Origin of the sequence: Pseudomonas sp. QL9, from assembly GCF_041409665.1 — a bacterium.
Lineage (GTDB): Bacteria > Pseudomonadota > Gammaproteobacteria > Pseudomonadales > Pseudomonadaceae > Pseudomonas > Pseudomonas knackmussii.
Map to the genome: position 1 here is coordinate 1,517,419 of NZ_CP166971.1, position 115,343 is coordinate 1,632,761.

Annotated in this window: 96 protein-coding genes, 1 tRNA gene and 1 pseudogene (2 of these 98 only partly in view); 32 read left to right on the forward strand and 66 right to left on the reverse strand. The window is 65.8% G+C overall.

Annotated features, from left to right (window positions below; translation table 11 throughout):
• Both guaA and guaB read right to left on the reverse strand, forming a co-directional pair.
• A protein-coding gene (gene guaA / locus ACA097_RS07205) for a glutamine-hydrolyzing GMP synthase (protein ID WP_043249631.1) crosses the window boundary here: on the reverse strand, positions 1-826 show its 5' portion. Its footprint begins 752 nt before the window's first position; 826 of the gene's 1,578 nt are visible here — the first part of the coding sequence; its start codon is at positions 824-826; the stop codon falls past the left edge of the window.
• A gap of 79 nt (positions 827-905) precedes the next feature.
• The gene (gene guaB / locus ACA097_RS07210) at positions 906-2,375 is read right to left on the reverse strand and encodes an IMP dehydrogenase (RefSeq protein ID WP_043249628.1); all 1,470 of its coding nucleotides are present in this window, start codon (positions 2,373-2,375) and stop codon (positions 906-908) included.
• A 136-nt stretch (positions 2,376-2,511) separates the two neighbouring features.
• On the opposite strand from guaB, the gene xseA reads away from it, so the two are divergent.
• The 3 genes from xseA to ACA097_RS07225 all read left to right on the forward strand — a co-directional run bounded on the left by xseA (position 2,512) and on the right by ACA097_RS07225 (position 5,579).
• Positions 2,512-3,891 (forward strand): exodeoxyribonuclease VII large subunit, encoded by a 1,380-nt coding sequence (gene xseA, locus ACA097_RS07215; RefSeq protein ID WP_371369396.1) that lies wholly within the window; start codon positions 2,512-2,514, stop codon positions 3,889-3,891.
• A gap of 5 nt (positions 3,892-3,896) precedes the next feature.
• Positions 3,897-4,646, forward strand: a complete 750-nt coding sequence (locus ACA097_RS07220; protein WP_043249624.1) for a M15 family metallopeptidase — start codon at positions 3,897-3,899, stop codon at positions 4,644-4,646.
• Between the two features lie 96 nt (positions 4,647-4,742).
• A complete protein-coding gene (locus tag ACA097_RS07225; RefSeq protein ID WP_043249623.1) occupies positions 4,743-5,579 on the forward strand; it encodes a M23 family metallopeptidase in 837 nt (278 codons plus the stop codon).
• Positions 5,580-5,610: 31 nt separating this feature from the next.
• On the opposite strand, the gene ACA097_RS07230 is transcribed toward ACA097_RS07225, so the two are convergent.
• The 4 genes from ACA097_RS07230 to ACA097_RS07245 form a co-directional block, all read right to left on the reverse strand.
• Entirely contained in the window at positions 5,611-6,111 is a 501-nt protein-coding gene (locus ACA097_RS07230) for a copper chaperone PCu(A)C (RefSeq protein ID WP_043249621.1), read from the reverse strand.
• 125 nt (positions 6,112-6,236) lie between these two features.
• Positions 6,237-7,604 (reverse strand): PepSY domain-containing protein, encoded by a 1,368-nt coding sequence (locus ACA097_RS07235; protein WP_043249619.1) that lies wholly within the window; start codon positions 7,602-7,604, stop codon positions 6,237-6,239.
• 52 nt (positions 7,605-7,656) lie between these two features.
• Positions 7,657-9,765 (reverse strand): TonB-dependent copper receptor, encoded by a 2,109-nt coding sequence (locus ACA097_RS07240; RefSeq protein ID WP_371369399.1) that lies wholly within the window; start codon positions 9,763-9,765, stop codon positions 7,657-7,659.
• A gap of 109 nt (positions 9,766-9,874) precedes the next feature.
• The gene (locus tag ACA097_RS07245; RefSeq protein ID WP_371369401.1) at positions 9,875-10,276 is read right to left on the reverse strand and encodes a DUF2946 domain-containing protein; all 402 of its coding nucleotides are present in this window, start codon (positions 10,274-10,276) and stop codon (positions 9,875-9,877) included.
• Positions 10,277-10,691: 415 nt separating this feature from the next.
• Between ACA097_RS07245 and leuA the strand changes: the two genes are divergently transcribed.
• Positions 10,692-12,362 (forward strand): 2-isopropylmalate synthase, encoded by a 1,671-nt coding sequence (gene leuA, locus ACA097_RS07250; protein ID WP_371369403.1) that lies wholly within the window; start codon positions 10,692-10,694, stop codon positions 12,360-12,362.
• 118 nt (positions 12,363-12,480) lie between these two features.
• Here leuA and ACA097_RS07255 read toward each other — a convergent pair whose 3' ends face one another.
• Positions 12,481-12,816 carry a DUF5629 family protein gene (locus ACA097_RS07255; protein ID WP_371369405.1) on the reverse strand — a complete coding sequence of 112 codons (336 nt, stop codon included), beginning with the start codon at positions 12,814-12,816 and terminating at the stop codon, positions 12,481-12,483.
• A 64-nt stretch (positions 12,817-12,880) separates the two neighbouring features.
• Positions 12,881-13,747 carry a 4-hydroxy-tetrahydrodipicolinate synthase gene (dapA, locus tag ACA097_RS07260; protein ID WP_371369407.1) on the reverse strand — a complete coding sequence of 289 codons (867 nt, stop codon included), beginning with the start codon at positions 13,745-13,747 and terminating at the stop codon, positions 12,881-12,883.
• Positions 13,748-14,087: 340 nt separating this feature from the next.
• Between dapA and ACA097_RS07265 the strand changes: the two genes are divergently transcribed.
• Positions 14,088-15,041 carry an aldo/keto reductase gene (locus tag ACA097_RS07265; protein ID WP_371369409.1) on the forward strand — a complete coding sequence of 318 codons (954 nt, stop codon included), beginning with the start codon at positions 14,088-14,090 and terminating at the stop codon, positions 15,039-15,041.
• Between the two features lie 77 nt (positions 15,042-15,118).
• Here ACA097_RS07265 and ACA097_RS07270 read toward each other — a convergent pair whose 3' ends face one another.
• From ACA097_RS07270 to trmJ, 21 genes are all read right to left on the reverse strand, one after another.
• On the reverse strand, positions 15,119-15,913 hold the full coding sequence (locus tag ACA097_RS07270; protein ID WP_371369411.1) for an amidohydrolase: 795 nt from the start codon (positions 15,911-15,913) through the stop codon (positions 15,119-15,121).
• Positions 15,901-17,049 (reverse strand): pyridoxal phosphate-dependent aminotransferase, encoded by a 1,149-nt coding sequence (locus ACA097_RS07275; protein WP_371369413.1) that lies wholly within the window; start codon positions 17,047-17,049, stop codon positions 15,901-15,903. The genes ACA097_RS07270 and ACA097_RS07275 overlap by 13 nt, the downstream gene beginning before the upstream one ends.
• 157 nt (positions 17,050-17,206) lie before the next feature.
• Positions 17,207-18,694 (reverse strand): ribosome biogenesis GTPase Der, encoded by a 1,488-nt coding sequence (gene der / locus ACA097_RS07280; RefSeq protein ID WP_160285953.1) that lies wholly within the window; start codon positions 18,692-18,694, stop codon positions 17,207-17,209.
• 85 nt (positions 18,695-18,779) lie between these two features.
• Positions 18,780-19,922: an outer membrane protein assembly factor BamB gene (gene bamB / locus ACA097_RS07285; protein ID WP_043249601.1), complete on the reverse strand. Its 1,143-nt coding sequence runs from the start codon at positions 19,920-19,922 to the stop codon at positions 18,780-18,782.
• Position 19,923: 1 nt separating this feature from the next.
• Complete coding sequence (locus ACA097_RS07290; protein ID WP_160285952.1) at positions 19,924-20,568, reverse strand: YfgM family protein; 645 nt, start codon at positions 20,566-20,568, stop codon at positions 19,924-19,926.
• 25 nt (positions 20,569-20,593) lie between these two features.
• Entirely contained in the window at positions 20,594-21,883 is a 1,290-nt protein-coding gene (gene hisS, locus ACA097_RS07295; RefSeq protein ID WP_043249597.1) for a histidine--tRNA ligase, read from the reverse strand.
• Between the two features lie 18 nt (positions 21,884-21,901).
• A complete protein-coding gene (ispG, locus tag ACA097_RS07300; protein WP_043249595.1) occupies positions 21,902-23,014 on the reverse strand; it encodes a flavodoxin-dependent (E)-4-hydroxy-3-methylbut-2-enyl-diphosphate synthase in 1,113 nt (370 codons plus the stop codon).
• A gap of 2 nt (positions 23,015-23,016) precedes the next feature.
• Positions 23,017-24,096 carry a helix-turn-helix domain-containing protein gene (locus ACA097_RS07305; RefSeq protein WP_371369416.1) on the reverse strand — a complete coding sequence of 360 codons (1,080 nt, stop codon included), beginning with the start codon at positions 24,094-24,096 and terminating at the stop codon, positions 23,017-23,019.
• Complete coding sequence (gene pilW / locus ACA097_RS07310; protein ID WP_043249590.1) at positions 24,093-24,848, reverse strand: type IV pilus biogenesis/stability protein PilW; 756 nt, start codon at positions 24,846-24,848, stop codon at positions 24,093-24,095. The genes ACA097_RS07305 and pilW overlap by 4 nt, the downstream gene beginning before the upstream one ends.
• A gap of 14 nt (positions 24,849-24,862) precedes the next feature.
• A complete protein-coding gene (gene rlmN, locus ACA097_RS07315) occupies positions 24,863-26,011 on the reverse strand; it encodes a 23S rRNA (adenine(2503)-C(2))-methyltransferase RlmN (protein WP_371369418.1) in 1,149 nt (382 codons plus the stop codon).
• Positions 26,012-26,038: 27 nt separating this feature from the next.
• A complete protein-coding gene (gene ndk, locus ACA097_RS07320) occupies positions 26,039-26,470 on the reverse strand; it encodes a nucleoside-diphosphate kinase (RefSeq protein ID WP_043249587.1) in 432 nt (143 codons plus the stop codon).
• A gap of 275 nt (positions 26,471-26,745) precedes the next feature.
• Positions 26,746-26,946, reverse strand: coding sequence for a Fe-S cluster assembly protein IscX (iscX, locus tag ACA097_RS07325; RefSeq protein WP_043249586.1), 201 nt, complete (start codon positions 26,944-26,946; stop codon positions 26,746-26,748).
• 11 nt (positions 26,947-26,957) lie between these two features.
• Positions 26,958-27,296 carry an ISC system 2Fe-2S type ferredoxin gene (gene fdx / locus ACA097_RS07330; protein ID WP_043249583.1) on the reverse strand — a complete coding sequence of 113 codons (339 nt, stop codon included), beginning with the start codon at positions 27,294-27,296 and terminating at the stop codon, positions 26,958-26,960.
• A 6-nt stretch (positions 27,297-27,302) separates the two neighbouring features.
• Positions 27,303-29,162 carry a Fe-S protein assembly chaperone HscA gene (hscA, locus tag ACA097_RS07335; protein ID WP_371369421.1) on the reverse strand — a complete coding sequence of 620 codons (1,860 nt, stop codon included), beginning with the start codon at positions 29,160-29,162 and terminating at the stop codon, positions 27,303-27,305.
• Between the two features lie 43 nt (positions 29,163-29,205).
• Positions 29,206-29,727, reverse strand: coding sequence for a co-chaperone HscB (gene hscB, locus ACA097_RS07340; RefSeq protein WP_371369423.1), 522 nt, complete (start codon positions 29,725-29,727; stop codon positions 29,206-29,208).
• A gap of 8 nt (positions 29,728-29,735) precedes the next feature.
• Positions 29,736-30,059, reverse strand: coding sequence for an iron-sulfur cluster assembly protein IscA (gene iscA / locus ACA097_RS07345; RefSeq protein WP_043249577.1), 324 nt, complete (start codon positions 30,057-30,059; stop codon positions 29,736-29,738).
• 25 nt (positions 30,060-30,084) lie between these two features.
• Positions 30,085-30,471, reverse strand: coding sequence for a Fe-S cluster assembly scaffold IscU (gene iscU, locus ACA097_RS07350; protein ID WP_043249574.1), 387 nt, complete (start codon positions 30,469-30,471; stop codon positions 30,085-30,087).
• A 26-nt stretch (positions 30,472-30,497) separates the two neighbouring features.
• The gene (locus ACA097_RS07355; RefSeq protein WP_160285947.1) at positions 30,498-31,712 is read right to left on the reverse strand and encodes an IscS subfamily cysteine desulfurase; all 1,215 of its coding nucleotides are present in this window, start codon (positions 31,710-31,712) and stop codon (positions 30,498-30,500) included.
• 28 nt (positions 31,713-31,740) lie between these two features.
• Positions 31,741-32,238 (reverse strand): Fe-S cluster assembly transcriptional regulator IscR, encoded by a 498-nt coding sequence (iscR, locus tag ACA097_RS07360; RefSeq protein WP_043249570.1) that lies wholly within the window; start codon positions 32,236-32,238, stop codon positions 31,741-31,743.
• A gap of 141 nt (positions 32,239-32,379) precedes the next feature.
• A complete protein-coding gene (gene cysE, locus ACA097_RS07365; protein ID WP_160288878.1) occupies positions 32,380-33,156 on the reverse strand; it encodes a serine O-acetyltransferase in 777 nt (258 codons plus the stop codon).
• Positions 33,149-33,928, reverse strand: coding sequence for a tRNA (cytosine(32)/uridine(32)-2'-O)-methyltransferase TrmJ (gene trmJ, locus ACA097_RS07370; protein ID WP_160285946.1), 780 nt, complete (start codon positions 33,926-33,928; stop codon positions 33,149-33,151). Before trmJ ends, cysE begins: the two co-directional genes overlap by 8 nt.
• A gap of 153 nt (positions 33,929-34,081) precedes the next feature.
• On the opposite strand from trmJ, the gene suhB reads away from it, so the two are divergent.
• Positions 34,082-34,897: an inositol-phosphate phosphatase gene (suhB, locus tag ACA097_RS07375; RefSeq protein WP_043249563.1), complete on the forward strand. Its 816-nt coding sequence runs from the start codon at positions 34,082-34,084 to the stop codon at positions 34,895-34,897.
• Between the two features lie 140 nt (positions 34,898-35,037).
• Here the strand turns inward: suhB and ACA097_RS07380 are convergent, their stop codons facing one another.
• The 6 genes from ACA097_RS07380 to queA all read right to left on the reverse strand — a co-directional run bounded on the left by ACA097_RS07380 (position 35,038) and on the right by queA (position 41,169).
• Positions 35,038-35,574, reverse strand: a complete 537-nt coding sequence (locus ACA097_RS07380; RefSeq protein ID WP_160285945.1) for a glycine zipper 2TM domain-containing protein — start codon at positions 35,572-35,574, stop codon at positions 35,038-35,040.
• A 182-nt stretch (positions 35,575-35,756) separates the two neighbouring features.
• Positions 35,757-36,674: a protein translocase subunit SecF gene (secF, locus tag ACA097_RS07385; protein ID WP_160285944.1), complete on the reverse strand. Its 918-nt coding sequence runs from the start codon at positions 36,672-36,674 to the stop codon at positions 35,757-35,759.
• Positions 36,675-36,685: 11 nt separating this feature from the next.
• Positions 36,686-38,548 (reverse strand): protein translocase subunit SecD, encoded by a 1,863-nt coding sequence (gene secD, locus ACA097_RS07390; protein WP_043249558.1) that lies wholly within the window; start codon positions 38,546-38,548, stop codon positions 36,686-36,688.
• Between the two features lie 68 nt (positions 38,549-38,616).
• Positions 38,617-38,958 (reverse strand): preprotein translocase subunit YajC, encoded by a 342-nt coding sequence (gene yajC / locus ACA097_RS07395; RefSeq protein ID WP_043249556.1) that lies wholly within the window; start codon positions 38,956-38,958, stop codon positions 38,617-38,619.
• A gap of 36 nt (positions 38,959-38,994) precedes the next feature.
• Positions 38,995-40,113, reverse strand: a complete 1,119-nt coding sequence (gene tgt / locus ACA097_RS07400) for a tRNA guanosine(34) transglycosylase Tgt (RefSeq protein ID WP_156958113.1) — start codon at positions 40,111-40,113, stop codon at positions 38,995-38,997.
• Positions 40,114-40,125: 12 nt separating this feature from the next.
• On the reverse strand, positions 40,126-41,169 hold the full coding sequence (queA, locus tag ACA097_RS07405; RefSeq protein ID WP_371369429.1) for a tRNA preQ1(34) S-adenosylmethionine ribosyltransferase-isomerase QueA: 1,044 nt from the start codon (positions 41,167-41,169) through the stop codon (positions 40,126-40,128).
• 104 nt (positions 41,170-41,273) lie between these two features.
• Here queA and ACA097_RS07410 point away from each other — a divergent pair.
• Positions 41,274-41,359 (forward strand) — tRNA-Leu (locus tag ACA097_RS07410).
• Between the two features lie 271 nt (positions 41,360-41,630).
• Here the strand turns inward: ACA097_RS07410 and ACA097_RS07415 are convergent.
• Complete coding sequence (locus ACA097_RS07415; RefSeq protein ID WP_160285928.1) at positions 41,631-42,122, reverse strand: BCAM0308 family protein; 492 nt, start codon at positions 42,120-42,122, stop codon at positions 41,631-41,633.
• Positions 42,123-42,619: 497 nt separating this feature from the next.
• Between ACA097_RS07415 and ACA097_RS07420 the strand changes: the two genes are divergently transcribed.
• Positions 42,620-42,760 carry a hypothetical protein gene (locus ACA097_RS07420; protein WP_371369431.1) on the forward strand — a complete coding sequence of 47 codons (141 nt, stop codon included), beginning with the start codon at positions 42,620-42,622 and terminating at the stop codon, positions 42,758-42,760.
• Between the two features lie 38 nt (positions 42,761-42,798).
• Here ACA097_RS07420 and ACA097_RS07425 read toward each other — a convergent pair whose 3' ends face one another.
• Positions 42,799-44,379: an EAL domain-containing protein gene (locus ACA097_RS07425; RefSeq protein ID WP_371369433.1), complete on the reverse strand. Its 1,581-nt coding sequence runs from the start codon at positions 44,377-44,379 to the stop codon at positions 42,799-42,801.
• 188 nt (positions 44,380-44,567) lie between these two features.
• Here ACA097_RS07425 and ACA097_RS07430 point away from each other — a divergent pair, with 188 nt between their 5' ends.
• Positions 44,568-45,080: an RDD family protein gene (locus tag ACA097_RS07430; RefSeq protein ID WP_160285925.1), complete on the forward strand. Its 513-nt coding sequence runs from the start codon at positions 44,568-44,570 to the stop codon at positions 45,078-45,080.
• A gap of 77 nt (positions 45,081-45,157) precedes the next feature.
• Here the strand turns inward: ACA097_RS07430 and lptG are convergent, their stop codons facing one another.
• Positions 45,158-46,225, reverse strand: coding sequence for an LPS export ABC transporter permease LptG (gene lptG, locus ACA097_RS07435; RefSeq protein WP_160285924.1), 1,068 nt, complete (start codon positions 46,223-46,225; stop codon positions 45,158-45,160).
• On the reverse strand, positions 46,218-47,342 hold the full coding sequence (gene lptF / locus ACA097_RS07440) for an LPS export ABC transporter permease LptF (RefSeq protein WP_371369435.1): 1,125 nt from the start codon (positions 47,340-47,342) through the stop codon (positions 46,218-46,220). Before lptF ends, lptG begins: the two co-directional genes overlap by 8 nt.
• Before the next feature lie 200 nt (positions 47,343-47,542).
• Between lptF and ACA097_RS07445 the strand changes: the two genes are divergently transcribed.
• From ACA097_RS07445 to ACA097_RS07460, 4 genes are all read left to right on the forward strand, one after another.
• Entirely contained in the window at positions 47,543-49,030 is a 1,488-nt protein-coding gene (locus tag ACA097_RS07445; protein WP_371369437.1) for a leucyl aminopeptidase, read from the forward strand.
• A 34-nt stretch (positions 49,031-49,064) separates the two neighbouring features.
• Positions 49,065-49,493: a DNA polymerase III subunit chi gene (locus tag ACA097_RS07450; RefSeq protein ID WP_160285921.1), complete on the forward strand. Its 429-nt coding sequence runs from the start codon at positions 49,065-49,067 to the stop codon at positions 49,491-49,493.
• A gap of 15 nt (positions 49,494-49,508) precedes the next feature.
• Positions 49,509-49,880 carry a DNA polymerase III subunit chi gene (locus tag ACA097_RS07455; RefSeq protein ID WP_371369439.1) on the forward strand — a complete coding sequence of 124 codons (372 nt, stop codon included), beginning with the start codon at positions 49,509-49,511 and terminating at the stop codon, positions 49,878-49,880.
• Positions 49,881-50,109: 229 nt separating this feature from the next.
• Complete coding sequence (locus tag ACA097_RS07460; protein ID WP_371369441.1) at positions 50,110-52,959, forward strand: valine--tRNA ligase; 2,850 nt, start codon at positions 50,110-50,112, stop codon at positions 52,957-52,959.
• A gap of 91 nt (positions 52,960-53,050) precedes the next feature.
• Here ACA097_RS07460 and ACA097_RS07465 read toward each other — a convergent pair whose 3' ends face one another.
• Positions 53,051-54,955, reverse strand: coding sequence for a M14 family metallopeptidase (locus ACA097_RS07465; RefSeq protein ID WP_371369443.1), 1,905 nt, complete (start codon positions 54,953-54,955; stop codon positions 53,051-53,053).
• 237 nt (positions 54,956-55,192) lie between these two features.
• Between ACA097_RS07465 and ACA097_RS07470 the strand changes: the two genes are divergently transcribed.
• The 4 genes from ACA097_RS07470 (at position 55,193) to rlmF (ending at position 60,346) form a co-directional block, all read left to right on the forward strand.
• Complete coding sequence (locus tag ACA097_RS07470; RefSeq protein ID WP_371369445.1) at positions 55,193-56,848, forward strand: thiamine pyrophosphate-binding protein; 1,656 nt, start codon at positions 55,193-55,195, stop codon at positions 56,846-56,848.
• Between the two features lie 104 nt (positions 56,849-56,952).
• Positions 56,953-58,785 (forward strand): SLC13 family permease, encoded by a 1,833-nt coding sequence (locus ACA097_RS07475; RefSeq protein WP_371369447.1) that lies wholly within the window; start codon positions 56,953-56,955, stop codon positions 58,783-58,785.
• 18 nt (positions 58,786-58,803) lie between these two features.
• Positions 58,804-59,100, forward strand: a complete 297-nt coding sequence (locus ACA097_RS07480; RefSeq protein WP_043249529.1) for a helix-turn-helix domain-containing protein — start codon at positions 58,804-58,806, stop codon at positions 59,098-59,100.
• Between the two features lie 256 nt (positions 59,101-59,356).
• On the forward strand, positions 59,357-60,346 hold the full coding sequence (gene rlmF / locus ACA097_RS07485) for a 23S rRNA (adenine(1618)-N(6))-methyltransferase RlmF (protein ID WP_371369449.1): 990 nt from the start codon (positions 59,357-59,359) through the stop codon (positions 60,344-60,346).
• On the opposite strand, the gene ACA097_RS07490 is transcribed toward rlmF, so the two are convergent.
• Positions 60,343-60,885, reverse strand: a complete 543-nt coding sequence (locus ACA097_RS07490) for a hydrolase (RefSeq protein ID WP_371369451.1) — start codon at positions 60,883-60,885, stop codon at positions 60,343-60,345. The genes rlmF and ACA097_RS07490 overlap by 4 nt on opposite strands.
• Positions 60,886-61,600: 715 nt before the next feature.
• On the opposite strand from ACA097_RS07490, the gene ACA097_RS07495 reads away from it, so the two are divergent.
• Together ACA097_RS07495 and ACA097_RS07500 are read left to right on the forward strand one after the other, a co-directional pair.
• Positions 61,601-62,092, forward strand: coding sequence for a Bro-N domain-containing protein (locus ACA097_RS07495; protein ID WP_371369454.1), 492 nt, complete (start codon positions 61,601-61,603; stop codon positions 62,090-62,092).
• Positions 62,093-62,458: 366 nt separating this feature from the next.
• Positions 62,459-63,058 (forward strand): sugar O-acetyltransferase, encoded by a 600-nt coding sequence (locus ACA097_RS07500; RefSeq protein ID WP_371370491.1) that lies wholly within the window; start codon positions 62,459-62,461, stop codon positions 63,056-63,058.
• Positions 63,059-63,301: 243 nt separating this feature from the next.
• Here the strand turns inward: ACA097_RS07500 and ACA097_RS07505 are convergent, their stop codons facing one another.
• From ACA097_RS07505 to sbcD, 3 genes are all read right to left on the reverse strand, one after another.
• A complete protein-coding gene (locus ACA097_RS07505) occupies positions 63,302-63,793 on the reverse strand; it encodes a Dps family protein (RefSeq protein WP_043256937.1) in 492 nt (163 codons plus the stop codon).
• Between the two features lie 376 nt (positions 63,794-64,169).
• A complete protein-coding gene (locus tag ACA097_RS07510) occupies positions 64,170-67,610 on the reverse strand; it encodes an AAA family ATPase (protein WP_371369456.1) in 3,441 nt (1,146 codons plus the stop codon).
• A complete protein-coding gene (gene sbcD / locus ACA097_RS07515) occupies positions 67,610-68,830 on the reverse strand; it encodes an exonuclease subunit SbcD (RefSeq protein ID WP_371369459.1) in 1,221 nt (406 codons plus the stop codon). The genes ACA097_RS07510 and sbcD overlap by 1 nt, the downstream gene beginning before the upstream one ends.
• Positions 68,831-68,937: 107 nt before the next feature.
• Here sbcD and ACA097_RS07520 point away from each other — a divergent pair, with 107 nt between their 5' ends.
• Together ACA097_RS07520 and yejK are read left to right on the forward strand one after the other, a co-directional pair.
• Entirely contained in the window at positions 68,938-70,302 is a 1,365-nt protein-coding gene (locus ACA097_RS07520; protein WP_371369461.1) for a TAXI family TRAP transporter solute-binding subunit, read from the forward strand.
• Between the two features lie 65 nt (positions 70,303-70,367).
• Positions 70,368-71,375, forward strand: coding sequence for a nucleoid-associated protein YejK (gene yejK, locus ACA097_RS07525; protein ID WP_371369463.1), 1,008 nt, complete (start codon positions 70,368-70,370; stop codon positions 71,373-71,375).
• A gap of 150 nt (positions 71,376-71,525) precedes the next feature.
• On the opposite strand, the gene ACA097_RS07530 is transcribed toward yejK, so the two are convergent.
• The 5 genes from ACA097_RS07530 to ACA097_RS07550 all read right to left on the reverse strand — a co-directional run bounded on the left by ACA097_RS07530 (position 71,526) and on the right by ACA097_RS07550 (position 76,495).
• Positions 71,526-73,400: a sulfatase-like hydrolase/transferase gene (locus ACA097_RS07530; protein ID WP_371369465.1), complete on the reverse strand. Its 1,875-nt coding sequence runs from the start codon at positions 73,398-73,400 to the stop codon at positions 71,526-71,528.
• Between the two features lie 535 nt (positions 73,401-73,935).
• Positions 73,936-74,871, reverse strand: coding sequence for a glutathione S-transferase family protein (locus ACA097_RS07535; RefSeq protein ID WP_371369467.1), 936 nt, complete (start codon positions 74,869-74,871; stop codon positions 73,936-73,938).
• Positions 74,872-74,946: 75 nt separating this feature from the next.
• Positions 74,947-75,246 carry a GIY-YIG nuclease family protein gene (locus ACA097_RS07540; protein ID WP_371369469.1) on the reverse strand — a complete coding sequence of 100 codons (300 nt, stop codon included), beginning with the start codon at positions 75,244-75,246 and terminating at the stop codon, positions 74,947-74,949.
• Positions 75,243-75,941 carry a glutathione S-transferase family protein gene (locus ACA097_RS07545; RefSeq protein ID WP_043249515.1) on the reverse strand — a complete coding sequence of 233 codons (699 nt, stop codon included), beginning with the start codon at positions 75,939-75,941 and terminating at the stop codon, positions 75,243-75,245. Before ACA097_RS07545 ends, ACA097_RS07540 begins: the two co-directional genes overlap by 4 nt.
• A 74-nt stretch (positions 75,942-76,015) precedes the next feature.
• Positions 76,016-76,495 carry a nuclear transport factor 2 family protein gene (locus ACA097_RS07550; RefSeq protein WP_371369471.1) on the reverse strand — a complete coding sequence of 160 codons (480 nt, stop codon included), beginning with the start codon at positions 76,493-76,495 and terminating at the stop codon, positions 76,016-76,018.
• A gap of 111 nt (positions 76,496-76,606) precedes the next feature.
• Between ACA097_RS07550 and ACA097_RS07555 the strand changes: the two genes are divergently transcribed.
• Positions 76,607-77,554, forward strand: coding sequence for a GlxA family transcriptional regulator (locus tag ACA097_RS07555; protein WP_371369473.1), 948 nt, complete (start codon positions 76,607-76,609; stop codon positions 77,552-77,554).
• 125 nt (positions 77,555-77,679) lie between these two features.
• On the opposite strand, the gene pcsA is transcribed toward ACA097_RS07555, so the two are convergent.
• The 5 genes from pcsA to ACA097_RS07580 form a co-directional block, all read right to left on the reverse strand.
• A complete protein-coding gene (pcsA, locus tag ACA097_RS07560; RefSeq protein WP_156957987.1) occupies positions 77,680-78,417 on the reverse strand; it encodes a phosphatidylcholine synthase in 738 nt (245 codons plus the stop codon).
• A gap of 263 nt (positions 78,418-78,680) precedes the next feature.
• Positions 78,681-79,454: an amino acid ABC transporter ATP-binding protein gene (locus ACA097_RS07565; RefSeq protein ID WP_043249510.1), complete on the reverse strand. Its 774-nt coding sequence runs from the start codon at positions 79,452-79,454 to the stop codon at positions 78,681-78,683.
• Positions 79,455-79,466: 12 nt separating this feature from the next.
• Complete coding sequence (locus tag ACA097_RS07570) at positions 79,467-80,567, reverse strand: amino acid ABC transporter permease (RefSeq protein WP_043249509.1); 1,101 nt, start codon at positions 80,565-80,567, stop codon at positions 79,467-79,469.
• Positions 80,568-80,576: 9 nt separating this feature from the next.
• Positions 80,577-81,761 (reverse strand): amino acid ABC transporter permease, encoded by a 1,185-nt coding sequence (locus ACA097_RS07575; RefSeq protein ID WP_043249508.1) that lies wholly within the window; start codon positions 81,759-81,761, stop codon positions 80,577-80,579.
• Positions 81,762-81,879: 118 nt separating this feature from the next.
• On the reverse strand, positions 81,880-82,908 hold the full coding sequence (locus tag ACA097_RS07580; protein WP_043249507.1) for an amino acid ABC transporter substrate-binding protein: 1,029 nt from the start codon (positions 82,906-82,908) through the stop codon (positions 81,880-81,882).
• 471 nt (positions 82,909-83,379) lie between these two features.
• Between ACA097_RS07580 and ACA097_RS07585 the strand changes: the two genes are divergently transcribed.
• From ACA097_RS07585 to ACA097_RS07620, 8 genes and pseudogenes are all read left to right on the forward strand, one after another.
• Entirely contained in the window at positions 83,380-84,033 is a 654-nt protein-coding gene (locus ACA097_RS07585) for an alpha/beta hydrolase (protein ID WP_371369477.1), read from the forward strand.
• A gap of 28 nt (positions 84,034-84,061) precedes the next feature.
• Positions 84,062-85,948 carry an acyl-CoA synthetase gene (locus tag ACA097_RS07590; protein ID WP_371369479.1) on the forward strand — a complete coding sequence of 629 codons (1,887 nt, stop codon included), beginning with the start codon at positions 84,062-84,064 and terminating at the stop codon, positions 85,946-85,948.
• 152 nt (positions 85,949-86,100) lie between these two features.
• Positions 86,101-87,039 (forward strand): GGDEF domain-containing protein, encoded by a 939-nt coding sequence (locus ACA097_RS07595; RefSeq protein ID WP_043249504.1) that lies wholly within the window; start codon positions 86,101-86,103, stop codon positions 87,037-87,039.
• 93 nt (positions 87,040-87,132) lie between these two features.
• Positions 87,133-88,656, forward strand: a complete 1,524-nt coding sequence (gene rhlB, locus ACA097_RS07600; protein WP_043249503.1) for an ATP-dependent RNA helicase RhlB — start codon at positions 87,133-87,135, stop codon at positions 88,654-88,656.
• 1,809 nt (positions 88,657-90,465) lie between these two features.
• Positions 90,466-90,972 (forward strand): annotated as a pseudogene (locus tag ACA097_RS07605) (methyl-accepting chemotaxis protein); the annotation flags it as partial.
• 175 nt (positions 90,973-91,147) lie between these two features.
• A complete protein-coding gene (locus tag ACA097_RS07610; protein WP_371369482.1) occupies positions 91,148-92,098 on the forward strand; it encodes an ornithine cyclodeaminase family protein in 951 nt (316 codons plus the stop codon).
• An 18-nt stretch (positions 92,099-92,116) separates the two neighbouring features.
• Positions 92,117-93,244 carry an NAD(P)/FAD-dependent oxidoreductase gene (locus tag ACA097_RS07615; RefSeq protein ID WP_371369484.1) on the forward strand — a complete coding sequence of 376 codons (1,128 nt, stop codon included), beginning with the start codon at positions 92,117-92,119 and terminating at the stop codon, positions 93,242-93,244.
• Between the two features lie 74 nt (positions 93,245-93,318).
• Complete coding sequence (locus ACA097_RS07620; protein ID WP_043249499.1) at positions 93,319-93,942, forward strand: transcriptional regulator; 624 nt, start codon at positions 93,319-93,321, stop codon at positions 93,940-93,942.
• Between the two features lie 671 nt (positions 93,943-94,613).
• On the opposite strand, the gene ACA097_RS07625 is transcribed toward ACA097_RS07620, so the two are convergent.
• The 9 genes from ACA097_RS07625 to ACA097_RS07665 form a co-directional block, all read right to left on the reverse strand.
• Complete coding sequence (locus ACA097_RS07625) at positions 94,614-95,390, reverse strand: ABC transporter substrate-binding protein (protein ID WP_043249498.1); 777 nt, start codon at positions 95,388-95,390, stop codon at positions 94,614-94,616.
• 453 nt (positions 95,391-95,843) lie between these two features.
• Positions 95,844-96,833 (reverse strand): GTP 3',8-cyclase MoaA, encoded by a 990-nt coding sequence (gene moaA, locus ACA097_RS07630; RefSeq protein ID WP_371369486.1) that lies wholly within the window; start codon positions 96,831-96,833, stop codon positions 95,844-95,846.
• Between the two features lie 2 nt (positions 96,834-96,835).
• Positions 96,836-97,654 (reverse strand): peptidylprolyl isomerase, encoded by an 819-nt coding sequence (locus ACA097_RS07635; RefSeq protein ID WP_371369488.1) that lies wholly within the window; start codon positions 97,652-97,654, stop codon positions 96,836-96,838.
• Positions 97,655-97,718: 64 nt separating this feature from the next.
• The gene (gene narI / locus ACA097_RS07640) at positions 97,719-98,405 is read right to left on the reverse strand and encodes a respiratory nitrate reductase subunit gamma (protein WP_043249495.1); all 687 of its coding nucleotides are present in this window, start codon (positions 98,403-98,405) and stop codon (positions 97,719-97,721) included.
• 2 nt (positions 98,406-98,407) lie between these two features.
• Positions 98,408-99,136, reverse strand: coding sequence for a nitrate reductase molybdenum cofactor assembly chaperone (gene narJ, locus ACA097_RS07645; protein WP_371369491.1), 729 nt, complete (start codon positions 99,134-99,136; stop codon positions 98,408-98,410).
• 5 nt (positions 99,137-99,141) lie between these two features.
• On the reverse strand, positions 99,142-100,677 hold the full coding sequence (narH, locus tag ACA097_RS07650) for a nitrate reductase subunit beta (RefSeq protein WP_371369493.1): 1,536 nt from the start codon (positions 100,675-100,677) through the stop codon (positions 99,142-99,144).
• An 11-nt stretch (positions 100,678-100,688) separates the two neighbouring features.
• Positions 100,689-104,468, reverse strand: a complete 3,780-nt coding sequence (locus ACA097_RS07655; RefSeq protein WP_371369495.1) for a nitrate reductase subunit alpha — start codon at positions 104,466-104,468, stop codon at positions 100,689-100,691.
• A gap of 63 nt (positions 104,469-104,531) precedes the next feature.
• Positions 104,532-105,938, reverse strand: a complete 1,407-nt coding sequence (locus ACA097_RS07660) for a NarK family nitrate/nitrite MFS transporter (RefSeq protein WP_371369497.1) — start codon at positions 105,936-105,938, stop codon at positions 104,532-104,534.
• A gap of 12 nt (positions 105,939-105,950) precedes the next feature.
• Positions 105,951-107,240 carry a nitrate/nitrite transporter gene (locus ACA097_RS07665; RefSeq protein ID WP_371369499.1) on the reverse strand — a complete coding sequence of 430 codons (1,290 nt, stop codon included), beginning with the start codon at positions 107,238-107,240 and terminating at the stop codon, positions 105,951-105,953.
• 174 nt (positions 107,241-107,414) lie between these two features.
• Here ACA097_RS07665 and ACA097_RS07670 point away from each other — a divergent pair, with 174 nt between their 5' ends.
• Positions 107,415-109,268, forward strand: coding sequence for a histidine kinase (locus tag ACA097_RS07670; RefSeq protein WP_371369501.1), 1,854 nt, complete (start codon positions 107,415-107,417; stop codon positions 109,266-109,268).
• Positions 109,265-109,918, forward strand: coding sequence for a two-component system response regulator NarL (gene narL, locus ACA097_RS07675; RefSeq protein WP_371369503.1), 654 nt, complete (start codon positions 109,265-109,267; stop codon positions 109,916-109,918). Before ACA097_RS07670 ends, narL begins: the two co-directional genes overlap by 4 nt.
• A 75-nt stretch (positions 109,919-109,993) precedes the next feature.
• Here the strand turns inward: narL and ACA097_RS07680 are convergent, their stop codons facing one another.
• The 3 genes in view from ACA097_RS07680 to ACA097_RS07690 are tightly spaced (at most 41 nt apart) and all read right to left on the reverse strand, a layout consistent with a single transcriptional unit that may run on beyond the window.
• Positions 109,994-110,953: a hypothetical protein gene (locus ACA097_RS07680; RefSeq protein ID WP_371369505.1), complete on the reverse strand. Its 960-nt coding sequence runs from the start codon at positions 110,951-110,953 to the stop codon at positions 109,994-109,996.
• A 41-nt stretch (positions 110,954-110,994) separates the two neighbouring features.
• Positions 110,995-114,357, reverse strand: a complete 3,363-nt coding sequence (locus ACA097_RS07685; protein WP_371369507.1) for an ImcF-related family protein — start codon at positions 114,355-114,357, stop codon at positions 110,995-110,997.
• Positions 114,358-114,361: 4 nt separating this feature from the next.
• Positions 114,362-115,343, reverse strand: partial view of a hypothetical protein gene (locus tag ACA097_RS07690; RefSeq protein WP_371369509.1) — the 3' portion only. Its footprint extends 194 nt past the window's final position; only the last 982 of its 1,176 coding nucleotides appear in the window; its start codon lies off the right edge, out of view; the stop codon is at positions 114,362-114,364.

Consider the following 115,343-nt stretch of genomic DNA (forward strand, 5'->3'; position numbering starts at 1 on the left):
TGGCCATCACCTGGTCGCCTTCGTGCAGGCGCAGCAGGCCGTTGTCGACGAACACGCAGGTCAGCTGGTCGCCGATGGCCTTGTGCAGCAGGGCCGCGACCACCGAGGAGTCGACGCCGCCGGACAGGCCCAGCAGCACCTTGGAAGTACCGACCTGGGCACGGACAGTGGCGATGGCATCGTTGACGATGTTCGACGGGGTCCACAGCGCTTCGCAGCCGCAGATTTCCAGGATGAAGCGCGAGAGGATGCGGCCGCCCTGCTTGGTGTGGGTCACTTCCGGGTGGAACTGCACGCCGTAGTAGGCGCGGCTGTCGTCAGCCATGGCGGCGATCGGGCAGCTCGGGGTGCTGGCCAGGATATGGAAGCCGGCCGGCATCGAGGTGACCTTGTCGCCGTGGCTCATCCACACGTCGAGGCCGAGCACGCCGTCGTCATCCACGTGATCCTCGATGCCGTCGAGCAGGCGTGCCTTGCCGACTACGTCGACGCGGGCGTAGCCGAACTCGCGCAGGTCCGAACCCTGCACCTTGCCGCCCAGCTGCTCGGCCATGGTCTGCATGCCGTAGCAGATGCCGAACAGCGGCACATTCAGGTCGAACACGGCCTGCGGCGCGCGCGGGCTGTCCTGCTCGTGCACCGACTCCGGGCCGCCGGCCAGGATGATGCCGCGCGGGGCGAAGGCGCGGATGTCGTCGTTGCTCATGTCGAACGGGTGGATTTCGCAGTACACGCCGATCTCGCGAACGCGGCGGGCGATCAGCTGGGTGTACTGGGAGCCGAAGTCCAGGATCAGGATCCGGTGAGCGTGAATGTCTTGGGCCATGGCCGTCTCTCGTAGCGGAATTCTCAAACGACACGGGGCTGTATCAAGCAGCCCCGTGTCGAACTCATTACCGAAACCCTCAACCTACTCGGTAGTTCGGGGCTTCCTTGGTGATCTGCACGTCATGCACATGGGACTCGGCCATGCCGGCGCCGGTGATCCGCACGAACTGCGGCTTGGTGCGCATGTCCTGGATGTCGGCGCTGCCGGTGTAGCCCATGGCGGCGCGCAGGCCACCCATCAGCTGGTGAACGATGGCAGTCAGCTGGCCCTTGTACGGCACGCGACCTTCGATGCCTTCGGGCACCAGCTTCTCGGCGCCGGCGGAGGCATCCTGGAAGTAGCGGTCGGAGGAACCGGTCGAACCGGCCATGGCGCCCAGGGAGCCCATACCACGGTAGGACTTGTAGGAACGGCCCTGGAACAGCTCGATTTCGCCCGGCGCTTCTTCGGTACCGGCGAACATGGAGCCCATCATCACGCAGTAGGCGCCAGCCACCATGGCCTTGGCCAGGTCGCCGGAGAAGCGGATGCCGCCGTCGGCGATCAGCGGAACGCCGGTGCCTTCGAGCGCAGCGGCGACGTTGGCGATGGCGGAAATCTGCGGTACGCCCACGCCAGCGACGATACGGGTGGTGCAGATGGAGCCCGGGCCGATGCCGACCTTCACGGCGTCAGCGCCCGCTTCGGCCAGCGCCTTGGCGGCTTCTCCGGTAGCGATGTTGCCGCCGATGACCTGCACCTGCGGGAAGTTTTCCTTCACCCAGCGAACGCGGTCGATGACACCCTTGGAGTGGCCGTGGGCGGTGTCGACGACAACCACGTCAACGCCTGCGGCTACCAGCGCGGCTACGCGCTCGCCGGTGTCGGCGCCGGTGCCGACGGCTGCGCCGACGCGCAGGCGGCCCAGGTCGTCCTTGGACGCCAGCGGGTAGGTCTTGGCCTTCTCGATGTCACGGAAGGTCACCAGGCCAGTGAGGCGGAATTTGTCGTCGACGATCAGCATCTTCTCGATGCGGTTCTCGTAGAGCGCGGCCTTGATTTCTTCCAGCGCGGTGCCTTCGCGGGCGGTGACCAGCTTTTCCTTGGGAGTCATGATCGCGGAGACGCTGTCGCCGACGTTCGGCTTAACGCGCAGGTCGCGGCCGGTGACGATGCCGACCAGCTCGCCCTCTTCCACCACCGGGAAGCCGGAGAAGCCGTATTCGCGGGCGATCTGCAGCAGCTCGATGATCTTGGTCGAGGGGGTCACGGTGACCGGGTCGCGAACGATGGCGGTCTCGTGCTTCTTGACCTTGCGGACTTCGGCAGCCTGCTGCTCGATGCTCATGTTCTTGTGGATGATGCCGATGCCGCCTTCCTGCGCCATGGCGATGGCCAGGCGGGACTCGGTCACGGTATCCATGGCGGCGGAGACCAGCGGAATGTTCAGTTCGATGCCGCGAGTCAGACGGGTCTTCAGGCTCACGTCCTTGGGCAGAACTTCGGAATATCCGGGGATCAGGAGGACGTCGTCGAACGTCAGGGCTTCTTGACTGATGCGCAGCATGGCGGGGGCTCCCACGCGGGAAAATGGAAGCGCGGCATTATATCCCAGTTTGACGCTCGGGCTCAACGCGCCCGACCGCTGGAATGGCGGGTTGCGTGCTGGCCCTCGACAACGCCCGGGCTTATCATCCAGCGCCATGTTCAAAGACCCTTTCCAACGGCTCGGCCTCGACCGCGAGGTGCTGACCGTCAGCCAGCTCAACCAGCGCGCCCGCCAGCTCCTGGAGGACGTGTTCCCGCAGGTGTGGGTCGAAGGCGAGATCTCCAACCTCGCCCGCCCGGCTTCCGGCCACCTCTATTTCACCTTGAAGGACAGCAACGCCCAGGTGCGCTGCGCGCTGTTCCGGCAGAACGCCCTGCGCGTGCGCCAGGCGCTGCGCGACGGCCTGGCGGTGAAGGTGCGCGGCAAGGTCTCGCTGTTCGAGGGCCGCGGCGACTACCAATTGATCGCCGACGCCGTCGAACCCGCCGGCGACGGCGCCCTGCGCCTGGCCTTCGAGGCACTTAAAGAGAAGCTGGCCGCCGAGGGGCTGTTCTCCCCGGAACGCAAGCGCCCGCTGCCGGCCCATCCGCAGCGCATCGGCATCGTCAGTTCGCCCACCGGCGCAGTGATCCGCGACATCATCAGCGTGTTCCGCCGCCGCGCGCCCCAGGTCGAGCTGACCCTCGTGCCCACCGCCGTGCAGGGCCGCGAAGCCACCGCGCAAATCGTCCGCGCCCTGAAGCTGGCCGACGCCAAGGGCTTCGACGCCATCATCCTGGCCCGGGGCGGCGGTTCGCTGGAGGACCTCTGGTGCTTCAACGAAGAAGCCGTGGCCCGCGCCATCGCCGCCTGCGCCACGCCGGTGGTCAGCGCGGTGGGGCATGAAACCGATGTATCCATCGCCGATTTCGTCGCCGATGTCCGCGCGCCCACGCCTTCGGCCGCCGCCGAACTGCTGGCGCCGCATACCGGCGACCTGCAGCAGCGCCTGGACGGCCTGCGCCGCCGCCTGATCCTGCGCATCCAGGACCGCCTGACCCGCGAGCGCCTGCGCCTGGAAGGCACCGCCCGGCGCCTGCGCCACCCCGGCGAGCGCCTGCGCCAGCAGGCCCAGCGCCTGGACGACCTGGACATGCGCCTGCGCCGCGCCTTCGAGCGCCAGCTGCAAGTCCGCAACGAACGCCTGGCCCGCCTGCAGACCCGCCTTCAGGCCCAGCACCCCGGCCGCGCCCTGGCGCTGCTGCGGCAAAAGCTGGACAGCCTGGCCGCACGCCTGCCCCATGCCACCCGCGCGATCCTCCGCGAGCGCCGCCAGCGTCTCGACGGCCTGGCGCAGAACCTGCACATCGTCAGCCCGCTGGCAACCCTCGGGCGCGGCTACAGCATCCTCCTCGACGAACGCGGCCAGGCGGTGCGCCGCGCCTCCCAGGCCCAACCGGGTCAGCGCCTGAAGGCGAAGCTCGGCGAGGGCGAACTGGACGTGCGCGTGGAAGACAACCACCAGACGCCCGTCACCCTCTCCCTGCTGGACTGACCGCCGTGACCGACCTGCTCGCCGCCATCCCCGAAGCGCCGGAGCCCGATTGGGCCACGGCCTTCCGCATGCCCATCGTCGAATGCGGCGAGCCCATGGAAGCGCTGGGCACCAGCCAGGGCTTCCTGGTCTGGCCGGCCTACCATCGCCTGGGCATCCCCAATGCGCTGCCCGAATGCCACGCCCGCGCCGGCGTGTTCGCGCGCCTGCTGCAGGCGGCGAAGCTGCTGCCCGACGGCCTGCGCCTGGTGGTGCTGGATGCCTGGCGGCCCTTCGCCGTCCAGCAGCATCTCTACGACACCCTCTACGACATCCTCCGCCAGCACGAACCGAACGCCGATCCGGCCGAACTGACCCGTCGCACCCGCGAGTTCGTCGCCCCGCCGAGCACCCGCGCCGAAGCGCCGAGCCCGCACCTGACCGGCGGCGCCGTGGACATCAGCCTCTGCGATCAAGACGGCCGCTGGCTCGATATGGGCAGCCTGTTCGACGAAGCGACCCCGCGCTCCTACACCCGGCATTACGAAGACGCCACCGACGGCCACGGCCGCGCCATCCGCGACCGCCGCCGGCTGTTGTTCAACGTCATGCGCGAAGTCGGCTTCAGCAACCTGTCCAGCGAATGGTGGCACTACGACTACGGCGACCAGCTGTGGGCCTGGCACACCGGCGCGCCAGCGGCGATCTACGGCCCGGCGCAGGTTCCATCGCTGGAGCAACTGTGGCGCCAGCAACTGCACAACCTGCGACCGTAGGAGCGGATCTCATCCGCGAATCGCGGACAAGGTCCGCTCCTACAAGAGCACGCGCAGGTCTCTTCACTCACCCGCTCATCCAATACGGACAACCCCATGCTCCGCGCCTTCTGCCTCCTCGCCGCCACCCTCCTCGCCCTGCCCGTCCATGCCGAAGGCTTCATCAGCCGCACCCTGAACAAACCGGTGCCCGGCGGCGTGGCCGTGATTCAGCTGGGTAACGAAGGCCCGGCGCCGACCGCGCGCTACCAGGGCAAGCCTGTGTTGGTGGTAAAGGAAGAGGGGCGTGACTGGATCGCCATCGTCGGCATCCCGCTGACGACCAAGCCGGGCCAGCAGCAGGTTCAGGTGCAGCAAGCCGGTCAGGCGCGCGCCCTACCCTTCACGATTGGCAGCAAGCATTACCGTGAGCAGCGCATCACCCTGAAGAACACCCGCCAGGTCAATCCGCTGCCCGAGGACCTGGCGCGGATCAACCGCGAGCTGGCCGAACAGACCGCCGCCTACCGCAGCTTCAGCCCTGGCACGCCGAGCAACCTGGTGCTCGACAAGCCAGTAAACGGCCCGCTTTCGAGCCCCTTCGGCCTGCGCCGCTTCTTCAATGGCGAAGAACGCAACCCGCACTCCGGGCTGGACTTCGCCGTACCCGCCGGCACGCCGATCAAGACGCCGGCCGCGGGCAAGGTCATCCTGATCGGCAACTACTTCTTCAACGGCAACACCGTGTTCGTCGACCACGGCCAGGGCTTCATCAGCATGTTCTGCCACATGTCGAAAATCGACGTGCGCCTGGGCCAGCAGCTCGCCCGCGGCGACGTGGTCGGCCGCGTCGGCGCCACCGGCCGCGCCACCGGGCCGCACATGCACTGGAACGTCAGCCTCAACGACGCCCGCGTCGACCCGGCGATCTTCATCGGCGCCTTCAAGCCCTGAACAGCGCCCGGCGACGCTCGAAATCGACGAGTCAGTTCATCTTCATGCCCGGCATGTCGGACATATCGTGGTCGTCATGCTCGGCAGCGCCCGGTGCCTGCTTCTGGACCTCGACCTCGACCTTCACGTCGCCGGCCTTCTGGAAATGCAGGGTCACCGGGAAACGCTCTCCGTCGGCCAGCGGCTTCTTCAGGCCGAACAGCATCAGGTGGTAGTGGCCGGGTGCGAAGGTCAGGGTGCCGCCGGCGGGAATGTCCACGCCTTCGACCTTTTGCATCTTCATCATGCCGTCCTTCATCACGTGCTCGTGCACTTCGGCACTGGCAGCGCGCTCGGTGTCGGCACCGACCAGGCGATCGGCGGACTTGCCGTGGTTGTGCACGACGAAATAGGCCGCGCCGTTTGCCGAGACGGCCGGCAGCAGCAGCGACCAGGGATGTTCGATCTCGAGGTCGCCAGCCTTGTACTCGTGGGCCAGAAGCGGAGCGGAGAAGGACAGCAGGGCCGCGAAGGCCAGCAGGGTTTTGCGCATGGTGGAAACTCCTAGCAGTCTCATGGGCCGACCGGCAAGAGGACCGGCGGCAACGTCGAGGGCCCGGGCAGCATAGCCGCTCCGCGCCCCCACTCAAGCCGGCGACAGGGCCGCCGGCGCACAACTCAATCGAAGGCCTGGCGCCCACTAGCCAGGCGCGAAAGCACCAGCCAGTCGAAGCCCCAGACCAGCAGCAGCGACGCGCCTACCAGGGGGAAGGCAATGCCCAGCAGCACCACGATGCCCAGGCCAACCTTCCACACCGGCAAGGCATGCGGCAGCGGAGGCACGCCCAGGCGCCCGGCCGGCTTGCGCAGCCACCACAACCACAGGCCGCTGGCGGCGCTGAACAGGATCATCAGGCAGACGGCGAGCATCAGCAGCTGGTTGGCCAGGCCGAACATCTTGCCCTCGTGCAGCATCACGCCTGTCTCGACGCTGCGTGCCACGAGGCCGTAGTCCTTCCAGCGCACGTCGGCGAGGACCTTGCCGCTGTACTGGTCGACATGCAGGGTGGCGTCGTTGCGCGGGTCGTCGGCAAACACCGAAACGGTGAATACGCCCTCCTCGCCTTTGGGCAGGCTGATGCTGTAGCCCGGCGTCACCCCACGCTCGCGAGCGATGTCGACTACCTGCTGCAAGCCAATCTGCGGCGCGGCCATCGAGCCACCCGCCATATGTCCGGCGTGCTCGGCATGGGCGCCGGAAACCGGCATCGGCGTGTTCTCCATGGCCCAGGGCACGGTCTGCCGGTGCGCTTCGTTGAGCGAACGTGCCTGCACGTCGGACTTGGGCACGTCGTTCCACATCGCCGCCGGGAAGCGGTTCCAGACATCGGCGAAGGACTCGCCCCAGTAGCCGGTCCAGGTCATCCCCGAGAGCAGCATGAACAGCAGCAAAGCCGCCCCCCAGAAGCCGGTGACCGCATGCAGCTCGCGCCACCAGCCACGCCCACGCTGCTCGCGGTTGGGGACCAGCACGCCACGCTTGCCGCGCCCGCGCGGCCACCACAGGTAGACGCCCGACACCACCAGGACGATGCCCCAGCCGGCGGCCAGTTCGATCAGGCGGTCGCCGACGGTGCCGATCATCAACTCACCGTGCAGCGCCCGGGCGATAGCCTGCAGGTTGTAGTGGGCATCCTGGCTGCCGAGCAGCTCGCCGCTGTAGGGGTTCACGAACAGATTGGTTTCGCGACCGTCAAGACTGGCGACGAACTGCGCGCTGCTTTCGGCCGTCGCCGGCGGCAGGTACTTGCTGACCGCCGCCTGCGGCAACGCCTGGTGCAGCCGCGCCAGTTGCTCGTCGGCGCTTAGCACCTGTGCCGCTGGCTGCACCTCGAGCAGATCGCGGTACATCAAAACGTCGAGCTGCGGCTTGAACAGATAGATGATCCCGGTGAACGCCAGCAGGATCATGAAGGGCGCGACGAACAATCCCGCATAGAAATGCCAACGCCAGGCCAGGTTGTAGAAATCCACGGTCTTTTTCATGTGTCGTTGTCTCCACGCAAGACCGCACCCGCCGGAGCGGGCGCGGCGGGCCTTAGAAGCTGAAGTCCACTTTGGTCCAGTAGGTGCGACCCGGTTCGTTGATCGCCTTGTCGCCGGGGAAGCCGAAACCGGCGTCGCCCGCCAGGTTGAGGTGCTCGGCGTAGGCCTTGTCGAAGAGGTTGTCGATGCCGGTGCTGACCTTGAAGTTCTTGCTCAGCTTGTAGGCGCCATTGAGCGAGAACACGCCGAAGCCGCCGGTCTTGTCGAAGTCCTGGCCGACCACGTTGCCCTCGCCGATGGCCACGCGGTTCTGCGCCGCCACCAGGCGCCACAGCCCGCCAACGCTCCACAGGTCGCGCTCGTAGGTCAGCCCCAGGCGCGCCTCCAGCGGCGGCATCTGCGGCAGGGCGCGACCGTCGGTGGTGTTCTTGCCCCAGGCGTACGCCAGGGTGGCGTCGGTCTTCCAGTTCGCGTCCAGGCGGTAGCTGGTACCCAGCTCGCCGCCCATGATCCGCGCGTTCACGTTGCGCGCCTGGGTGCTGCTCATGCCCATCATGTCGGTGTCGTAATCGAACAGGATGAAGTCATGCACCACGCCGGCGTAGGCCGATACCCAGGCCTGCAGCTTGCCGTCGTCGTACTGCGCGCCGACGTCCAACTGGGTGGTCTTCTCCGGCTTGATGGCATCGAAGGCGTTGACCGAGCCGCTCGGCCCGCTGCTCGGCGAGAACAGTTCCCAGTAGTCGGGGAAGCGCTCGACGTAACCGAGGCCGGCGTACAGCGTGGTCGGCGAATCGGCCAGGTCGTGCTCGTAGCGGGCGAAGGCGCTGGGCAGGGTGTCGCTGCGGGTATCGCCGGCAGTCGGGTTGGGCATGCTCATCGACATGCTGCTGAGGGTCTGCCGGTAGTCCTTGGCATCCGCGCGGTCGAGGCGCGCACCGCTGATCACCCGGCTGCGCTCGGCGGCGTACCAGGTCAGCTCGGCGAAGGCGCCGTAGTCGTGCATCACCGCGTCCTTGGTCCAGGGGAAGGCGTCGGTGTCGGTGAGGGTGTCGGTCATCATGTCGTAGCTGGAGTTGCGCTCGCGGTGTTCGCTGCGCATGGCGTCGACGCCGGTCACCAACTGGTAGTCGGACCATTCCAGGGTCGCCGCCACCCGGCCGCCGACGGTGCGCCGGTCGACTTCCGAGGCCATCGGCATGGGCATCATGCTGCTCGGGTCGGGGGTGCGCAGGCGGAAGTTGTCCATGATGTGGTCGGCGTAGTTGTAGTAGACCTGCGCCTCGAGCTTCTGGAACACCTCGCTGATGTTGCGCTTCTCGAAGCGCAGGCCGAGGCTCTCGCGCTTGAACTGAGAGCCGTCCATGCCGCGCCCGGCGTAGCGTGCCTCCCCGTTACCCTTGCCGGCGGTCAGCTCGACCAGGGTGTCGGCATCCGGGGTCCAGCCGGCGGCGACGTCGCCGTTCCACTTGTCCCAGCGAGAGGGCACGGTATCGCCGTTGCCGTCCTTGTAGTCGTCGGCCTGGGCCTGGTTGCCGACCACCCGCAGGTAGCCCTGGGGACCGCCAACGGCACCATCGATGACTTTGTCGAAGCGGCCGTTGGAGCCAGCCAGGACGCTGCCGTTCAGGCGGCTGCCCAGTTCGCCGAAATGCTCGGGCTCACGGTCGAAGCGCACGGTACCAGCCGAGGCGCCGGGGCCCCATATGACAGTTTCCGGGCCCTTGACCACGGTCAGCTTGTCGAAGGTTTCCGGTGCGATGTAGGAGCTGGGCGCGTCCATGCGGAACGGGCAAGCGCCGATCATCAGCCCGCCATTGGTGCGCAGGTTCAGGCGCGAGCCGAACATGCCGCGCAGCACCGGATCGCCATTGGTGCCGCCATTTCTGATGGCGGAGAAGCCGGGAATGGTCTTCAGGTAGTCGGTGCCGTCGCTAGCCGGCACTGGCTGCCGCGCTTCCTTGGGGTTGGTGACGATGGTCAGCGGCGAGCTCTGCTGCACAGCGGTGATGACCGCGGGCTCCAGCTCGATGATCGAGTGGTAGGCGTGCGGATCGCTGTCGGCAGCCGACGCAAAGGGGCCGAAGCCGGCGGCAGTGAGTGCGCAAAGAGCGCGCAGGCTCGCGGGGCGAGCACGCCCACGCAGGAAAAGGTTGGACATGTGCATTCCATGATCGATGACGAAGTTCTTCCGGCCACGCGCACGTCGAGCGCGCACGCAGGAGACGTGCTCCGGCGCGCGGCGAGCGGGCGGTGGCAGTGAGGGTCGGTCAGGCGGTCATGGACGGTGGCGCGCGCGAACGCGCGCCGGGGAACACCGGCGAGGCGGGAATCGGATGTTCGATGACGACCTGGGGTGCTGGCGCGGCGCCGGGCAGGTCGGCGGGGAGGAACAGCTGCGGCGCATCGAGCACCGGGCTGTGGATCAGCAGGCCGCAATAGCCGCACTTCTCCATGAAGCCCGCCGCCGGCTTGGGCATGACGGATTCATGGTGACCGCTGCGCGCCTGGTCGGAGCAGGCCATCTCGTCCATGCCGGCCATGGCCGGCATGACGTGGTCCATCGGCATCGACTGCGACACCAGCGGGCCGAGATGGATCATCAGCATGGCGAAGAACGCCAGCCAGATGGCCATGCCGGAGCGCTGGGAATGTCGTTTGCGGTCGATCACGAAGGGTCCTTGGGGCTGGTTGTCGCAGCCAGGCGGCGTTTTACTCCGGTCGATGGCGAGGTGCAATTCGCTGATGGCCGAATGCCCCTGCGGCATGAAGCCGCAGAATGCAGTAAAGCAGAGTTTTCCTAGGGCAATTTCTTGCGACCAAATCGGAATCGAATTACATAAAATCGCGCAAAATCAAAAATAGAGACGATTCCTGCCAATTTTTAGACAATGCTTGCCACGAACATCCGACAGCACTAGGGTGGGCGCTATGAAAACTGCACATACCCTCATCCTGCTTCGCCAACACGCCTGCCTGCGCCTGGTCAGTCCGCGACTGCGTGGCTGAAACCTTCGCGTCGTTTCATCTCTTCATCTACTCGCGCTCGCACAGGCCGGTTGGCCAGGAAGTCCAAGGAATCCGCTCATGACCATGCTCAAAGACCCGTCGAAGAAATACCGTCCGTTCACCCCGATCACCCTGCCCGACCGTACCTGGCCGGACAAGGTCATCGACAAGGCGCCGATCTGGCTGTCCACCGACCTGCGTGACGGCAACCAGTCGCTGATCGAGCCGATGGACGCCGAGAAGAAGATGCGTTTCTTCAAGTGCCTGGTACAGGTTGGCCTGAAGGAAATCGAAGTGGGCTTCCCGTCCGCCTCGCAGACCGACTTCGACTTCGTCCGCGAGCTGATCGAAGGCGGCCACATCCCCGACGACGTCACCATCCAGGTGCTGACCCAGGCCCGTGACGACCTCATCGAGCGCACCTTCGAGTCGCTGAAGGGCGCCAAGCGCGCCATCGTCCACTACTACAACGCCTGCGCACCGAGCTTCCGCAAGATCGTCTTCAACCAGGACAAGGCCGGCGTGAAAGCCATCGCCGTGGCCGCCGGCAAGACCATCAAGCGCCTGGCCGACGCCGCGCCGGAAACCCAGTGGGGCTTCGAGTACTCGCCGGAAGTCTTCAGCTCGACCGAGACCGACTTCGCCGTCGAGGTGTGCAACGCAGTGATCGACGTGTTCCAGCCGACCCCGGCCAACCGCCTGATCCTCAACCTGCCCGCCACCATCGAGTGCGCCACCCCGAACAACTACGCCGACCAGATCGAGTGGTTCGGCCGCCACATCGACAAGCGCGACAGCGTGCTGCTCAGCCTGCACACCCACAATGACCGTGGCACCGGTGTAGCCGCTTCGGAACTGGCGCTGATGGCCGGCGCCGACCGCGTCGAAGGCTGCCTGTTCGGCAACGGCGAGCGCACCGGCAACCTCTGCCTGGTGACCATGGCGCTGAACATGTACACCCAGGGCATCGACCCGCAGCTGGACTTCTCCGACATCGACGCCGTGCGCAAGGTGGTCGAAGAGTGCAACCAGATTCCGGTGCACCCGCGTCACCCGTACGTCGGCGACCTGGTCCACACCGCCTTCTCCGGCTCGCACCAGGACGCCATCCGCAAGGGCTTCGCCCAGCAGAAGGACGATGCCGTGTGGGAAGTGCCGTACCTGCCGATCGACCCGGCCGACATCGGCCGCAGCTACGAAGCGGTGATCCGCGTGAACAGCCAGTCAGGCAAGGGCGGCATCACCTTCCTGCTCGAACAGGAGTACGGCATCAGCCTGCCGCGCCGCATGCAGATCGAGTTCAGCCAGGTCGTGCAGAACGAGACCGATCGCCTGGGCCTGGAGATGACCGCCGAGCAGATCTACGCGCTGCTGGAAGCCGAATACCTGCAAGTCGTCGCGCCCTTCGCGCTGAAGAACTACCGCCTGCAGGAAGAAAACGGCATCTGCGCCATCGACATCGACGTGGTGCACAAGGGTGAACAGCACCGCTGGCACGGCAAGGGCAAGGGCACCCTGGAAGCACTGGTCGCTGCGCTGCCGGTCGACGTCGAGATCATGGACTACAACGAGCACGCCATCGGCGCCGGCACCACCGCGCGCGCCGCAGCCTACATCGAGCTGCGCGTCGAAGGCGGCCGCTCGCTGCACGGCATCGGCATCGACGAAAACATCACCACCGCCAGCTTCCGCGCCCTGTTCAGCGCGCTGAACCGCGCGGTGACGCTGGGCCACGCCAAGGCGGCGTAAGCCCGCTCCTACCGCAGTCCCCCTCGCCCCGGGCAGTTCGCTGTCCGGGGCTGTTTTTTTGCAGGATCGAAATCAGGCAGCGCCTGCGGGACGATCCCTCGGCCCTGCTTCAAACTGCTCAGTCATCCTCGCCGCTGGCCGAATGGGCCCCAAGGCAGCACAGGCGGTGCTCCTGCTCGCCCTGCAGCAGGATCCAACTGTCGTCTTCGGCCTGATGCTGCGCTTCCATCACCTCGTTGTAGGTGAACTGCCATTGGCGGCGATCGCGCCCGTCGACGACCTCCACGCGCAATACCACCTCTTCGCTGGCGAAGGGCTCGTCCGCATCGGCTGCGGCTTCGGCGCGGTCGAGCAGCGCCTCGTCGAGCTCGAACTGCCAGGCGTGCAGGCCGTCGATCAGCAGCATGTCGGCCATTTCGAGCTGGTCGAGCAGGTAGAGGGTGTGGTCGGTCATGGTCGTGCTCCGCTTGAGAAGGCCGCCATGATAGGCCAAAGCCATGACGGCGGCGCCTTTCCCGTCAATCGGCCAGTGCGGCCAGCACCCCGCGCAGCCGCTCCAGGGTCGCCGGCGCGCAACGCTGCATGGGCTCGCGTAGCTCGTCACCGATCCAGCCCTGCAATGCCAGCGCCGCCTTCACCGCCGCCGGATTGGGCTCGGCGAAGGCCGCCTGCATCCACGGCAGCAGGCGATAGAAGGTGCGCCGTGCGCCGGGCAGATCGCCCTCCTCCACCTGCCGTTGCATGTGCACGTAAAGGTCGGCACGTACATGCGCCGAAGCGGAAATCGCCCCCGCGCCGCCCAGGCAGAGGTTGCCGAAGATCTGCACGTCCTCGCCGGCAAGCACCTCGACATTGCCGTCGGCGATCAGCGTCATGGTGGTTTCCGCATCGCCGCCACAATCCTTGATCGCCGCAATGCGCGGATGCCGGACGATGCGCCGCAGGGTTTCACGCTCGATGCGTACGCCGGTGCGATAGGGAATGTCGTAGAGCACCACGGGAACCGTGGAAGCATCGGCGACCTGGCGGAAGAAGGACTCCAGCCCCTGCTGCGACGGTCGGATGTAATACGGCGCCGGCACGAGGACACCGGCCAGCGGACGCTGCTGGACCTCCTGCTGAAAGGCCAGCAGCTCGCGCAGGTTGTTGCCGGCCAGGCCCATGATCACTTGCTGCGACGGCACCCATTGCAGCACCGCGTCGAGCACGGCGAGCTGCTCGGCATGGCTCAGCGCTGCGGCCTCGCCGGTGGTGCCGCAGACCACGAAGCCGGCGACGCCGTCCTCCAGCAACTTGCCGACCAGCGCCTGCAATGCGGCGAAGTCGATTTCCCCGGCCCGGAACGGCGTTACCAGGGCTACCCAGATTCCACGAAACGACGACATGCGAAAACTCCTTGTGGCTGACCGTCTGGTCGCCGTCAGGGAGGGTGCGGGAATCATGCGGGGGGAAGTGTTCGACCTTGCGCTTGTCCTGTCAGCCCATCTGACGGGACAGCACGCCCCGGTCAAATGAGCGACTGTTTCTTCGATTTCTTGGCAACGGCGACGCACGCGCAGGCCGGGGCGAAGGAGCCCGGAAGCGGCAGCGAGTGGTCGAGGGAGAAGGACATGGAAAGCCCGTTGCGTGAAAGAGGCCCGATAGTGCGCAACGTAGGAAGAGTCTGTCAACAATGTCTGAAGGTCTATGCTGGATCGACCACTACGCAGTAGGGAGGAACGACAGGTGAACCTTCGCGAACTGGGCCGCTCCGGGCTGGCCATTCCACCGCTGGTGTTCGGCGGCAACGTATTCGGCTGGACCGCCGACGAAGCCACGTCCTTCCGACTGCTCGACGCCCTGCACGAAGCCGGGCTGACTTGCATCGACACCGCCGACGTCTACTCGCGCTGGGTCCCCGGCCATGCCGGCGGCGAGTCGGAAGCCCTGATCGGCAAATGGCTGAAGAAAACCGGCAAGCGCAAGGACATGATCCTCGCCACCAAGGTCGGCATGGACATGGGCAACGGCTTCAAGGGCCTCGCCCCCGCCTACATCGAACAGGCTGTCGAGCGCTCGTTGCAGCGCCTGCAGACCGACTACATCGACCTCTACCAAGCCCACTGCGACGACGCGCATACCCCGCTCGAGGAAACCCTGGACGCCTTCGCCAACCTGGCGCAGAAGGGCAAGGTGCGGGTGATAGGCGCCTCCAACTACGATGCCCGCCGCCTGCGCGAGGCGAAGACCATCGCCGACCAACTGGGCGCGCCCTGCTACCAATCCCTGCAGCCGAACTACAACCTCTACGACCGCGCCGACTACGAGACGCGCCTGGAACCGGTGGTGCAGGAACTGGGAATCGGCGTGATCTGCTATTACGCCCTGGCCGGCGGTTTCCTCAGCGGCAAGTACCGCAGCCGCGAGGACCTGGACAAGAGCGCGGCGCGCGCCGACAAGGTCAAGGGCTACCTGAACGAACGCGGTGTAACCCTGCTGGCAGCCCTGGACGAAGTAGCCGAGGAATACGACGCCACACCGGCCCAGGTATCCCTCGCCTGGTTGATCGCCCGCCCAAGCATCACCGCCCCCATCGCCAGCGCCTCGAATCTTGACCAACTGCCGGACCTGATCGCGGCGACGCGGCTGAAACTGAGCCTGGAGGATATCCACAGGCTGGATGCGGCGAGCGCCTATTGAAACGGCAGTTCGCGGGCAAGCTCGCTCCTACGAAAAGCGGGATATCCCTGCAGGAACGAGCTTGCTCGCGAACCAGCTCAGGGCTCGATGACGAAACGGTCCGCGTCGAGATAGGCCGGGAAGCGCTCGCGGTAGGCGGCCAGCGCTTGCGCCGAAAGGCTGGCGTGGAACACGCCATCGGCCGCGCCGGGTTCCAGCAGGTAGTCGCCCTGGAAGTCGAGCACCTGGCTATCGCCGGAATAGGCGTGGCCCTTGCCGTCTTCACCAACGCGGTTCACCGCCGCGACGTAGCACAGGTTCTCGATGGCCCTGGCCGGCAGCAGGCGGTTCCAGTGCAGGCGGCGGGCCGCCGGCCAGTTCGCCGTGTACAGCAGCAAGTCGGTGCCCTGGGCATCGCGGCTCCAGGCCGGGAAGCGCAGGTCGTAGCAGATCAGCGGGCGCACCCGCCAACCCTTGCACTCGAACAGCACCTGGGTTTCTCCGGCGCTGTAGTGTTTGTGTTCGCCGGCCATGCGGAACAGGTGGCGCTTGTCGTAGTGCAGGATCTCGCCATCCGGGCGCGCCCAGAGCAGGCGGTTGCGATGGCTGCCGTCTGCAGCGCGGACGATCACGCTGCCGGTCACTACCGCATCCAGGCGTGCGGCCTGTTCGCGCAGCCAGGAGTAGGTCTCGCCCTCCTCCGCCTCGGCCAGTGCCTCGGAGTCCATGGAAAAGCCGGTGGTGAACATCTCCGGCAGGATCACCAGGTCGGCGCCACGCGCCTGCTCCAGCAACGCGGCGAAGTGCGCGCGGTTGGCTGGCGCGTCGTGCCAGGCCAGGGTGGTCTGGACCAGGGCCAGCTTCAGGTCGGGCAGTTGCTTCAGATCGCGCATAGCTTCTCCGCCGCCTGGCGCAGCGTCTCCTCTTTCTTGGCGAAGCAGAAGCGCACCAGGCGCATGTCTGCCGGGGCCTGCTGGTAGAACACCGAGACCGGAATCGCCGCCACGCCATGTTCGCGGGTCAGCCATTCGGCCATGGCCACGTCGTCCAGATCCGGGCGGATCGCCGAATAGTCGACCACCTGGAAGTAGGTGCCGGCGGCGCGCTGGAACTGGAAGCGCGAGCCGCCCAGCAGGTCGCAGAACAGGTCGCGCTTGGCCTGGTAGAAGCCCGGCAGCTCGCGCAGGTGCTCGGGGTGCGCCGCCATGAAGTCGGCCAGCGCATATTGCAGCGGCGTCACGCCGCAGAAGTTCACGTACTGGTGGATCTTGCGCAGCTCGCTGGTCAGCGCCGGCGGCGCCACCACGTAGCCGGTCTTCCAGCCGGTGACGTGGTAGGTCTTGCCGAAGGAGCTGATGACGAAGGCGCGCGGGTACAGCTCGTCATGAGCCAGCACGCTTGCGTGCTGCACGCCGTCGTAGATCAGGTGTTCGTAGACCTCGTCGCTGATGACGTAGATCTCGCGGTCGCGGATCAGCGCCGCCAGGCGGTCCAGGTCGGCGCGGTCAATCAGCGCGCCACTGGGGTTGTGCGGGCTGTTGAGGAAGATCACGCGGGTGCGCGGGGTGATGGCGTCGGCCAGGCGCTGCCAGTCGATGCGGAACTCCGGCAGGCTCAGGGCGACGTGCACGCAGCGGCCGCCAGCCAGTTCCACCGAGGGCTCGTAACTGTCGTAGCAAGGGTCAAGGACGATGGCTTCGTCGCCCGGGCGGATCAGCGCCTGTACCGCGCAGAAGATCGCCTCGGTCGCGCCGGGGGTGATGGTCACCTCGGTGTCAGCGCTGACAGTGCGGCCATAGAAGCTCGCGACCTTGGCCGCCACCTGCTCGCGCAGCGCCGGCAGGCCGGTCATCGGACAGTACTGGTTGTGTCCAGCCATGACGTGCCGCCCTACCGCTTCGCGCAGTGCGGCAGGACCGTCGAAGTCGGGGAAGCCCTGGGACAGGTTGAGCGCACCGCACTCGGCGGCGAGCTGCGACATGCGGGTGAAGATGGTGGTGCCGACGTTGGGCAGTTTGCTGGTGAGCATGGCGGAGGGCTGCAGGCAAAGAGGGTTGCCTAGCTTAAAGCCCGACGCCTGAAGCGGGAAGCAGCCCCATCCTATCGGTCACACGCCGGTAGGATGGGGTGAGCGAACCCAGCATGGGTTTCGTGCCTCAACCCATCCTACGAGAAGAGGGGGCGCGTTACTTGCGCTTGTCCTTCTTCTTCTTCTCGGCCTTCTTGTGGTGCGACATCAGGCGGCGCTTCTTGTTGACCTGGCGATCGGTGAGCTGGGTCTTCTTGCCCTCGAACGGGTTGTCGCCGCCCTTGTACTCGATGCGGATCGGCGTGCCGACCAGCTTCAGCACACGACGGTAGGTCTTCTCCAGGTAACGGGTGTAGGCCTTGGGCACCGCCTCCACCTGGTTGCCGTGGATCACGATCAACGGCGGGTTGGCGCCGCCCAGGTGGGCGTAGCGCAGCTTGATGCGGCGGCCATTGACCATCGGCGGCTGGTGCGTCTGCACCGCGTCCTCGAGGATCTGCGTCAGCTTGCTGGTCGGCCAGCGGGTCACGGCGGAGCGGAACGATTCCTGCACCGACTTGTACAGGTGGCCCACGCCGGTGCCGTGCAGCGCCGAGATGAAATGGATGTCGGCGAAGTCGGCGAACAGCAGGCGACGCTCGAGCTCGGTCTTCACGTACTCGCGCTCGCCCGACTCCATGCCATCCCACTTGTTCAGCGCGATGACCAGCGCGCGGCCGGTCTCCAGCACGAAGCCGAGCAGGTTGAGGTCGTGCTCGACCACGCCTTCGCGGGCGTCCATGACGAAGATCACCACGTTGGCGTCCTGGATCGCCTGCAGGGTCTTCACCACCGAGAACTTCTCGACCGCCTCGAAGATCTTGCCGCGGCGACGTACGCCGGCGGTGTCGATCAGGGTGTACTTCTCTTCGTTGCGCTCGAAGGGGATGTAGATGCTGTCGCGGGTGGTGCCGGCCTGGTCATAGACGATCACCCGCTCCTCGCCGAGCATGCGGTTGACCAGCGTCGACTTGCCGACGTTGGGGCGGCCGATGATGGCGATCTTGATGCCGTCTTTCTCGCTCGGGCCGGGGATGCGCTTGGCTTCCTCGCCCTCGGCGACTTCTTCCAACTCGCTCGGCAGGTCGTTGTCTTCCGGCGCCTCGGGCTCGGGAGCGAACATGTCGCCCAGGGCTTCCTGCAGCATCTGGGTGATGCCGCGGCCATGGGCGGCGGCGATCGGGATCGCATGGCCAAGGCCCAGCGGGCTGAACTCGGCGCGGGCGATGTCCGGATCGACGGTGTCGACCTTGTTCGCCACCAGGAAGCTGCGCTTGTTCCGCTTGCGCAGGTGCTCGGCAATCATCTGGTCGGCGGCGGTGAGGCCCGCGCGGGAGTCGACCATGAACAGGACGGCATCGGCCTCTTCGATGGCCTGCAGCGACTGCTCGGCCATCTTGGCGTCGATGCCCTCTTCGTCACCGGAGATACCACCGGTATCGATGACGATGAACTTCTTGCCCTGCCACTTGGCCTCGCCGTATTGGCGGTCGCGGGTCAGACCGGCGTACTCGGCGACGATGGCGTCACGGGTACGGGTCAGGCGGTTGAACAGGGTGGACTTGCCGACGTTCGGGCGGCCCACCAGGGCGATTACGGGAACCATGCGGCTCTCCAGATAAATTCAGGGTTTCTAAAAAAACGCGCCGGCCGCTGTCGTCGAACAGCGGCCGGCAGGTAACACATACAGCTTAGCGAATGGTGTAGGCGACCAGCTTGCCGCTGTTGCCGTACACGTACATCCACTTGTCCACGACCAGCGGGCGCACACGCACGCCGTCGCCGTCGACCTTCTCGCGGCCGACGAAGCGACCGTCCACCTGGCTCAGCAGGTGGATGTAACCTTCCAGATCGCCAACCACGACGTTGCTGGAGAACACAGCCGGCGCCGACAGCTGGCGGCGCGCCAGGGCATCGTTGCTCCACAGCGACGAGGAGCTGCGGCCGTCGAGGGACTCGACGGTGCCGCTGGCATCGCTGACATAGACGTTGCCCATGCCTTCGCTGACGCCGGCATAGCTCGACGCCTCGCGCTGCCAGAGCACGCGGCCGCTGGCCAGGTCGAGCGCGGCGGCGCGGCCCTGGTAGGTAGCCACGTAGATCACGTTGTCGTCGAGGATCAGGCCGCCGTCGATGTCGACTACGCGATCCAGCTCCGAACGACCTTGAGGCACGGCAACGCGGGTTTCCCACGCCGGCAGGCCGCGTTGCAGGTCGACCGCCACTACCTTGCCGCTGGCCAGGCCGGCGATCGCCATGCGACCGGCGATGATCGGCGAGCCGGTGCCGCGCAGGGTCAGCACGGGCACGGTGTTTTCGTAGACCCAACGCTGATTGCCGGTGCTGGCGTCGAGGGCGATCAGCTTGTCGTCCTGGGTTTGCAGCACGACCACGTCGCCGTCGGTAACCGGGGCAGACAGCACTTCGCTGGGCACGCGGGTCCGCCACTTCTGCTCGCCATCGGCGGCATTCAGGGCAACCACGTCACCTTTCAGGGTGCCGACCAGAACCAGGCCGCCACCGACGCCAACACCGCCGGAAATCGGCAGGTCGAGGTCTTTCTTCCAGAGCACGTCACCGCTTTCGCGCTGCATGGCCATGACGCGACCTTCGGCAGCGGCGGCGTAGATGGTCGAACCATCCACGGCCGGCGTCAGCAGTTCGTAGAGGTCGCCCTGGCCATCACCGACCGAGCGGCTCCACTGTTTGTCCAGGCGAACCTCTTCCTTGATGTCGGTGAGTTCAGCCGGCGGTAGTTCTTTCTTGCTGTTGCTGCTGCAGCCCACAGCGAGCAGGGTCAGCGCCAACAGCGCCGCATGATTCCAGCGCATCATCTCAGGCGCCTCCCTTGGCCAGGTCGTCGAGTTTCACCTGCAGGGCGCCGGAGGCGGCGTCTTCCGGCAGAGCGGCCTTGGCCTTCTCGTAGGCGGCACGGGCTTCGTCGGTGCGCTTGAGTTGCACCAGCAGGTCGCCCTTGAGCTCTTCGCGGTTGGCCACGAAAGCCTTGTCAGCAGTGCCTTCGAGCAGTTTCAGACCTTCTTCGGCCTTGCCCTGGGCAGCCAGGACGCGGGCCAGGCGCTGACGTGCCAGCTCACCGAGGGTGGCGTCGGCCGGCTTGTCGACCACGGCTTTCAGCTCGCTGGCGGCATCGTCCAGCTTGCCGGCATCCACGGCGACCTTGGCCACGAACAGACGGCCGTATTGGGCGTACGGGGTGCCGCCGTATTCGCTGGTCAGCTTGCCAGCCAGTTCGGCGACACGCGCGGTATCGGGCTTGCCGGACGGGGTCAGCGAACTCTCCACCAGTTCCTGGTAGAGGATGGACGCGCCCTGCGCCTGATTGGCCTGGTACTTGGTCCAGGCCTTCCAGCCGAACACCACCACCAGCGCCAGCGCGGCACCGGTGAGCAGGGGCGAGCCATTGCGCTGCCACCAGTCCTTGATGTCCGCCAGTTGTTCTTCTTCGGTACGCGTGGTCACCCCAATACTCCTATACGGTCTTTTCTCAGGCCTGTTTGAGGCAGGCTGCCAGGTGCTCGGGCAGAGCATCCCAGGCAATGTTCTGTTGCTCGCCCTCGCCGCGCAGGGGCTTGAAACCTACCACGCGGGCAGCCAGCTCGTCGTCACCCATGATCAGGGCGAACTGCGCGCCGCTCTTGTCGGCTTTCTTGAACTGGCTCTTGAAGCTGCCGGCGCCGGCGTTGACCAGCAGGCGCACGCCCGGCAGGGCATCGCGCAGGCGCTCGGCCAGGGTCAGCGCGGCCAGCTCGGCCGGCTCGCCGAAGGCGCATACATAGAGGTCGGCTGGACGGGCCAGTTCTGCCGGCACCAGGCCCAGGGTTTCCAGCAGGAGCACCAGGCGCTCGACGCCCATGGCGAAGCCCACACCCGGAGTCGGCTTGCCGCCGAACTGGGTGACCAGGCCGTCGTAGCGCCCCCCGGCGCAAACGGTTCCCTGGGAGCCGAGCTTGGTGGTGACCCACTCGAACACGGTGCGGCTGTAGTAATCCAGGCCGCGAACCAGTTTCGGGTTGATCTCGTAGGCGATGCCGGCGGCATCCAGGCGCGCCTTCAGGCCTTCGAAGTGCACGCGCGATTCTTCGTCCAGGTAGTCGTGCAGGGTCGGTGCGCCGACCAGCAGGGCCTGGGTGGTTTCGTTCTTGCTGTCGAGGATGCGCAGCGGGTTGGTGGTCAGGCGGCGCTGACTGTCCTCGTCGAGCTGGTCGTAGCGCTCCTTGAGGAAGGCCACCAGGGCGTCGCGATAGGTTGCGCGCGCCTCGCTGGAACCCAGGCTGTTGAGCTGCAGGGTCACCGAATCGGCCAGACCGAGCTTCTTCCACAGGCGCCAGGTGAGCACGATGAGCTCGGCGTCGATGTCGGGACCGGCCAGGTTGAAGACTTCCACACCGATCTGGTGGAACTGGCGGTAACGCCCCTTCTGCGGCTTCTCGTAGCGGAACATCGGGCCGGCGTACCACAGCTTCTGCACCTGGCCGCCACCGGTCATGCCGTGCTCCAGCACAGCGCGCACGGTGCCCGCGGTGCCTTCGGGACGCAGGGTCAGCGACTCTTCGTTACGGTCGAGGAAGGTGTACATCTCCTTGTCGACCACGTCGGTGCCTTCGCCGATACCGCGGGCGAAGAGCTCGGTGAACTCCAGGATCGGCAGGCGGATCTCGCTGTAGCCGTAGCCATCCAGCAGATCGGCGAAGGTGCGCTCGAGGTAGCGCCAGGCAGGAGTCTGCTCCGGCAGGATGTCGTTCATGCCACGAATGGCTTGCAGGGACTTGCTCACGTAGGGTCCTTGTAGCGGTCAGCCACGCACGATCAGGGCGGCGTCGGCCTCGGCCTTCTCGGCCGCTTTTGCGCGGATCAGCCGTTCCAGCTCATCCACCAGGTTTTCGTTCTGCAGCTTCTGCGCCGGCTTGCCGTCGATGTACACCAGGTTGTTCGGCGTACCGCCGGTGAGGCCGATGTGCGCTTCCTTGGCTTCGCCCGGGCCATTGACCACGCAGCCGATCACCGCGACGTCCAGCGGCACCAGCAGGTCTTCGAGGCGGCCTTCCAGCTCATTCATGGTCTTGACCACGTCGAAGTTCTGCCGCGAGCAGCTCGGGCAGGCGATGAAGTTGATGCCGCGCGAGCGCAGGTGCAGGGACTTGAGGATGTCGAAGCCGACCTTGATCTCCTCCACCGGATCGGCGGCCAGGGAGATGCGGATGGTGTCGCCAATGCCCTCGGCGAGCAGCATGCCCAAGCCCACCGCGGACTTCACGGTGCCCGAACGCAGGCCGCCGGCCTCGGTGATACCCAGGTGCAGCGGCTGTTCGATCTGCTTGGCCAGCAGGCGGTAGGCGGCGACGGCCATGAACACGTCGGAGGCCTTCACACTGACCTTGAAGTTCTGGAAGTCCAGCTTGTCGAGATGATCGACATGGCGCATGGCCGATTCCAGCAGGGCTTCGGGAGTCGGCTCGCCGTACTTCTTCTGCAGGTCCTTCTCCAGCGAACCGGCGTTGACGCCGATGCGGATCGGGATGTTCTTGTCACGAGCAGCGTCAACCACCGCGCGCACGCGGTCTTCGCGACCGATGTTGCCCGGGTTGATGCGCAGGCAATCGACACCCAGTTCGGCCACGCGCAGGGCGATCTTGTAGTCGAAGTGGATATCGGCGACCAGGGGAACCTGGACCTGCTGCTTGATCTTGCCGAAGGCTTCGGCGGCGTCCATGTCCGGCACCGAGACGCGGACGATGTCGGCGCCGGCTTCTTCCAGGCGACGGATCTGCGCCACTGTGGCAGCGACGTCCAGCGTGTCGGTGTTGGTCATGCTCTGGACGGCGATGGGCGCATCGCCGCCTACGGGCACCGAACCGACCCAGATCTTGCGGGAATGACGGCGTTTGATCGGGGAAGCGCAATGCATTTTCAGTTACCACCCAACTTCATGCGCGCGGTCTCGCCACGGGAATAGCGCGCGATATCGACCGGCTGGCCGTTGTAGCTGACCTGGGCGCCACGGGCGAAGCCCAGGCGCAGTTCCAGCGGCGCCTTGGCGGCGACCTCCATGGAGTCACCCTTGCGCTTGAGCGCACTGAGCACGACCTTGCCGTCGGCGTCGGTGACCTGGGTCCAGCAATCGGCGGTGAATTGAACCTTGACTACGCCCTGGCCGGCAGCGGCGACGACCGGGGCTGCAGCAGGCGCTGCCGGAGCGACTGGAGCAGCCGCTGTGCCCGGGGCGACGGGTGCAGCAGGGACGACCGGAACGGCGGATGCCACGACTGGTGCGGTCGGCGCAGGCGCCACAGCAACCGGTGCGCTCGGTGCAGCAGCGCTGGCCGGGGCAGCCGGGGCAACGGCCGGAGCTTCAGCGGCAGGTGCCTGTTCAGTCGGGGCCGGAGCGGCCTGCTCGGGCGCACCCGCACCAGCATCGCCAACCGGTTCGACCGGCGCTGCCGGGGTGTTCGCCTTGTCCTCGGCGACCGCCTGGTCTTCCGGCTCGTCGAGGCTGTGGACTTCGGTGGTGCCGTCGGCGCTTTCGACCTCGACGTGTTCCATGTTCAGGCCGCTGTTCTCGGCGACATTGCGACCGCTGCGCTCTTGCCACCACATGTAGCCGAAGCCCACCAGCAGGGCGAGCAGCAGCAGGCTGAACAGGCGCAGGAGGTTGCGCGACAGGCGCATCGGCTCGGCGACGCGGCCGAGGCTCTGCGGGGTACTGCCGGTGGCATCGGTGCCGGTGAACTGGTCGAAGGCGGTGACCATCTGCGCCTGGTCCATGCCCAGCAGCTTGGCGTAGGCACGCACGTAGCCGCGCGCGAAGGTGTGCCCAGGCAACTGGTCGAAGTTGCCCTGTTCCAGGTGACGCAGCGAGTTTTCCGTCAAATTCAGCTGACCGGCCACCTGGGAGGTCGACCAACCCTTGTGCTCGCGCGCCTGGCGCAAGGTCTCACCGGGGTTGGCACGGGTCGCCACGGCGACCTCTGGCTGCGACATCTTCATCATTTCTCTGCCTGGTATGCCTGGTATTCGGGAGAAGCGGGGTACAGGCGCTTGAGCTGCAGACCGTAGCTGGCCGCCGTGTCCTTGTCGTCAAAGACCTTGGCCAGGCGCACCCCCAGCAGCAGGCTCTTGGCGTTCTGCTGGCCCTGCTTCAGGTATTCCTCGTAGTAGCCGCGTGCTGGCACGTACTGGCGGTCGTCATAGGACATCTGCGACATCTCGAGCAGTGCGCTGGGCTGCCGGCGGTTCAGGCGCAGGGCCTTCTCGAAGTACTGCTTGGCCTGCTCGCGCTGGTTCATCTTCAGGCTGACCAGGCCGAGGTTCTCGAAGACCCGCGAACGCTCGGGGTACATGCTGTCGTCAGCGGCCTTTTCGTAGGCCTCGATGGCTTCCTGGTAGCGCTTCTGCTCGAAGAGGAAGCCGCCGTAGTTGTTCAGGATGCGCGCGTCGGAGCGCGAGGACAGGGCCTTGCGGTATTCGGTCTCGGCCAGCTTGGGTTCCATCTCCATCTGGTAGACCAGGGCCAGCGCGGCGTGCGCGTCGGCGCTCGAGGAGTCCAGTTCCAGCGCCTGGCGCAGCGGCACCTTGGCCTGCTCGGTGTTGCCGTTCTGCAGGTAGCCGATACCCAGCTGGATATAGGCGTCGCGGGCTTCTTCGCGACCCTTGGTAGTGGTCAGGGGATCCGGTTTCCCGGTCGTCACGCAACCCGCCAGCATGCCAGCCAACAGTACGAACAGCGCGGCGCGAAAGGTCATCGGATTCCCCCTGGTCAGTTTCGAGTGCTGGCGGTCGGCGTCTGTTCGGCTTCGGCCGCCAGTTGGCGTACGGCGATGTAGCGTTCGCTGCGACGGGTGCGGTCCATCACCTGGCCGACCAGTTGGCCGCAGGCAGCGTCGATGTCGTCGCCGCGAGTGGTGCGCACGGTGACGTTGTAGCCGCCTTTGTGCACCAGATCCTGGAAACGGCGGATGGCGTTGTTGCTCGGCCGCTCGTAGCCGGAATGCGGGAACGGATTAAACGGAATCAGGTTGATCTTGCAAGGAATTTCCTTGAGCAATGCGATCAACTGCTCGGCGTGCTCAGGCTGGTCGTTGACGTCCTTGAGCAGGGTGTACTCGACGGTCAGCACGCGTTCCTTGCCCAGGCGCGTGATGTAGCGCTTGCAGCTGTCCAGCAGGACCGCCAGCGGGTACTTCTTGTTGATCGGCACCAGCACGTTGCGCAGCTCGTCGTTCGGCGCGTGCAGCGAGAGGGCCAGGGATACGTCGGTGACTTCGCCGAGCTTCTCGATCATCGGCACCACGCCAGAGGTGGACAGGGTCACCTTGCGCTTGGAAATGCCGTAGCCGAAGTCCTCCATCATGATGTGCATGGCGGGGACGACGTTGTCGAAGTTCAGCAGCGGCTCGCCCATGCCCATCATCACCACGTTGGTGATGGCGCGGTCGATCTTGCCGGGCACGGTGCCGAAGGATTTGTTGGCGATCCATACCTGGCCGATGATCTCGGCAGAGGTCAGGTCGCTGTTGAAGCCCTGCTTGCCGGTGGAGCAGAAGCTGCAATCCAGGGCGCAGCCGGCCTGCGAGGACACGCACAGGGTGCCACGGCCGTTCTGCGGGATGTAGACGGTCTCGACGCAGCTGCCGGACGCCACGCGCACCACCCATTTACGTGTGCCGTCGCTGGAGATGTCCTGGCTGACTACTTCCGGACCCCGAATTTCGGCACAGGCCTTGAGCTTTTCGCGCAAGGCCTTGCCGACGTTCGTCATGGCGTCGAAATCCTCGGCGCCAAAGTGGTGAATCCATTGCATCACCTGGCCGGCGCGGAAGCGCTTTTCACCGATGGACTCGAAGAATTCCTCGAGCTGGGGCTTGGTCATGCCCAGCAGGTTGGCCTTTACAGCGGTATCAGTCATGGATTCACCCTCGCCCATTCGCTGTTATCAGCGAATGCGCTCGCACACCTCGGTGCTGGAGAAGAAGTAAGCGATTTCGCGGGCAGCCGAAGCTTCCGAGTCGGAACCGTGTACGGCGTTCTCGTCGATGGAAACGGCGAAGTCGGCGCGGATGGTGCCCGGCTCGGCTTTCTTCGGATCGGTGGCGCCCATCAGTTCGCGGTTGCGCAGGATGGCGTCTTCGCCTTCCAGAACCTGAACGATGACCGGACCGGAGGTCATGAAGGCAACCAGATCCTTGAAGAAGCCGCGCTCTTTGTGCTCGGCGTAGAAGCCACCGGCTTCGCGCTCGGACAGCTGAACCATCTTGGAAGCGACGACGCGCAGACCGGCTTTCTCGAAGCGGGTCAGGATTTCGCCGATGACGTTCTTGGCTACGGCGTCGGGCTTGATGATGGAGAAGGTACGTTGCAGGGCCATTTGGAATAACTCCGAAAAAGCAAGGTTGGTAAAGCTGAGGAGCCCCTGGCGCCAGTCCAGGAGCTCCCGCGATTCAGGGTTTGCCGCGCGACCGCGGCAGCCGTGGGGCTGGCACGCGCGGAGCCGCCGCGCGAATGCGCGTCGACCGACGAAAGAAGAACCGGCAGGGGTTCCTCGAGGCTCGCCAAAGATAAAACCCGCGAATTATACGCGGGTTCGAGAAAAAGATCAGCCGCCGCAGCACGCGACGGGCGCGCGCGGCGCGCCGCCGTTCGTCACTCGGCCTCTTCGATCCAGGCGGCCTGGATGGCTTCGAGTACCTTCTCGCCGCCGCGTGACGAATCGTCGCTGAATTCCGGCAAAGCCAGCACCCAGTTGTGCAGATCGACGAAGTTCACGTAGCGCGGATCGACATCCGGCTTGCTCTCGGCCAGCTGGATGGCGATTTCCAGCACATCGGTCCATTTCAGGCTCATGCGCGCTCCCCTCAATGACCTTCGGAAACCTGGTTGATGGTGTATTTCGGGATTTCGACCACCAGGTCTTCTTCACCGACCACCGCCTGGCAGGACAGCCGTGATTCCGGCTCCAGACCCCAGGCCTTGTCGAGCATGTCGTCTTCCAGCTCGTCGGAGGCTTCCAGCGAGTTGAAACCCTCGCGCACCACTACGTGGCAGGTCGTGCAGGCACAGGACATCTCGCAGGCATGCTCGATGTCGATGCCGTTGCGCAGCGCGGCCTTGATGATGGTTTCGCCGGGCTGGGCCTCGACCACCGCGCCCTCCGGGCAATGCTCGGCGTGGGGCAGAAACACGATCTGCGGCATCTTCGCTTATTCCTCGATTTCGTTGAGCCGGCGGCCGGACAGGGCGGCCTTGACGGATGCATCCATCCGTCGCGCGGCGAAGGCGTCGGTCACCTGGGACAGACGCTTGATTTGCTGTTCGATTGCCGCGGTATCGCTACCGGCGGCCAGTTCGCGCAGGGTTTCCATGCAGGCATCGATGGCGATGCGCTCGTCGGCGTCCAGCAGGCGTTCGCCATCGGCGTCCAGCGCCGAACGCACAGCCTCGAGCAGACGCTCGGCCTCGACCTGCTGCTCGCGCAGCGCACGGGCATTCATGTCGTCGCCAGCATTCTGGAAGGAGTCCTGCAGCATGCGGGCGATTTCGCCATCGGTCAGGCCGTAGGACGGCTTGACCTGGATGCTCGCCTCGACGCCCGAGCTCATCTCGCGGGCGGAGACCGCCAGCAGGCCGTCGGCATCGACCTGGAAGCTGACGCGGATCTTCGCCGCACCGGCAACCATCGGCGGAATGCCGCGCAGCTCGAAGCGCGCCAGGGAACGGCAATCCTTGACCAGCTCGCGCTCGCCCTGCAGCACGTGAATCATCATGGCCGTCTGGCCATCCTTGTAGGTGGTGAATTCCTGCGCACGCGCCACCGGAATGGTGGTGTTGCGCGGGATCACCTTCTCCATCAGCCCGCCCATGGTCTCGAGACCGAGGGACAGCGGGATGACGTCGAGCAGCAGCAGCTCTTCGCCGCGCTTGTTGCCGGCCAGGGCATCGGCCTGGATGGCGGCGCCGATGGCCACCACCTGGTCCGGGTCGATATCGGTCAGCGGCTGGCGACCGAACAGCTCGCCCACCGCCTGACGAACGCGCGGCACGCGGGTGGAGCCGCCGACCATGACCACTTCACCGACCTCTTCCAGCTCGATGCCGGAATCGCGCACTGCGCGACGGCAGGCCTTGAGGCTACGGGCGATCAGCGGCTCGATCAGCGCATCGAACTGCTCACGACCCAATTGGCCGCGCCAGTCGCCATAGGCAACCTCGACGCTCGCCTCGGCGGTCAGGGCTTCTTTTGCAGCACAAGCAACCTGCAGCAGATGGCGCTGAGCACCCGGATCGAGATCGTCGGACAGGCCGGCCTGCTGGATGACCCAGCCGGCGATGGTGTGATCGAAATCGTCGCCGCCCAGGGCGCTGTCGCCGCCAGTGGCCAGGACCTCGAAGACGCCGCGGGTCAGACGCAGGATGGAAATGTCGAAGGTGCCGCCGCCCAGGTCGTAGATGGCCACGACGCCTTCGGCGTTCTTGTCCAGACCGTAGGCAACCGCAGCTGCGGTGGGTTCGTTGAGCAGGCGCAGGACGTGCAGGCCAGCCAGACGCGCGGCGTCCTTGGTGGCCTGGCGCTGGGCGTCGTCGAAATACGCCGGCACCGTGATCACTGCACCGACGAGCTCACCGCCCAGGGTGGCTTCGGCGCGCTGGCGCAGGGTGCGGAGGATCTCCGCGGAGACCTCGACCGGGCTCTTCGGACCTTGCACGGTCTCGATGAACGGCATGTGCGACTCACCCTGGGTGAAGCGGTACGGCAGTTGGCCGCCGAGCTGCTTCAGATCTTCCAGGCCACGGCCCATCAGGCGCTTCACCGAGATGATGGAGTTCAGCGGGTCTTCCGCGGCGCCGCGCTTGACCGACTCGCCGACGTCGATGCCGTCGGCCCGGTAGCGTACTGCCGAGGGCAGGATCAGGCGGCCTTCGGCATCCGGCAAGGGCGCAGCGGTACCGCTGCGCACGGCGGCGACCAGGGAATTGGTGGTGCCCAGGTCGATACCCACGGCCAGTCGACGCTGGTGCGGCTGGGGGGTTTGTCCGGGCTCGGCGATCTGCAGTAGGACCATGCTGCTCTAATCAGGCGTATCAGGCGCGGCCAGGCCGCGCGGATTAATCGTCGAGTCGCTCTTCGAGCTGGCGCACTTCCTGCGCCAGCTTGTCGAGAAACTGCATGCGGCGCACCAGACGCTCAGCATCCTGGCGGCGAGAGGCGTCATCCCAGCACTCGGCGAAGGCATCGTCGAGTCGCTGCTGGGCCGTCTTCAGCTGACACTTGAAGGCGGCGACACCATCCAGATCGGCGTTGTCCTGCAGGTCTTCCAGGTCCTCGCGCAACTGCATCTGCTGCAACAGGAACTCGGGGTCCTGCACTGTGGCTTCCAGCGGCAATGCCTGGCCCCGCAGGGACAGCAGGTAAAGAGCGCGACGCGGCGCACTCTTCAGCGTCTGGTAGGCCTCGTTGAGTTCGGCGGCGCGCTCCAGCGCTACCCGCTGCTCGCGATCGGATGCATCGGCGAAGCGATCCGGATGGACGCTGCGCGCGAGCTCACGATAGCGATTGCCGAGCGCATCCAGATCGATGCGGAAGCTCGGCTGCAGGTCGAACAGCGCAAAGTGACAGGGACTACCCACACCCGGCCTCAGACGTTGAAGCTTTCGCCGCAGCCGCACTCGCCACGAACGTTCGGGTTGTTGAACTTGAAGCCCTCGTTGAGGCCTTCCTTGGTGAAGTCCAACTCGGTGCCGTCCAGGTAGACCAGGCTCTTCGGGTCGATGATGACCTTCACGCCGTGGCTCTCGTAGACGAGGTCTTCCGCTGCCAGTTCGTCGACGAACTCGAGCACGTAGGCCAGCCCGGAACAGCCGGTGGTGCGCACGCCAAGACGAATGCCCTCGCCCTTGCCGCGCCCCTCGAGGGAGCGCTGGACGTGCTTGGCGGCGGCTTCGGTCATGCTGATGGCCATGGGAACTCCTTACTCAGGCGAGCGGTTAGAGCAGACCCTTCTTCTGCTTGTAGTCGTGCACGGCCGCCTTGATGGCGTCCTCGGCGAGTACGGAGCAGTGGATCTTCACCGGCGGCAGGGCCAGTTCTTCGGCGATGGTGGTGTTCTTGATGGCCTCGGCCTCGTCCAGGGTCTTGCCCTTCATCCACTCGGTGGCGAGGGAGCTGGAGGCGATGGCCGAACCGCAGCCGTAGGTCTTGAACTTGGCGTCTTCGATGACGCCCTGCTCGTTGACCTTGATCTGCAGGCGCATCACGTCGCCGCAGGCCGGGGCGCCGACCATGCCGGTGCCGACATCCGGATCCTCGGCGTCGAGCTTGCCGACGTTGCGCGGGTTTTCGTAGTGGTCGATGACCTTGTCACTGTATGCCATGGCTAATCCTCACTCTATGGGGCGGGTCAGTGGGCCTGCCATTCGACCTTGGACAGGTCGACGCCCTCTTTGAACATATCCCACAGCGGCGAAAGATCGCGCAGCTTGGAAACGGCTTGCCCCACGATACTGGCGGCGTAGTCGACCTCTTCCTCGGTGGTGAAGCGGCCGAAGGTGAAACGGATGGAGCTGTGCGCCAGTTCGTCGTTGCGGCCCAGGGCGCGCAGGACATAGGACGGCTCCAGGGAGGCGGAGGTGCAGGCCGAACCGGAAGAGACCGCGAGGTCCTTCAGGGCCATGATCAGCGACTCGCCTTCCACGTAGTTGAAGCTCAGGTTCAGGTTGTGCGGCACGCGCTGGGTCAGGCTGCCGTTGACGTAGAGCTCTTCCAGACCTTCGAGCTGGCCGAAGAAACGGTCACGCAGGGCGCGGATGCGCTCGTTTTCGGCGTGCATTTCTTCCTTGGCAATGCGGAAGGCTTCGCCCATGCCGACGATCTGGTGGGTCGCCAGCGTGCCCGAGCGCATGCCGCGCTCGTGGCCGCCACCGTGCATCTGGGCTTCCAGGCGCACGCGCGGCTTGCGGCGCACGTACAGGGCGCCAATGCCCTTGGGACCGTAGGTCTTGTGCGCGGAGAAGGACATCAGGTCGACCTTCAGCTTCTCCAGGTCGATGTCGACCTTGCCGGTGGACTGCGCGGCGTCGACATGGAACAGAATGCCGCGGGAGCGGGTCAGCTCACCGATGGCAGCGATGTCGTTGATGGTGCCGATCTCGTTGTTCACGTGCATGATCGAAACCAGGATGGTGTCGTCGCGCAGCGCGGCCTCGACCATCTCGGGAGTGATCAGGCCTTCCTCGGTCGGATCGAGGTAGGTCACTTCGAAGCCTTCGCGCTCCAGCTGGCGGGTGGTGTCCAGCACCGCCTTGTGCTCGATCTTCGAGGTAACGATGTGCTTGCCCTTGCTCCCGTAGAAGTGCGCAACGCCCTTGATCGCCAGGTTGTCGGACTCGGTGGCACCGGAGGTCCAGACGATTTCGCGCGGGTCGGCGTTGACCAGGTCGGCGACCTGGCGGCGGGCGTTCTCGACCGCTTCCTCGGCCTTCCAGCCAAACACGTGGGAGCGCGAGGCCGGGTTGCCGAAGTTGCCGTCCACCAGCAGGCAATCAGCCATCTTCTGAGCGACGCGCGGGTCCACCGGGGTCGTGGCGGAGTAGTCGAGGTAGATCGGCAATTTCATCAGGTAACTCCTACAGGCTGGCGCACGCTCAATCGATGGCGGACGCTTCAATCTTATCGAGGCTGGGCAGCTTGCCGTTGCCTCGGCAACGACGCTCATCCTGGCGCTGTGCGACTTCCTGGACCTCACGACGCTCGACGAGGTCGGCGAGGCTGATGCCGCTGAGGAACTCGTGGATCTGCTGGCTGAGGTCGCACCACAGGTGATGGGTCAGGCAGGTGTCGCCGGAGTGGCAGTCACCCTGCCCTTGGCAACGGGTGGCGTCGACCGACTCGTTGACCGCGTCGATGACCTGGGCCACGTGGATGCCGGCCATGTCGCGCGACAGCTGGTAGCCGCCACCCGGGCCGCGCACGCTGGTCACCAGATTGCCGCGACGCAGCTTGGCGAAGAGTTGTTCGAGATAGGACAGGGAGATGCCCTGGCGCTCAGAAATATCGGCCAGGGAAACCGGACCACGCTGGGCATGCAACGCCAGGTCGAGCATGGCGGTTACGGCATAGCGGCCTTTGGTGGTCAGACGCATGAAACTTTCCCGGAATAGAACACTGGACTGGCGCTAGGATGCCATTTCCCGAGTATTTAAGTCAACTATAAGACCTATCAAATTACTCGGGATTGACCAGCGGAGGGCGGCATAATGTAGCAGGAAATCAGGGACGACGCATTACTGCGCCGCCTTGTCGTCCTCACCCTTGACCCCGGCGAAATCCTCTTCGCGCAGCTCCGGCAGCTTCTTCGCGCAGTAGTCGCTGCCCAGCGCGGTGAGCGCCTGGCACATGCCTTCCAGACGACCATCGACCGCCTGCAGGTGATCGAGCAGCTGACCAATGGCGCGCGCCACCGGGTCCGGCATGTCCTGACTGACGCCGTAGGCATCGAAGCCCAGCTTCTCGGCCATGGCCTGGCGCTTGGCCTGCTGCTCGGCGTCATCCTTCATGATGATGCGCCCCGGAATCCCCACGACGGTGGCACCTGGCGGCACCTCCTTGGTGACCACGGCGTTGGAGCCTATCTTCGCCCCAGCGCCGACAGTGAACGGACCGAGAACCTTGGCACCAGCACCGACAACCACACCATCGGCCAGGGTCGGGTGACGCTTGCCCTTGTTCCAGCTGGTGCCACCGAGGGTCACACCCTGGTAGAGAGTCACGTCGTCACCGATCTCGGCGGTTTCGCCGATGACGATGCCCATGCCGTGGTCGATGAAGAAGCGCCGACCGATCTTCGCGCCGGGATGGATCTCGATACCGGTCATCCAGCGACCGAAGTTGGATACCAGGCGCGCCAGCCATTTCCAGCCCGAACGCCACAGGTGATTGGCCAGACGGTGCAGCCAGACGGCATGCAACCCCGGATAGCAGGTGAGCACCTCGAAGGCGTTACGCGCCGCCGGGTCGCGATGGAATACGCTCTGGATATCTTCGCGTACGCGCTCAAACATCATCGTCACTCCGCTTGCCCGCCTCGCCGCGCGAGGCCTTTTGTGTCTCGGTGAGAATGCCCCGAAGGATATTCATCTCCAGCTTGCTGACCCCGGCACGACCATACAGGCGGCGCAGGCGCGACATCAGGTGCCGCGGCTTCTCGGGATCGAGGAAGCCGATCTCGACCAGGGTGCTCTCCAGGTGCGTATAGAAGCGCTCCAGCTCGTCGGCCGTCACCGGCATGCTGTTGAGCATCGCGGTGGTTTCCAGCTTCTCCTGCTTGGTCGGCTGCCCTTCGGCGGCCAGCCAGGCCATGCGCACTTCGTAGACGAGCACCTGGACCGCCGTCGCCAGGTTCAGCGAGCTGAACTCCGGGTTGGCGGGAATGTGCACGTGGAACTGACATCGCTGCAATTCTTCGTTGGTCAAACCCGCATACTCGCGACCGAAGACCAGAGCCACTTCGCCGCCCTGCTGGGCATGCTGCAGGCTGGTGGTCGCGCATTCGCGAGGGTCGAGCAGCGGCCAGGGGATACGGCGGTCACGAGCACTGGTGCCAAGCACCAGGCTGCAGCCGACCAGCGCCTCTTCCAGGGTCGAGACCACCTGAGCGGAATCGAGGATATCGGTTGCACCGGACGCGCGAGCCACAGCCTCGCTGCTCGGGAAATCCTCCGGATCAACCAGCACCAGGCGCGACAGGCCCATGTTCTTCATGGCCCGGGCGGTACCACCGATATTGCCGGGATGACTGGTGTTCACCAGCACCACGCGAATTCTGTCGAGCAACGAAGCTCTCCACACATAAGCTGAAACGAAAAGGAACGGAATCCTACCGCAGCGCTCGGTCTTGCGCCATGCGAGCGACAGGCCGCGCTATGAGCGTCGCGGAAATCTGGTACAATGTTCGGCTTTCTTTAACATCATCCAGGTGACCTCTCCATGCAGCCTATGCTGAATATCGCCCTGCGCGCCGCTCGCAGCGCCGGTGAACTGATCTTCCGCTCCATCGAACGCCTGGATGCCCTCTCGGTCAACGAAAAAGAAGCCAAGGACTACGTTACCGAGGTCGATCGCGCGGCCGAGCTGCACATCGTCACCGCCCTGCGCAAGGCGTACCCGAACCACGGCATCATGGGCGAGGAAGGCGGCTTCCTGGAAGGCAGCGGCGAAGGCGCCGACTACCTGTGGATCATCGATCCGCTGGATGGCACCACCAACTTCATCCATGGCGTTCCGCACTTCGCCATCAGCATCGCCTGCAAATACAAGGGCCGCCTGGAGCACGCCGTGGTCCTCGATCCGGTGCGCCAGGAAGAGTTCACCGCCAGCCGTGGCCGTGGCGCCGCACTGAACGGCCGCCGCCTGCGCGTCAGCAACCGCAAGAGCCTGGAAGGCGCCCTGCTGGGCACCGGCTTCCCGTTCCGCGACAACCAGCTGGAACACCTGGATGCCTACCTGGGCATGTTCCGCAGCCTGGTCGGCCAGACCGCCGGAATCCGCCGCGCTGGCGCCGCCAGCCTGGACCTGGCCTACGTCGCGGCCGGCCGCTTCGATGCCTTCTGGGAGTTCGGCCTGTCCGAGTGGGACATGGCAGCAGGCGCCCTGCTGGTGCAGGAAGCCGGCGGCCTGGTGAGCGACTTCACCGGCAGCCACGAATTCCTCGAGAAAGGCCATATCGTTGCCGGCAACACCAAGTGCTTCAAGGCGCTGCTGACCAGCATCCAGCCGCACCTGCCGCCGTCGCTCAAGCGCTGAGCCCGAGCGGAACGAAAGAGCCCGGCCATGTGCCGGGCTTTTTGTTGCTTGCGATTCCGCAGGGCGAGCCCCACCAAGTGTTCGCGAGCCACAAATGAAGAAGGCGCCCTCAGGCGCCCTCTTCCACTCGCGTAGCGAACTTACTGCTGGCTGAGGATCAGCCGGCCGCTCTTGTCCACCGGGATCTGGCTGCCCGGATCGCGATCCATGCGCACCTGCCCCGGCTTGCCATCGAGGGTGTAGCGGACGTCATAGCCCACCACTTTCTCGCTGGTGTCGGTCACGGTTTTGCAGCGGGTCTCGGTGGTGGTGTAGGTGTCATTGTTCTGCATATGCTCCTGCACCTTGTTGCCGGCGTAACCGCCGCCAACAGCACCGGCTACGGTCGCCAGGGTCTTGCCCTTGCCACCGCCAATCTGGTTGCCGAGCAGGCCGCCGGCAATGGCACCGATGGCAGTACCGGCGATCTGGTGCTGGTCCTTGACCGGACGCTGGTGCGTAACGGCGACGTCATTGCAGACCTGACGCGGATTCTTGATGGTTTCCTTGACCGGCTGGACGGCCACGACCTCTGCGTACTGCGGGCCGCGATCCACCAGGCTATACGTGGCCACCGCTCCACCCGCCGTAACGCCAACAGCGCCCAACACGGTACCAATGAGCAACGACTTGTTCACATAAACCTCCTGGCTTTCCTTTCGTACGGGCATTTTGCCCCAGTCCCTGCCTTGGAGCAGGGCCACCAGCCGAAAGTTCCTACAGCAATCCGCGAAACGCCACACAAAACGGATAGAAGGCTAGCCCATAGAAACGAAAACTCCCGCCGTAGCGGGAGTTTCCGGTGGAACCGAGCGAGCCATCAGGGACGGTCGTCGACTTCCTTGGTTGCCGGCGGAATCAGGTCCTCGGCGGAGAGCTTCAGCCAGATCAGCACCACATCGGCGATGTAGATCGACGAGTAGGTACCGGCCAGCACACCGACGAACAGGGCGATGGAGAAGCCGAACAGGTTGTCGCCACCGAAGAACAGCAGCGCGGCGATGGCCAGCAGCGTCGAGATCGACGTAGCCATGGTGCGCAGCAGGGTCTGGCTGGTGGAGATGTTGATGTTGTCGATCAGGCTGGCCTTGCGCAGGACGCGGAAGTTCTCGCGCACCCGGTCGAAGATCACGATGGTGTCGTTCAGCGAGTAGCCCACCACCGCCAGCACCGCGGCGAGCACGGTGAGGTCGAAGGTGATCTGGAAGAACGACAGCACGCCCATCACGATGATCACGTCGTGGATCAACGAGAGGATGGCGCCCAGCGCGAACTTCCACTGGAAGCGGAAGCCGACGTAAACCAGGATGCCGCCCAGGGCCAGGAGCATGCCCAGGCCGCCCTGGTCGCGCAGCTCTTCACCGACCTGCGGGCCGACGTATTCCACGCGCTTGAGGCTGGCCGGGTTGGCGGTGTCGGCGGCCTGCAGCGCGCCGGCGACCTTCTTGCCCAGCTCCGGGTCTTCGCTGGGCATGCGCACCAGCACGTCCTTGGTATCGCCGAAGCTCTGTACCACAGCCTCGTTGTAGCCCGCTTTCACCAGCTGCTCGCGAACCTTAGCCAGCTCCGCCGGCTGCTGGTAGCTCAGCTCGATGAGCGTACCGCCGGTGAAGTCCAGACCGAAGTTGAGGCCCTTGGTGAACCAGCTGCCCAGGGCAATCAGGGAAAGGATCAGGGTGCAGGCGAACGCAATGTTGCGCACGCCCATGAAGTTGATAGTGCCGATCTTGATATTCATCTTCGTGCCCCTTAGATCCACAGCTTCTTGAAGTCACGCCCGCCGAAGATCAGGTTGACCATCGCGCGAGTGACCAGGATGGCCGTGAACATCGAGGTGAGAATGCCGAGCGACATGGTCACGGCGAAGCCCTTCACCGGGCCGGTGCCCATGGCGTAGAGGATGCCGCCGACCAGCAACGAGGTCAGGTTGGCGTCGAGGATCGCCGTGAAGGCGCGACTGAAGCCCTCATGGATGGCGCGCTGTACCGACATTCCGCCAGCCAGCTCTTCGCGTATCCGCGAGAAGATCAGCACATTGGCGTCCACCGCCATACCCATGGTCAACACGATACCGGCGATACCCGGCAGGGTCAGGGTCGCACCGAGGATCGACATCAGCGCAACCAGCATGACCATGTTGAAGGCCAGGGCGACGGTAGCGATCAGACCGAAGAAGCGGTAGATGACGATGATGAACAGGGAGACGAACACCATGCCCCAGAGGGAAGCGTCGATACCCTTGGCGATGTTGTCGGCACCCAGGCTCGGGCCGATGGTGCGCTCTTCGGCGAAGTACATCGGCGCGGCCAGGCCACCGGCGCGCAGCAGCAGGGCCAGCTCGGACGACTCGCCCGGCGCGTCGAGGCCGGTGATGCGGAACTGGTTGCCGAGGGCCGACTGGATGGTCGCCAGGCTGATGATCTTCTTCTCTTCCTTGAACGCCTGTACCGCGACTTCCTGCTCAACGCCGTTCACCACCTGCTTGGTGTAGCGGGTGATCGGTTTCTGCTCGATGAACACCACCGCCATGCTGCGGCCGACGTTGTTGCGAGTTGCGCGGTTCATCAGGTCGCCGCCGTGTCCGTCGAGGCGGATGTTCACTTGCGGGCGACCGTTCTCGTCGAAGCTGGCGCTGGCATCGGTGACCTGGTCACCGGTGATGATCACGCCGCGCTCCAGAGCCACCGGCGGACGGCCAGGCTGACGGAACTCGAAGGATTCGGTAGCGGACTTGATCGCATCAGCCCCAGCGGCCAGGCGGAACTCCAGGTTGGCAGTCTTGCCGAGGATACGCTTGGCTTCGGCAGTGTCCTGTACGCCCGGTAGCTCGACCACGATGCGGTTGGCGCCCTGGCGCTGCACCAGCGGCTCGGACACACCCAGCTCGTTGACGCGGTTGCGCACGGTGGTGAGGTTCTGCTTGATCGAGTATTCGCGAATCTCGGCCAGCTTGGCCGGGGTCATGACCAGGCGCAGCACCTGCATGTCATTGCGGGTGTCCTGGGTCACTTCGAAATCGCGGTAATCCTTGGCGATCAGCGCCTTGGCCTTGTCCAGCGAGTCGGTATCGGTGAAGCCCAGCTGGATGGCGCGATCCTGGATAGGCAGGCTGCGGTAGCGCAGGTGCTCCTTGCGCAGCGCACTCTTGATCTCGCTCTCGTAGATGCCCATGCGGGAATCGACAGCCTTGTCCATGTCCACTTCGAGAAGGAAGTGCACGCCACCGGAAAGGTCCAGGCCCAGCTTCATCGGGTGCGCGGCGATGTTGCGCAGCCATTGCGGAGTGGTTTGCGCGAGGTTCAGCGCCACCACGTAGTCGTCGCCCATGGCGCGACGCACGATGTCCTTGGCCGGCAGCTGGTCGTCTTTCTTGACCAGGCGAATCAGGCCGCTGCTCTTGCCGAGGCTCCCCGCCTTGACGGCAATGCCGGCATCGGTCAGCGCCTTGCTGGCCTTGTCGACGTCAGCCTGGGTGACCTGCAGCGCAGTGCTCGCGCCGCTGATCTGCACAGCCGGGTCGTCCGGATAGAGGTTGGGTGCGGAATAGATGAAACCGACGGCAAGCACCGCCAGGATCAGCAGGTATTTCCACAGGGGATATTTATTGAGCATTGAGACCGCCCGTTTATGACGCGGGGCGCTTCATGCGCCCCGTCTATTGGTTTTCTTTTTAAAGGAACTCAGATGGCCTTCAGGGTGCCTTTCGGCAGGGTCGCGGCGATGGCGCCCTTCTGGAACTTCAGCTCGACGTTGTCAGCTACTTCGACGACCACGAAGTCTTCGGCGACCTTCAGCACTTTGCCAGCGATACCGGCATTGGTGACTACTTCGTCGCCCTTCTGCAGGCCAGCCAGGAGGTTCTTGTGCTCCTTGGTGCGCTTGGCCTGCGGACGCCAGATCATCAGGTAGAAGATGACCAGGAAGCCGACCAGGAAGACCCACTCGAAGCCAGTGCCGACCGGACCGGCAGCAGCGGCCGGAGCGGCTGCATCAGCGTAGGCGGCGGGAATCAGAAAACTCATCGGAAACTCCTGTCAGTATTCTTTAAAAAGGGGGGCTCAATCGCCCAGAGGCGGCGTCGGGAGGCCGCGTCGGGCATAGAAGGCGTCGACAAAGGCGGCCAATGTACCCTGTTGGATTGCCTCGCGCAAACCAGCCATAAGCCGCTGATAATGCCGCAAGTTATGGATGGTATTGAGCATGCTGCCGAGCATTTCGCCGCACTTGTCCAGGTGGTAGAGATAGGCGCGGGAGAAGTGCTTGCAGGTGTAGCAATCGCAGGTCGGATCCAGCGGCGACTCGTCGTGCTTGTGCACCGCATTGCGGATCTTGATCACCCCGGTGTCGACGAACAGATGGCCGTTGCGCGCGTTGCGCGTGGGCATCACGCAGTCGAACATGTCGACGCCGCGGCGCACACCTTCCACGAGGTCCTCGGGCTTGCCCACCCCCATCAGGTAACGGGGTTTGTCCGCCGGCATCTGCGGCGGCAGGAAGTCCAACACGCGGATCATCTCTTCCTTCGGCTCGCCCACCGACAGGCCGCCGATGGCCAGGCCGTCGAAGCCGATTTCCTGCAGGCCTTCCAGCGAGCGCATGCGCAGCTCTTCGTGCATGCCGCCCTGGACGATGCCGAACAGCGCCGAAGGACTGTCGCCGTGGGCAACCTTCGAGCGCTTGGCCCAGCGCAGCGACAATTCCATGGAGCGCTTGGCCACGTCGAACTCGGCCGGGTACGGGGTGCACTCGTCGAAGATCATCACGATGTCCGAGCCCAGCGCACGCTGGACGGCCATCGACTCTTCCGGCCCCATGAAGACCTTGGCGCCGTCCACCGGCGAGGCGAAGTACACGCCCTCTTCCTTGATCTTGCGCAGCGCGCCCAGGCTGAACACCTGGAAACCGCCGGAGTCGGTGAGGATCGGGCCTTTCCACTGCATGAAGTCATGCAGGTCGCCGTGTTTCTGGATCACCTCGGTGCCCGGGCGCAGCCACAGGTGGAAGGTGTTGCCGAGGATGATCTGCGCGCCGATGGCTTCGATGTCGCGCGGGAGCATGCCCTTCACGGTGCCGTAGGTGCCCACCGGCATGAAAGCCGGGGTTTCCACCACGCCGCGCGGGAAGGTCAGGCGACCACGACGGGCCTTGCCCTCGGTGGCCAGCAGTTCGAATTTCATGAAGCTCATGGATCAGTCCTCGGGACCGCGCGGCGCGGGGTTGCGGGTGATGAACATCGCGTCGCCGTAGCTGAAGAATCGGTATTGCTGCTCCACCGCCGCGGCGTAGGCAGCCATGGTCTCCGGGTAGCCGGCGAAGGCCGAGACCAGCATCAGCAGGGTCGATTCGGGCAGGTGGAAGTTGGTGACCAGGGCGTCGACCACATGGAAGGGCCGGCCTGGGAACAGGAAGATGTCAGTGTCGCCACTGAAAGGCTTGAGCGTGCCATCGCGCGCGGCGCTCTCAAGCGAGCGCACGCTGGTGGTACCGACGGCGACCACGCGGCCACCGCGGGCGCGGCAGGCTGCCACGGCGTCGACCACATCCTGACCGACTTCCAGCCACTCGCTGTGCATGTGGTGGTCTTCGATGCGCTCCACGCGTACCGGCTGGAAGGTGCCGGCACCGACGTGCAGGGTGACGAAGGCCGTTTCCACGCCCTTGTCGCGGATGGCTTCCAGCAGCGCCTGGTCGAAGTGCAGGCCGGCCGTGGGTGCGGCAACGGCGCCCGCGCGCTCCGCGTAGACGGTCTGGTAGCGCTCGCGGTCGGCAGCCTCGTCCGGACGATCTATATAAGGAGGCAGCGGCATGTGCCCGACCCGCTCGAGCAGGGGCAGCACATCTTCGCTGAACGCCAGCTCGAAGAGCGCGTCGTGACGCTGCAGCATCTCGGCCTCGCCACCGCCGTCGATGAGGATCTTCGAACCCGGCTTGGGCGACTTGCTGGAGCGCACGTGAGCCAGCACGCGGCGTTGGTCCAGCACGCGCTCGACGAGGATCTCCAGCTTGCCGCCGGAGGCCTTCTGGCCGAACAGCCGGGCTGGGATCACCCGGGTGTTGTTGAACACCATCAGGTCGCCCGGACGCAGGTATTCCAGCAGATCGGCGAAGTGACGGTGGCTAAGGGTACCGCTCGGCCCGTCCAGCACCAGCAGGCGGCTGGCGCGACGTTCGGCGAGTGGATGGCGGGCGATCAGAGCCTCGGGCAGATCGAAATGGAAATCGGCGACGCGCATGGAGGTAGTTCTCGAAGGGCCCGATATTCTAATGGAATTGGCAAATCCTGGCCATTCGGGTGGATTGACCGGCTAGAGCGCGCTCCCTATACTCCGCCGCCATTGCCTCGGTGGCGGAATGGTAGACGCGGCGGATTCAAAATCCGTTTCTGGCGACAGAGTGAGAGTTCGAGTCTCTCCCGGGGCACCACAGATACTTTTCAGGACTTCCCACCCAGTCCCGAAACCCACGAAGAACCGGCCCTTGAGCCGGTTTTTTGTTGCCTGCGATTCAAGCAGCGGGAGATCGTGGCGTCAGCCCCCACATTCGTGTGCGCCCACGACTCCCGCCCCGCATGAACTGCCTTACTGAGGCCCGGCCAAGGCTCGCCTGCCGCCGGACTTGCAGCGGCCACCGCCTTCCATGGCCGGCCTCTCTTCCCGCGCCTCCCCGACCCGCCCAACGGTCCCGACGGGCTGGTTCAATCCCGATGCCAGTCGACGCTCAGGTAGGACTCGCTGTCGCTGTAGCGGTAGCTGCTCTGGCCGTCGTAGGCCGCGTCCAGGGCGTGTCCAATTCGGTTGGCCAGGTGCATCCCGGTAGTCGTTGCCACCAGTTCGTCCCCATCCCGAACGATGGATATCAGCCGCTCGAGGGCATGATCATGCTTCTCGCGCTCCTCCGTATTGCGCAGCAGGTGGATGATTTCGTCTTCATGCGTTTTCAGGAAACCGCCGGAAATCCGAACTTCTCCCGCAGGTGCCTGGTCGAGAGTGCGCCGGCAAGCCGGGCAGAGGAACGACTCGACCTCCTGCGCTGAGAGGTCGACATGCCAGGTCCACTGGCCGGCGTGATACTTCACCCCGCATTGCGGACATTGCGCGAGCCCCCGCGGACGATGCGACTCGACATAGACATCGAGGCGGTCCGGCTTGAAGAGCTTGTCTTTGTGGCTTTGCTGATATTTGTCCATCGTCACTCACCTGCTGCGGGAAAATGGAAGAATGTCGCGCCTTTTCAGGACGGCGCATCCAGTCTCCCCCCGGAGGCCGGAGGCGACTTGACGATGATCAACGCGAGCGGTGAAAGCGCGGGCATCCGCCTACCTCGCCCGGGCACCCAACCATTAGGGCTGCCCGCTCCTCTACCGCCGGCTGACCCAACTGCTCGGCAACGAACCGGCCTACGCGGCGACGGTGGCCCGCCAGGTGGCTGCCGGCAAGCTCGACTTGCGCATCGAAAATCGATCGCGGCATGACGACAGTCTGCTCCCTAGCATGCATGCCATGGTCGAGACACTGGCCGACCACATACGCCAGATCGGCCAATTTCAGCATGAGCAGCATTCGCCTGAAGCTGGCCCAGCCACTGAAGGTCGTCGAAAGCGACAGCCTCGACCTACTGATCTAGCAACCCAGCGACAACTGGGCGGAATACGACCGGCAGGTGTCCTTCCCGGTGCGCGCTCAGGTGAAATGGCAGACCCGGAGCGAGGAGTGCCACAACTACGGCATGGAGTTCCTGGCGCTGGACAGCGAGTCCCGAACCCGACTCGAGGCCTGCATCAAGTACTACAACCAGTCTCCCTCCTACAGCGCCTCGGCGGCCTGACGAGCGCACCAAAGCCCGGCTGCGCTTGGCCACCGGGCTTAGGCGTCGCCCTTGTCAAACGGCGCCTCCCCAGCTTGTCCGCACCTGCCAGCACGCAACCCGGTAATGAAGTCTGCCAGCGGCATGGGCTTGGCGAACAGGTAGCCCTGGAGGCAGTCGACTCCATGGCCAAGCAGGTAATCGCGCTGCTCCGGCGTTTCTATGCCCTCGGCGATGACCAGCAGGTCGAGCTTGGCCGAGAGTTCGACGATGCTGTCGAGGATGTGCCGCATCAGGCTGTCGGTGCCGATGGAGGCAACGAATATCTTGTCGATCTTCAACGCATCCACCTGGAACTCGCCCAGGTAGGTCAGGCGCGACTGCCCAGTGCCGAAATCGTCTATCGCCAGGGTCACGCCCAAGGCGCGCAGCTGCTCGAAGAGATCGCGGATACCCTCGCTGGCCTCGATCATCTCGCGCTCGGTCAGCTCCAGCATCAGGCCCAGACTGCCCGGTGCGAAGGCCCCCAGGAAATCCGCGCAATCGTTGATCAGGCTGTTTCCCCGGCAATGCTCGGCACTGATGTTGACGCCCAGGTGGAAGCCCTGCCCCAACAGGCCGGCGTGCGGCCCCAGCCCTAGGGCCAGTTGATTGAGCAACGAGCGCGTCATCGGCACGATCAGGCCGCAGCGCTCGGCCATGGGAATGAACAGGTCGGGGCTGACCAGGCCTTCGCTGCGGTGCTTCCAGCGCATCAGCACCTCGGCGCCGACCCAGCGCCCGCTGGCACCGTCCACCAGCGGCTGCAGGTAGGGCACGAATTCGCCGGCATGCAGCGCGCGCTCCAGCTCGCGGGTCGGTGTCCCTGCGCGGCCCCACAGCCAATAGCTGCTGATGCCGGAGAGCACGCCGAGCAGGGACAGGCCCAACAGCAACGGCCAGCTGTCCTCGCGCATGTAGCGCCATTGCTCCCCGGCTTTGAAACCTCCTATCACGCTGAACGGGAAGCGATCCGAGGGCACGCTGGCATGTCCCAGCGGTAGCGCTTCAGGCGGGCCGAGGTGGACGTTCCCCTCCTCGTCCATCCAGCGACCCCCGACCTGCAGCTGCAATTCCGAGCGCAGATCCACCAACTGCAGAACGCTGGTCACGTAGCGGCCATCGATGGTCGCGAGTACACCGAAGCGCCCGTCGACCATTCGATTGACCAGCAGTGAGGTAGTGGGCGTGACCTCGTTGCCCGCCATCAGCAGCAGGCGGCCATCGGTATAGGCCGGCACGTCTACCGGGCGGTCGTACGGGCCGTATAGCGAGGTGCAGAAGATGCGCTCATCGCGGGTCAGATTGAGCGAGCGGACGAAGGGCACTATCGCGACCTGTTGCCGCAGGACCGGCTCGGCATCCAGGCAATCGCCGGCCGAATAGGCGATGGTGGTGCGCGCCGCTCCCACCGCGTTGGCCAGCATTACGTCGACCAAACGCTCCGCCTCGCTGGCGGCATGCCTGGCTTCCTTTTGCAGACTCGCCAGCGTCTGCCAGTAGACGATCGCCCCGCCCACAGCCAGCGGCAGCATCGCCATTGCTAGCGAGAACAGCGCACGCACCAGCCAGCGGCGCCTGGCCTTGTTTGATAGCGGCATCCCTGAAATTCCACCGGTTCGGCGCCCCGCCGCTGCGGCGCGCCAAGGCCTGCCAATTGCCCGCAGCGCCTGCGGCAAGCGTAGCCCGCGTGCGGCACCCTGTCGGCCAACATGAGACGGCGAAGTCCGTATAATCCCCGGCCACCGCCGGGATCGCCCCCGCCCCACGCCAGCGCACAGGCCACACTATGTCCAAGCCCTCGCTCCAGCCATCAGGAAATTTCCCGCCCGCCCCGCTGCTGCGTCGCTTCGCCGCGATGTTCTACGACTTCCTGCTCTGCGTGGCGCTGATGATGGTGGTCACCCTGCTCTACCAGCAGGTGGTGCTGCGCCTGATCCTCGGCAGCGAGCGCCTGAAGCAGCTCGCCGACCAGGGCGGCCTGATCGGCGATCCGGTGTTGTCCAGCCTGCTGTTCATCAGTCTGTTCGCCTTCTTCGCGAAGTTCTGGACCCACAAGGGCCAGACCCTCGGCATGCAGGTCTGGGGCATCCGTGTGCAGAACCGCGACGGCAGCGCGATCAGCCTGGTTCAGGCGCTGCTGCGCTTCGTCATCGCCATCGCCTCCTGGCTGTGCGCCGGCCTGGGCTTCCTGTGGATGCTCTGGGACAAGGACAAGCGCACCTGGCAGGACCGCTACTCGGAAAGCGTGGTCATCCAGATCCCCAAGGACGTGCGCAAGGCGACCCAGGGCCGCGGCTGAAGCGCGTCACCATGAAAAAAGCCCGGCGCCAAAGGCAGCCGGGCTTTTTTATGCGTGGTATCGCGGCGTTTGCCGGCTCACCCCGCTCGCTTGAGCAACCAGGCGCCGAGTAGCGCACAGATCGCTGCCGGCACCAGCACCGCCAGCAGCGGCGGGAAGTTGAACACCTGGCTGGACGGACCGAGCAGGTCCTGGGCGATACGGAAGGTGAAGCCCACCAGCACGCCGGTGAACACGCGCTGGCCGAGGGTCACGCTGCGCAGCGGGCCGAAGATGAAGGAAATCGCCATCAGCACCAGTGCCGCAGTGACCACCGGCTGCAGGACCTTGGTCCAGAACGCCAGCCAGTAGCGGCTGCTGCTCAGGCCCTGTTCCTGCAGGTAGTGGATGTAGTCCCACAGACCGCTGATCGAGAGCGACTCCGGCTCCATTACCACGGTGCTCAGCAGTTTCGGACTGAGCTCGATATTCCAGGACTCGGTCGCCTGCTGCTGCACTTCGCTGCGTTTCTCCTGCGGGTGCAGCACAGTGGTGGTGACGTCTTCCAGCACCCACTGGCCGTTCTGGAAAGTCCCGCGCTTGGCAAAGCTCGAACGCAGCAGCTGGTGCTGCTCGTCGAAGTCGTAGCGGGTCACGCCAAGCAGAAGCCCATCGGCCTGCACCACGTTGATGTGGATGAACTCCTGGCCCTGGCGGTGCCACAGCCCGTTGCGCGAACTCACCACGCCGCCATCGCTCTGGGCCAGGGCACGATCGCTCTGCGCCTGGTTTTCGGTATAGGGCACGACGTACTCGCCGATCAGGATGCCGACGAACATCAGCACCAGCATCGGCTTCATCACCGCCCAGACGATGCGCTGCAGCGACACGCCGGCAGCACGCATGATGGTTAGCTCGCTGTTGCTGGCCAGGGTACCGAGGCCGACCAGGCAGCCGATCAGCGCGGCCATCGGCAACAGGTCGTAGATCCGGCTTGGGGTGGTAAGCAGGATGTACTTGGCTGCGGCACCCAGGGTGTAGCTCTCGTCCAGCGCGCCGAGCTGATCGATGAAGGCGAAGGTCATCGACAGGCCAAGGATCACGCCCAGCACTGCAAGGATGGACAGGAAGACGGTCGCGCCGACGTAGCGGTCGAGCTTACGCATGCTGGCGCTCCTCGACGGAACGGGTACGGGAAGCCGCCCACTTCAATCTCAGGGGTTCCCAGTAGACCAGCAGCAGGCCGATTGCGAGGAAGAGCAGGTGGACCCACCAGAGCCCGATGCCCAGCGGGATCTTGCCCTTGTCGAGCATGCCGCGAGTAGTGATCAGCAGCGCCAGGTAGCTCATGTACAGAAGCACGGCCGGCAGCAGCTTGAGGAAGCGCCCCTGGCGCGGGTTGACCTTGGACAGCGGCACCGCCAGCACGGTGACGATGAACACCAGCAACGGGATGGACAGGCGCCACTGCAGCTCCGAGCGCATGCGCGGCTCCTTGCTGGCCAGCAGCTCGCTGGTGGGGATGGCGTCGCGGTCATCGATCTCGCTGCTCACTTCCGGCTTGGGCAGCAGCACGCCGTAGGTGTCGTACTTGATTGCCCGGTAGTCGGCCTGGCCCGGCACGCCGTCGTAGCGGTAGCCATCGCTGAGGATGAGGTAGCGGCTGCCGTCAGGATGGATCTGCTGCACGCCGTGGTGCGCCACCAGCACCGCATCAGTGCCCGGCTTGCCGTTGTGCGGCGGATTCTTCTCGGCGATGAACACCCCACCGAGCTGCGCGCGGTCGTTGGACAGCTGCTCGGTGTAGGTCACCCGGCTGCCGTCGCGCATCGACTGGAAACGCCCCGGAGCCAGGGTGTCGAACTCGGTCATGGCGTCCTGCTTGTTGAGGATCAGCTGCATGCGCTCGATGCCCTTGGGCGCCAGCGACAGGCTCAGCCAGGCCACCAGCAGGGCCACCAGCAGGGCCGGCGCCATGCTGTAGGCGAGCAGGCGCTGCTGACTCATGCCGGTGGCGGTGAGCACGGTCATCTCGCTGTCCAGGTACAGCCTGCCATAGGCCAGCAGGATGCCGAGGAACAGGCCCAGCGGCAGGATCAGTTGCAGGAAGCCGGGCATGCGCACGCCCATGATCATGAACAGCGACCCTGGCTCGAGTGCGCCCTGAGCCGCCTGGGCCAGGTACTTGATGAAGCGGCCGCTCATGATGATCACCAACAGCACGGCGCTGACCGCGCTCATGGTGACCAGGACTTCGCGGGAGAGGTAACGGAAGACAATCAAACCGGGCACTCCAGGGTTGTCACGCTCGGCCGGCTACGCTCAAACTAGCCGCCTCGAGGCTCTGCCGGCCCGCGCAGACACGGACCGGTGAAAAATACCCGGCATTATCCTGCGATTCGCCGGAGCTGTCACTGCGCATACACCCAGCCGCGACCGTAAGCCTTTCGCCATCTCGACCCTTCGATTGGGGACACCTTGCCATGGAATTCCTTGTAAAAAGCGCCAGTCCGGAAACCCTGAAGACCGCCACCCTGGTCGTCGCCGTCAGCGAAGGCCGCAAGCTCGGCAACGCCGCCAAGGCCGTGGACGCCGCCAGCGGCGGTGCCATCGCCAGCCTGCTCAAGCGCGGAGACCTGGCCGGCAAGGTCGGCCAGACTCTACTGCTGCAGAATTTGCCCAACCTTAAGGCCGAGCGCGTGCTGCTGGTCGGCGCCGGCAAGGAACGCGAACTCTCCGACCGCCAGTACCGCAAATTGGTTTCCGCCGTGCTCGGCAACCTGAAGAGCCTCGGTGGCGGCGATGCCGTGCTGGCCCTGGGCGAGCTGGCGGTCAAGGGCCGCAACGCCCATGGCAAGGCACGCCTGCTGGTCGAGACCCTGGCCGACGGCCTCTACGTGTTCGATCGCTACAAGAGCCAGAAGGCCGAAGCGCCGAAGCTGAAGAAACTCACCCTGCTGGCCGACAAGGCCGATGCCGCCGCCGTCGAACTGGGCGCGAAAGAAGCCCAGGCCATCGCCAACGGCATGGCGCTGACCCGCGACCTCGGCAACCTGCCGCCGAACGTCTGCCACCCGAGCTTCCTTGGTGAGCAGGCCAAGGCACTGGCCAAGGAACACAAGGGCCTGAAGGTCGAAGTGCTCGACGAGAAGAAACTGCGCGAGCTGGGCATGGGCTCCTTCCTCGCCGTAGCCCAGGGCAGCGACCAGCCGCCGCGCCTGATCGTGCTGCAGTACAACGGCGGCAAGAAGGAAGAGGCCCCGCACGTCCTGGTCGGCAAGGGCATCACCTTCGACACCGGCGGCATCAGCCTGAAGCCCGGCCTGGGCATGGACGAAATGAAGTTCGACATGTGCGGCGCCGCCAGCGTCTTCGGCACCTTCCGCGCCGTGCTCGAACTGCAGCTGCCGATCAACCTGGTGGGCGTTATGGCCTGCGCCGAGAACATGCCCAGCGGCGGCGCCACCCGTCCGGGCGACATCGTCACCACCATGAGCGGACAGACCGTCGAGATCCTCAACACCGACGCCGAAGGCCGCCTGGTGCTGTGCGATGCACTGACCTACGTCGAGCGTTTCAAGCCGGCCTCGGTCGTGGACATCGCCACCCTCACCGGCGCCTGCATCGTCGCCCTGGGCAGCAACACCTCGGGCCTGATGGGCAACAACGACGCCCTGGTCCGCCAGTTGCTGAAAGCCGGCGAGATGGCCGACGACCGTGCGTGGCAGCTGCCGCTGTTCGACGAGTACCAGGAACAGCTGGACAGCCCCTTTGCCGACATCGCCAACATCGGCGGGCCGAAGGCCGGCACCATCACCGCCGGCTGCTTCCTCTCGCGCTTCGCCAAGAAATTCCACTGGGCGCACCTGGACATCGCCGGCACCGCCTGGATCAGCGGCGGCAAGGAAAAGGGCGCCACTGGCCGCCCGGTTCCGCTGCTGACCCAGTACCTGCTGGACCGCGCCAAGTAATGGCAAAGCGCAATCGCCGTACGGGATCGCCGGCATGACCCGGGTCGACTTCTACGTCATCCCCAGCGCCGATCCCGACGCGCGCCTGACCATCGCCTGCCGCCTGGCCGACAAGGCCTGGCGGCAAGGCATGCGGGTGTACCTGCTGTGCGCCGACGAAGCCCAGCGCGAAACGCTCGATGCGCGCCTGTGGAGCTTCCGCAGCGACGCCTTCCTGCCGCACAACGCGGTCGAGGAAGATGCCGACAGCGCGGTGACCCTCGGCCTCGGCGAGCCGCCGGCCGGCCAGCACGACCTGCTGATCAACCTGACCCTGCAAGTGCCCGCCTTCGCCGGCAAGTTCGCCCGCATCGCCGAACTGGTGGTGGAGGAACCCGCCATCCGCCAGGCGGCACGGGAGAATTTCCGTTACTACCGCGACCAGGGCTATCCTTTGCAGGACCATCGCCTGCCGCGCCTCTGACGCTCCCTCGGAACCATGGACAGCCGCAAGCCACCAACCACCGACCCCGACCACCTGCTCGACGACCTCGAGTCGATCCACGATCTGCTCGGCGAAGCGGAAGGCAACCCGCCCCTGCTCACCGAGTCCTTCGAGCCGGACAACATCCCGCTGCTTTCCGACGTGGTGACCCCTTCGCCGCGCCCGCAACAGGCGCCGGAGCCGCCGGCCGCGCCCGAACCGATCACCTGGGACAGCGAACAGGCGCGCCTGGACAGCGAGCTGCGCGCCGCGGCGCAGCTGATCCTGCAGGACGTGATCGACGACTTCGTGCCGCAGATCGAAGCCGAGCTGCAACGCCGACTGGAAGCCCGCCTGCAACGCCTGCTGGCCCAGCGCAAGTCCTGACCGCATCGAACCGCTCCCCTGTAGGAGCGGATCTCATCCGCGAAAATCCTCACGCCGAGCCCTTGTAGGCGCGCGCCATGCGCGCAATTCGCGGACAAGGTCCGCTCCTACACGGGCTCGCCGGCGGGAAACGCCGCCATGCGCGCCGATCCCCGGTGGCCGCCACCCCTCGCCAGCCGTTATACTCAGCGGTTTTCCGTCTAGCCGCTTAAAGGGTCCCGCCGCGCTCATGGACAAGACCTACCAGCCCCACGCCATCGAATCCCACTGGTACCCGACCTGGGAGAAGAACAACTACTTCGCTCCGCAGGGTTCCGGCGAGCCGTACACCATCATGATCCCGCCGCCGAACGTCACCGGCAGCCTGCACATGGGTCACGGCTTCAACAACGCCATCATGGACGCGCTGATCCGCTACCGCCGCATGCAGGGCCGCAACACCCTGTGGCAGCCGGGCACCGACCATGCCGGCATCGCCACCCAGATGGTGGTGGAGCGCCAACTGGCCGCCCAGGGCATCGGTCGCCACGACCTCGGCCGCGAGAAGTTCCTGGAGAAAGTCTGGGAGTGGAAGGAGCAGTCCGGCGGCACCATCACCCGCCAGATCCGTCGCCTGGGTTCCTCCGTGGACTGGTCGCGCGAGCGCTTCACCATGGACGAGGGCCTGTCCAACGCGGTGAAGGAAGCCTTCGTCCGCCTGTACGACGACGGCCTGATCTACCGCGGCAAGCGCCTGGTCAACTGGGACACCAAGTTCCACACCGCCATTTCCGACCTCGAAGTGGAGAACCACGACGAGAAGGGCCACCTGTGGCACCTGCGCTACCCGCTGGCCGACGGTCACAAGACCGCCGAAGGCAAGGACTACCTGGTCGTCGCCACCACCCGTCCGGAAACCATGCTCGGTGACAGCGCGGTCGCCGTGCACCCGGAAGACGAGCGCTACCAGGCCCTGATCGGCACCTTCATCGAACTGCCGCTGGTAGGCCGCCGCATCCCGATCATCGCCGACGACTATGTCGACCGCGAGTTCGGCACCGGCTGCGTGAAGATCACCCCGGCCCACGACTTCAACGACTATGAAGTCGGCAAGCGCCACGACCTGCCGCTGATCAACATCTTCGACAAGGACGCCGCGGTCCTCGCCACCGCCCAGGTGTTCCACCTCGACGGCAGCGTCAACGACCAAATCGACGCCAGCCTGCCGGCCGCCTACGCCGGCCTGGACCGTTTCGTCGCGCGCAAGCAGATCGTCGCCGACTTCGAAGCCGCCGGCCTGCTCGAGAAGATCGACGACCACGCGCTGAAAGTGCCCAAGGGCGACCGCTCCGGCACCGTCATCGAACCCTGGCTGACCGACCAGTGGTACGTCTCCACCAAGCCGCTGGCGGAGCCTGCCATCGCCGCAGTGGAAGACGGCCGCATCCAGTTCGTGCCCAAGCAGTACGAGAACATGTATTTCAGCTGGATGCGCGACATCCAGGACTGGTGCATCAGCCGCCAGCTGTGGTGGGGCCACCGCATCCCGGCCTGGTACGACGAGGCCGGCAACGTCTACGTCGGCCGCGACGAGGCGGAAGTACGCGCCAAGCACAACCTGGGCGACGCCAAGCTGCGCCAGGACGATGACGTCCTCGACACCTGGTTCAGCTCGGGCCTGTGGACCTTCTCCACCCTCGGCTGGCCGGAACAGACCGAGTACCTGAAGACCTTCCACCCCACCGACGTGCTGGTGACCGGCTTCGACATCATCTTCTTCTGGGTCGCCCGGATGATCATGCTGACGATGCACCTCATCAAGAACGGCGACGGTAGCGCGCAGGTTCCGTTCAAGACCGTCTACGTCCACGGCCTGGTGCGCGACAGCCACGGCCAGAAGATGTCCAAGTCCAAGGGCAACGTGCTCGACCCGCTGGACATCGTCGACGGCATCACCCTCGACGCGCTGCTGGAGAAACGCACCAGCGGCATGATGCAGCCCAAGCTCGCCGAGAAGATCGCCAAGCAGACCAAGGCCGAGTTCCCCGAAGGCATCGCCAGCTACGGCACCGACGCCCTGCGCTTCACTTTCTGCTCGCTTGCCTCCACCGGCCGCGACATCAAGTTCGACATGGGCCGCGTCGAGGGTTACCGCAACTTCTGCAACAAGCTGTGGAACGCCGCCAACTTCGTCATCGAGAACACCGACGGCAAGGATTGCGGCGTGAATGGCGAGCCGGTCGAGCTGTCCTCGGTGGACCGCTGGATCATCTCCCAGCTGCAACGCGCCGAGCAGGAAGTCGCGCGCCAGCTCGACGCCTTCCGCTTCGACCTCGCCACCCAGGCCCTGTACGAGTTCGTCTGGGACGAGTACTGCGCCTGGTACCTGGAGCTGGTCAAGCCGGTGTTGTGGGACGAGAACGCCTCCATCGAGCGTCAGCGCGGCACCCGCCGCACCCTGATCCGCGTGCTGGAAGTGGCGCTGCGCCTGGCGCATCCGTTCATGCCGTACATCACCGAAGAAATCTGGCAACGCATCAAGGGCCAGGCTGGCAAGTCCGGCGACACCCTGATGCTGCAACCCTGGCCGATCGCCGACGAGTCGAAGATCGATGCCGCCGCCGTGGGTGACATCGAGTGGGTCAAGGCGCTGATGCTGGGCATCCGCCAGATCCGCGGCGAGATGAACATCTCCATGGCCAAGCGCATCGACCTGGTGCTTAACAACGCCTCGCCCGAGGACCACCGCCGCCTGGCCGAAAACGAGCCGCTGCTGATGAAGCTGGCCAAGCTCGAAACCATCCGCGTGCTGGACGAAGGCGAAGAGCCGCCGATGTCCGCCACCGCGCTGGTCGGCGACCTGCAGGTGCTGGTGCCAATGGCTGGGCTGATCGACAAGGCCGCCGAAATGGCCCGCCTGGACAAGGAAATCCAGCGCCTGGAAGGCGAAGTCAAACGCGTCGGCGGCAAGCTCGCCAACGAAGGCTTCGTCGCCAAGGCCCCGGCCGACGTGATCGAGAAGGAACGCGCCAAGCTCGCCGAAGCCGAGCAGGCCGTCACCAACCTGATCCAGCAGCGCGAGAAGATCGCCAGCCTGTAAGGTCAGGCGGTAAAGCACAACGGCGCCCTAGGGCGCCGTTGTCGTTTCTGTAGGGCGTACAACCGTTCGCGGTTATACGCCGTAGCCAACCTCAGAACACCGCCCCCACCGGATACACATAGGCATTCACGTCATGGAACGGCGTGCGCTCGAAGAACCACTGCAGGCGCGCCTGCGGGTTCTTGGCGAAGGCCTTGTCGCTCTTCAGCTTCTGCTCGAACTCGGCCTTCAGCTTCGGGTCCTCGGCGAGCATCTTCCGCGCCATCGGCTCCATCACGTATTCCTCGGGCTCCTCGGCCACCACCAGGGTCGAGTTGAAGAAGCCCCAGGACCAGAAGGAGTCCGGGCTCTCGGCCGTCAGCAGGTTGACCGCCAGCACGCCCAGCGGCTGGTCGGTGTCGATCACCACCGAGCCGGCCGGGAAGGTCTGCAGGCGCTGGAACGGCTTGGCGCTGCCGCTGACCAGCAGGTGCCCCTCATAGCCGGGAATCTCGTTGGCCGCCGCGCGGTCGGGCTCGAAGCCGCCGGCCAGCTTGATGCCGTCCATGCGGTAGAGCGTCACCTCGATGGGCGTCGGCTGGTCCAGGGTCTTCATCTGGATGCCGTGGGCCTTCAGGCGGGCGATGACCTCGCTCCACTGCACCGGCACCACGTACTGCTTCGGCCGCCTGACCACGAGGTCCGGCACCGAGTTGTCGCTGATCGGCACCTCCAGCTGCTTCGGCTTGTTGCTCCATACGATGGTCTTCGCCCCGGTGATCGGCGACTGCTCGTAGCGGTAGTCACCGACGACGAAGGGCGTGTGCTGTTCCTTGCCGGGCTTCCAGGTGAGCGTCACCTCCTGCTCCGCCAGCAGGCGCTCGCGGTCCTTGGCGATGGCCGCCTTGAGCGAATCGGCGTTGTCGCCGATCACCTGGAACATCGCCTTGAGCATCACGTAGTTGCCCAGCACCTGGGTTTCGTAGGGATGCAGCGCGTGCTGCTCGATGAGGACCGAGGGCACGTTGCGGATGTCGCCGTACTGGTTGGAGAAGCGCGCGAGGTCTGTGCGATACGGGTAGTAACCCTTGGCCGGGTCCTGGTTGTCGTTGAGGCTGATGCACTCGTGAACCACGTGGCCGTCGCCTTCCAGCTCCTTGTACACCGGGCCGCGCATGACCTTGTCCATCCATTCGCTGGAGGCCGGCGACCAGCCGTTGCCGTTGTGGCAGTACGAGCTGTCGTAGGGGTACATGGCGCCGTCGGTGGAGTGGGTATCGGCGAAGAAGCTCAGGTCGTACTGGTTGAACACCCAGGCGACGTTGCGGATCTCCGCGCTGTCGAGCTTGGTGAAGTCGCGGTTGAGGTTGAGGTTCTGGCCGTTGACGCGCCAGCCGGTGACCGCCGGGCCGTTCTGGTTGATCCGCCCATAGGCGCTGCGGCGCAGGTCGCCATCGACGTTGACCGTAGGGATGAAGAGGATGTTGACCTTCTCCAGCAACCCGGCCAGCGGCTTGGCGCCGGTGACCATGTCGCGCAGCAGCATGAACATCGCGTCCTTGCCGTTGGCTTCGCCGGGATGAATCTCGGCCTCGACGAAGAGCGTCGGCCTGCCGGACTGGTTCAGCGCGGCCGGCGACTTGTCGGCCAGGGTCGAGGCGGTCACCAGCAACATCGTTTCGCCGGTGGCGCTCTTCTCCGGCAGCTCGGTCAGCTGCAGCTTGCCGGCGGAGGCCTCGACCAGCTTCTGCAGATATTCGCGGGTCTGGTGATAGTCGCTGGTCTGCGTGAAGCCGCTGGATTCGGCGAGGGTGATCAGCGGGTCACCGGCCTTGGCGAGGTAGCGGGTGCTGGCGAGCTTCTGCTCGAACATCGGCGGCAGGATGCGTTGCCTGGCTGCCGCCGGGTAGGCGCTATCGTCGATGTAACCAGGCGCCTGGGGTAGCGTGGCGTGGGCTGGCAAGCTGGTGCCTAGCAGCAGAGCCGCGAGCAGCGGATGAAATCCTTGAGAGCGCATGGCGGGCCTCCTTTCGTGGTGATTCAAAGACCCCGAACACCTTAGTCCAGCCTCCCCCGGGCCGAACCAGACCGATTGCCACATGCGTCATTCCGGCGCGGAATGACCTCGTGAAGAAAGGTCGCTTGGCGCACCTGCCCCTTTGCCCCGAAGATCGGCACGCCGGGCCGCGCCCGGCGGGGCTCGTCGGCGCTCCGTCGGAGCGGCCGCGGCCCGTTATCCACAGGAGCCCGAACCATGTCCGACCTCCCCGTCCGCAACGGCGGCCAGATCCTCGTCGACGCCCTGCTGGGCAATGCGGTGGACACCGTCTACTGCATCCCCGGCGAAAGCTACCTGCCGGTGCTCGACGCCCTGCACGACGCGAGCAGCATCCGCACCTTCGTCACCCGCCACGAAGGCGCCGCCTCGAACATGGCCGACGCCTACGGCAAGCTCACCGGCCGCCCGGGCATCTGCTTCGTCACCCGCGGCCCGGGGGCGACCCACGCGGCCAACGGCGTGCACACCGCCAAACAGGATTCGACGCCGATGATTCTCTTCGTCGGCCAGGTGGAAAGCGCCTTCATGGGCCGCGAGGCCTTCCAGGAAGTGGACTACCGGCAGATGTTCGGCGGCCTGGCCAAGTGGGCCACGGAGATCGACGACATCGCGCGCATTCCGGAAGTGGTCGCCCAGGCCTTCGCCGTCGCCCAGTCCGGCCGTCCCGGCCCGGTGGTGATCGGCCTGCCGGAGGAAGTGCTGTTCGGTTCCGCCCAGGTCGCCGACGTTCCCGCTCCGCGCATTCCCCAGGCCGCCCCGCCGGCCGCCGCCCTGCATGAGCTGCGCAGCCTGCTCAGCCGCGCGCGCAAGCCGTTGCTGGTCATCGGCGGCACCGGCTGGGACGAATCCTCACGCCATGCTTTGCAGTGCTTCGCCAAGACCAATGACCTGCCGGTGGTAGCCTCGTTCCGCCGCCAGGACCTGTACGACAACCGCGACGCGCAGTACGTCGGGCAGCTCGGCTTCGGTGCTTCGCCCAAGCTCACCGCGCGGGTGCAGGAAGCCGACCTGCTGCTGGTGCTTGGCTCGCGCCTGAGCGAAACGCCCAGCGCCGGCTACACGCTGATCCAGAGCCCGCAGCCGAAGCAGACGCTCATCCACATCCATCCGGACGCTGCCGAACTGGGCCGCGTCTACCAGTCCGCGCTGCCGATCCAGGCGAGCATGCCGGCCATCGCTGCCGCACTGGATGCCCTGCCGCCGCTGACCGAGCGCCCGTGGAGCGAATGGACGGCCGAAGCCCGCGCCGATTACCTCGCCTATTCGACGCCACCGGCGCCCTCGGCCGAACTGGCTGGCGTCGACCTCGCGGCGGTGGTCGGCTACCTCGCCGAAACCCTTCCCGAGAACGCCGTCATCAGCAACGGCGCCGGCAACTATGCCGTGTGGGTACACCGCTTCTATCGCTATCGTGCGGCGCGGTGCCAACTTGCCCCCACCAACGGCGCCATGGGCTACGGCTTCCCCGCCGCCATCGCCGCCAAGCTGCGCGATCCGCAGCGCAGCGTGGTGTGCTTCGCCGGCGACGGCTGCTTCATGATGTACCCGCAGGAGCTGGCCACCGCCGTGCAGTTCGGCGCGGCGCTGATCGTGATCGTGGTGAATAACGGCATGCTCGGCACCATCCGCATGCACCAGGAACGCGAATACCCGGGCCGCATCTCCGGAACGGCACTGCATAACCCGGACTTCGTCGCCCTCGCCCGCGCCTTCGGCGCCCACGGTGAACTCGTCGAACGCACCGAGGACTTCGCCGCCGCCTTCCAGCGCGCCCAGGCCAGCGGCAAGCCGGCGCTGATCGAACTGCGCACCGATCCACGGCAGATCACACCCGTCGCCCGGCTGAGCTGACACACCGCTGCGTCCCGGCCAGGCTTCGCTAAGCTGCATCGGATCAAGGCATTTCGTCTTTATCCGCAGGCAGAATGTGCTGCGAAGTCTGGCTAGGGAAGCACATGAATCCGCAACTGCTCTGGGTCCTGTTCCTGCTCGCCACCGCGGTGGCGCTGTTCATCCTCAACCGCCCGCGGATGGACGTAGTGGCCCTGCTGGTGATAGTCGCGCTGCCGCTGTCCGGTGTGCTCAGCGTGTCGGAAGCCCTGGCCGGCTTCGCCGATCCTTCCGTGATCCTGATTGCCGCACTCTTCGTCATCGGCGAAGGCCTGGTGCGCACCGGCGTGGCCTACCGCATCGGCGAATGGCTCGCGCAGAAGGCCGGCAACGACGAGAACCGCCTGCTGGTGCTGCTGATGCTGGCGGTGGCCGGGCTCGGTTCGGTGATGAGCTCCACCGGCGTGGTGGCGATCTTCATCCCGGTAGTACTCAGCGTCGCCGGGAAGCTGCGCGTCTCACCTGCTCGCTTGATGATGCCCCTGAGCTTTGCCGGGCTGATCTCGGGCATGCTCACCCTGGTCGCCACGCCGCCGAACATGGTGGTGCACAGCGAACTGGTGCGCGAGGGCGAGCCGGGCTTCACCTTCTTCAGCTTCACCCCCATCGGCCTGCTGATCCTCGCCTTCGGCGTGGCCTACATGCTCGTCGCCCGCCGCTGGCTTGGCGCGAACGAAGGAGCCGGCGGCAACGCCACGCAACGCCGCTCGCTCAGCGACCTGATCCGCGACTACCAGTTGGCCGGGCGCGAACGCCGCTTGCGCATCCGCCCCGGCTCCAAGCTGATCGGTGTCACCCTCGGTGAAGTCCAGCTGCGCTCGCAGCGCGGCACCAACGTCATCGCCATCGAGCGCCTGGCGAGCTTCCGCATGAAGATCCTCAGCCCCAGCGCCGAGGTGGTCTTGCAGGCCGGCGACGTGCTGCTGGTTGACCTGTTCCAGCCGGACATCGACCTGCTCGCCCTCTACCACGAATACGGCCTGGAGCCGCTGAGCCTGCACGGCGACTACTTCACCGAACGCGCCCACGAGGTCGGCATGGCCGAGGTGATGCTGCCGCCGGAGTCCCGGCTGCTCGGCAAGAGCGTGCTGGAGCTCGCCTTCCGCAGCCAGTACGGCCTCAACGTCGTGGGCCTGCGCCGCGCCGGCGAGGCGCTGGTCGAAGGTCTGCTGGAGGCGAAACTGAAAGTCGGCGACACGCTGCTGGTGGTCGGAACCTGGAAAGCCATCCGCCAGTTGCAGAGCAGCGGTCGCGACTTCCTGGTGCTCAACCTGCCGGCCGAGGTGGACGAAGCCGTGCCCGCCGCGAGCCAGGCGCCGCACGCGCTGTTCGCCCTCGGCCTGATGGTGGTGCTGATGGTCAGCGGCATGGTGCCCAACGTGGTCGCCGCGCTCATCGCCTGCCTGCTGATGGGCGCCTTCCGCTGCATCGACATGGACAGCGCCTACCGCGCCATCCACTGGCCGAGCCTGGTGCTGATCGTCGGCATGCTGCCCTTCGCCCTGGCCCTGCAGAAGACCGGCGGCATCGCCCTGGCCGTGCAGGGCCTGGTGGCCGCGCTGGGCGGCGCCGGCCCCTACCTGATCCTCGCCAGCCTGTTCCTGCTCACCGCGCTGATCGGCCTGTTCATCTCCAACACGGCCACTGCCGTGCTGATGGCGCCGGTCGCCATCGCCACGGCCAAGGCCCTGGGCGCCGAGCCGGAGCCCTTCGCCATGATCGTCGCGCTGGCCGCCTCGGCCGCCTTCATGACGCCGATTTCCTCGCCGGTGAACACCCTGGTGCTCGGCCCCGGTGGCTATCGCTTCGGCGACTTCGTTAAAGTCGGTGTCCCCTTCACCCTGCTGGTGATGATCGTCAGCGTGCTGCTGGTGCCCTGGCTGCTGCCCCTGCACTAATAGAACAAGGAACACCCCATGGAAGTGAGCAAGACCAAGAGCAGTTTCTACCGCCGCCTGTACGTCGCCTGGCTGGTCGACAGCGGCAAGGCGAGCAGCGTGCCGGCGCTGATGGAAGCCACCGGCATGCCCCGCCGCACCGCCCAGGACACCCTGGCCGCGCTGGCCGACCTGGATATCGACTGCGTGTTCGAGCAGCACGACGGCGAACGCAACAACGCCGGGCACTACCGCATCCGCGACTGGGGCGCCATCGACCCGCGCTGGATCGAGGCCAACCTTCCGAAGATCAAGGCGGTGCTGGAGTACCCCTGAGGCACGTTTTCTGGATCCCCGCGTTCGCGGGGACGACGCATCATGCCGAACGTCATTCCCGCGAACGCGGGAACCCAGTTGCGCACAACGAACCGGGCTCGACCCCGCCCCCCTGTAGGAGCGAGCTTGCTCGCGAACCGACTCCACGCAGGGCTGTTCGCGAGCAAGGACTAGGCGTCCCCCTCGATCCTACGAAGAGCAGAACGCGCGGTTCTGTGGGAAAATCCCCCTCCGCTCCCCTGCCCCGCCGCCCGTCATGCCGAAGCCGCCGAAACGTCCCGCGAAACCCCAGCCGCTGCGCGATCCCGCCGCGAAGAAGCCCGACCTGCTGCACCCGCGCAACCGCCACCAGGGCCGCTACGACTTTCCCGCACTGATTGCCGCAAGGCCCGAGCTCGGCGAGTACGTGATCACCAACCCCTACGGCAAGCCGAGCATCGACTTCGCCAACCCGCAGGCGGTGCGGGTGTTCAACCGCGCGCTGCTGAAGGCGCAGTACGGCATCGCCCACTGGGAGATTCCCGCCGACTTCCTCTGCCCGCCGATCCCCGGCCGTGCCGACTACGTGCACTACCTGGCCGACCTGCTCGCCGAGGACAACGCCGGCAGCGTGCCGCGCGGCCACGCCGTGCGCCTGCTGGACATTGGCGTGGGCGCCAACTGCATCTACCCGCTGATCGGCCACCGCGACTACGGCTGGCACTTCCTCGGCGCCGACATCGAGCCCGCCGCCCTGGCCTCGGCGCGCAACATCGTCATGGCCAACCCGGGCCTGGCCGAAGCCATCGAACTGCGCCAGCAGCCCGAACCGAAGCACATCTTCCACGGCTTGCTGCACAGCGACGAACGCTTCCACGCCAGCCTGTGCAACCCGCCGTTCCACGCCTCACCCGAAGAGGCCAGCGCGGGCAGCAAACGCAAATGGAAGAACCTCGGCAAGCTCGACCCGTCGCGCAAACTGCCGCTGCTCAACTTCGGCGGGCAGAGCAACGAGCTGTGGTGCGAAGGCGGCGAAATCGCCTTCCTGCGGCGCATGGCGCGGGAGAGCACGGACGTGGCGCAGCAGGTGCTGTGGTTCAGCTCGCTGGTTTCCAAGGCCGGCAACCTCGACGACTTCCGCCGCGCCCTCAAGCAGGCCGGCGCACTACTGGTACGCACCGTGGACATGGCCCAGGGGCAGAAGCAGAGCCGCTTCGTCGCCTGGACCTTCCACGACGCCGAAGCGCGCGGCGCCTGGTATCGCTAGCGGATGAACTCGCGGCTGATGCTGCGGAAAATCTCGCTGCCGGCACGCTCCAGCCACTCGAAGGCAACCATCTCGCGGCTGACGATCACCGCGCCGGCCTGGCGCATGCGCTCCAGCGCCAGCGCCCTGTCCTCGGGCCGCCGCGAACCAACGGCCTCGGCCACCACGAAGACCTCACGGTCCTCCGCCAGAAGGCCGAGCACGGTCTGCAGCACGCAGACATGCGCCTCGGTGCCGCACACCACGAACTGCCGGCGCTCACCGCCGGGCATCTGCAGCAGGCCGGGATCGGTCACGGCGGAAAAGGCGATCTTCTCCAGAATCGCTTCGGCCGGCAGTTGCTCACGCAGCATCGGCAAGGTAAGGCCAAGGCCCTTGCTGTACTGCTCGCTGGCCAGCGTCGGCACACCCAACCGCCGCGCCAGTGCCAGCAGCCAGGCAGCGTATTCGAGCACCTGCTCGCCCTGGTGGATGGCGGGATAAAGGCGTTCCTGGATATCGACGATGAGCAGCGTCGAGGTCTGTGCACGGATCAGCATGGCGGGCTCCTGGGGCAAGGTAGACGATCACTATAGGCACGCCCTTTTGTAGGAGCGAGCTTGCTCGCGAACGATTCGGCGGCACGGCTGGTTCGCGAGCAAGCTCGCTCCTACAGTGCTCCTGGCCGATCAGAAATATCCTCAATGCGCCTGGAAAGAGACGTAAGCCCTTGCCAGCGGCCCCAGCCTCCCAATTTCCTGCGAAGCTCGCCGACGAATCGCGCGAGGAGGCCTCGCGCCTGCCGGTTCCTAGCCCCGGTCTGTCAACCTCGCGCGATTCGCTGCTCGGTCCATGGCGGACCCTGCGGGAAGGCCTTCGGGTCTGCCGGTTCCTGATGCCGGTTCGCCAATCCTGCAGGGTCGCCTCCACTCCATGGGCCCCCTCCTTGCGCGACAACTCGTCTCTCCCCTGCACTTCTCCTTGCCCACCCTTCGTCACCTGCCTATCCTGCGCCGGTCACGGTCAATCCCGTGGCCGGGTTTGACAGCCCAATCGACAAGGCGCGATAGCGCCGCTCAGGTGCATGCGGAAACAGCGAATGTTTCTGCAGGCACAGGCACGCATGCAGTTTGCTGCAATGCTCAATGGCGGATCGCGCGGGGAGACCCTTGTGGTCTGCCGGTCCTTGTCCCGGTCTGTCAACCCCGCGCGGTCTGCCACCCTTCGAATGACAGCGGAGGTGGCAGCACTTCACTCCGACAAGGAATTCGAAGCATGCACGACGCATACACCCCCACCACCTTCCTCCGCTTCAACCGCCCGCTACGCGCAGTCCTGATCGACGACCAACCCTGGTTCGCCGCCCGCGATTTCTGCCGGCTGATGGGCCATCGGCATCCCGAACGCATCGTTCTCCAGTTGGAGGACGATCAACGCCGCGAGGCCCTGCTCGCCCATGCTGGCGGTGCCAACAGCGAAACGCTGATCAGCGAGTCGGGGCTCTACAAGGCCTTCTACCGCTACCAGCACCCGGAGAATCGCCACCTGCGCCGCTGGCTCACCCAGGAGGTGATCCCGACGCTGCGCGACCAGGTCGCCACCGCTGCGTGGAAGCCGCGCCGGGCGTTCCTCAGCTGGGACGGTGCGCGGGTCAGCCTGTTGGAATGGCAAGGTGGGTTATGGGTGCCGCTGGAGGAGCTACCGCGCTTCAGCCGGCCGATTGAAGAGCCCGCACGTCGCAGCCTGGGAGGCTGGCTGCGGCGTTGAAGCACGAGGGTTGGATGGAACGTACGGCGTATGACCCTCCGGGTTATCCGCCGTTTGGCCGGTCCGCACTGGGTCGAACCTGCAGTTGCCCAAAGCGCTGCGAGTTCGGCGGCGGCGTCGACGATGAGCCAGGTTTAGCGACGCGCGACTGGGACAGACTGGCCAGCGAGCTGAGCGCTAGCTTGGCCACTGAGTGATGAAGCCCCCCGGCCTGCGCCTCACTCGCCGCCTGGTGGCGACAAGCCCCTCCGGGCAGTAACATCGCCGTTCCAGAATCAGTCCCTACAGATTTGCGATCTACAGTCGCCTACTGGTTTCAATCTCTGCACGACAACAGGAAACAGGCTTGAAGCCTATTCATTGTCGGTGCCGATTTCGCCGTTTCGGGCTCAAGCCGCGTACCAGGCAGCAAGCATCATGTTTTTCAGATTACTGATCAGCCTCAAGAAAAGAATCACCGCGCGAGACTTCTGCCGGGTCTTCAATGCCTCGGACCTGGGCAAGAAGAAATACAACAGACTCTTACAGAAGACCGGCGTGATATCCCCGGGCAACACGGTGATACGCCCTCCCTTCTATTTCGAGTACGGCAACATCAGTTTTGGTGATCGGGTCTTCGTCAACACCGGATGCATATTTCTGGACAACGCTCCCATCACGATTGGCGCTCGCACGCTTATCGGTCCCGGCGTCAAGTTTTGCACTACCACCCATCACGTATCCCCGTCGATTCGCCATGAAAGGAATCTCGACGCACCCATATCAATAGGCAGCAACTGCTGGATTGGGGCAGGCACCGTCGTGCTTCCAGGAGTCATCATCGGCGACAACAGCGTAGTGGCAGCCAACAGCGTCGTTACTCGAGATATCGAGCCAAACGCTCTTTACGCTGGCGCTCCAGCGACCCGCAAAAGAAGTCTCGATATTGACGTGCAGAAGAGCGTGCCGATTCCTGCACCTGTATGACCTGCAAGCACTCCTGATCTCCAACCACCTACCCCCAAACTCTCCAAATCGCGTAAGGCGGATGACATCATTTGTCGCTTGGCCCTGGTTACGGAGCCCGCCGAGTTAGACCGTGGAATCTCCGTCACCCAAGCGCTCCGATTTCAACCATGACGTCGAAGATGGGCAAGGTGTGGCGGCGGTCGGCATCGGTGAAAACAAAAGGCCCCTTGCGGGGCCTTTTGCGTGGTGCTGGCGGATCGATCAATGCCCCGTCGGATCGCCGCGGCGGCTGGTTTCGAAGAGGAACCAGGTGCGCTGTTCGGTTTCGTCGATCCAGTTCTCCAGAAGGCTGGCAGTGGCGATGTCGCGGTGTTCGTCGCACAGGCCGTGGACTTCGCGCATCAGGGCAGTGAGGGTTTTGTTGTCCTCCTGCAGCTCGGCCAGCATGTCCAGCGGCTGGACGAACTCGGCGTCGTTGTCGGCGATGCGCTTGACCCGCGCGATGTGGCCGATGGAACGAATGGTATTGCCGCCGATCTTGCGCACGCGTTCGGCGATCGGGTCGGTCATGGCGAAGAGTTCGGTGGCCTGGTCGTCGAGCAGCAGGTGGTAGTCGCGGAAGTGCGGACCGCTGACGTGCCAGTGGAAGTTCTTGGTCTTCAGGTAGAGCGCGAAGACGTCGGCGAGCAGGCGGCTGAGCGCGGCGCTGAGGTCGCGTGTGGCGTCCTTGCTCAGGTCCGAGGGCGTGGCCAGGGCCGGTGCGCGGCGCGGTGCGGGCTTGCTCGCGGCGGCGCTGGCGCTCTTGGCCGCAGGCTTGGCGGCAGCCTTCGCAGCCGGTTTGGCAGCGGCAGGCTTGGCAGCGGGTTTGCTCGCAGCGGCCTTGCTGGCGGCCGGTTTCGCGGCGGGTTTGGCGGCCGCCGGTTTCTTCGCGGTGGCTGCGGATTTCTTCATCTTCGATCACCTCCGGGGTCTGTGGATGCCGCCCCTGGGTGCGCCGCGCATGGCGGCATGGGACGAGCCGGACGCACTCCCTGCGCATGACCTTCTTGGCGAAGAGTGCGCCCTTGAGCCTATATCGGGTTGCCTCGATTGCAAGTCAGCGCACCCGGGGCGGGTGCGCCGCATCGCCTCAGGGCTTCACCGCGAAGCGTGCATCCAGCCGGCTGTACCCCATGCCCACGCCCTTGTGCACTTTCAGCTGCACCGGGATGCGCTCCTTCAGCGCCTCGACGTGGCTGATCACGCCGATGGTCTTGCCGCTGTCGTTGAGGCTGTCGAGGGCATCGAGGGCGACTTCCAGGGTCTCGCCGTCGAGAGTGCCGAAGCCTTCGTCGAGGAACAGCGAATCGATGCTGGTCTTGTGGCTGACCAGGTCGGACAGCGCCAGGGCCAGCGCCAGGCTGACCAGGAAGCTCTCGCCGCCGGACAGCGTGCGGCAATCGCGGGCGACGTCGCCCTGCCAGGTGTCGACCACCTCCAGCTCCAGCTCGCCTTCGCTGCGCCGCGCCAATTGGTAACGGCCATGCAGGCGCTGCAATTGGCGGTTGGCGAGATGCACCAGGTGATCGAGGGTCAGGCCCTGGGCGAAGCGCCGGTACTTGGCGCCGTCGGACGAGCCGATCAATCCGTTGAGGCGCTGCCAGAGATCATGGCTTTCCTCCTGCGCCCGGATCTCGGCGAACAGAGCCTGCTGGCTGGCGCGACGCGCATCGTCGCCCAGCAACTGTGCGCGCACTTCGCCCTGGCGCTGGCCGAGTTCGCGAAGTTGTACGGCGAGGGCCTGCAACTGCTCGTCCAGTTCGGCCAACGCCAGCTCGGTGCGCGGCTCGGCGCGCAGCCGTGTCTCGCTTTCCTCGGCCGCCGCGCGCAAGGCGATGGCTTCGGTCAGCGCGGTGTCGAGGCGCGCCTTGAGGTCGGCCAGGCTTGCACGTTCTGCGTCGTCCAGCAGCGCAGCCAGGAAGGCTTCCAGGTCGGCGAAGGGGCTCTCCTCCAGCGCACGTTGCCACGTGCTTTCGCTGTCAGCTGCTTGAGCGCGCGTCTGCTCCAATTGGGCCGCCAGGCTCTGCTCGCGCCCGCCCAGCGCATCAGCCTGACGCTGCGCCTCGGCCAAGGCACTGGCCGCTGCTTCCATTGCTTGCTGTGGATCATCGGCGGGCGCCGGCTCCGGCAGGGGTTGCTCGCCGCTGGCCTGCCAACGTGCCGCCCACTGCGCGGCCTGGGTTTCGGCCTCGCCGAGCGCGGTGCGCGCCTCGCTCTCGCTCGCCTGCAACTGCTGGTCGCGCTGCTGGAGTTTTTGCCAGTCGCGCCACTCCTGTTCGCGCGCGGCGAGCCAGCTTGCCGCGTCATTCGGCAAGGCATCGGCAAAGCCGTCCAGCGCGGCCAGCAGAACGCCGGCCTGCTGCTCTTCCTGGGCCTGCACCTGCGCCAGGCGATGTTGTTGCTCGGCAAGGCGCTGACGGGCGTTCTCCAGATCGCGCTGCAACAGAGCCTGCTGCTGGAGCGCGCTGCCGTGATTGCGCTCGCTGGCTTCGCGAGCAGCAGTCGCGCGTTGCAGCTCGGCCTTGCCGGCATCGACAGCGGCGAGCCGTTCCTGGACCTGCGCCAGGGCCGTTTCCTGTGCCTGCCGTGCCGCATTCAGCGCGGCCACGTCGGCGATCTGCAGGGCCTGCTCGGCGAGCAGACGTTGCCAATCGGCATCCAGTTGCTGCTGTTGCTGGTGACTCTGGTCGAGCTGCTGGCGGGCCTGTTCTGCCTGGGCCTCCAGGCGCGCGAGCTCACCGGCCAGCGCCTTGCCCTGCTCTTCCAGCGCGGCCAGGGCGGATTTGCATTCGTCCAGATCGCGGCGAGTCTGAGAGACGTCCAGCGCCTGGTAGCTGGCGATGGCCGGGTGCTCGTGGGAACCGCACAGCGGGCAGGCTTCGCCCGGCTGCAGCTGCGCGCGATAGGCCTCCAGGGCCTGGATGCGCTGTTCCTGTTCGAGCAGTTTTTCCTTGTCGGCGACCTGCTGCTTCAGCGTCTTGTAGCGCTCGCGCAGCGCGGCGATTTCGCCGTTCTTCTGCTGCTGTCGCTGCTGCAAGGCGTCGAGTTGCGGCTGCAGGCGGGCGACCTGCGCGGCGCCCTGCTGGCGAGCGTCGGCGATCTGCTCCAGGCGATCGAGGGTCCGCGCCTGCTGTTGCAGACGTTGCCAATGCTCGCGCAGGCCGGACTCGCCGCCCTCCCCCAGCAGCACCTGCAACGCCTGCTGGCGTTGCGTCTCGGCTTCGCGTGCCGCATTCAGCTGTTGCTCAGCCGTGGCCAGGGCCGCGCGCTGCGCAGCCAACTTCGCGTCGAGGGATTCGATGCTAAGGCTGGCCTCCTGCAAACGCGACTGCGCGCCGGCGTGCTCACCGCGCAGTTGCTCGCGCAGCTCGAACTGCACTTTCCAACCGCCCAGCAGCTCTCCGAGACGCGAACGCTGCGGCTGTTCGGCCAGTTGCTGCTGAACCTGCCGGCGTTGCTCGACCAGATGCTCCAACGCGCCCTGCCGCTGCTCGCGGAGTTGCAAGGCATGGCGGCTGGCCTGCCAGAGGCTGCGGATAAGCTTCTCGGCATTGTCCCGTTGCTGGCGCTGGATATCTTCCAGCGCCCCTTGTGCCTGTGCAGCGCGTTGTTGCGCCTGGGACCAGCCCTGGTGCAACGGTTGCAGGCGCGCCGCCGGCTCGCTGGCGGCCAGGCGTTGCAGGTCGGCAGACGAGTTTTCCAATGCCAGGCGCGCCTGGCTCTCGCGCTCCAGCGCTTGCTGTCGCTGCTGTTCAGCTCGCGTCATGTCCTCGCGCCAACGTCGTTGAGCCTGCAGGTCCTGCTGGCGCTGGTTGAGCGGTTGTTCCTCGGCCAGCAGGCGCTCAGCCTCGGCTTCCAGCTCCGCGCGCTGTTCGACGCTCAGCAGCTCCATGCCTTCGGCGCGTGCGCGCAGCTGGTCGAGGCTGGCGCGGGCCTCGCGGGTGCGTTCGAACACGCGCTGCGAGATCAGCCCGTAGATTTCCGTGCCGGTGAGCTCTTCCAGCAGTTCGGCGCGCTCGTTGGCGTTGGCTTCGAGGAAGGCGGCGAACCCGCCCTGGGCCAGCAGCATGGACTTGGTGAAGCGGCCGAAGTCGAGGCCGGTGAGTTGTTCGGTCTGGCGCAGCTTGTCGTTGATCTTGTCGGTGAGGATCTCGCCCTCACCGCCAGCCACGTCGATGCGCGCCAGCTCGACCTTGGGCGCCTGCAGCGCGCCATCGATCTTGTCGCGGGCGCGGCGCTGGCTCCAGAAGGCGCGGTAGCGCTGGCCCTTCACCTCGAACTCGACCTCGGCGAGGCAGTCGGCGGTGTGCCGGGTCATCAGCTCGTTGCCGCTCTGCGACAGCGTGTTCATCCGCGGCGTGCGGTGGTAGAGCGCAAGGCAGATGGCGTCGAGCAGTGTGGTCTTGCCGGCGCCGGTGGGCCCGGTGATGGCGAACAGGCCGTTGTCGCGGAATGGCTCGGCAGAAAAGTCGATCTTCCACTCGCCCTTGAGCGAGTTGAGGTTCTTCAGACGCAGACTGAGGATGCGCATCAGGCTTGCTCCTCGCTCAGCTCGGCGACGACTTCGCGGTACAACCCGGTCAGTTGCCGGCGCAGCGGCGGCTCCAGGGTCTCGGCGTCCAGGCGCTGTTCGAAGACATCCTCGGCGGAAAGCTCGTCGAGCGTCTCGCGCGCTTCGCTGAACAACCCGGCCTGCTGGTTGCCGCGCTCACGGCGGGTACGCAGCACTTCCACCGGCAATTCGGCGCAGAGCTTCTCGATGCGTACCTGCAGGTCGCTGAGGTAGTCGTCCTCGCGCACCAGCACTTCGAGCCACACCGGCTGCTCCGCCGAGCCCAGGCGCGCGGCCTCGGCCAGCGCGGCGGGCAGGCTTTCGAGGTTGCCGGCCAGCGATTGCAAGTGCTGGAAGCACGGCACCGGCAGCGGCGTCACGGCGCGCAGGCCGTTCTCGTCGAGGTCGACCAGCAACACCTCCTTCGTCTGCCGCGCCTCGTCGAAGCTCAGCGGGATCGGCGAGCCGCAATAGCGGATGTGCTCCAGGCCGCCGACCTTCTGCGGCCTGTGGATATGTCCGAGGGCGATGTAGTCAGCCTGGGGGAAGGCCGTAGTGGGGAAGGCTTCAAGGCTGCCGACGTAGATTTCGCGCACCGATTCGCTAGCGCTCGCGCCCACGGTGGTCAGGTGCCCGGTGGCTATGATCGGCAGCTTGCCGCCCAGCTCCGCGCGCCTGGCTTCGGCGAGGGCGAAGAGCGCCTGGTAGTGCGCCTGGATGGCCTGCTGCAGGGCGAGTTGCTTGTCCTGTGCGCTCTGCCCGGCCTGGCTGGCCAGCAGGTCGCGCGGGCGCAGGAAGGGGATCGCGCAGAGCAGCGCGCCGGGCGTGCCGTCGCGCTGCGGCAGCACCAGCAGTTGCTGGTCGAGGTCCGTACCTACGGCCGCGACAACTCGCGTGCCGAGTACCGCCAGCAGCTCGCGCGACTCTTCCAACATCGCCACCGAGTCGTGGTTGCCGCCGAGCACCACCAGCGCCGCGCCAGTCTCGCGAAGCTCGACGATGAAGCGGTTGTACTGCTCGCGGGCGTAGCTGGGCGGCGCGCCGGTGTCGAAGATGTCGCCGGCGATCAGCACCGCGTCCACGGCGTGCTCGCGCACCTGCTCCACCAGCCAGCGGCAGAAGGCGCGGTGTTCGGCCTCGCGGCTCTTGCCCATGAAGTGCTGGCCGAGGTGCCAGTCGGAGGTGTGGAGGATGCGCATGCGCCTGCTGTCCCGAATGCCGTTCAAGGGCGCCGATGATACCCGGCGAGGAAAGCCCGCGCGCGGCTGGCTATCTTTTCAGCAAGAGCCGAGTCGGACAGGACACCATGCAACGCCTGATCAACATGCTGCGCGACCTCGCCATCCTGGTCCGCGCCAACCTGTGGGTGGTCCCGGTGCTGGCGGCGCTGGTGTTCGCGGTCTTCTATTTCGTCGCGCCGCCCGCCCCGATGACCGCGACCATGACCACCGGCGTGGCCGATGGCGGCTACGTGGCCTTCGCCAACAAGCTCAAGGTCGAGCTGGCCAAGCAGGGCTTCGAGCTGAAGCTGGTGCCCAGCGCCGGCTCGCGACAGAACATGGAGCGGCTGCTGGACGAGCACAGCGGCATCGACATCGGCCTCGTGCAGAGCGGCCAGGAACGCCAGTTCGAGCCGCAGCAACGCGACAAGCTGCGCAGCCTCGGCGCCATGTTCCAGGAGCCGCTGTGGCTGTTCCAGCGCCGTGACGTGAGCATCGACCAGCTCACCGACCTGCTGAACCTGCGCGTCGCCCTGGGTTCGCCGGGCAGCGGCACCGAGGCGATCACCGCGGCGCTGCTCGAGGCCAACGGCATCGACGCCGCGCACTACCCACCCGGCTGGCAGGCCAGCGGCAGCGACATCGCCGCCTCCGCTCTGCTTGCCGGCAGCCTGGACGCGGCCTTCTTCGTCGGCCCGGCGGAGAACCCGCTGATCCAGCGCCTGGCCGCCAGTCCCGCGCTGATGCTCGCCGGCTTCCGCCGCGCCGCCGCCTACGAGGCGCGCCTGCCGTTCCTCAAGCACGTGGAGCTGGGCGAGGGCCTGCTGAACCTGCAACAGAACGTGCCCCACCGCAATCTCGTCACCCTCTCGCCGCTCGCTACGCTGGTGGTCAACGACAACTTCCACCCGGCGCTCACGCCGCTGATCCTCGAAGCCGCGCGCCAGGTGATGAAGCCCGGCACCCTGCTCGACGCGCCCGGCGCCTTCCCCAGCGCCGAGCCGCACACCCTGCGCCTGGCCGAGGACGCCGAGCGCTACTACAAGAGCGGCCTGCCGCTGCTGCAGCGCTTCCTGCCGTTCCGCATCGCCTCGCTGGCCGACCGTTACATCGTCCTGCTGATTCCCTTCATCGCCATCCTCATTCCGCTGTTCAAGTCGGTCGGGCCGCTGTACCGCTGGCGCATCCGTGCGCGCATCTACCGCTGGTATCGCTTCCTGCGCGAGATCGACCGGCACCTGGACGAACACACCGGCAGCGCCGAGCTGACCCGCGAGATCGAGCGCCTGGAAAAGCTGGAGGCCGAGCTGTCGCGCGTCGAAGTGCCGCTGTCGTACTACAACGAGCTGTACGAACTGCACCTGCACCTGAACTACGTGATCCGCCGCCTGCGCCAGCTGCGTCGCAACCGCCGCGAACGGGAAAACCTGCCGCGCGACTCGGCGGCCTGAGCGGCAATACGCCACGAGCTCGGGTAAACTGGCGGCTTTGCCCCACGTCCTGAGCCGAGCCCGAGATGCCGATTCGTCACGCCATCGTCCACCTGATCGACAAGAAGCCCGACGGCAACCCCGCCACGCTGCACGCGCGCGACGCCGAACTGGGCGATTCCCAGGCCATCGAGAACCTCATGGCCGATCTCAACGAGAGCTACAACGCCAAGCCGAACAAGGCCTGGGGCCTGTTCCAGGAGGAGTCCGGCGCCTTTCCGTTCAGCGGCTGGCTGGCCGAGTACCTGGACGGCGGCAAGGACTTCGTCGCCTTCAGCAAGCAGGCGGTGGAGCACCTGAAGAGCCTGATGGAAGAGTCCAACCTCTCCACCGGCGGCCACGTGCTGTTCTGCCACTACCAGCAGGGCATGACCGACTACCTGAGCATCGCCCTGCTGCACCACAGCGAAGGCGTGGCGGTGACCGACGCGCTGGAAGTCACGCCCTCCCGCCACCTCGACCTCGGCCAGTTGCACATGGCGGCGCGGATCAACTGCTCGGAGTGGCGCAACAACAAGACCTCCAAGCAGTACATCTCCTTCATCAAGGGCAAGGGCGGCAAGAAGGTCTCGGACTACTTCCGCGACTTCATCGGCTGCACCGAAGGCGTCGACGCACCGGGCGAGACCCGCACCCTGCTCAAGGCCTTCAGCGACTACGTGGAAAGCGAGGACCTGCCCGAAGCGCAGGCCCGCGAGAAGACCGACGTGCTGGTCGACTACGCCACCAGCCAGGCCAAGATCGGCGAGCCGATGGCCCTGGACGCGCTCTCCGAGCTGATGGACGAACAGGCCCCGCGCGCCTTCTACGACTACATCCGCAACAAAGACTACGGCCTGGCGCCGGAGATCCCGGCGGACAAGCGCACCCTCAACCAGTTCCGCCGCTTCACCGGCCGCGCCGAGGGGCTGTCGATCAGCTTCGAGGCCCACCTGCTGGGCAGCAAGGTGGAGTACGACGAAGAGCGCGACATGCTGATCATCCGCGGCCTGCCGACGCAGTTGCAGGATCAGCTCAAGCGCCGGAAGGACTGATTGGCGTTCACTGCCACAAGAAAGCCCATCTCTTGATGCATTTTCTTGTGGCTATGTCGCTAGAGATCAAATCCCGCTTTCTGCTCTTCGGACGGCACGCTGTCCCTTGCAAGGGGTAGCAATCTGTTCAGCCGACGATATCAATCGGCCTCAGAAACCCAGATGAGCATCAACCGGCAACGTTGCCGACTGTTTGATCAAATATTCACGCCACTCACGTTGAAGCGCTGCTGGAACCTGTCCCGTGACATCTGTTTTCTCTTTATCGGCAGACACCAAACTAAAAGTGAATTTCTGTCCGGAACGGGTATCTATCCAGAACTTGTAGAGCGCGTCTGACTGCGTATCGATCAAGCCCAGAAATTGATTCTGTTGAAAATCGATGTAGCGACGATTGTAAGGCACCTGGAGTGCAACTCCCTCCCAGCTATCCGGAACCTTCATTCCAAGCGCGTGAAGCAGCGTCGGTGCAATATCGACCTGTGAAATCTCTTTAGCAGGAAGTAACGAAACGGGATCGGCCTGTCCGAAGGACATCAATAAGAACGGAACCCGCAAGGACTCTTCCCAGACGCTCTGAGCATGGGTGTACAGCCCATGCTCACCCAGCGACTCGCCGTGATCTCCAGTAATGACGACCAGTGCATCCTCGAGGTATCCAAGCGCTTTTAGTTTACTCAACAGTTCCGAGATAACCGTATCGGCCTGAAGAACACCTCTATCATAATAATTAACGGCGGATTTGACTGCCTGGGCGGAGGTCCCATGCTCCAGCACATAGGCTCGTCCAGGACCAAACTCCGGCGTCTCATCAAAGCGCAGGCCAAGAGGGTGGGACGACATCAGATGAAACTGAAACATGACGGGAGTTCCGTCCCATTTCGGCTGCGCATCCAGATGATCTAGCAGAAGTCGATCATCATTTACATAGCGCCCCCGCTGAGAGGCACCATCAAAATAGCTATCGACCTGCCCATACATATGGGACAAACCATAGAAATGCGTATGATCACCAGAGAGAATCAGATTAACTTTATATCCGTATTTCTTCAAAACCTCATGCATTGTAAATGGGCGCTCTGCCTGATTGGCAACAGACTGGGAACTCGCAAAGCCACGCAGACCGCAGAATGACTCGTTGCATACCGCTACCGCTGACGTTGCCACAGTCATCGTTCCCTGAGACCTCAGGTGTTCTAAATTTGGGGTCGTCCTGGTCCGATAGCCCAACAAGGAGAGATGATCCGCACGGAATGCGTCGACAACAATCAGAACGACATTACTTCTGTGTGCATCAACGCTGGGAACGTACGAAGTACGAGAAGCATCCTGTCCTTTCTGCAACTCAGCCATTCGCATGAAATTCATATGATGGCTTTGCGCTCCCACTTCCCCTTGTCCGGGAAACAATGCCAGGCTTAACGGCTCCGCCTCCCTAGCCCAACCCTGAGCCTCGAATGAGGCCACATAAATAGCAAAAACACACAGCAAACCCGCAGTCACTATTCCCAATGTTGCGGGAGACAATGTCTCTCGAGAAGCCGAAACCCAATCATATTTTTTTAAATACCAGAATACTGCAATTGCGATCAATAAGAACAGGACGCCAATGGCACCCGCGACCCCATAAAGGCTGATACCCAATGCTTTTAGGGTTTCTGGCCCCTGTGACACGTAAGTAGAGAGCAGCTGTACCGAGGCCACTCGCCCCCAAAATTTCATCCCAACAAAAGCTCCGGCATACAAGGCGATAAAACCAAAGAGCACGCAGGCGATCATTACGGATGCTAGGACTCGCCTAAGCAAGATTCCGACCGGCAACAGGCCGATCAAGAGCCGAATGCCTGCCATGGCTACTGCTATCTCAGCAACCACGCGCAGGTGAACTGCAAAAGCATTTGTGGGCGCGTGCAGCCATTCGATATATACAAGGAGGAACAACAGGGGAAGGACCAGAAAAAGTGCAATCGACATTCCGAGCCGCCGCACTACAGCAAGAACATTAGCCATGGATTCAACAGACATTCTTGAGATGCACCAAGCGTGACAAATTCAGTATTTTAACCAGGGCGACTGCACCCACCGTCAAGACAGCTTTCTCATGATGCTCTTCGCATCGAAACACAAGCCAAACTGCAAAAAACTCGGGAGCACTGTTTCATCGTGCGGCCAATAGACTGATCGCCAAAGCAGTTGCCCTCACAGTAAATCGAACTACGAAAAAGTCTCTTGGGGTCGCCCCCACAATTGAAATGATAAGTCAGGTTCCATGCGCCTTCTATGACTGCATCCGCAACATGCTCATCATCCACAGCCTGCCGACTCGGTTGCAGAATCAGCTGAAACGCCGCAGTAAGCATCTCGCGACGGCCACACCTAGCGTAGGGAATAACGTTCAAACCTATCCGCCGTTTGGCCATGGTTCGGCGCCGCGCCGGATTCGGCCACGAAGCACCGGCCAGGGCACTTCGAACTCAACCACGAAGTTGTCGACCCGCCCCGTGTATCGGCGTACAACCGCGAACGGTTGTACGCCCTAGGTCAGGGTCGAATACCGCGATCAGCGCTTCTCGATGCGGAAGCCGACGCGCGGGAAGTGCACATGCACCACCCCGGCGCGCGGGTCTTCGCGGCGCAGGATGATTTCTTCGCTGCCCACGTGCAGCAGCTCCCCTTCCACCGGATCGACGCCGTAGTCGGTCGCCGCCACCGCCACGTGTTGGCCGGCCTGGAAGCCGTTCGGGTCACTGAAGGGTTCGTCCGGCAGGGCGGCCGGCTGACTGTCGCGGGCCACGGCAATGGCCTGCTCGCCGCTCATCTCCACCGGCGCGCCATGGCCGAAGCCGAGCACGCGACCCAACCAGGCCGCCACCGCTGGATATGCATCGACCAGCGGCGAAGTCACCGGTGTGGCTTTCACGAACCAAAGCACATGGGCCACGGCGAAGTCCGCCAGCGACGGCTCGCCAAAGAGGAAATCGCCCTCCTCGCGGCTCAGTTGCTGCTCCAGCCGCGCCATGAATACCGGCCACTGCTGCCGGGCTTGTTCGGCCGGCAGGCGCGTGGCGCTGCCGCCACTGAACAGTTGGCTGCGGTCGGCAACGAAGGCCTTGACGAATTCCGGCGGCAGCTTGCCGAAGCGCACGGCGATGGATTCAGGTTGGAACACCAGGCTCACGCCGTGGGTGAACAGCACCGAGTCGGCCCAGGCAGCAAAGGCTGCGACACTGAACTCCTGGCCTTCGGGGAACAGCGCCGGAGTGGCCTTTTCCTGCTCCAGGCGGCGCGCGATCAGCGAGGTGTCGCAGTAGATGTCGGCACCGACCTGCAGCACTGGTGTCTTGCGGTAGCCGCCGGTGAGCGCCATCAGGTCGGGCTTGGGCATGATCGGCGGGATCTGCACCGAGTGCCACGACAGCTGCTTGAAGCCCAGCAGCAGGCGGGCCTTCTCGGCGAAGGGGGAAGTCGGGTAGTGATGCAGAATCAGCTCGGACATGCAGGGCTCCGTCGGCCGGCGTTGAGGGGCCCTAGAGCTTACTCCGCCTGCCGTGCCCGTCCTACCCGGTCGAAGCTATGGCTGGCTATCCGCCTGGCTGATGGCCCAGGCCGCGCCGGCCAGCACCAGTCGCTCCTTGGCGGGCTTGCCGAGGGCCTTGATCGCGCGTTCGCGGCGCAGCGCGTCGCCCTTGCCGACACAGGCTTCGACGTAGACCAGCGCCTGCGCCGGGCTGGAATGGAAGAAACGCGCGCCGCGCCCGCTGCGATGCGCTTCGAAGCGCCGTTGCGGGTCGTCGCTGATGCCGCAGTAGAGCGCGCCGTTTTCGGCACGCACCAGATAGACGAACCAGGGCTTGGGCTCGGCCTGGGTCATGTCCAGACCCGCTGCTGCATGCGTTCGCTGTAGGCGACCAAGCGTTCGTATTCGCGCGCCATGTGGTTCAAGGGCGTTTCCAGGGTGCTGAGGATGAGGTTGGCGAGTATCCCATAGGCGGCGGCATCGGCGCTGCACGGTTGCGCACCGCCGAAGTACGGCAGGTCGCCGAGCATGCCGTCGAGCGCGTCGAGGTCCTGGCGGGCGAAGGTCAGCAACTCGTCGCGGCTGTGCGCGTCGAGGCCGCGCCCGCGCATCTCGCCACGGATCTTGCGACGGATCAGCACCCCGACCAGCGGCCGGACGGGTCCCGGCACATCGCGCAGGAGCACCGGTGCAACCTGCCGCCAGCCGGCCTCCTCCAGCCAGCGGAAGTACACCAGCAGTGGCGTCAGGTGCTCGTCGCACAGGCGCGTGATCGAAACCGCCCAGCCGCGCCCCCGCGCGTCGAGGCCGGCGTCCAGGTCCAGCGCATAGCGGTCCTGCAGTTCGCGGATGATGACCTCGGTGTCGGCGAGGGTCTGGCCATCGACCTTGACGAACGGCAGCTTGCCCTTGGGCCCCTTGCGCGGATCGGACAGGTGCTGCACCTGGTACTCGAGACCGGACAGGCGCAGGAAGGTCTCCAGCTTCAGGCAGAAGGGGCTGACGTTGGGGACGTTGAAGGCGGGCGGGAACTGGAAAAGAGTGATCATGGCTGGCTTCCTGCTCGGTATCGCCAGTCATTTAAGCCCATGCCGGCTACCCCGGCGAATCCGCCGGGCGCGACTCAGCCGCGCGCCGTCTTGCCCTGGAAGGCCGCCAGCCCCTTCAGCGCCTGGCGGCGGATGGCCGCCTGCACCGGCGGTGCCCAGCCCAGCAGCAGGCCCTTGGCGCCCAGCGCCTGGCGGGCCCAGCGCCACAAGTCGAAGTCGTCCGTATGGCGGACGATCAGGCCGTTCTCGAACTCGAACGAGGCGCGGATGCGATTGACCACCGGACGGCCGGTCTGGCTGAAGGTGTAGTGCGCCACCCATTGCGCGCCGCCATGGAGGTCGTCGGCCCAGACCTGGTCGAAGTCCAGGCGCAGGTCGGCTGCACGCGAGGTCAGCATGCGCCACATGTCGCCCGCCGCAGGGCCCTTCAGCTCGCCGAAGGCCGGATCGCGAAAACGCACGGAAGGCGCGTAGCAGGCGGCCATGGCGTCGCCGTCGCGGCGTTGGAAAGCCTGGTAGAAGCGGCGGATCAGTTCGGCGTTGGGGTGGGCCATGGCGGTGCTCGCGGTCAGGTGGGTGCGGCGATTATCCGGCGCGCTCGGCGCTGGACACCATTGTCATTATCGACAACATTGTGGCCTATACCGACAAAGCGTCCACCCGCCATGCCCTCCATCGCCCTCTACGTCTGCCCGCAAACCGTGCTCTCCAGCCTGGGGCTCGCCCTCGACAGCCTGCAGCTGGCCAACCGCCTGGCCCGGCGCCGGTTGTTCCAACTTCGCCGGGTCAGTGCCGATGGCGCGGAAGTCGGCCTGTCCTGCGCCAGCATCGCGGTGGATGGCGATCTCGCCTCGGTGAGCGAACGCGAGCTGCTGCTGATCCCCGCCACCGGCAGCGACATTCCGGCGATGCTCACCGCAAACGAGTCGCTGCTTGCCTGGCTGCGCCAGCGCCAACCGACGCAGCCGCTGGGAAGCCTGTGCAGCAGCGCCTTCCTGCTCGCCGAGGCCGGCCAGCTCGACGGCCGCCGCGCCACCACCCACTGGGCGCTGGCCGATGACTTCCGCCAGCGCTATCCCGCCGTGCAACTGGAAGCGGACTCCTTGTGCACCGAGGACGGCGCGCGCTTCTGCTCCGGCGGCGCCCAGGCCGGACTCGACCTGTGCCTGCACCTGATCGCCCTGCACGGCGGTCGTGCCCTGGCGCGCCAGGTGGCTGCGACCCTGGTGTTCGATGAGGCGCGCGGGAGTCAGTCGCGCTATGTCCCGCTTTTACCGGAGCCACAGCGCACGCCGCTGACGCCTTTGCTCGACTGGCTGCATGAGCGTCACGCCGAGCCGATCGACTTGGAATCCATGGCGCAACGCGCGCACTGCTCCAGCCGCACGCTGCTCAGGCGCTTCCGCGCCGAACTGGGCATGACGCCCAACGAATACCTGCAACGCCTGCGCATAGACGCCGCTCGCGAAGCGCTGGCCGACCCGGCGCGCTCACTGGAGCGCATCGCCAACGAAGTGGGCTATGCCGACCGGGCGAGCTTCGCGCGGCTGTTCAAGCATTTGTGCGGGGAATCCCCGGGGGCTTATCGGCAGCGGCGGTTGGCGCGGGGGTAAGGATTGCAGGGCGGGGCGGGCTGATCCTGTAGGAGCGGATTCATCCGCGAATCTCCCCCCTGTAGGAGCGCGCCATGCGCGCGAATCGCGGACAAGGTCCGCTCCTACGAGGGTGGGGGTTCAGTTCAGTCGCGTTCCACCAGCACCACCTTGGCCACCGCAGTGCGCCACAGGCAGATGCCGACGAAATAGGCCGAGGCGACGAACCACAGCCAGAGCAGCCAGGTCTGGTCCACCGGCTGCTGGACGATCAGCAGCGCGCTGCTGAGCATCCAGACGAAGGTCACCGAGATGTTCAGCGGCATGAACTGGCGCACGCGGAACGGGTGCAGGAACTTCATGCGGGTCAGGGTCAGGCCCGCCAGCAAGAGCACGGTGACCACGTTCACCCAGGGGCCCGAACCCAGCACGAAGAAATACACCGCGACGACGTTCCAGGCGGCCGGGAAGCCGACGAAGTAGTTGTCGTGGCTCTTCATGTTGACGTTACAGAAGCAGAACAGCGACGACACCAGGATCACGCCGACGATCAGCAGTTCGCTGTGCACCGGCAGCGGGATATAGCGGTAGATGAAGATCGCCGGGATGAACACGTAGGTGAGGTAGTCGATCACCAGGTCCAGGGTCGAGCCGTCGAAGTGCGGCAGCACCGCCTTGACGTCGAACTTGCGCGCCAGGGTGCCGTCCAGGCCGTCCACCAGCAGCGCGACGCCCAGCCACAGCAGGCAGGCTTGCGGGCGGTTGTCGACCACGGCGAGCAGCGCCAGCATGGCCAGGATGACACCGCTGGACGTCACCGCGTGGGCGCTCCAGGCCTTGGCTTTGCTCAGGTTGAGCGGCGGAAGAATCAGGTTCACAGGCACATCTCTTCAGTCAGGCGGCGATTCGAGCTATCTGAACGTATAGCCCATCCGTGGCCTTCCACGGCGGTTCCGCAGGGTATCGGAACAGCAATCCGACGACCGAGTTCACCGGTCTTTTTAGTACGGATGCCAGGGAAGCGCGCCAGCGGCGCGAACGCTCAGGATACGCCCAGGGAAGGTACAAGCGCCAAGCGGCACTGACGAGCGAGCGCGAGGAAATTTCGCGCACGGGCGAAGCCATCGGCTCCGCCCGTGCGCGAGGCTCAGTGGAGGATCTGGCTGAGGAACAGCTTGGTGCGGTCGGACTGCGGGTTGTCGAAGAACTGGTCGGGAGCGGCCTGTTCGACGATCTCGCCCTTGTCCATGAAGATCACGCGGTTCGCCACGGTGCGGGCAAAGCCCATCTCGTGGGTCACGCAGAGCATGGTCATGCCGCTCTCGGCCAAGCCGATCATGGTGTCGAGCACTTCCTTCACCATTTCCGGGTCGAGCGCCGAGGTCGGTTCATCGAACAGCATGATCTTCGGCTTCATGCACAGCGCGCGGGCGATGGCCACGCGCTGCTGCTGGCCGCCGGAGAGCTGGCCCGGGTACTTGTGCGCCTGGTCGGGGATGCGCACGCGCTGCAGGTAGTGCATGGCGACTTCCTCGGCCTCGCGCTTGGGCATCTTGCGCACCCACATGGGCGCGAGGATGCAGTTCTGCAGCACGGTCAGGTGCGGGAACAGGTTGAAGTGCTGGAAGACCATGCCGACCTCGCTGCGGATCGACTCGATCTGCTTGAGGTCGTTGGTCATCTCGATGCCGTCGACGACGATGCTGCCAGCCTGGTGTTCCTCCAGGCGGTTGATGCAGCGGATGGTGGTGGACTTGCCCGAACCGGACGGCCCGCAGAGCACGATGCGCTCGCCCTGCTTGACGGTCAGGTTGATGTCCTTGAGCACGTGGAACTGGCCGTACCACTTGTTCACGCCCTTCATCTCGATCATCACGTGATCGCCGACGGCGGGTGCGCTCTTCTTGCTGGCTTCAGACATGATGACGAACTCCTAACGACGCTTGTGGCCAGTGTCCAGCCTGCGCTCCAGGTGCAGCGAGTAGCGGGACATGCTGAAACAGAAAACCCAGTAGACCAGGGCGGCGAACACGTAGCCCTCGGTGGACATCCCCAGCCAGGCCGGGTCGGCGGTGGCGCGCTTGATGCTGTTGAGGAAGTCGAACAGGCCGATGATGATCACCAGGCTGGTGTCCTTGAACAGCGCGATGAAGGTGTTGACGATCCCCGGGATCACCAGCTTCAGCGCCTGCGGCAGGATCACCAGGCCCATCATCCGCCAGTAGCCCAGGCCCATGGCCGCGGCCGCCTCGTACTGGCCCTTGGGGATGGCCTGCATGCCGCCGCGCACGACCTCAGCGATGTAGGCGGCCTCGAACAGCACCACCATCACCATGGCCCGCAGCAGCTTGTCGAGGTTCATGCCTTCGGGAAGGAACAGCGGCAGCATCACCGACGACATGAACAGCACGGTGATCAGCGGCACGCCGCGCCAGAACTCGATGGTGGTGACGCACAGGACCTTGATCGCCGGCAGCTTGGAGCGCCGCCCGAGGGCCAGCAGGATGCCCAGCGGCAAGGCGCCGGCGATGCCCACCGCGGCGATCACCACGGTCAGCATCAGCCCGCCCCACTGGTTGGTCGCCACGGTCTCCAGGCCGAGGAAGCCGCCGTGCAGCAACCAGAAGGACACCAGCGGCAGCGCCAGCAGGTAGGCCAGGCCGTACTTCAACTTGTAGTGGAAGCCGCGCAGGAACAGCGGTGCGGCGCCGGCGATCACCAGCAGCACGTTGAGGTCGACCCGCCAGCGCAGCGCCTCGGGGTAGAAGCCGTACATGTACTGGCCGAAACGCGTGCTGATGAATACCCAGCAGGCGCCCTCGCGGGAGCAGTCGGCGCGCGAGGTGCCTACCCAGTCGGCCTTGAACAGCGCCCATTGCAGCAGCGGTGGGATTACCAGCCAGATCACGTAGATGCCGACCAGCGTCAGCACCGTGTTGAACCAGTTGGAGAACAGGTTGGCGCGCAGCCAGCCGATCACCCCGACGCTCATCGCCGGCGGCGGCAGATCGGGCTTGAAGGTATGAGTAGCCACGATGTCCTCCTATCGCTCGATCAGCGCGATGCGTTTGTTGTACCAGTTCATCAGCAGCGAAATGCTCAGGCTGATGGCGAGGTACACGCTCATGGTGATGGCCATGGTCTCGATGGCCTGGCCGGTCTGGTTGAGCACCGTGCCGGCGAACAGCGAGACCATGTCCGGGTAGCCGATGCCGGCGGCCAGCGAGGAGTTCTTCGCCAGGTTCAGGTACTGGCTGGTCAGCGGCGGCACTATCACCCGCAGCGCCTGCGGGATGATCACCAGGCGCAGGGTCTGGCCCGGGCGCAGGCCGAGGGAGCCGGCGGCTTCGGTCTGGCCGTGGCTGACCGCCTGGATGCCGGCGCGCACCGTCTCGCCGATGAAGGCCGCGGTGTAGATCGACAGCGCCAGGACGATGGACACCAGTTCCGGGATCACCACCCAGCCGCCTCGGAAGTTGAAGCCCTGCAGCACGGGTACGTCCCAGTGCACCGGTACGCCCACCACCAGGGTGGTCAGCAGCGGCAGCAGGATCAGCGTGGCGAGGCCGGTGAGGAACACCGGGAAGGTCTTGCCGGTGGCGTGCCGGCGCACCTTGGCCCAACGCCAGAGCACGGCCCAGGCGACCAGGGCAAGGAGGATCGCGATGAAGAACGCCGGGGCCGACTCGGTCGGCAGCGGCGCCGGCATCTGCATGCCCCGGTTGTTGAAGAACAGCAGGTCGCCGAAGCTGATGCTCTGCCGCGGCCCGGGCAATTGCGCGAGCACGGCGAAGTACCAGAAGAAGATCTGCAGCAGCGGCGGGATGTTGCGGAAGGTCTCGATGTACACCGTGGCGATCTTGCGGATCAGCCAGTTCGGCGACAGCCTGGCGACGCCGAGGACAAAGCCGATCAGGGTGGCGAAGACGATGCCGATCACGGTCACCAGCAGGGTGTTGAGCAGACCGACGAAGAACACCCGCCCGTAGGTATCGGACTCGTTGTAGTCGATCAGGTGCTGCGAGATGCCGAAGCCGGCGCTGTTGTTCAGAAACCCGAAACCGGACTGGATGCCACGGTGGGCCAGGTTGGTCTGGGTGTTGTCGAAGAGGAACCAGCCGAACGCCACGACGGCGACGACGGCGACGATCTGGAAGGCCCAGGCGCGAAAGGCGGGATCGCTGAGCGAAAAGCCCCGTGGGCGCCGGGCTTTGGCGGAATTATCCATGAATGCCCTCTCGGAAGACGCCCACGCGGAAACGGGGCTACGCCCGTACCCGCGCGGGGGACTTCACGTCGTTCGAAACAGGGCCGGCGCCCAGACTCCGGGCGCCGGCTTTGGGGGATCAACGCACCGGCGGTGCGTACTGCAGACCACCCTTGTTCCACAGGGCGTTGAGGCCGCGCTTGATCTTAAGATCGCTGCCCTGGCCAACGTTGCGTTCGAAGATCTCGCCGTAGTTGCCGACCTGCTTGACGACTTGCACCGCCCAGTCCTTCGGCAGCTTCAGGTCCTTGCCGTAGTCCCCTTCGGCGCCCAGCAGGCGATTGACGTCGGGGTTCTTCGAGGTCTTGGCCATGTCCTCGACGTTCTTCGAGTCGATGCCCATTTCCTCGGCGTTGAGCATGGCGAACAGCGTCCAGCGAACGATGTCGAACCACTCCTCGTCACCCTGGCGCACGGCCGGGCCGAGGGGCTCCTTGGAGATCACTTCCGGCAGCACGACATAGTCATCCGGCTTGGCCAGCTTGATGCGTTGTGCGTAGAGCTGGGACTGGTCGGAAGTCAGCACGTCGCAACGACCGGACTCCAGCGACTTGGCGCTCTCGTCGGAGGTGTCGTAGGTGATCGGGGTGTACTTGAGGTTGTTCGAGCGGAAGTAGTCGGACAGGTTCAGCTCGGTGGTGGTGCCGGCCTGGATGCACACGGTGGCGCCGTCGAGCTGCTTGGCGCTGCTCACGCCGAGCTTCTTGTTCACCAGGAAGCCCTGGCCGTCGTAGTAGGTCACGCCGGTGAAGTCGAGGCCCATGGCGCTGTCGCGCGAGCTGGTCCAGGTGGTGTTGCGCGACAGCACGTCGATCTCGCCGGATTGCAAGGCGGTGAAGCGCTCCTTGGCGGTCAGCGGGCTGAACTTGACCTTGCTGGCATCACCGAACACCGCTGCGGCGACACCGCGGCAGACGTCGACGTCGATGCCCAGGTACTGGCCCTTGGCGTCAGCGTAGGAGAAGCCCGGCAGGCCGTCGCTGATACCGCACTGCACGTAGCCTTTCTTCTTCACCGCGTCCAGGGTAGCCCCGGCCTGGGCGAAGCTGCTGATACCCAGCACGCTCAGGGCGGTCAGTACCGCCAGAGTGGATTTCACCATCTTCATCGATCACCTCCAGTTGCTTTTATTCGTGTTGGAGTCCCGGCCCACCCGCCCTTGTGAGGCGGCTGCAGGATCATTCCGAATCCTGCGTACGAAGTGGAAACCTCAGGTCAGTCTAGCCGGCTCTGCGGATACGTCCCGCAAGCACCGCTCGGACTGCCGTCGTCCGCGGATGACGCGGAACGGACACGTTCGGGGGCCGCCCTTGCGACAGCGGCCTGTTCAATGGGCCGTCGTGCCGCGCCGACGACACTGGCTTCCGGATGGGGGTCGGATACAGTGTTACGCCGGCGCGGCACGGCCAGGCCTGGTGCCTGGCATAGCAAGGCCCATACCAGAACGGGTCGCCGCGGCCGAATTGCGAAAGGTCAAGCCGCAAAGTTATGGCAATGCGACATCCTTTTCGCAGATTCAACTTTCGTTTTTCTCGGCGGACGCTCCCCATTGGAGCAGTCGCCCTATCCTGGAGCCCCCATGAGCCAACCCTTGCTACTGGAACCCACCCAAGCGGCCGATGCGTGCGTCATTTGGTTGCACGGCCTGGGCGCCGACCGTTACGACTTCGAACCGGTCGCGCGCATGCTGCAGCGGATACTGCCGAGCACCCGTTTCATCCTGCCGCAGGCGCCGACCCGCCCGGTGACGGTATTCAACGGCATGCCGGTGCCGAGCTGGTACGACATCAAGGCCATGGCGCCGGCCCGCGCCATCGACGAAGCACAGCTGGAAGCCTCGGCCGACAGCGTCATCGCCCTCGTCGAAGAGCAAATCGCGCAAGGCATCGCGGCGCAGCGGATCATTCTCGCCGGCTTCTCCCAGGGCGGCGCAGTGGTGCTGCACACCGGCTACCTGCGCTGGCAGGGCGAGCTGGGCGGCGTCATGGCGCTGTCCACCTATGGCCCGACATTCAGCAGCGAGATACAGCTGCCGGAAGCGAAAAAACACCTGCCGGCGCTTTGCTTGCATGGTACCTACGACGACGTTGTGGCGCCCGCCATGGGCCGCGCCGCGCACGATTTCCTCCAGGCCCGGGGCGTCGCCGTGCAATGGCACGACTACCCGATGGCCCACGAAGTCAGCAACGAGGAGATCGGCGACATCGGCGCCTGGCTGCGCGAGCGCCTGTGACCCTCCGCATTCGATAAGAAGGAAAGCCATGAGCGTTGCCAACCTGCGTGACATCGAAGCCCTGGAAAGCATTCCCCTGGAAGACCGCGGCCTGCCCGCCAGCACCTACGAGCTGCTGCAGCGCTCCGCGCAGCGCCATGGAGCAAGCACCGCCCTGCACTTCCTGCTGCACGGCAGCGCCGCCGAGGAGCCGCAGCGGGTCAGCTACGCCGAGCTGTTCGCCCGCGTCACCCAGGCTGCCAACGCCTTCCACCGCCTGGGCGTGCGCCCGGGGACGGCGGTGTCCTTCCTGCTGCCCAACCTGCCGCAGACCCACTACGTTATCTGGGGCGGCGAGGCAGCCGGCATCGTCAACGCGATCAACCCGTTGCTCGATCCGGAACACATCGCCGAACTGGTGCGTGCGTCCGACTCGCGGGTGCTGGTGACCCTGGCGCCCTTCCCCGGCACCGATCTCTGGGACAAGGTCGCCGCCCTGCGCCACGAGCTGCCCGAACTCAGCGCCATCGTCACCGTGGACCTGGCCAACTTCCTGCCCGAGCCGCAGCGCGCGGCGCTCAAGGCGCAGCGTGGGCCGCTGCCCGAAGGCGTACTCGACTTCGACGAACTGCTCGCCGCCTGCCCGGACGACCGCCTGGAAAGCGGCCGGGTCATCCACGGCGAGGATGTCGCGTCCTATTTCCACACTGGCGGCACCACCGGCACACCCAAGCTGGCGCCGCACAGTCACGCCAACGAAGTGGCCATGGCCGAGATCATGGGCCTGAACGCCGACTACACCCCGGACGACGTGCTGCTCTGCGGGCTGCCGCTGTTCCACGTCAACGGCGTGATGGTCACCGGCCTCGCGCCCTTCCACCGCGGTGCCCAGGTGCTGCTCGCCGGCCCCCAGGGCTATCGCAACCCGACGCTGATCCAGGACTTCTGGAAACTGGTGGAGCGCTACAAGGTCAGCAGCTTCAGCGGCGTGCCGACCATCTATGCCGCCCTGCTGCAGGTGCCCAGCGACGCGCACGACCTCTCCAGCCTGCGCTTCGCCCTGTGCGGCGCGGCACCCATGCCGGTCGAGCTGATCCGCCAGTTCGAAACCAAGACGGGGCTGAAGGTCATCGAAGGCTACGGCATGACCGAAGGCACCTGCGGCACCAGCTGCAATCCGCGTGGCGGCGAACGCCGGCCAGGCTCCATCGGCCTGCGCCTGCCCTACTGCCAGGTGAAGTCCGTGGTGCTCGACAGCGACGGCCGCTACCTGCGCGACGCCGCCGCGGACGAGATCGGCACCATCTGCCTGCGCGGCCCAACCGTGTTCAAGGGCTACCTGCAGGCCAGCAAGAACAAGGACATCTGGGTCGACGGCGACTGGTTCAACACCGGCGACCTCGGGCGCATCGACGCCGACGGCTACATCTGGCTCACCGGGCGCAGCAAGGACCTGATCATCCGCGGCGGCCACAACATCGATCCGCAGATGATCGAAGAGGCCCTGCATCGCCACCCGGCAGTGGCCATGGCCGCTGCCGTGGGCAAGCCAGACGCCAAGGCCGGCGAGCTGCCGGTCGCGTATATCCAGCTCAAGCCGGGCATGCAGGCGAGCATCGAGGAACTGCTGGAGCACGCCGCCCAGCATGTGCCCGAGCGCGCTGCGGTGCCCAAGGACATCTGGCTGCTGGACGCCCTGCCGGTGACGGCGGTGGGCAAGACCTTCAAGCCGGCGCTGCGCTTCGACGCGATTCGCCGCGTGTTCGAGGACGAAACCCGCGACCTCTCGCCCGCACCACGCATCGAGGTGGTCGCCGACGAACGTCACGGACAGAAGGCGCGGCTGTTCGTCGCCGGGCTGGACGCCGCGTCACGCCTGCTTATCAGCCAACGCCTGAGCGCCTATGCAATTCACCTGGAACTGCTCGACGCCTAGTCATCCGGGGAGCCTGACCGCTGGTCGGGCTTCCCGGCCAGTGAATTGCCAGTACGCAAAACTCATTAATACTGAAGTTCCCGATATGCCCACGGACTACGGAGAGTCGTCGTCGTGCATTGTCCCGGAACGCTCATCTTCCCGCGCCAGCCATGAAAGCGGTGGCCTGGCAGCAAGACATCCAGCAGCTGCGTCAGCTTCGTCTGTTCCAGAACGTCGCCGGCGCCAGCCTGCAGTGCCTGCTGAAGGACTTTCGCGCCTGCGAACTCGAGCAGGGCGAAGTGCTGCTGTCGCCCTTCAACCGCAACAACTACCTCTATATGGTCATGAGCGGGCAGCTGAAGGTGTACCTCGGCTCCCTCGACAATTCCCCGGTATCGACCCTCGAGGTCGGCGAGTGCGCCGGCGAGATCAGTTTCATCGACCACGATCATCCTTCGGCCTATGTGGTGGCGACCGAGCCGACCACCGTCCTGCGCCTGCACCGCGAAGCCCTGCTGAGCCTGTTCCAGCGATCCCCGGAGCTCATGCAGAACCTGCTGGCGATGCTTTGCGAGCGGGTTCGCGAAGGCAACCGGATCATCCTCAACACCGAGCAGAACGCCAACATCGACACCCTCACCGGGCTGTTCAACCGACGCTGGCTGGAGCACGTCTTCGACCGCGAGAGCACCCGCTGCGCGTTCAACGAGCAACCGCTGTCGCTGCTGATGCTCGATGTCGACCACTTCAAGGACTACAACGACCGCCACGGCCACCTGGCCGGCGACTATGCACTGTGCCTGGTCGCGCACACCCTGCGTGGCCAGTTGCGGCCCAAGGACAGCATGGCGCGCTTCGGCGGCGAGGAATTCGTCATCCTCCTCCCGGAAGTCGCCAGCGACGAAGCGCGGCGTATCGGCGAGCGCCTGCGGCTGAGCCTGGAACAGATCGGCTCCTTCTATTCCCCGCTCGGCGTGCAGCCTGGCGTCACTGTCTCCCTGGGCCTTGCGCAGATGCGCAACCAGGAAAGCCTGCCGAACCTCCTGCTGCGCGCCGATGGCGCCCTCTACCAGGCCAAACAGCGCGGCCGCAACCGCCTCTGCGGCTGATCCCGGCACGCGCCGGGCCTACGCAGATTTCGTCCGGCTGGCAACTTGCTTTACACTGGCGGCCGTTCATTCCTTAACCACCACGAGATCACCGTGCTCAAAGCACTCAAGAAAATCTTCGGCAAGGGCGAGGGCGAGCAGCCCGCCGCCACGCCAACCCCCGCCGCAGCCCCCGCCGCTGCCAGTCAGGACGCCGAGCAGCGTCCGCGCAAACCCCGCGCTCCCCGCCCCGAAGGCGAACGTACCGAGAAGGCGCCGCGAGCCCCGAAATCCGACAAGCCGCGTGGCGAACGCCAGAACAAGGCCGAGCAAGCCGACAAGCCGCGCGAAAAGACCGAAAAGGTCGAGAAAACCGAAAAACCGCGTCGCGAGCGCAAGCCCAAGGCCCCGGTGGTGGATAACTGGAAGCTGGAAGATTTCGTAGTCGAGCCGGCCGAAGGCAAGACCCGCTTCCACGACTTCAACCTCGACCCGCGTCTGATGCACGCCATCCACGACCTGGGCTTCCCCTACTGCACGCCGATCCAGGCGCAGGTGCTGGGCTTCACCCTCAAGGGCCAGGACGCCATCGGCCGCGCCCAGACCGGCACCGGCAAGACCGCCGCGTTCCTCATCTCGATCATCACCCAGCTGCTGCAGACCCCGCCGCCGAAAGAGCGCTACATGGGCGAGCCGCGCGCGCTGATCATCGCGCCGACCCGCGAGCTGGTGGTGCAGATCGCCAAGGACGCGGTAGGCCTGGCCAAGTACACCGGCCTGAACGTCATGAGCTTCGTCGGTGGCATGGACTTCGACAAACAGCTCAAGACCCTCGAATCGCGCTTCTGCGACATCCTCGTGGCCACCCCCGGCCGCCTGCTGGACTTCAACCAGCGCGGCGAGGTGCACCTGGACATGGTCGAGGTGATGGTGCTGGACGAAGCCGACCGCATGCTCGACATGGGCTTCATCCCGCAGGTCCGCCAGATCATCCGCCAGACCCCGTTCAAGGGCGAGCGCCAGACCCTGCTGTTCTCGGCCACCTTCACCGATGACGTGATGAACCTGGCCAAGCAGTGGACCGTCGACCCGGCGATCGTCGAGATCGAACCGGAGAACGTCGCCAGCGACACCGTCGAGCAGCACGTCTACGCCGTCGCCGGCAGCGACAAGTACAAGCTGCTGTACAACCTGATCGCGCAGAACGACTGGACCCGCGTGATGGTCTTCGCCAACCGCAAAGACGAAGTCCGTCGCATCGAGGAACGGCTGACCAAGGACGGCATCAGCGCCGCCCAGATGTCCGGCGACGTGCCGCAGCACAAGCGCATCAAGGTCCTGGAAGGCTTCCGCGAGGGCAAGATCCGCGTCCTGGTCGCCACCGACGTCGCCGGCCGCGGCATCCACGTCGACGGCATCAGCCACGTGATCAACTTCACCCTGCCGGAAGATCCGGACGACTACGTGCACCGCATCGGCCGTACCGGCCGCGCCGGCAGCACCGGCACCTCGATCAGCTTCGCCGGCGAGGACGACGCCTTCGCCCTGCCGCCGATCGAAGAGCTGCTCGGCCGCAAGATCAATTGCGAGATGCCGCCCACCGAGCTGCTCAAGCCGGTACCGCGCAAGCACCACTGAAACCATCGGTGATGAAGAAAGGCGAAGCCCCGAGGCTTCGCCTTTTTTGTTTGCGGGCCCGCAAGCGTTACGCCCAGTGACGCCCCTCTGCACACTCGATGCTCGGTGACGCTCCGCGGAGCACTTCCATGGTGCAAACGCCAATCCACCGGCGACCCTTCCTGCTGCCCCCGGCCGCCCGCCATGCTCATGGCGCTTTCCCGTGCAGCCCAGCGAATTCGCGACTTCGCCAGGGAAAGTGAACAGATAAGCGAACGGTTTGCTCATTTTTATTGACGCACGTAAAGGAATTCGCACGCTTCTTGCAGAATATTTGACGAATTACCCAACAAGAATCGACCTACAGGGATCCCAGACATGTCGTTGCGCGCCAAGCTTGCCTTGAGTTTTCTGCTGATCGGCCTGATCCCGGTCCTGGTCATGGCCGTCGTGGTCTACCGCCAAGCCAGCCAGGCGCTCGAGGAACAGAGCCTGAACGCCCTGGAAGCCGTCGCCAGCATCAAGCAACGACAACTGATGGACAGCTGGCAGTCCCGCCACAACCAGCTCGCCAGCCTCGCCAGCAACCTCAGCTCCAACTACGCCGGGCTGGACAACGATGCCCTGGTCACCTCGGCCAACTACGACAAGCCGATCTTCGAGAACTTCAGCAAGACCTTCGGCTACCGCGAACTGCGCCTGGTGGCGAGCGACGGCACCGTGGTGTTCAGCCTCAACCGCGGCGCCGATTACCAGCAGAACATGAACACCCCGAACTGGCGCGACACGCCCTTCGGCCACTTCGTGCGCACCGCGCTGGACAGCAAGAAGGCACAGATCAGCGACCTGGAGCCGGGCCTCGACGACAAGGAGCCGGTGCAATGGCTGGCCGCGCCGGTCATGAGCAACGACAAGCTGCAACTGCTGCTGGTCCTGGAACTGCCGCTGAGCGAGCTCAACCGCGTCATGCAGAGCCGCCAGGGCCTGGGCGAAGCCGGCGAGACCTACCTGGTGGGCACTGACGGCGGCCTGCGCTCGGACTCGGTCCGCTTCACCGACCATCACGTGCCCCGCACCGGCGAAAAGCCCCTGGCACTGCCGGGACACGCCGCCGAGCGCGCCCTGGGCGGCGAGCAGGGCCGCGCGACCGAAGCCGGCCTGAGCGGCCAGACCGCGCTCAAGGCCTTCGTCCCGCTGAACCTCGACGGCCTGCGCTGGGCGATGGTGGCGGAGATGGACCAGGACCAGGCCTTCGCCCCGGTGCGCAAGCTGATGTGGCAGATGCTCCTGCTTGGCCTGCTGACCCTGGCCGGCGTCGCCGTCGGCACCTGGCTGGTCAGCCGCAGCGTGATGCGCCCGCTCGGCGGCGAGCCGAAGAACATGGCCGCCCTCGCCCAGCGCCTGGCCGGCGGCGAACTCAGCCTGCCCAGCGACGGCGACGGCAACAGCGGCCTGATGCAGGCCCTGCACGAAATGGCCGGCGCCTGGCGCCAGGTGATCGAGCGCCTGCGCCAGGCCAGCCAGGCGGTAGGCGACGCCAGTGGAGACATCCTCAATGCCGCCGGGCAGACCAGCAGCCACCTCGACCAGCAGCAGGAAGCCCTGGAGATGGTCGTCAGCGCCGTCGACCAGATGGCCGCAACCGTCCAGGAAATCGCCTCCAGCGCCAGCCAGAGCGCCGACGGCAGCGCCGCCGCGCGCACCGCGTTCGGCACCATGCAGGACACCCTGCAACGCATGATCGGCCGCCAGGACCAGCTGCTCGCCAGCCTGCGCCGCGCGGACCAGGTGGTGCACGCCCTGGCCGGCGACAGCCAGCAGATCAACTCGGTGCTGGAGGTGATCCGCGCTATCGCCGAACAGACCAACCTGCTCGCCCTCAACGCCGCCATCGAGGCCGCACGCGCCGGCGAACAAGGTCGCGGTTTCGCGGTGGTCGCCGACGAGGTGCGCAGCCTGGCCATGCGCACCCGCAGCGCGACCGACGAGATCGTCGCCATCGTCGGCACCCTCGGCGAGTCGTCCGACGAGGCGCAGAGCAGCATGCAGGGCGCCAGCGACCAAGCTCGCACGCTGGAGCACGACACCCAGGCGGTGCTCGAATCCCTCGGCGCCCTCGACCAGTCGCTGCAAGGCGTGCACGCCATGGCCTTCCAGATCGCCGCGGCGGCCGAACAGCAGGCCAGCACCACCCAGGAGGTCAACCAGCACATGCACCGCCTGAGCGACATGACCGCGGAAAACCGCAAGACCGCCGCGCACACCCGCGATTGCGGCGAGCACCTGCGCCGCGTGGCCGGCAGCCAGGAAGCGTTGGTGGCGCAGTTCAAGCTCTAGGGTCGTTCTTCGTAGGAGCGAGCTTGCTCGCGAACAAAGCCCGCAGCGGACTCGTTCGCGAGCAAGAACCAGGCGTCCCCCTCGCTCCTACATAAAAGCCGTCTGACCAACCGCGCTTGCCGATAGATACAACAGAGTCCAGAATGGACAAATTAATCCATTCCGGAGCCCTGCCATGTCCGCCACCTCGCCCCGAATCCTCAACCAGGCCGACGCCGAGCGCCTGCTCGCCCGCGTCGATGTGCGCCAGGCCATGCGCGACATGTTCCGCGAGCTGGCCGCCGGCCAGGCGGTTCAGCCGCCCCAGCAACTGGTGGAATTCCCCGGTGGCGGCGGCGACTTCATCAATTACCTCGGCGTGCTCGCCAGCCAGGGCGTGTACGGCGTAAAGACTTCGCCGTACATCGTTCGCCAGCCTAAGTCGCTAGTCACCGCCTGGAGCCTGCTGATGTCCATGCAGACCGGCCAGCCGCTGCTGCTGTGCGACGCAGGTAGCCTGACCACTGCGCGCACCGCCGCTACCACCGCGGTCGCCGTCGAGGCCCTGGCCAAGAGCGATGCCGCGCGCCTGGCGATCATCGGCAGCGGCGCGGTTGCGCTGGCACACCTTCGCTACGTCGCCGACCTGCGTGACTGGCAGTCCATCCGCGTGCATTCGCCGCAGCTGGACGCCGACAAGCTGGCCGCCTTCCGCGCCATCGACACCCGGGCCGAATCCGCCGCCAGCGTCGCCGAAGCGGTAGCCGATGCCGACGTCGTCCTGCTCTGCACCTCCTCCGGCACCCCAGTGCTCGACCCGACCAGCCTGAGCAAGCCGGCACTGATCACCTCGATCAGCACCAACGTCGCCCGCGCCCATGAAGTGCCGCCGGCGTCGCTCCCGGGCATGGACGTGTACTGCGACTACCGCGCCACCACCCCGGCCGCCGCCGGCGAGATGCGCCTGGCCAGCGAACAGCACGGCTGGGACGCCACCCGTATTCGCGGCGACCTGCCGGAACTGCTCAGCGGCGCCGCCGCGCGCCCGGACTACCAGCGCCACGCGTTCTTCCGCTCCATCGGCCTGGGCCTGGAAGACGTCGCCCTGGCCAACGCGCTCTACCATCTTTCCCAGCACGACGCCTGACCCGCACGGGAGCACGCCATGATCGAAGTCGATTACCTCATCGTCGGCGCCGGCATCGCCGGCGCATCCACCGGCTACTTCCTCGCGCCCCACGGCAAGGTTGCCGTGCTCGAACGCGAATCCCACGCCGGCTACCACTCCACCGGCCGCTCGGCGGCGCTCTACACGGTGGCCTACGGCACGCCCCAGGTGCGCGCGCTGACCGCCGCCAGCCGGGCCTTCTTCGACAGCCCACCCGAGGGCTTCGCCGAACACCCGATCCTCACCCCGCGCGGCGAGATGACCGTGGATTTCGAGGGCAATCCCGAGGAACTGCAACGGCAATTCGACAGCGCCCGCGCCAGCGTGCCGGAAATGCAGATGCTCAGCGTCGACGAAGCCTGCGCGATCATCCCGGTGCTGCGTCGCGAGAAGGTCCACGGCGCGATGCTCGACCCGACCGCCGCCGACATCGATACCGACGGCCTGCTGCAAGGCTACCTGCGCGGCATCCGCCGCAGCGGCGGTAGCATCCACTTCGACAGCGAAGTGCTGGCGGTCGCCCGCATCGACGGCCAATGGGAAGTGCGCACCACACAGCAGACTTTCCGCGCGAAGGTGCTGGTGAATGCCGCCGGCGGCTGGTGCGACAAGCTCGCCGAACTCGCCGGGGTCGCGCCCCTGGGCCTGCAGCCCAAGCGCCGAGCGGCCTTCCTCTTCGCAGCTCCCGAAGGCCTGGACACCCATCGCTGGCCGATGCTGGTCAGCCTCGACGAGTCCTTCTACTGCAAGCCCGACGCCGGCGCGCTGCTCGGCTCGCCGTGCAATGCCGACCCGGTGGATGCGCACGACGTGCAACCCGAAGAGCTGGACATCGCCATGGGCATCTACCAGATCGAGGAGCACACCACCCTCAGCATCCGCCGCCCGAGCCACACCTGGGCCGGCCTGCGCTCGTTCTTCGCCGACGGCGACCTGGTGTCCGGCTACGACCCGCAGACGCCCGGCTTCTACTGGGTCGCCGGCCAGGGCGGCTATGGCATTCAGACCTCGGCGGCGATGGGCGCGGCCAGCGCCGCGCTGATCCGTGGCGAGGCGCTGCCCGAGCACCTCGCAAGCAACGGTCTGAGCGAGGCCATGCTGTCGCCGGCGCGCCTGCCCCGCTGAACCGTGACAGCCGGGCGGCGCATGCGGCACACTCGCCTGCGCCCGCCCGGCCCTTCGCCGCGAGAACCTCGTCCATGACCGCCGCAGACCCGCTCGACAACTACAAGGCGATCGCCGACGCCATCGCCACGCTGTTCTTCCCCCACGCCGAGGTGGTCATCCACGACCTGGGCAGCCAGCGCGTGGCCTACATCGCCAATAACCTCTCCAAGCGCGAGATCGGCGACGACTCGGCGCTGGAAGACATGCTCGAAGGCGGCGAGGAAGAGCGCAACATCGGGCCCTACGAGAAGCTCAACTGGGACGGGCAGAAGATCCGCTCGATGAGCACGGTGCTGCACGACGCCAAGGGCAAGCCCATCGCCGTGCTCTGCATCAACCTCAACATCACCCTGTTCGAGACCGCCAAGGCGGCGCTGGACCTGTTCCTCTCCTCGAGCAAGGTCATCCCGCAGCCGGACGCGCTGTTCCGCGACGACTGGCAGGAGCGCATCAACACCTTCCTGCACGGCTGGCTGCGCCAGCGCCAGCTGGCCCTGAACACCCTGACCCGCGAGCACAAGCGCGAACTGGTCCTGGCCCTGCACGCCGAGGGCGCCTTCAAGGGCAAGAGCGCGGCCAACTACGTGGCCAACGTCCTGAACATGGGCCGCGCGACCGTGTACAAGCACCTCAAGGAATTGAAGGAAGAGGCCTGACAACGGCCCTCTGCTCGCCGCTTCTGTAGGAGCGAGCTTGCTCGCGAACCTGACCTAGCTCCGATCCTTACCCCCGTCGTCCCCGCGAACGCGGGGATCCAGAAGCTCGGTTGGCTTGGGAGTTACTGCGCCGCTTCGGCGTGTTCTGAGATTTCTTGTTTCGCCTCTCGGCGAGTCCCTTTTGTCAAACGCCACAAAAGGAACCAAAAAGTCTTGCCCCGACATACGGGTCCGGCAAGCCGGACTTCCCTCGCACATTCCCACGCACCCGGAGGCCCGCCGTCGAGAGCACGTCCCTGTACTCACGACGGCTCTTGCGACATCCATGTCGCATGACCTCCTCTGCATGGGCTTAGCTCGGCCTTCTGTAAGGGGCAGTCCGGAGTGCGCGGACATTTCTCTGGAAGTCCCAAGAGCGAAGCGCGTATGCGCTTTTCGTAGGAGCGAGCTTGCTCGCGAACTGCACGGCACAAATGCCGAGTCAGTAGGGCGAATAACCCCAAGGGGGTTATCCGCCGTTTCGTGCGGCAGAGGCGTATAACCGCGAATGGTTATCTGGGTCCCCGCGTTCGCGGGGATGACGGAAAGGTGAGGTCCGCTCCTACAAAGGCCCCTTTCTCGCCACAACGAAAAAGGCCGCCCGAAGGCGGCCTGTTTCATCGGCGCGGGGATCAGTCGCCGTAGATGTCGTTCTTGAAGTACTTGCCTTCGATTTCCTTGTACTTGCCGTTGGCGCGCAGGGCGTCGATGGCGCTGTTGAGCTGGTTGACCAGCTCGGTGTTGCCCTTGCGCACCGCGATGCCGGCGCCCTCGCCGAAGAATTTCGGGTCCTTGAACTCCGGGCCGATGAAGGCGTAGCCCTTGCCGCGCGGGGTGTCGAGGAAGCCGATCTGCAGCGGGATGGCGTCGGCGAAGGTGCCGTCCAGGCGGCCAGCGAGCAGGTCGAGGTAGATCTCGTCCTGGCTGGTGTAGCGCACCACGTTGGCGCCGGACTTGGCCAGCACGGTGGTGGCGAAGTTGTCGGCGGTGGAGCCGCGCTGCACGCCGATGTTCTTGCCCTTGAGCTGGCTGAACTGGTCGTCCAGCTGGCTGCCTTCCTTCATTACCAGGCGGCCCGGGCTGAAGTAGTACTTGTGGGTGAAGTCGACCGAGTGCTTGCGCTCTTCGGTGATGGTGATCGAGGACAGCGCGGCATCGATCTTGCGCACCTTCAGCGAGGGGATCAGGCCGTCGTATTCCTGCTCGACCCACTGGCACTTGCGCTGCATCTGCGCGCACAGGGCGTTGCCGATGTCGTAGTCGAAGCCGGCGATGCCGCCGTCGGGGGTCTTGAAGGCGAAGGGCGGATAGGCCGCTTCGATACCAATGCGCAGGGGGGCCTGGTCGGCGTGGGCGGTGCTGGCCAGCAGGGCGAGCAGCAGGCCGCCCAACAGGGATTTCTGACTCATCGTTGAACTCCGTGGCGTGGTTCGGCGACGTCGGGCAAGCCGGCGTCCGTCTGGCAGTGAAAACCTCGTCCGGGGAACGCGACGCACCGCGCCGCTGCAGCATTGCCTTGCTCTAACCCAGGCGACTGTCTTGTTGTTCTTCGTCTACGTGGAAGGCGCCGTAAACTTAAAATCCAATCTGGACTAAAAAGTACAACTCGTCAATGGCCCCGCGACCGCACGGCGCATCCCCTTTGCCTACCCCGGACTATCTCCTGCGAGGGATGCCGACGATGGCTACGGAGCCGTAGGCTGCCCAGCAACGACAGCCATAGGGAGGGTTCGCGGCCTCATCGATCTTTCTTCCATCACGGTATTGGCGGCGCAGGATGCGCCGAGCCCCGGCGAATCGCTCATGTCGCCGGGGCCTTTTCCTTTCCGGGGAATACGCGGCGGGCTCGCCGCGCAGAGTGCTCAGCCGCCGCTGAGATTCATGAAGCGCAGCACCTGCACGCCGTCATTAACGCCGAACTCGTGCCCCGCCGGCTTGCGCTGCAGGGCCCCAAGGACGGCCGCGCGGAGGGGCTCGTCGTGCAGCGGATGGCGGCGCAGCAGGCCGCGCAGGTCCAGCGAATGCTCCTGGCCCAGGCACAGCAGCAGGCGTCCCTCGGCGGTCAGGCGCAGGCGGTTGCAGGTGGCGCAGAAGTTGTGGGAGTGCGGCGAGATGAAGCCGATCCGCGTGCCGGGATGGCCGGCTAGTCGCACGTAGCGCGCCGGACCGCCACTGTGCTCGGCGCTGTCCAGCAGCTCGTGGCGCTCGGCGATCAGCGCGCGCACCTCGTCGCTGGAGCAGAAGCGCTCCTGGCGCTCGCCGCCGACCGCGCCCAGGGGCATTTCCTCGATGAAGCTGATGTCCAGGCGGTTGGCGATGGCGAAATCGACTAGCGCCTGCACTTCGTCGGCATTGCGCCCCTTCATCACCACGCAGTTGAGCTTGATGCGCTCGAAGCCCGCCGCCTGCGCCGCCGCGATGCCTGCCAGCACCTGCTCGAGGCGGCCGGTGCGGGTGATGGCCTGGAAGCGCTTCGGGTCCAGGGTGTCCAGGCTGATGTTCAAGCGCGACAGGCCTGCCGCATGCAGGTCGCGCGCATAGCGGGCCAGTTGCGAGCCGTTGCTGGTCATGCACAACTCGCGCAGGCCCGGCAGCGCGGCGAGGCGCTCGCAGAGGCCGACGATGCCCGGCCGCACCAGCGGCTCGCCGCCGGTGAGGCGCAGCTTGCGTACCCCGCCTTCGACGAACAGCCTGGCCACGCGCTCGATCTCTTCGAGGGTCAGCACCTGCTGGCGCGGCAGGAAGCGAACGTCCTCGGCCATGCAGTAGACGCAGCGGAAGTCGCAGCGGTCGGTCAGCGAAAGGCGCAGGTAGTCGATCCGGCGCCCCTGGCCATCGATCCATTCGGCCATGGTCATTGCACCAGCGGCGAGTCCGCCACCGCAAAGGCGAAGCCCTCGATCCGCGCCTCGCCGGCCAGCACCGCGATGTATTGGCTCACCGCGCGCTGCAGCACCTGGGCGCGCAGGTAGGCGGCGATGCGCGGGTGGGCCTCTTCAAAGGCCAGCGGCTCCCCGCCCTCGCGGGCCAGCAGTTCCACCACATGCAGGCCGTAGCGGCTTTCCAGCGGATGAACCAGCAGACCCGGCGCCTCGCGCAACAGGCGCCTCTCGAACTCGGGGACGGTCTGGCCCGGCTCGATCCAGCCCAGCTCCCCGCCGTCGTCCTTCGACGGGCAGGCGGAGAAGCGCATGGCCTTCTCGGCGAAGCGCTCGGGGTGTTCGCGCAGTTCGGCGAGCAGCGCCTCGGCCTGCTCGCGCGCCTTTGCGCGGCCGTCCAGGTCATCCGGCGCGCAGGCCAGCAGGACGTGGCGCAGACGCATCCGCCACGGGCTCGCAAGACGCGCCGGGTTGGCGGCGTACCACTGCCGGCAGCTGGCTTCGTCCGCCTCCGGCACCTCGACTTCGCGCTCGATCAGGGTGCGGATGCGGGCCTCTTCGGCAACCTCGCCCTCCTCCGCTTCGGCGCCGATCGCCAGCGACTCGGCGCGTTGCAAGAGCAGCTGGCGCACCACCAGCGCCCGGGAGGCGGCGTGCAACGCTTCGCCCTGGCTGGCGGCGGGATGGTATTGCAGCTCACGGGCCAGTTCGTCCGCGGCGATGGCGACGCCGTTGACCGCGAGCGTCGGCAGGTCGACGTGCTCGACCCGCTGTTCGTAGTGGGAGCAACTCATCGGGATTTCCTCCGATTGGCGCATAAGCACTTCGTGCTTATGCGCCCTACGGTTTGGCGATTTCTCATGCCACGCGGCGCTTCTGGCGGACCACCTGGTAGCGCCGCCCGAAGTACCACACCGGGGCGCTGACGATGTGCACCAGCCGGGTGAAGGGGAACAGCACGAACAGGGTCAGGCCCAGGCCCACGTGCAGCTTGTAGACCAGCGATACCGGCGCGATGGCTTCGGCCGCCGCCAGCGGCTGCAGGGTCACGATGGACTGCGCCCAGTCGGCCAGCAGGACCATCACCGAACCATCGAGGTGGTGGGTGGAGGCGACTATGGTGGACAGGCCGAGGATCAGTTGCGCGTAGAGCACCAGCAGGATCATCAGGTCCGAGGCATTGCCGGTGGCGCGCACGCGGGCGTCGGTCAGGCGACGGAGGATCAGTCCGGTCAGGCCGATGAAGCAGAGCAGCCCGAAGAAGCCACCGGAAACCATCGCCAGCAGCTGCTTGTGCTCGGTGCTGATCACATGCTCGTAGACCGCGTGCGGGGTCAGCAGCCCGACGAAGTGGCCGGCGAGGATGAACAGCACGCCGATGTGGAACAGGTTGCTGTACACGCGCATGCCCTTCTTGCTCAGCATCTGGCTGGAGCCGGCCTTCCAGGTGTATTGCGCGAGGTCGAAGCGCGCCCAGCTGCCCACCAGGCAGACCAGCAGCGCGACATAGGGGTAGACCCCGAAGACGAGGGTGTTGAACGACATGATCAGGCTCCTTGGCCGGCCGCCCGGCGCGGCGGCACCGGCTGGGCGACCCATTGCAGGGGTTGTTCGAGGGCGGCGGACGGCCGCCGCACGCTGGAGGAGGGGCAACCGGCGGCGGGCTCGGTGAAGCTCACCGGGGTCTCCTCCCAGGCCTTGTCCAGGGCTTCCAGGCTGTCGTCGCGGGCCTCCTGCTCGCGGTCGCGCTGAAGGAGGGACAGGTCCGGGCGCTCGCCGGACAGCTCCAGCAGCGCGTGGAAGATCGCCGCGTAGGCGCTGCCCCGTTCGTCCAGGCGCGCCGCCAGCAGGGCGAGGATGTGCGCCACCTCGGCGAGGCCCGCGCGCGCCGCATCGGCGTCCTGCAGGGCGAGGAACTCCAGGTACAGCGGCAGGTAGTCCGGCAGCTCGTTGACGTCGATGGCCAGGCCCGCACGGGTATAGCGGTCCAGCAGGTCGACCATCGCCTGGCCACGGTCGCGGGACTCGCCGTGGACGTGCTCGAAGAGCAGCAGCGAGACCGAGCGGCCGCGTTCGAACAGACCGTCGTAGCGGGCCTGCACGTCCAGCAGGTCGCCCTGGCAGAGTTCGCCGAGCAGCGCGGCGAGACCGTCGCGCTGCGCTTCGGGGAGGTCCAGGGTGCGGATCAGCGCGTGCAGCGCCAGGCTTTCCTCGCGCAGTTCGCTGCGCGGGTAGTCCAGCAGCAGTGCACTGAGCTTCAGCAATGGGCTATGCATGGCGTTCACTCCTGAATCTGCACGGTCTGGATGACGTTCCGTTGGTCCACCGGCTTGCCGCCGAACAGGTTCACCCCGGAGTTGCCCGAACAGCCGTTGCCGAAGCTGAAACCGCAGCCGGAGCGTTCGGCGAAGGCATCCGACAGCGCTTCCTCGCGGTGCGCGGTGGGGATGACGAAGCGGTCCTCGTAGTTGGCGATTGCCAGGTAGCGGTACATCTCTTCCACCTGCGCCACTGACAGGCCGACCTGTTTCAGCACCTCCAGGTCCTGCTTGCCTTCCACGTGCTCGGCACGCTTGTAGGCGCGCATCGCCAGCAGCCGCTTGAGCGCCAGCAGCACCGGCTCGGTGTCGCCGGCGGTCAGCAGGTTGGCCAGGTACTGCACGGGGATGCGCAGGGACTCGACGTCGGGGATCACCCCGTCGCTGCCGATGTGGCCTTCGGCAGCGGCGTTCTGGATCGGCGACAGCGGCGGCACGTACCAGACCATCGGCAGCGTGCGGTATTCCGGGTGCAGCGGCAGCGCCAGCTTCCAGTCCATCGCCAGCTTGTACACCGGCGACTTCTGCGCGGACTCGATGACGCTGTCCGGCACGCCATCCTTGCGCGCCTGCTCGATCACCTTCGGGTCGAACGGGTCGAGGAAGATTTCCAGCTGCTTGCGGTACAGCTCGCGCTCGTCGGCGCAGCTGGCCACTTCATGGATGCGGTCCGCGTCGTAGAGCAGCACGCCGAGGTAACGGATACGCCCCACGCAGGTCTCCGAACAGACGGTCGGCTGGCCGGCCTCGATACGCGGGTAGCAGAAGATGCACTTCTCGGATTTGCCGCTCTTCCAGTTGAAGTAGATCTTCTTGTACGGGCAGCCGCTGATGCACATGCGCCAGCCGCGGCACTTGTCCTGGTCGATCAGGACGATGCCGTCCTCCTCGCGCTTGTAGATCGCGCCGCTCGGGCACGAGGCCACGCACGCCGGGTTCAGGCAGTGCTCGCACAGGCGCGGCAGGTACATCATGAAAGTGTTTTCGTACTCGCCGTAGATGTCCGCCTGCACCTGGTCGAAGTTCTTGTCCTTGCGCCGCTTGGCGAACTCGGTGCCGAGGATTTCCTCCCAGTTCGGGCCCCACTCGATCTTCTGCATGCGCTGGCCACTGACCAGCGAACGCGGGCGGGCGACCGGCTGGTGCTGCGCCTTGGGCGCGGTGTGCAGGTGCTGGTAGTCGAAGTCGAAGGGCTCGTAGTAGTCGTCGATCTCCGGCAGGTCGGGGTTGGCGAAGAGGTTCGCCAGCACCCGGAACTTGCCGCCGATGCGCGGGGTAATCGAGCCATCGGCGTTGCGCACCCAGCCGCCCTTCCACTTCTCCTGGTTCTCCCACTCCTTCGGGTAGCCGATGCCAGGCTTGGTCTCGACGTTGTTGAACCAGGCGTATTCCATGCCTTCGCGGCTGGTCCAGACGTTCTTGCAGGTGATCGAGCAGGTATGGCAACCGATGCACTTGTCGAGGTTCAGCACCATGCCGACTTGCGAACGAATTTTCATGGCGTCTCTCCTCAAATGTCCCGGGGCAGCGGCTGTGGCAGGGCGTCGCCGCCCAGGCCGCCGTGCTGCGGCTCGTCGAGCCAGTCGACCTTGTTCATCTTGCGCACCACCACGAACTCGTCGCGGTTGCAGCCGACGGTGCCGTAGTAGTTGAAGCCCCAGGCCTGCTGGGCGTAGCCGCCGATCATGTGGGTGGGCTTGAGCACCACGCGGGTCACCGAGTTGTGGTGGCCGCCGCGGGTGCCGGTGGTCTCGCTGCCGGGCACGTTCACGATGCGTTCCTGGGCGTGGTACATGAGCACCATGCCATCCTTCACCCGCTGGCTGACCACCGCGCGGCAGGTGGCGGCGCCGTTGGCGTTGAAGACCTCGACCCAGTCGTTGTCCTCGATCCCGGCGCGTTTGGCGTCATGCTCGCTGAGCCAGATGATCGGCCCGCCGCGCGAGAGGGTGAGCATCAGCAGGTTGTCGCTGTAGGTGGAGTGGATGCCCCACTTCTGGTGCGGGGTGATCCAGTTCAGGGTGATTTCCGGGTTGCCGTTGGGCTTCTTGCCGAACAGCTTGTCGGTGCTGCGGGTGTTCACCGGCGGCCGGTAGCTGACGAAGCCCTCGCCGAAGGCCTGCATCCAGGGGTGGTCCTGGTAGAACTGCTGGCGGCCGGTCAGGGTGCGCCACGGGATCATCTCGTGGACGTTCGTGTAGCAGGCGTTGTAGCTGACGTGCTCGTCTTCCAGGCCCGACCAGGTGGGGCTGGAGATGATCTTGCGCGGCTGCGCCTGGACGTCGCGGAAGCGGATCTTCTCCTCCTCCTTGGGCAGCGCCAGGTGCGCGTGCTCGCGGCCGGTGATCTTCGCCAGCGCGTCCCAGGCCTTCACCGCGACCTGGCCGTTGGTTTCCGGGGCCAGGGCGAGGATGACCTCGGCGGCGTCGATGGCGCTTTCGATGCGCGGGCGCCCTTCACTGATGCCCGGTTCGGTGACGCGGTGATTGAGCTCGCCGAGCAGCTTCACTTCCTTCTCGGTGTTCCAGCCGATGCCCTTGCCGCCATTGCCGAGCTTGTCCAGCAACGGGCCGAGGGAGGTGAACTTGCGGTAGGTGTTCGGATAATCGCGCTCGACCACATGCAGCGTCGGCATTGTCTTGCCGGGCATGGGCTCGCACTCGCCCTTCTTCCAGTCGCTGCCGCCGAAGGGCTGCGCCAGTTCATTCGCGGTGTCGTGCAGCAGCGGCACCGTCACCAGGTCCTGCTCCACGCCCAGGTGGCCGACGGCGACTTCGGAGAACTTCTTCGCGATGGCCTTGTAGATCTCCCAGTCGCTCTTCGCCTCCCACGCCGGATCGGTCGCAGCCGACAGCGGGTGGATGAAGGGGTGCATGTCGGAGGTGTTGAGGTCGTCCTTCTCGTACCAGGTGGCTGTGGGCAGGACGATGTCCGAGTACATGCAGGTGGACGACATGCGGAAGTCCAGGGTGGTGACCAGGTCGAGCTTGCCCTCGGCGCCCTGCTCCACCCAGTCGGCCTCGGTCGGGCGCGGGCCGCCGGCCTTGCCGAGGTCGTCGTTCATCACGCCGTTCTTCGCGCCGAGCAGGTACTTGAGCATGTATTCGTGGCCCTTGCCCGAGCTGCCCAGCAGGTTGGAACGCCAGACGAACAGGTTGCGCGGGAAGTTCTGCGGGTCGTCCGGCGACTCGCTGGCGAAACGCAGGTTGCCGGCCTTGAGCTCGCGTACCACGTAGTCCTGCACCGGCAGCCCGGCCTCCGCGGCATCGGCGGCGATGCGCAGCGGGTTGCGGTCGAGTTGCGGCGCTGACGGCAGCCAGCCCATGCGTTCGGCGCGGATGTTGTAGTCCAGCGCGTGCTCGGGGAATGCCTTGCTGTCGGCCAGTGGCGAGAGCACTTCGTGCATCGACAGCTTTTCGTGCCGCCACTGCGAGCTGTGCAGGTAGAAGAAGCTGGTGCCGTTCATCTGCCGCGGCGGACGGCTCCAGTCGGTGCCGAAGGCCAGCGGCACCCAGCCGGTCTGCGGGCGCAGTTTCTCCTGGCCGACGTAATGCGCCCAGCCGCCGCCGCTCTGGCCGATGCAGCCGCACATCATCAGCATGTTGATGACCGCGCGGTAGTTCATGTCCATGTGGTACCAGTGGTTCATCGCGGCGCCGATGATCACCATGGCCTTGCCGTGGGTCTTGGCCGCGCTGTCGGCGAACTCGCGGGCCACCTGGATGGCGCGCGCCGCCGGCACGCCGGTGATGCGTTCCTGCCAGGCCGGGGTGTAGGGGGTATCGGCATCGTCGAAACCACGGGCCACGTTGGCGCCGCCCAGGCCGCGGTCGAGGCTGTAGTTGGCCATCTGCAGGTCGTAGACGGTGGCCACGCGCAGCACCTTGCCGTCGGCCCCGGTGAATTCGCGGAAGGGCACGCGGCGCAGCAGCACCTCGTCGTTGGCCACGCCCTGGAAGTGCGGGTGCTCCTGCCCGGCGAAGTAGGGGAAGGCGACGTCGCAGGCCTTTTCCGGGCCGTCGATCAGGGTCAGCGCCAGGCTCGTGTCACGCTGGGCACCGCCCTCCTTCTCCTCGATGTTCCATTTGCCCGACTCGCCCCAGCGGTAACCGATGGCGCCGGTGGGCGAGACGAGCTCGCCGCTGGTTTCGTCCAGGGCGATGGTCTTCCATTCGGGGTTGTTGTCCTGGCCGAGGTTGTTCGCCAGGTCAGCCGCGCGCAGGTAGCGGGTCGGCTTGTAGGCGCCCTCGGCGTGCGGCTCCAGCAGCACCAGCATCGGCATGTCGGTGTACTGGCGGCAGTAGTCGACGAAGTAGGCGCGCGGCTGGTCGAGGTGGAATTCACGCAGGATCACATGCCCGAAGGCCATGCCCAGCGCGGCGTCGGTGCCCTGCTTGGGGTTGAGCCAGAGGTCGGTGAGCTTGGCCACCTCGGCGTAGTCCGGGGTGACGGCGACGGTCTTGGTGCCCTTGTAGCGGACCTCGGTGAAGAAGTGCGCATCCGGGGTGCGGGTCTGCGGGACGTTGGAACCCCAGGCGATGATGTAGCTGGAGTTGTACCAATCGGCAGACTCCGGCACGTCGGTCTGCTCGCCCCAGACCTGGGGCGACGCGGGAGGCAGGTCGCAGTACCAGTCGTAGAAGGACAGACACACGCCGCCGATCAGCGACAGGTAACGCGCCCCGGCGGCGTAACTGACCATGGACATGGCCGGGATCGGCGAGAAGCCGATGACCCGGTCCGGGCCGTAGGTCTTGGCCGTGTAGACGTTGGCCGCGGCGATGATCTCGGTGACCTCGTCCCAGCTGGAGCGCACGAAGCCGCCCAGGCCGCGCTCGCTCTTGTAGCTCCTGGCCTTGGCGGCGTCCTCGACGATGCTCGCCCAGGCATTCACCGGATCGCCATGCTCGGCGCGCGCCTCGCGCCACAGCTTGAGCAGCGGCTTGCGCACCTTCGGGTACTTGAGGCGGTTGGCGCTGTAGATGTACCAGGAGTAGCTGGCCCCGCGCGGGCAGCCGCGCGGTTCGTGGTTGGGCAGGTCCGGGCGGGTGCGCGGGTAGTCGGTCTGCTGGGTCTCCCAGGTGATCAGGCCGTTCTTCACGTAGATCTTCCACGAGCAGGAGCCCGTGCAGTTCACGCCATGGGTGGAGCGCACGATCTTGTCGTGCTGCCAGCGCTGCCGGTAGCCGTTCTCCCAGGCGCGGCTCTCGTTGCTGACCTCGCCATGGCCGTCGGCGAATTCACCCTGCTTCTTCTTGAAGAACTGCAGGCGGTCGAGCAGGTAACTCATCTGTATCTCCTCACCCGGTCTGCGCCGGGCGTTCAATCGCTAATCAGGCTCTTGGAACGAGGCTCAGCAGGGGTTCCGGGCACCCTTGCGCGCGTAGAACCACCAGGTCACGGCAATGCAACTGACGTAGTACGCGACGAATACATAGAGGGCGCCCTCGGCACTGCCGGTCATGGCCAGCGAGGTGCCGAACGCCTTGGGAATGAAGAAGCCGCCGAAGGCGCCGACCGCGGCGGAGAAGCCGATCACCGCCGCCGACTCCATGCTCGCGCCCTTGGCCGCCTGGGCCTCGCTGGCAGCGCCACGGCGCAGGCGTGCGGCCCACTCGTTGCGGAAGATCACCGGGATCATGCGGAAGGTGGAGCCGTTGCCGATGCCGGCGAAGAAGAACAGGGCGATGAAGGCGCCGAGGAAGCCGAAGAAACTGCCCGCCCCCTCCGCGCCCGGCAGGAAGGCGATCACCGCGAACACGCCGGCGATCATCGCCAGGTAGTTCCACAGGGTGATGCGCGCACCGCCGAACTTGTCCGCCAGCCAGCCGCCCAACGGCCGGCTGAGGGCGCCGACCAGCGGACCGAGGAAGGCGTACTGCAGCGGGTTGATGTCGGGGAACTGGGTCTTGCTGAGCATGGCGAAGCCGGCCGAGAAGCCGATGAAGGAGCCGAAGGTGGCCACGTAGAGCCAGCACATCAGCCAGTTGTGCTGGCGCTTGAAGATCACCGACTGCTCGCGGAACGAGGCCCGCGCGTCGGCGATGTCGTGCATGCCGAACCAGGCGGCGATGGCGACCACGGCGATGAAGGGCACCCAGATCCAGCCGGCGTTCTGCAGCCACAGGCGACCACCGTCGGAGAGCGCCTGCGGCTCGCCGCCGAAGGTGCCGAACAGGCCGGCGGTGACCGCGAGTGGCACAGCGAACTGCATGACCGAGACGCCCAGGTTGCCCAGCCCGGCGTTCAGCCCGAGGGCCGTGCCCTGCTGGCTCTTGGGATAGAAGAAGCTGATGTTGGCCATGCTGGAGGCGAAGTTGCCGCCGCCGAAGCCGCACAGCAGGGCGATGCAGGCGAACACCCAGTACGGCGTCTGCGCATCCTGCACGGCGAAGCCCAGCCAGAGGCAGGGGACCAGCAGCGAGGCGGTGGACAGCGCGGTCCAGCGGCGGCCACCGACGATCGGCACCATGAACGAATAGAACACCCGCAGCGTGGCGCCGGAGATCGACGGCAGCGCGGCGAGCAGGAACAACTGGTCGTTGCTGAAGGCGAAGCCAGCGGCGTTCAGGCGCACGGTCACCGTGCTCCAGATCATCCACACGGCGAAGGCCAGGAGCAGCGCGGGAATGGATATCCACAGGTTCCGCGCGGCGATGCGCTTGCCGCTGCGCGCCCAGAACTCGGGGTCCTCCGGACGCCAGTCGAGCAGCAGGGGGCCGCGCGCGGCCTTGAGTTGGGAATCGGCGATCATGCCCATGGCGGCAGTCCCTCAGGGTTGGCTGGAAACGACGGACACGGCGTCGACGTCGGCCACCCGGGCCCGGCCGTCGAGACGCCGCTGCTGCTTGATCGCGTAGTGCATCCAGACCATGCAGATCACGGTCAGGCCGAACAGCAGCATGAAACAGGAGGAGCGCACGCCGACGCGGTCGGCGGCGTAGCCGAAGAGGATCGGCAGGCAGAAGCCGCCCAGGCCGCCGATGACCCCGACCATGCCGCCGACGGTGCCCATGTTCTGCGGGTAGTAGTCGTGGATGATCCGGTACACGCTGGCCTTGCCGAAGCCCTGGGCGATGCCGACGACGAACACCAGGAAGGTGAAGAGCCAGACGTTCAGGCCGATGCCGAGGCTCAGGTCGCCACGGATGCCGTGGATGGTCATGGTGGTCTGCGGGTAGGAGAGGAAGAACAGGCAGACCAGGCACACCCAGAACACGCCCCAGTTCACCGCGCGGGCGCCGTAGCTGTCGCTGAACCAGCCACCGAGGGCGCGTACCAGCCCTGACGGCAGGGTAAAGAGCATGGTGATGAAGGACGCGGTCTTCAGGTCCAGGCCGTACTCGGCGATGTAGTACCGGGGCAGCCACAGGGCCAGGGCGACGAAGCCGCCGAAGACGAAGAAGTAGTACAGGCCGAAGCGCCACACGCGCAGCTCGCCCAGCGGCGCCAGCTGTTGCTTCAGGCTGCGCCGGGCCAGCCCCGCCGCGCCGGCGTGGGCCGGGTCACTCCAGGTGCAGCACCAGAACAGCAGCGCCATCGCCAGCATGGCCAGCGAGTAGACCTGCGGCACCATGCGCCAGCCGAAGCCGACCACGATCAGCGGCGCCACCAGGTTGGTGATCGCCGCGCCGGCGTTGCCGGCGCCGAAGATGCCCATGGCGGTGCCCTGGCGCGCTTTCTCGAACCAGGCCGAGGTGTAGGCGATGCCCACGGCGAAGGAGCCGCCGGCCAGGCCGACGAACAGGCCCAGCGCCAGGTAGTGCCAGTACTGGCTGGCGAAGGCCAGGCCGTAGATCGGGATGGCCACCAGCAGCATGTGGACGAAGAACACGATGCGCCCGCCGAAGCGGTCGGTCAGCAGGCCCAGCGGCAGTCGCGCGAGCGAGCCGGTGAGGATCGGCAGGGCGACCAGGAAACCGAACTGCGCCTCGGACAGCCCCAGCTCCTCCTTGATGCGGATGCCGATGATGGAAAACATCGTCCACACCGCGAAGTTCATGGCGAATGCCAGGGTGCTCATGCCGAGCACGCTGAACTGTTTCTGTCGATGCGAAGCCATGGCCGACGCTCCTTTGCCCAAAGCCGTTGGCCGCACCTTAGGAAGCGTCAGCCTCCGCTCTCTTGACCGCGATCAATGAGCCGAAGGCGCGTTCATGCGCTGATGGTCGCCGGTACCTCCATCGAGGTATTCACCCAAAAAACACACAAGCCATTGTTAATTAAGACTTTTTAAATGAATCCCGGCCAAGCTTCGGACACTCTCGCGCAGGAGCGGATCTTTGGAGGTAGTGACGCGCCGAAACGCCAGACGCTGCGCCAGTCCATCGTCCTGCGCTTTGGTTGCTACCTCACGCTGCTGGTGTCGCTGGCGCTGATCGGCATGTTCAGCGCCCTGCTGTTCGCCGACTACGCCCACCAGGACGCCGCGGTGATCAACCAGGCCGGCTCGCTGCGCATGCTCACCTATCGCCTGGCCCTGGAGCCGAGCGAAAGCGGCCGCCAGGCGCTGCACCGGACCCTGGCTGCGCGCCTGGAAAGCAGCGAAGTCGGCCACCTGCTGCAACGCACGGGAGCGGATGACCCGCTGCGCCGGCAACATGCCCAGTTGCGCCGGGAGCTGGCCAGCCTGGACGGTACCGGAACGCCGGCGCTGGATACCCTCGACGCCTTCGTCGGCCATATCGATGCCTTCGTCGGCACCCTGCAGCACAACGCCGAACAGCGCTCGCAGATGCTCAGCACGGTGCAGGGCCTGTGCCTGTTCCTCAGCCTGCTGCTGGTCTTCGTCACGCTCTACGACCTCAGCTACCACGTGGTCGGCCCGCTGCGCGAGCTCACCGGCATCGCCCGCCGCCTGGGACGCGGCGAGCTGGATGCGCGGGTCGGCTACAGCGGCGAGGATGAGCTGAGCCAACTGGGCGAGCGCTTCAATCGCATGGCCGAGGAACTGCAGGGCATGTACGGCGACCTGGAGGCGCGGGTGGCGGACAAGACCCGCGCCCTCTCCCACAGCCACCAGCGCCTCGAACTGCTTTATGCCTGCGCCCGCCGACTCGGTCAGGACCCGTACGATCCGCGCAGCCTGCATCCGCTGCTGGACCAGCTGGAACAGGTGCTCCAGGCCGGACGGGTGACCCTGTGCCTGAACAAGGACGGCGCCGAGCGCGCCTATCGCTCGCTGACCACCGGCACGACGCCGCCAGCCTTCTGCCAACCGGGGGCCTGCGCCGAGTGTCGCAGCCAGGCCTGCGGCGAAAGTCCGGGCGCGATGTTGCGGCTGCCGCTGGCCAGCGGCGGGCACCACTTCGGCGAGCTCTTCGTCGAGCTGCCCGACAGCCATCCGGCCCCCTGGCAGCGGCAGTTCGTCGAGGCCTTCTGCGACACCCTCGCGCGTAGCTTCGCCCTGCCGCTGCAGCGCGAACAGGAGAGCCGCCTGGCGCTGTTCGCCGAGCGCGGCACCATCGCCCGCGAACTGCATGACTCGCTGGCGCAGGCGCTGTCGTACCTGAAGATCCAGGTCAGCCGGCTGGGCACGCAGCTCAAGCGTGACGCGCCGGCGGAGAAGATCGACGCGACCCTGGAAGAACTGCGCGAAGGGCTCAACGCCGCCTACCGCCAACTGCGCGAGCTGCTCACCACCTTCCGCCTGAGCCTGGAGCAGGCCAGCCTGGAAGCCGCCCTGGCGAAGACGGTGGAGGAGTTCGCCGAGCGCGGCGGGCTGGCCATCGAACTGGACAATCGCCTGGCCCACGTGCCGCTCGACCCCAACGAGGAAATCCACATCCTGCAGATCGTCCGCGAGGCCCTTTCCAACGTGTTGCGTCACGCGCAGGCCACGCAGGCACGGGTCGCCCTGGGCGAGATCGGCGCGGGGCTCGTGGAAGTCTGCGTCGAGGACGACGGCGTTGGCTTTGATCCAGCGCAGAGCCGAGGCGGGCATTACGGCCTTAGCATCATGCGCGAACGCAGCCAGACCCTCGGCGCCCGCTTCGAGATTGCCTCTCGCTCGCCGCGCGGCACCCGGGTGAGCCTGCAGTTCCGTCCACATCCCCTTTCCGACTCGCCATCCCAGGAGCCCACGCCATGATGCCCAGCAGCCCCGCCGAGCAAGCCCGCATCCTGCTGGTCGACGACCATCCGATGATGCGCCGCGGCGTGACCCAGTTGCTGGAGTTCGAGGACGACCTCTGCGTGATCGGCGAGGCCGGCGACGGCGAAGAGGCGCTGCGGCTGTCCGCCGAACTGGACCCGGACATGATCCTGCTCGACCTCAACATGAAGGGCATGAACGGCCTGCAGACCCTCCGCGCACTGCGCGAGCGCGGCGTGGATGCGCGCATCGTGGTGTTCACAGTCTCCGACGATCGCGGCGACGTGCTGAGCGTGCTGCGCGCCGGCGCCGACGGCTACCTGCTCAAGGACATGGAGCCCGAACGCCTGCTCGAACACATCCGCCAGGCCGCCACCGGGCAGCTCAGCGTCAGCCCGCAACTGGCCCAGGTACTGGCCCAGGCCCTGCGCGGCGGCGACCAGCCAAGGCGGATCGACGAACTGACCGAGCGCGAGCGGCAGATCCTGCGCCAGCTGGCCCAGGGCTACAGCAACAAGATGATCGCGCGCAAGCTGGACATCACCGAGGGCACGGTGAAGGTCCACGTCAAGCGCGTGCTGCACAAGCTGGGCATGCGCTCGCGGGTCGAGGCCGCCGTGTGGGCGGTGGAAAATCAATTGGTCTGAGGGCAATCAGAGCGGTTGCGCCAGGGGGCGACAGCGAGCGGGGAAAGGACTCGCCGACCATGCCCCTCAATGCTGTCAATCGCTATTCGTATGCTTCTGATACCGCCGCCAGGCGGCTGATCCTGGCTTGGTGCGCGCCATGTTGTAGCAGGTCGGGCACCAACTGCCGCGCCGAACGGTGTTGAGCGTGGTGTACCAGGAATGCCCCCGCGAGCAGAGCCAGCGGTACTTGCTTTTGACGCCCCGGTAGGTCCGCGACAGGCACTTTCCTCCCTGCGCACGCGCCGCTTCGTGCAAGGCGCGGGCGTCGAGCCTGGAGGACCGTGGAATGCAGGTGGGACACCAGGCACCTCGCTGCACACTTCGATAGGTCGCCTGCCAGGTATGCCCCTCGGCGCAGCTCCAGGCATACCGGGTGTGAGTGTTGCGATATTCGTCCGACAGAAACCGACCACCGCGCTTCTGCGCAGCCCGCTGCACCTCTTCAATGTCTCGCCGCTTCTCGTCGTGCCCGCACTGGCGGCACCAGGTGCCTTGGCCGAGCACGTGGGTAGCGACCGCTTCCCATATGTGGCCCTGCGCACAGCGGAAGCGATGCTTGCGATCAACCCCGAGATAGATGGGCGATAGGCACTCCCCTCCCTTGGACTCGGCAGAGGCCTGCAAGCGCTGCAAACCGTCGGGGTCGCGCCGTCGCATGCCATAGGCAGCTCTCGAGCAATGCGGGCAGCTGGCGTTTCGCAAGGCGAAGGGGTAAGTCCGTTCCCATTCATGGCTCGGATGGCTCAGGCACCGAAAACGATAGTGGTGCTGCCGCCCCAGCCACAGCGCCTCCATGCACTGGCTGCCGTCTTGCGCCGCCTTCTGCTGCAAGCGCTGCATCTTCTCGGCCTCCCGGCACCAGCGACAGCCGTGGAGTACGGGCAAACCACTGGCCTTGCAGGCAATGACATGCCCTTGCGGGCATTGGAAGCGATAGACCGCATGGCGGGTCTGCCAGACTTCGTCCAGGCAGGTGAAGCGCAGCCTATCCATCTCACGCCGGGTCGCAGGGGGACATCCGAACATCGGCATTCCTACTCGTACTCGTCCATCTCATCCGTGGCACTCGCCACTGTCTGGAAAATCCGCTCCGGCAGTTTGAAGCCGCGCAGCTGCAGCAGCGTCAGCGGCCCCTGGCCCAGCTCGGTGCGCAAATGCCAGGTCAGCGGCAGGCCATCCGCGGCTTTCAGCACCAGTTGGAAGCGCGTGTCGCTGTCGTCCAGCGCCGTGACCTGGGCCTGTTCCAGCAGGCGGATCAGCCCCCAGGTGCCGGAATAATCGCCGTATAGCCGCGCCCCGGTGCGCACGCTGGTCCAGCTCAGCGAGGCGCCGGGATGATCGATGCGGCTCGGCCAGCTGAACGACTGCCAGAACTCCATCTGGTTGAAGTACTCCAGGCGCTCGCCGTCGACGATCAACGTGGTCTGCACCACGTCGCGCACCGGCTTGGCCTGCAGCTGGAAGGTCAGGCCCATGCCGCCGTCGGTATAGAGCAGGTCGGCCAGGGCGCTGAGCTCGTTGATCGCCTTGAGAAACGCCGGATCGAAGTGCAGCCCCTGGCTGTTGCCGGCATCCGCCACCCAACGGCTGCCCTCCTTGCGCAGCACGCCGCCCAACTGGCCGGCGAGGAATTGCTCGATGCGTCCGCTACCGCCGCGGATCATCTGCCCGAGCATGGGCAGCGAGGCGTCGCTGCCGCTGCCAGCGAAGGGATAGCGGCCGTCGAACGCGCGATTCCAGTTGCTGATGATGGAGCGCTGCCACTGCCGATTCAGGCTCTGCGCCGAGGGCTGCAGCACGCCTTCCCAGGCCTGGGCCAGCGGCTGCACGAACAGGCTCTGGCCGAAGCCGCTCCACTCCTCGCCGAGGCTGGCAGCGAGCAGGCTGCCGTAGTCGCGGGTGTCGGTGAGGTCGACGCTCTTGCCCTGGAATACCGTCTGCGCGAGCGCTTGAGTCATCGCCTGCGGATCGGCGGCGTTGATCACCTGCTGCAGCTTCAGGCGCACGCGGGTCACGCGGGTCAGGAAGGCTTGCAGGCTCAGGCTGTCATCGTTGCTGGTGGCGCCCTCCTCCTTGCCGAGCAAGGCCAGCAGCGGGCCGAAGGTGGCGTCCAAGGGACCGTGCAGGCCGAGGGCGCGTTGATCGATCACCGGCTGCTTATCCTTGTCGAGCAGTTGCTGCGCCGACTTCATCAGCGAATCGGCCAGCGCCTGGCCCTGGGCACCGGTGCGGCCCTGGTAGGCCAGGGTGTTCATCAGCGCGATCAGCGGTGACTGGCGCACGTCACTCATCAGGCTGAGCTGGTCGATGACCTCGGGCAGGTTGTCTGCCCGCCGCCAGCGCAGGCTGTTGAGGAAGGCCAGCCAGGAGTCGGCGAACTCCTGGAAGTAGCGCTCGGTCAGCTGCGCCTTTAGCGCTTCGGGCTTCAGCTCATCGGCGACCTTGTTCTGCCGGTCGCTGAGCACCCAGTCGATCTCCTCGCGACGCGCCTCGGCGATCTCGTCAATGGCAGCCCGCACATGCCCTTCCCAGGCTTGACGAGTGAAGGCGCCGGGCACGCTGTTGGGCGTATCGAACAGCGCCTGCGCATCGATTTCGCCGACCATCTGCAGCAGGTTCAGGTCCGCGTAGTTGTTGCCCGCCCCCTCCAGCATCTTCTCGTACAGGCTGGCCACGCCGTTGCGTTGGCCCAACTGCCCGAGCAGCACCTGGCGCGCCTGCGCCACCACCTTGGAATCGGCCTGGATACGCCAGTCGGGGTGGCTTTGCAGGTGTTCGGTGTAGAAGGCCCAGAGGCTTGGCGACAGGCCCTGCCAGAGGCCGGGCTTGATGCCGGGTCGGTCGGCTTCGAGGCTGTGCAGCGCCTTGGTCAGGAAGGCGGCATCGACCTTTTCCGGACGCGCCAGCATCAGGTAGGCCTTGAGTTGGTCATGGCCTTCAACGGCGCGCGCGGCGCGCTCGGGGCTGCCCGGGGGCAGCGCGGCCAGGTCGGTCAGTTGGCGTTCGAGATGGGCTTTGGCGCTATCGCGCAGCAAGCGATTGTTGGCTTCGGTGTAAGCGGGCCAGAGCGCGGTTTGGAGTGCATCGTTCTGGCTCAGGCCAAAGCGCAGGAACCAGGGCACGCCCTGCTGCGCCTGGTAATCCAGCCGGCCGAGCTCGCGGGTCAGCTCATGCAGGGCGGATATCTGACTATCCAGGTCGCCCGGTTGCCGCAACACGCTCAGCGCCGCCTGCGCATCAGCGATCTGGCTGCGGTTGTTGGCGAACGACAGCAACAGGCCCAGGGCCCACAGGGCCGCCAGACCGAGCACCAGGCAATACGTCAGGCGCGGCACGGACCAGCCCAACCGACGGCCACGGCTCGCGCGGTCGTCCAGCACACCCTGCCAGCCCGCATCCGGCCACCAGGCATTTTTCAGCAACCCATCAGGAGACTTCTGCGGCAGACCAAACAGCAGGCCGCGCAGCGGCAGGCGGCGGTTGGAATCGGTCAGGAAGGGTTGCAGCGCCTCGCGCCACTTGGCGATGCCCCCGCCATCCAACTGGAAGCCCAGGCGCACGAGGAAATCGTGCGACTCCTCCTCGACCAGTTGTCCCATGCCCCGCTGGCGCAAGGGATCGAGCAGTTCGCGCAGCTTCGCTTCGACGTCCGCCACCGTCGCTCGCGAAGGGAGTAAGCAACCGACTGGCTGCGCCTTGCGCCCGGTCTGCTCCCAGCCGCTGGCACAGACCTGCCAGAGGTACAGCGGCGCTTGCCAGCGCAGCGAGCTGGCCAACTCACGCAGTCGGATCACGCCCGTGCCCAGCGTGGCCACATCGTCACGTTGTGTCTCATTCAGCGCCCAGACGATGCCGTCCAGCGGCCGCCAGCGGCGCAGGCCCTTCAGCAACGCCAGGGTTGGCGCATCCAGCTCGCCGGCCAGGCTGCCGCCCCAGAGCAGCACGGTGCCCTGACCTTCCAGCCACTTGTCCTGGCTCAGGCCGGGGGTGATGGCGTCGAGCTCTGCCGGCTGGCCGACGACCATGAGCAGGCGGACTTTGAAGCACCAGAAGAGGCCGTAATGGTCGCGCAGATGCCGACGCACTGCTGGCAGGTCGGCCGGACTCTCATGGTCTGTCAAGGATGCACGGGGTGCTGGGCCGGGTAGGTCGTCGTCCGCCTGTTGCTCATAGGGAGCCCGCCCAAACTTGCGCCCCGTCATCCAATAGCCCCCCAGCAAGATCATCAGCAACAGATTGAATCCGCCTGCCGCCAGCAACCCGTTCCGCTGGATATCGCTGCCCGGGCGAACGCCCAGCAGTTCGGGCCGCCACCAGAGCAACAGGGCCGCGGCAGCAGCAACGCAGACCACCAGCCCAACCAGCACCCCCACACCTACATAACGACGACGGTCCATAGGTCTACTCATTCGAAACGGGTTTGAGTGCCGTGCACCAGAGCGCCTTATCGGCCTGGCCAGCACCGCTGAAGATGACTTGCGGCCGCGCGTCGCGCTGAATCGCCTGTGCCGCCGCAGCAATGGCGAACCAGGGCGCGACCTTGCCGGTCCGGCCCAGGGCGCTGTCCAGGTCATACAGGCCCTGCTTGGGCTTGACCGGGATCGCAAGGTTCTTGAGCACGCTGCTCAGGTCGGCATGCCGTTCGCTATCGACACCTGCCAGCCAGACATGCTCGATGGCACTCGCCTCCAGCTGCGCCCAACTCAGGGACTGGCGCGTCGCGTAATCGAGGTCCGCCGTCGAAACGACGTGCTCCTCTTCCGGCCGATGGAGGAACGCCAAAGGCGGAAGACTGTGCTGCGTCAGACGGTTGCCGAACAACAGCCCCACGACCGCTTCGGCCGAGTCCTCGACATCCGCCGGCGCCATCTGGAAGGCAACCACCAGCAGCAAGGCCTTGTCGCGGATGCGCTGATCCAGCCACTGATCCACGACGGTCAGCCCGCTGCCGTCGAGTGAAGTGATCGGCTGGCGAATGCCCGACTCGCCCCAAGCCCATTGCCAGGCACTGAGTAACTCAGCGGCCGGCAGGGCGCCATCGGCTTCCAGCAGCAGGGCCAGCGGTTGCTCCGGCGGCAGCGTGTCCAGCACCTCGGCCAGGTCCGCCAGCACCTGCTTCAGCGTCAGCCCAAGCAACTCCTGGGGCTTCTGCGCGTTGCCGACCGGCAAGCGGCTATGGCGAACCTCGACCTCGCCCTGCCAGGGCTTCTGCGGCTGCAAGGCACTGTCCCTGCCGAACAGGGCTTCCAGCTGGCGGGCCTGACCGTCCGCCGTAGGTGACTCCCGGAAGGCGCTGTACAGGCTTGCCGCCAGCACCTGCTGGGAACGGCGGCCACGAGCGATCCTGCGTGACAGGTCCTCGTAGCGAGCCTCGTCCCAGCCC

Excerpts from the sequence above, each read along its gene's own strand:
- guaB (WP_043249628.1), bottom strand. The coding sequence starts at position 2,375 with ATGCTGCGCATCAGTCAAGAAGCCCTGACGTTCGACGACGTCCTCCTG.
- xseA (WP_371369396.1), top strand. The coding sequence starts at position 2,512 with ATGTTCAAAGACCCTTTCCAACGGCTCGGCCTCGACCGCGAGGTGCTG.
- ACA097_RS07225 (WP_043249623.1), top strand. The coding sequence starts at position 4,743 with ATGCTCCGCGCCTTCTGCCTCCTCGCCGCCACCCTCCTCGCCCTGCCC.
- ACA097_RS07230 (WP_043249621.1), bottom strand. The coding sequence starts at position 6,111 with ATGCGCAAAACCCTGCTGGCCTTCGCGGCCCTGCTGTCCTTCTCCGCT.
- ACA097_RS07235 (WP_043249619.1), bottom strand. The coding sequence starts at position 7,604 with ATGAAAAAGACCGTGGATTTCTACAACCTGGCCTGGCGTTGGCATTTC.
- ACA097_RS07240 (WP_371369399.1), bottom strand. The coding sequence starts at position 9,765 with ATGTCCAACCTTTTCCTGCGTGGGCGTGCTCGCCCCGCGAGCCTGCGC.
- leuA (WP_371369403.1), top strand. The coding sequence starts at position 10,692 with ATGACCATGCTCAAAGACCCGTCGAAGAAATACCGTCCGTTCACCCCG.
- ACA097_RS07255 (WP_371369405.1), bottom strand. The coding sequence starts at position 12,816 with ATGACCGACCACACCCTCTACCTGCTCGACCAGCTCGAAATGGCCGAC.
- dapA (WP_371369407.1), bottom strand. The coding sequence starts at position 13,747 with ATGTCGTCGTTTCGTGGAATCTGGGTAGCCCTGGTAACGCCGTTCCGG.
- ACA097_RS07270 (WP_371369411.1), bottom strand. The coding sequence starts at position 15,913 with ATGCGCGATCTGAAGCAACTGCCCGACCTGAAGCTGGCCCTGGTCCAG.
- ACA097_RS07275 (WP_371369413.1), bottom strand. The coding sequence starts at position 17,049 with ATGCTCACCAGCAAACTGCCCAACGTCGGCACCACCATCTTCACCCGC.
- der (WP_160285953.1), bottom strand. The coding sequence starts at position 18,694 with ATGGTTCCCGTAATCGCCCTGGTGGGCCGCCCGAACGTCGGCAAGTCC.
- bamB (WP_043249601.1), bottom strand. The coding sequence starts at position 19,922 with ATGATGCGCTGGAATCATGCGGCGCTGTTGGCGCTGACCCTGCTCGCT.
- ispG (WP_043249595.1), bottom strand. The coding sequence starts at position 23,014 with ATGCATTGCGCTTCCCCGATCAAACGCCGTCATTCCCGCAAGATCTGG.
- ACA097_RS07305 (WP_371369416.1), bottom strand. The coding sequence starts at position 24,096 with ATGATGAAGATGTCGCAGCCAGAGGTCGCCGTGGCGACCCGTGCCAAC.
- pilW (WP_043249590.1), bottom strand. The coding sequence starts at position 24,848 with ATGACCTTTCGCGCCGCGCTGTTCGTACTGTTGGCTGGCATGCTGGCG.
- rlmN (WP_371369418.1), bottom strand. The coding sequence starts at position 26,011 with ATGACTGATACCGCTGTAAAGGCCAACCTGCTGGGCATGACCAAGCCC.
- ndk (WP_043249587.1), bottom strand. The coding sequence starts at position 26,470 with ATGGCCCTGCAACGTACCTTCTCCATCATCAAGCCCGACGCCGTAGCC.
- iscX (WP_043249586.1), bottom strand. The coding sequence starts at position 26,946 with ATGAGCCTGAAATGGACCGATGTGCTGGAAATCGCCATCCAGCTGGCC.
- fdx (WP_043249583.1), bottom strand. The coding sequence starts at position 27,296 with ATGCCGCAGATCGTGTTTCTGCCCCACGCCGAGCATTGCCCGGAGGGC.
- hscA (WP_371369421.1), bottom strand. The coding sequence starts at position 29,162 with ATGGTCCTACTGCAGATCGCCGAGCCCGGACAAACCCCCCAGCCGCAC.
- iscA (WP_043249577.1), bottom strand. The coding sequence starts at position 30,059 with ATGGCCATCAGCATGACCGAAGCCGCCGCCAAGCACGTCCAGCGCTCC.
- iscU (WP_043249574.1), bottom strand. The coding sequence starts at position 30,471 with ATGGCATACAGTGACAAGGTCATCGACCACTACGAAAACCCGCGCAAC.
- ACA097_RS07355 (WP_160285947.1), bottom strand. The coding sequence starts at position 31,712 with ATGAAATTGCCGATCTACCTCGACTACTCCGCCACGACCCCGGTGGAC.
- iscR (WP_043249570.1), bottom strand. The coding sequence starts at position 32,238 with ATGCGTCTGACCACCAAAGGCCGCTATGCCGTAACCGCCATGCTCGAC.
- cysE (WP_160288878.1), bottom strand. The coding sequence starts at position 33,156 with ATGTTTGAGCGCGTACGCGAAGATATCCAGAGCGTATTCCATCGCGAC.
- suhB (WP_043249563.1), top strand. The coding sequence starts at position 34,082 with ATGCAGCCTATGCTGAATATCGCCCTGCGCGCCGCTCGCAGCGCCGGT.
- secF (WP_160285944.1), bottom strand. The coding sequence starts at position 36,674 with ATGAATATCAAGATCGGCACTATCAACTTCATGGGCGTGCGCAACATT.
- secD (WP_043249558.1), bottom strand. The coding sequence starts at position 38,548 with ATGCTCAATAAATATCCCCTGTGGAAATACCTGCTGATCCTGGCGGTG.
- yajC (WP_043249556.1), bottom strand. The coding sequence starts at position 38,958 with ATGAGTTTTCTGATTCCCGCCGCCTACGCTGATGCAGCCGCTCCGGCC.
- tgt (WP_156958113.1), bottom strand. The coding sequence starts at position 40,113 with ATGAAATTCGAACTGCTGGCCACCGAGGGCAAGGCCCGTCGTGGTCGC.
- queA (WP_371369429.1), bottom strand. The coding sequence starts at position 41,169 with ATGCGCGTCGCCGATTTCCATTTCGATCTGCCCGAGGCTCTGATCGCC.
- ACA097_RS07415 (WP_160285928.1), bottom strand. The coding sequence starts at position 42,122 with ATGGACAAATATCAGCAAAGCCACAAAGACAAGCTCTTCAAGCCGGAC.
- ACA097_RS07425 (WP_371369433.1), bottom strand. The coding sequence starts at position 44,379 with ATGCCGCTATCAAACAAGGCCAGGCGCCGCTGGCTGGTGCGTGCGCTG.
- ACA097_RS07430 (WP_160285925.1), top strand. The coding sequence starts at position 44,568 with ATGTCCAAGCCCTCGCTCCAGCCATCAGGAAATTTCCCGCCCGCCCCG.
- lptG (WP_160285924.1), bottom strand. The coding sequence starts at position 46,225 with ATGCGTAAGCTCGACCGCTACGTCGGCGCGACCGTCTTCCTGTCCATC.
- ACA097_RS07445 (WP_371369437.1), top strand. The coding sequence starts at position 47,543 with ATGGAATTCCTTGTAAAAAGCGCCAGTCCGGAAACCCTGAAGACCGCC.
- ACA097_RS07450 (WP_160285921.1), top strand. The coding sequence starts at position 49,065 with ATGACCCGGGTCGACTTCTACGTCATCCCCAGCGCCGATCCCGACGCG.
- ACA097_RS07455 (WP_371369439.1), top strand. The coding sequence starts at position 49,509 with ATGGACAGCCGCAAGCCACCAACCACCGACCCCGACCACCTGCTCGAC.
- ACA097_RS07460 (WP_371369441.1), top strand. The coding sequence starts at position 50,110 with ATGGACAAGACCTACCAGCCCCACGCCATCGAATCCCACTGGTACCCG.
- ACA097_RS07465 (WP_371369443.1), bottom strand. The coding sequence starts at position 54,955 with ATGCGCTCTCAAGGATTTCATCCGCTGCTCGCGGCTCTGCTGCTAGGC.
- ACA097_RS07470 (WP_371369445.1), top strand. The coding sequence starts at position 55,193 with ATGTCCGACCTCCCCGTCCGCAACGGCGGCCAGATCCTCGTCGACGCC.
- ACA097_RS07475 (WP_371369447.1), top strand. The coding sequence starts at position 56,953 with ATGAATCCGCAACTGCTCTGGGTCCTGTTCCTGCTCGCCACCGCGGTG.
- ACA097_RS07480 (WP_043249529.1), top strand. The coding sequence starts at position 58,804 with ATGGAAGTGAGCAAGACCAAGAGCAGTTTCTACCGCCGCCTGTACGTC.
- rlmF (WP_371369449.1), top strand. The coding sequence starts at position 59,357 with ATGCCGAAGCCGCCGAAACGTCCCGCGAAACCCCAGCCGCTGCGCGAT.
- ACA097_RS07490 (WP_371369451.1), bottom strand. The coding sequence starts at position 60,885 with ATGCTGATCCGTGCACAGACCTCGACGCTGCTCATCGTCGATATCCAG.
- ACA097_RS07495 (WP_371369454.1), top strand. The coding sequence starts at position 61,601 with ATGCACGACGCATACACCCCCACCACCTTCCTCCGCTTCAACCGCCCG.
- ACA097_RS07510 (WP_371369456.1), bottom strand. The coding sequence starts at position 67,610 with ATGCGCATCCTCAGTCTGCGTCTGAAGAACCTCAACTCGCTCAAGGGC.
- sbcD (WP_371369459.1), bottom strand. The coding sequence starts at position 68,830 with ATGCGCATCCTCCACACCTCCGACTGGCACCTCGGCCAGCACTTCATG.
- ACA097_RS07520 (WP_371369461.1), top strand. The coding sequence starts at position 68,938 with ATGCAACGCCTGATCAACATGCTGCGCGACCTCGCCATCCTGGTCCGC.
- yejK (WP_371369463.1), top strand. The coding sequence starts at position 70,368 with ATGCCGATTCGTCACGCCATCGTCCACCTGATCGACAAGAAGCCCGAC.
- ACA097_RS07530 (WP_371369465.1), bottom strand. The coding sequence starts at position 73,400 with ATGTCTGTTGAATCCATGGCTAATGTTCTTGCTGTAGTGCGGCGGCTC.
- ACA097_RS07535 (WP_371369467.1), bottom strand. The coding sequence starts at position 74,871 with ATGTCCGAGCTGATTCTGCATCACTACCCGACTTCCCCCTTCGCCGAG.
- ACA097_RS07540 (WP_371369469.1), bottom strand. The coding sequence starts at position 75,246 with ATGACCCAGGCCGAGCCCAAGCCCTGGTTCGTCTATCTGGTGCGTGCC.
- ACA097_RS07545 (WP_043249515.1), bottom strand. The coding sequence starts at position 75,941 with ATGATCACTCTTTTCCAGTTCCCGCCCGCCTTCAACGTCCCCAACGTC.
- ACA097_RS07550 (WP_371369471.1), bottom strand. The coding sequence starts at position 76,495 with ATGGCCCACCCCAACGCCGAACTGATCCGCCGCTTCTACCAGGCTTTC.
- ACA097_RS07555 (WP_371369473.1), top strand. The coding sequence starts at position 76,607 with ATGCCCTCCATCGCCCTCTACGTCTGCCCGCAAACCGTGCTCTCCAGC.
- ACA097_RS07565 (WP_043249510.1), bottom strand. The coding sequence starts at position 79,454 with ATGTCTGAAGCCAGCAAGAAGAGCGCACCCGCCGTCGGCGATCACGTG.
- ACA097_RS07575 (WP_043249508.1), bottom strand. The coding sequence starts at position 81,761 with ATGGATAATTCCGCCAAAGCCCGGCGCCCACGGGGCTTTTCGCTCAGC.
- ACA097_RS07580 (WP_043249507.1), bottom strand. The coding sequence starts at position 82,908 with ATGAAGATGGTGAAATCCACTCTGGCGGTACTGACCGCCCTGAGCGTG.
- ACA097_RS07585 (WP_371369477.1), top strand. The coding sequence starts at position 83,380 with ATGAGCCAACCCTTGCTACTGGAACCCACCCAAGCGGCCGATGCGTGC.
- ACA097_RS07590 (WP_371369479.1), top strand. The coding sequence starts at position 84,062 with ATGAGCGTTGCCAACCTGCGTGACATCGAAGCCCTGGAAAGCATTCCC.
- ACA097_RS07595 (WP_043249504.1), top strand. The coding sequence starts at position 86,101 with ATGAAAGCGGTGGCCTGGCAGCAAGACATCCAGCAGCTGCGTCAGCTT.
- ACA097_RS07610 (WP_371369482.1), top strand. The coding sequence starts at position 91,148 with ATGTCCGCCACCTCGCCCCGAATCCTCAACCAGGCCGACGCCGAGCGC.
- ACA097_RS07615 (WP_371369484.1), top strand. The coding sequence starts at position 92,117 with ATGATCGAAGTCGATTACCTCATCGTCGGCGCCGGCATCGCCGGCGCA.
- ACA097_RS07620 (WP_043249499.1), top strand. The coding sequence starts at position 93,319 with ATGACCGCCGCAGACCCGCTCGACAACTACAAGGCGATCGCCGACGCC.
- ACA097_RS07625 (WP_043249498.1), bottom strand. The coding sequence starts at position 95,390 with ATGAGTCAGAAATCCCTGTTGGGCGGCCTGCTGCTCGCCCTGCTGGCC.
- moaA (WP_371369486.1), bottom strand. The coding sequence starts at position 96,833 with ATGGCCGAATGGATCGATGGCCAGGGGCGCCGGATCGACTACCTGCGC.
- ACA097_RS07635 (WP_371369488.1), bottom strand. The coding sequence starts at position 97,654 with ATGAGTTGCTCCCACTACGAACAGCGGGTCGAGCACGTCGACCTGCCG.
- narI (WP_043249495.1), bottom strand. The coding sequence starts at position 98,405 with ATGTCGTTCAACACCCTCGTCTTCGGGGTCTACCCCTATGTCGCGCTG.
- narJ (WP_371369491.1), bottom strand. The coding sequence starts at position 99,136 with ATGCATAGCCCATTGCTGAAGCTCAGTGCACTGCTGCTGGACTACCCG.
- narH (WP_371369493.1), bottom strand. The coding sequence starts at position 100,677 with ATGAAAATTCGTTCGCAAGTCGGCATGGTGCTGAACCTCGACAAGTGC.
- ACA097_RS07655 (WP_371369495.1), bottom strand. The coding sequence starts at position 104,468 with ATGAGTTACCTGCTCGACCGCCTGCAGTTCTTCAAGAAGAAGCAGGGT.
- ACA097_RS07660 (WP_371369497.1), bottom strand. The coding sequence starts at position 105,938 with ATGGGCATGATCGCCGATTCCCAACTCAAGGCCGCGCGCGGCCCCCTG.
- ACA097_RS07665 (WP_371369499.1), bottom strand. The coding sequence starts at position 107,240 with ATGGCTTCGCATCGACAGAAACAGTTCAGCGTGCTCGGCATGAGCACC.
- ACA097_RS07670 (WP_371369501.1), top strand. The coding sequence starts at position 107,415 with ATGAATCCCGGCCAAGCTTCGGACACTCTCGCGCAGGAGCGGATCTTT.
- narL (WP_371369503.1), top strand. The coding sequence starts at position 109,265 with ATGATGCCCAGCAGCCCCGCCGAGCAAGCCCGCATCCTGCTGGTCGAC.
- ACA097_RS07680 (WP_371369505.1), bottom strand. The coding sequence starts at position 110,953 with ATGGATAGGCTGCGCTTCACCTGCCTGGACGAAGTCTGGCAGACCCGC.
- ACA097_RS07685 (WP_371369507.1), bottom strand. The coding sequence starts at position 114,357 with ATGGACCGTCGTCGTTATGTAGGTGTGGGGGTGCTGGTTGGGCTGGTG.